Raw genomic sequence first — 108,473 nt, 5'->3', positions numbered from 1 at the left:
CTACAGCGGCGGGGCACCACCTCTTCCCATTCCGAACAGAGAAGTTAAGCCCGCCAGCGCCGATGGTACTGCGTAACAGTGGGAGAGTAGGTCGCTGCCAACTTTATTAAAACCTGGTTCCGATAGGAGCCAGGTTTTTTTTTATGCAATAAACTTATCCAATTACCGTTTTGGCATTATCAAAAGCTATTCTTGAATGAAGAAATTCTTAACCGAACTAATCGACTCAAACTGGTTTTTTGTATCACTCATTGCTTTTGTTGTCGCATTGCCTTTATCTCAGGCATTGGTTTCTGTTTTTAGCGGAGTAATGCTTTTGGTTGCCCTTCTCGAGGATTCTTTCAGTAACAAGATAAATCGTTTAAGCGAACGGAAAATTCTTTTACTGATCCCACTGATCTTTATAATGTACCTGGTAAGTACGTTTGTAACAAGAGATACTTCATTTTATGATGTTCAAAAAACACTGTTTTACCTGGTAATACCTCTTGCTTTTGTGTTGGGGAAGGAATTAAACTCTAAGCAGGTTCGATATGTTTTTTATACTTTTACCTGTTCTGTTCTACTGGCTATCATAATCGCGTTGATTCAGTGGCCATTCATGAAAAATACCGGAGGCTTTGCCATCCATAAAATCAGCCTGATTTCACATATTCGTTTTAGCTTTCAATTAGTACTGCTGGCGTGGTTTTTTGTATTTCTGTTACTAAAGAATTTCATCAGTATCGACTTAAACAAAAGGGTTTTAATCGGTTCCCCCATTGCGGTTCTTCTTGGGTATTTGTTTTTACAGCAATCGTTAACCGGAATATTGGCCTTAAGTGCCAGCATCATTTATTTTATATTCTACCTTTTAATTCATGTAAATAAGAAATGGCGGCTTGTAGGCACGGTCGTTTTAATGCTTGCAGTGTTATTCCCTGTTTTGTATGTAGTAAATGCTGTTCATTCTTTTTATGACATCGATCAAATTGAGGTTGACAGCCTTGATCGCGTAACCGCACAGGGAAATCCCTACAAGCACTATCCCGCGGATCCGATGGTTGAAAATGGGCATTATGTGAATCTTTATCTTTGCCCAGCCGAGATGCGGGAGGAATGGAACAAAATTTCAGCAATAAAATATGATTCCCTTGGTGCAAATGGGTACGCCATATCGTCTACTTTAATCCGTTACCTTACGTCCAAAGATTTACGGAAAGATGCCGAAGGAGTAAAAGCATTGACCGAACAAGACGTAAGAAATGTGGAATCGGGCATGGCTAATTATATTTTTGAAAGACGATTTACGCTCTATCCCCGAATATATCAGACAATCTGGGAGTACTATGTCTTTTCTCATACCGGAAATTCCAATCATCAGTCTTTTTCCCAACGAATAGAATTTGCCAGGGCTGCCATCACCATCATAAAAAAGAATTTCTTTTTTGGCGTAGGTACCGGAAATTGGAAGCAGGAATTTGCTGACGCTTTTAAGGAGAACAATTCAAAGTTGAGTGAAAGCTTGTATGCTTCGGCACATAATCAGTACCTGAATTACATGGTGAAATTTGGAGTGCTTGGCTTTATTTTCATCATGTTCGCGATGATTTATCCCATCGTAAAAACAAAGAGTTATCGTGATCCGTATTTTTTGATTTTCCTGGTTTTTATGTTTGTCGCCAATTTTGCCGATTCTAACCTGGAAGCTCACATGGGCAGTTCATTTTTCTTCTTTTTCTATTCCCTGTTTATTTTAGTGCCAAAGGATTATCTTTTGCTGGACTTTTCTGTCAATCCAAAACCTGTATAGAAGAAATCAATCAACTTATCCGAACCTTTTGTATTTCCTGATGTTCTTTTAACAAATAGAACAAAAAAAGAACTATGGAAAGAAGAAAATTTATTATCACAGCAGGAGTTGCTGCTGTTGCTACTCCAATGTTGGGAACTTTCGCATCGTGTGCTTCGGAAACAAAGGCATTTGAAGGACATACATTTCCGGAGCTGGGTTATGGATACGACGCCCTGGAACCATACATCGATGCGCAAACCATGGAGCTTCACTATTCGAAACATCACAAAGGATATTATACCAAGTTTATGGCTGCCGCCGAAGGAACTGAATTGTTGACGACCCCAATGGAACAAATTTTTGCTGAAATAAGCAAGCAGTCCGAAGGGATCAGAAACAACGGTGGTGGATATTACAATCACTCACTTTTTTGGGAGAACATGACTCCGTCGCAGGGCGAAATACCAGCTGAACTGAAAAAAGCGATCGAAAAAGACTTTGGCTCGGTGGAGGCTTTTAAGGAACAATTCGGAAAAGCCGCCAAAACCCGTTTTGGTAGTGGTTGGGCCTGGTTGTCGGCCGATAAATCAGGAAAGTTAGTGGTTTCGTCTACTGCAAACCAGGATAACCCGTTAATGGATGTTGTTGAAGTTAAAGGAACTCCATTGTTGGGACTCGATGTTTGGGAACATGCTTATTACCTGCATTACCAAAACAAAAGAGCAGATTATGTCGACAATTTCTGGAATGTTGTAAACTGGGAGGTTGTAAACGACCGACTGACAAAAGCATTAGCATAAACAGTTTTTGGCACTGTGGGTAAGGCTCATTATTTTTGACAAAATTTAAAAATAATGAGCCTTAATTTTTGCTTCATAGGTGCCGGAAATCTGGCTACTCATTTGGCTACTGCGCTGAATGAAAAAGCCGGCAAGGTAACCCAGGTTTACAGCCGAACGGAAGATTCAGCCAGGTTGCTGGCCCAAAAACTGAACGCCTCTTATACCACGTCAACCAAAGGAATTACCAGTAAAGCGGATGTTTATTTTGTCGCGTTAAAAGATTCTGCCGTTTCTGAAGTATTGGCAGAAATTGATTTTCGGAATAAACTGGTGGTACATTGTTCGGGCAGTTTGCCCATGTCGGTGCTAAAAGATTTTTCCTCCAATTACGGTGTACTTTACCCGCTGCAAACCTTTTCGAAAACGCGAATCGTAGATTTTGCAGATATTCCGGTTTTTGTGGAAGCAAATAATCCCAACAACGAAGAGTTTTTAAATTCTCTGGCACGCAAAATATCCGGGAAAGTGACAACACTGGATTCTGCACAAAGGAAAAGCCTGCACATTGCTGCAGTTTTTGCCTGTAATTTTGTAAATCATTTTTATGCACTTGCCGCCGATTTCCTGGAATCGCAGCATATTCCGTTTGATGTGCTTCATCCCTTGATTTTGGAAACGGCCAGAAAAGCACAGGAAATGACTCCAAAAGAAGCACAGACCGGGCCTGCCGTTCGTTTCGACGAAAACATCATAAACAATCATTTACAGGTTCTAGAGAAGTATCCGGAAAAACAGGCGTTGTATAATTTGATTTCTAGGAGTATTTTTGAACATCATCAAAAGAAATAAATATGGGCTTTTTTAAGGACGAGTTATTAAACGTAAAAGGATTTGTGTTTGATGTGGATGGAGTGTTATCAAAAGATACCTCGCCTTTGAACGAAGACGGTGATCCGGTGCGCACAGCCAATGTAAAGGATGGATTTGCTATTCGGAGCGCGGTAAAAGCCGGTTATCCGGTGGCCATTATTACCGGTGGTTTTATTGAGCGCGTCAGGCTGCGTTACGAAAAACTGGGAGTGGAGCATTATTACGACAAGGTGCGCGATAAAGTGGAAGCACTCAATGATTTTCTGGCAAAAACAAACCTGACAGCCGCCGAAGTTATGTTTATGGGCGACGATTTGGTAGACTACCGGGTGATGAACGAAGTGGGACTTGCCGTTTGTCCGAAAGATGCCGTTCAGGAAATAAAGAAAATTTCCCAGTATATTTCAGATAAAGAAGGCGGCGAAGGTTGCGTACGCGATGTGATCGAACAAACCATGAAAGCGCAGGGAAAATGGTTTACTCGTGAAATGTTGAACTCCCGGGCTTTTTAATATGAAGTGGTTTCCGAAATACAATTTTATTCTTGCCTCCAAGTCGCCCCGGCGCCAACAGTTGTTACACTCGCTCGGGATCGAATTTACCGTGCGAACAAAGGAAGTGGAGGAAGTGTGGCCGGATGGTTTGGAAACAGAGAAAATCCCGGTTTATCTTGCGGAATTAAAGGCCTTGGCTTTTAAAGAGGATCTAACAGATAACGAGTTGCTGATTACGGCCGATACCGTGGTTTGCCTGGGGAATGAAGTATTGGGCAAGCCAGGGAGTTTTGATGAAGCATGTGAGATGCTGCAACAACTAAGCGGGAAAGAACACCAGGTTATAACCGGAGTTTGCCTGACATCAGCTCATAAACAGGAATCTTTCTACTCGGTAACCAATGTTGAATTCAAAACGCTTACCCGTGAAGAAATTGAACATTATGTTACAAATTTCAAACCTTACGATAAAGCCGGTGCTTATGGGATTCAGGAATGGATAGGTTCCATTGGCATTTCACACATCGAAGGATCTTTTTACAACGTGATGGGGCTTCCCATTCAAAAATTGTACGAATACATTCAAAGTTTTTAATTCCTTTCTAGAAAAGGTTTCATTATTCAGGCTGTTATTAAACAGAGCGTTAAAAAAATATATAGTTAACATATTTCGTCGATAATTCGTAAATTGAATAGAAACAGAACTAAAATCAATGTTATGAATCGTCCGATTAAATTAATTTCATTGTTTTTTTTCGCTTTGTTTCTGATCGGAGGTTGTTCATTACAGAAAAATGAAAAAGTAAAAGTTGGATTTTTAATTCACGCCTTAGATCAGGAGAGGTGGAAAAATGACCGTGATTTTCTGGTTCAAAAAGTAGAGGAACTGGGAGGAACGGTGATCGTAAAAGTTGCCGATAACAATTCTGATAAGCAACTGGCGCAGGCAAAAGAGGTGCTTGCCAATGGTGTTAATGTTTTGGTGGTTGTTCCTGTTGATCAGTTTGCAGCCGCGGCAATAGTAGAAGAAGCCCATACACGCAATGTTAAAGTTATTTCATACGACCGTCTGATTAAGAATTGCAAGCTCGACTATTATGTGTCGACGGATAATATTGAGATTGGTTCTTTGCAGGCAACTTATCTTACCAGTATTAAACCTACGGGCAATTACGCTTTGATTGGCGGTGCAATGGGGGACAATAACAGTCAGCTTTTGTACCTCGGCCAGCGAAATGTATTGCAGCCCCTGGTTGAGAAAGGAGATATCAATATTATTTACAACGAGTTTACAGATCATTGGGGAGAAGAAGAGGGGTATGAAGATACGAAGAAGATCCTGGCTCTTCCGCAAAAAGTGGATGCCATTATTGCAGCCAATGATGGCATTGCGATGGGGGTGATTAAAGCATTGAAAGAGGCCACCATAAACGATGTTTTGTTGGCCGGAATGGATGCAAATTTACCCAATCTTCAGGAAATTGTAGCCGGACATCAAACTTGTACGGTGTATAAACCTTATGAAAAGATGGCTTCGGCAACTGCCGAACTTGCTTCCCAGCTTGTGGAAAACGGAGGTTTTGAAAATACCTTTCAAACCGTAAGCAACGGAGAAAAGCTGGTTCCTACGGTTTTCTTTAACGGGATGATCGTAAACAAGGAGAACCTGAAACTCACTGTAATCTCTGAAGGGTATCAGAAAGAAGAGGAGGTTTATAAATAGAGGAAGGATAGGAAAATTTGAAAAGGGCTTCGTAAGAGGCCCTTTTTTTGTTGTCCGTTGTTTTTATTTCCAGAGGAAGCGAAAATCTATTTTGTCTATTGTAGACTTATTAGTCTTTTTTTTGCGCTTCATTCCCAAATACTTTGCTGATATTTTATACTTTTGTCGGAATTTTGAAAACAATATTTCAGAAAATTGAAGAAACATAAAGTCATACAACTAAGACATTTAAGCGATTCAACTTTTGTTATCCGTATGGAGCGAAACGGAATGCCGTTTCAAACCGGGCAGTTCCTGATTTTAAGCCTGAAGGGGCAAATCGATCGACGAGAATACTCGGTTTACAGTGGAGAAAACGACGACTTCCTGGAAGTACTGGTACGCGAAGTGGAAGGCGGAAAAGTTTCATCCAAATTAAAACGCCTGAAACCCGGCGACCAGCTGGATGTGGACGGGCCTTTTGGCTTCTTTAAATTTTCGCCCGATATGTTTTCGCCGCAAAAGTTTCTGTTTATCGCCACCGGAACCGGTATCAGTCCGTTTCACAGTTTTGTGAAAACACATCCCGGCCTGGATTATCAATTGATACACGGAGTGCGCTATTTGGAAGAAGCCTACGATCACAAGGATTTTGATCCGAAGCGGATTACGTTGTGTACCTCGGCGGATAAGAACGGCGATTTTGAAGGCCGGGTGACTGCGTTTGTGGCAGAGCAGAAATTGGACCTTGAAACCAACTGTTTTCTTTGCGGAAACAGTGAAATGATATACGAGATGTTCGACATTTTAACCGGAAAAGGAATCCCGGTCTCGAACATTTATTCCGAAGTTTACTTTTAATAGATGATAGAATGGATTGGAAGTTCAAAGTGAACACTGAACTTTGAACTTTAAACTTTGAACATGTTTTCATGAAGTATCACGTAATAACATTGGGGTGTCAGATGAATTTATCTGACGGAGAGCGGGTGATTTCGGTGCTGGATAAAGCCGGTTACCAGTGGACCGACAACGAGGAGGAGGCCAATCTGATTGGGATCCTGGCCTGTTCGGTGCGGCAAAAAGCCATCGACAAGGTGTATTCGCGCATTCACAAGTGGAACAAATGGAAGAATCATAAAAACCTGATCACTTTTATTTCCGGATGTATTTTGCCCGACGATCACGAGAAGTTCCTCAAGCTTTTCGATATTACTTTCCAGATGAAAGATCTACCGAAACTGCCTGAGATGATCAGCAATTACGGAATTACCACTCCGCTTCATTTAAAAGCGGGGATCGATCCGCATAACGAAAACATTGAGCAATTCTGGGATGTAAAACCCAATTACCAATCGAATTTCGAAGCGTTTATTCCGATTCAGAACGGGTGCGATAAATTTTGTTCGTTCTGTGCGGTGCCATACACACGTGGCAGGGAGGTTTCGCGTCCTTCGCGCGATATCATTGCCGAAGTGGCATTGCTGGCAGCACAGGGATATAAATCGATCACCTTGCTGGGCCAGAATGTAAATTCGTACGGCCTTGATAAAAAAGGAGAGGAGATTACCTTCCCGCAATTGCTGCGCGAAATTGGCGAGCTGGGCAAGCGTCTGAAAAAGGATTTCTGGGTGTATTTTACTTCGCCTCATCCGCGCGACATGACCGATGAAGTGATTGAAGTTATTGCCGAATACCCGGTGCTGGCCAAGCAGATTCACCTGCCCATGCAAAGTGGCGACGACAAAGTGCTGATGCGCATGAACCGCAAGCACAACATGGAAAAATACCGGCACATTGTGGAAAGCATCCGCCGCATTATTCCGCAGGCGACTTTGTTTACCGACATTATTGTTGGATTCACGGGTGAAACCGACGAGCAGTTCAACAACACGCGCAAAGCGATGGAAGAGTTCCAATTCAACATGTCGTACACAGCTATTTACTCGCCCAGGCCGGGGGCAACCAGTCACCGCTGGGACGATGATGTTCCGCTTGAAGAGAAAAAGCGCCGCTTGCATATCCTTACCGAGGAACTGCGCAAACACAACTTCCCATATAACAACCGTTTGGTCGGAAAAACCGTTCGTGTGCTGGTAAAAGGTGACGACCGAAAAGAAGGTTTCTTGTCGGGACACACCGAAGGAAAACTGATCGTGCGTTTTGCGGCCGAAAATGAAAGCCTTGTTGGGCAGTTTGTGGACGTTAAAATCACTTCGGCTTCCGATTTCTCGATGGAAGGGGAGTTGGTGGAAGCCGGCAGTTTGAAGTCAGAAGTTGGTAGCCCAAAGCCGGTAGCAACCGTATAACAAAGCATAAAAACAAGACCTTCAAGGTTTCGAAAACCTTGAAGGTCTGTGTTAACCCGCGGTCATCTGATGTTCCCATTATTCAGTAGTTAAAAGCCCCGTTTCTTTCGAATCCTTGTCTGTGACAGGCAGGCGTACCGGGTTCTGTTTTCCGTTGTCATTTGGTATGTTACTATAATCCAATCTCTATGGGATTGATTGGGAGTGGTACGATTGCATCCCTGGTAATTCTGCTTTTGCGAGCAATAGTTTTTGCGGCGCATGGTTAAGATAGCTCTTTTATCGGTGCTTGTGATTGCGCCTTGCTTTAATGTGCATCTGCATACCCCGGGATGCTCGCTCCGTCCGTCCGTCGGTTGACGGACCGGATCGATTCCCCGGGGTTGTTACGCTATCACCACTTCAGGGTTTCCCGATGCTGAAAGTGTCGGAGCTTAATAGCCCGGTACGCAGGGCCGGGTTGGGAGAGGAAGATGAATCCTCGTCCGGCGGGATGGATGGTTAAAAGCACATTTAGCAGCTCCGGACGAGAAGTTGGTATATTTCCTTGTGTTGTGGACAGGCTATCTACAATGAAGTAGGGAACCGTTCTTTTTTTAGAGAACGGTTCCTTAAAACGTCAGCCGGACAAAACGTAAAAAATGATTTGTCAGCTCATGTCAACCAGACAAGTCGTGAAAAACTGTTCGGTCAGCCCGTGTCAGCCAGACAAAGCATAAAAAAATGATTTGTCACCTCTCGTCAGCCAGACAAGCCATGAAAAAATGATTTGTCAACTCATGTCTGTCAGACAAACCATGAAAAACTGTTCGGTCGGCTCGTGTCAGCCAGACACATCATGAAAAATCATTCTGACAGCCTTTGGTGATTTACCACGCTGCGAAAAACTGTTCCGGCAAGTTATTGACCGTGTCAACGACATGAAAAATTCGTCGGACAAGCTTTTGACCGTGTCAATGGCATGAGAAATTGTTCCGGCAATCCGTTGACTGTGTCAATGAGATGAAAAATTGTTCGGTGGGGCTTTTGACCGTGTCAACGACATGAAAAACTGTTCGATGGAGCTTTTGTCCGTGTCAATAAGATGAAAAACTGGTCGGACGCTCTTTTGACCGTGTCAATGAGATGAAAAATTGTTCGGTGAGCTCATGTCTGTCAGACAAAGTGTGAGTGAAAATCCGGATAAGCTTTGGTGATTCACCATGCCTGAAATGGCATACAGTCAGCGGAATCTTTTTGATGCCTTGAAAGCAAGGATAAGAAATTATGTTTATTTTAGAAATCAAAAAATCAATCATTACCCAATACATTGAAAATAACGCAGAACAGAATGCAAAGCACATTACACTACATTCGGGAAAATATATAAAAGGGAAACAGAAAGTTACACAAACAACGATAAACGAATTATAAGTGTACTGTAAATAAATTATCCCAAATAATAATAACCAACCTTATGAATAAAACCTATACAGTTATCGGATACATTGCATATGCATTGCTTCAATTCATACTTTTTCAATACAACAACAGCTTAACTTATCAATTGATCCTGACATGTGTCGCTCTTATTGTTCTCGCGTTGAATCTGCTGTATCTATTTAATAATATTAGAACCGGAAAAATTATAAAAATTGGAAAAATGCGGTTTGCCTATTGGGTGTCGCTGCTGTGGTTTTTAGGTGGTTTAATGCTTTTTGTCGTCGGGTTTAACAATGAATCAGATTCATATTTTTCAGGAGAAGTTACTGTGACGATGCTGACAGGGTTACTGTTTATACCTGCAGCTTTCTTCCATTTTGAAAACTACCTGGTTCTTTTTAAAAAAACGAACATTCAGTTTGGCAGGAAATTTTGGTGGAATACATGGTCGTACCGCACTGTTGACAAACTATCAATTAGTGATGAAGGGATTGAACTAGAAAGAAATGGTGATTGTGAATATATTGCATTAACTGCGGATGACCGAATAAAGATGAATACCATAATAAAACGATTAAAGGTAATTCTCGGAGATAAAATGATTATCAGATAAACCCTACTTCCGTGCGAGTCCCCTCGCATGGTTGTTTGAAAAAGCATTGAAACAACGAAATTTGCCGTGCAATATGCCGATGCTTATACCGTTTACCGTTAACGAAACTTACAAAACAGCATTCTCTAACTTAAAAACGAAACAAGAAAATGATTAGGGATATTCGTATCAATGATTCGAAAGCGCTTGCAGCTATTTATAACTACTATATCAGCCATACCTGTATTACGTTCGAAGAAATTCCGGTGACTGAAAATGACATTAAAGAGAGAATTAGGTCGCACAATTTAAATCTCCCCTGGATTGTTTACGAAGAAGACGGCGAAATTGTGGGATATGCTTATGCCACAGAATGGAAATCGAGAAGTGCCTATAAGTTTTCGGTTGAAAGCACCGTATACCTAAAACAGGGTAGCCAGGGAAAAGGAATTGGAACAATACTGTACCGGGAATTATTAAACCGGATAGCCAAAAGCAATATTCACGCTGTAATTGGAGGAATAGCCTTGCCCAACAACCCAAGTGTGGCTCTGCACGAAAAGCTTGGTTTCGAAAAAGTCGCACAATTTAAGGAAGTTGGTTTTAAATTCGGTAAATGGATTGACGTTGGGTATTGGGAATTGGTGCTAAGCAAATGAATAAGTTACAAATGGAAAGATACTATTATTAGTTACAATAGCCCGTCAACGTTATTTCGGCATCAACATCAAGTCTCAAGACTAAAGCCGCAAGCGGGAAAGCATTACATCAATTCTAACAACCTATTGGTTTTATCCGTGATTATCTGGCAAAATCAGTGTCATCCGTGTTCCTTTTTCACGTTTTACTAAACATTTTATACTATTTTCAGGGCATTAAGTCAATAAAATAATCCAAAACCAACAAATCATGAAACGAAGAAGTTTTTTTAGCCTCGCAGGTGCAGGGGTGGCAAGCGCCTTGGTTCCAAAAGCCTTTGCAGGCGAACCCAAAGGAAATGTTTCGAATAAAAAAGACCTGGTGAATCCTTTTGCCGTAAAAGGAAAATGGTACAAAGCTGCGCTTCATGTGCACACTACCAACAGCGATGGCGATGTGGATGTACCAACACGTATTCAACAATACCGCGATAAGGGCTTTGATATTGTTGCCATTACCGACCACCGGAAAACCAACGATTTATCGGTTTTTTCAGCACCCGGTTTTATGGCTTTGAGCAGCATTGAGTTTCATCCGAAGACATACTCGGGAGCGCCAACGCACCATTTTTTGGGGCTGGGATTACCACATCCTTACGAATACAACAACGATTTGCCGGCGCAGGAGATGATCAATGATATCAAAAGCAAAGGGGCAAAAGTATTTTACGCGCATCCGTACTGGACCGGTCATACTTACGAGGAGATGGCCGAAGTGAACGGATACCTTGGTGTTGAGGTATATAACCAGAGTTGCGAGGAGAATGACAGTGCTTACGGGAATGTGTACTGGGACCAGATGCTGAACAAGGGACATGTTTTATCGGGTTTGGCTACCGACGATGTACACCAGAGCTCAGAAGTAGGAAAAGCCTGGACCATGATAAAAGCTGAGAAACTGGATGAAGGCAGTATTCTCGACGCTTTGGAAAACGGCAGTTTTTATGCTTCCTTCGGTCCGGAAATTAAAGATTTCCAATTGAGCGGGGATATGAAAATAAGAATAGAATGTTCGCCGGTGAAAAAGATAGCTTTCAGGATAAACGGTGCTGGTAACGGTACAGTTTTTCATGCAGGGGAAGGACAGGATTTACAAAGCGCCGAGTGGGATCTGAGCAGGAAAAAAACAACATGGGTGCGGTGTGAAGTAACCGATGAAAATGGAAAGACTGCGTGGACAAATCCTATTTTTCTGAAATCATAAAACAGGATAAGCTATTAAGGCACAAAGTTTCTGTGATACATGTCAAAAGCATAGATAAAATTAGTATTGCACAGTGTGGCAATCTATAAATAGAAAAAGGAGGTGAATGCACCTCCTTTTTTATTTGTGTGCAGATCACTATTCTTCGGTCAGCAGCTTTGCAATTTCAGGGCGGGTTTTCTGAATGCGTTCCTGATCGATGGTAAGGCCCAGCGGTTCGTAAATTTTCTGCATGTAGTCGTAAATGGGTTTTACCATTTCGAAGGGCACCAGAACCGACTCAAGCGCGGTAGACCCCGCCTTGTTCCGAATCGAACGGTCGGCGCTGGCGGCCAGCAAGCGTTTCGTAATTTTGGGATGGCAAAAGAAGGCGGCCGTGTGAAGTGCCGTAGAGCCGTCGTTGTTTTGGTAATCGATATCGGCGCCTGCATCCAAAAGCTTTTGGGCAATCTCTGTTCGCCCGAACAAAGCGGCGGTCATTAGCGGGCTGGAACCACTGGCCGGTTCCCGCTCATCAACGCTGGCCCCTGATTCGATCAGCATTTCGACAGAGGCCAGATCGTTGTTGATAACGGCGGCATGCAAACTTTGGCTTTGAGGCTGGGTTTCGGCAGGGATTTCGGGTGCGTTAATAGCTTCCGGGTATCCGCGAAAGGCAGCTCCGGTGATCAGCACTACTAAAACGAAGGTGGTAATTGTTTTCATATTTATTTGTTTTTGTAAAGTTGTTCTCCAGGTGTAAATCATCATGTTCGAAACTACAAAAGTTACGATGGACAGGATCAGAAATTTCAGCATTGCCGGAATGGGAAGGTCTGTCAGGGTAAGGGCGATTACACCCATCACTACCATGTGCAAAATGTAAACCGGGTAGGAATTGCGGCTGAGTTCGCTTAAAACGGCGTTTGTTTTATTCAAGCTGGTTTGGAACGAATACAGAAAGATGTGAAGAAGGCTGAGCATCGACAGTAGGCCTGAACTGTAATAAAGAACCCGGTCGGCAAATTCGGAAATAAAATAGTACTGACGTTGCGGATCAATCAGGTTAAAAAATGTATTCAATGCCACTGCCGTAAAAATTCCAAGAGAGAAAGTCACGACCACATTCGAAACGATGTACAGTTTCCGGTTTCGGGTGGGGCGCTCGAATACTTTTAACTTGTAGCAAAGGCTTCCGAGCAAAAAGGCCAGAAAATACACCAGCAGCCGCTCGCGCTGAAAATGCAACAGAAAGGAGTGGTACCATCCGCTTAAACCCAGCGTGGAGATGGTGACGCCATAGATAACTCCCAGTACAAAGGTGAGTACAACGGCGGTTTTCAGCGAAATATTTACCTGTAGGATCCTGGATTTGTACATTGCCAGGTACGCCAGCTGGAAGAGAAACAACACGGGTAGAAACCAAAGCCAGTTTTGTACCGGGTTGTTGGCAAAGGACGAGAGGTCGCTTCCGGCACGTTCAAAAAAATGAAAGTACGAGAACCATTCTTCCTGCGGCAGCCCGCGTGAATACAAAAAGATGAATTTGTAGGCCGGAATCAGTGTGAAAACAGCCAGGAACCAAGGCACCATGATCCGTTTAAACTTTGAACGGACAAAATTGCAACTGTTCTGCTTTTGCGCTGACGCAGGCACAAAGTAGCCCGAAATAAAAAAGATACAGAACATGACAAAGAGGTCGAGGTACATACGAATCAGGCCAATGTTGTTATTTTTTACCGGATCAGCCACAATCCAGCTGTTTTCAAGCACCGATTCATAAACCAATCCTGAATGAAGAACTACTACTAACAGGATCAGGAAGGTTCTCAGGTTGTCGAGGAAATAAATTCGTGTTTTCATATCGATTTGTTTTTGCCGGTGATCCGGTTTTTGATAATGTAAAGTTCCGGCAAACGCTGACGCAGGTCTAATCAGGTATGCTGCAAGGTGTATGAAGTTTTACGCGCGAATAAAAGCTATGACGCAAGCTTGTAAATTATGACGCAAGCGATGCTTTCGTGGCGAAAAAGCGCCGGATTTTTTTGTTCGCGTTTGTTGGAAAAAAGTCCTAATTTCGATGGTTGTAAACGAATAAACTATGCCGACTTCCCGCCGTAACGACGAAGAATTTATAAGCCGACTTACTCAGATTGTGGAGGAGAATCTTTCGAACGAACAGTTTGGAGTCAATGAACTGGCACAGATTGTAGGCATGAGCCGCTCGAACTTGTTGCGCAAGGTTTCGAAACTGCAGGGAGTTTCGGTGAGTCTTTTTATCCGGAAAGTTCGTTTGGGAAAGGCACTGGAAATGCTTCAGGAAGGTGCTTATTCAGTGTCCGAGATTTCGTACCGGGTTGGGTTTGGAAGTCCGTCGTATTTTATCAAGTGCTTTCGCGAAGAATACGGATATTCACCGGGAAATATGGATGCATACCAGGCAGAAAAGGAGGAGGAAGAAACTTCGGAGAAGCCGAAATGCAAGTTCCGTATGCCGGTGCTGCTTGTTTCCTTGTTTCTCTTGGTGACGATGGCAGCCGTTATCGTTTATATCCTAAAGCCCGGAGCGGAAAGTCCGGAGCCGGTAAAATCGATCGCAGTATTGCCGTTTATTAATGATAGCAACGATTCGAGCAATGTGTACATCATAAACGGATTGATGGAGTCGACGCTGAATAAACTCCAGAGCATTGAAGGACTGTGGGTGATCAGCCGTACATCGGCAGAGAAATACCGCAAACACACGAAGACCATCCGGGAAATTGCAAAGGAGTTGAATGTGACCTACCTGGTGGAAGGAAGCGGACAAAAAATCGGAGACAAGCTGCTACTGAATGTTCAGCTGATCGAAGCCAGTGCCGACAACCAGGTTTGGAGCCGGCAGTACCAACGAAATACCAGCGATATTTTTGCGCTTCAGAATGAGATTGCAAAAGACATTACCGACGAGATCAAGGTGATTGTGACTCCGGAAGAACAATCCAGAATTGAGAAGATTCCAACGGAGAGCCTGGAAGCTTATGATCTTTTTTTGCAGGGCATTGATTTGCTCAGTCGGCAGGCCGAGGCAAAAGACAACCTTCGGAAGTCGATCGGGTTGCTGAGAAAAGCCTTGGTGCTCGACCCCAAATTTGCCCGGGCAAACGCCGCACTGGCCATGTCGTATTATTTTTTGGAGCAGAATCATTCGGAGCGGCTTTTGGCAGATTCTATCAATTATTTTGCTGATCAGGCCATGTTTCTCGATCCGAAGTTGCCGCAAAGCCTGATTGCCAAAGCGCTTTTTTACATGGCGCACGCCGAGTACCAGCTGGCAGTTCCTTATTTTGAAAAGGCTTTGGAGTACAACCCGAACTACGACTTGGTGTATGTTTTCCTGGTTGATTTATATGCCAATTACCTGCCGGATACCCGAAAATACCTGGAGTACACCTTGCGCGGTTTGCAGATCGATCCGGCCCGATTCGACCCGGTGACCATGAGTTTTAATTTCCTGCATATCAGCAATGCGTTTATTCAGGCTGGTTTTGTGGATGAGGCGGAAAAGTACATCAATGTTTCGCTCGATTATTATCCGGGGAATTTGTATTCGGAATATGTAAAAGCCTATATTTTATTTGCCCGGAACAACAACCTGCAGCAAACAAAAGAGCTGTTGCTGGAGGCTGCGCGGAAAGATACGATGCGACTCGACATTATTCAGGAAGTGGCCAAGGTTTGTTATTACCAGCGTGATTATGAAAGTGCCTACAAATACTATCAAAAATATCTGGGGATAAAAGAGTTGTTACAGCTTTCGGTGTATCCACAGGAAGACATCAAAATTGCCTTTACCTGTCAGCAATTGGGTAAAACGCAGGAAGCGGAGCAGTTTTTTGCGTCGTACAAGCACTTCGCTGATAACGACCGTTCCATTTATCGTTCGCTGAATTTAAGCACGTATTACGCCGCCACCGGGCAAAACGAGGAGGCATTGAATCAGCTGAAATTATTTGCCGCGCAAAAGAATTTTCAGTATTGGATTGTTTTGTTTCTGCCCATCGATCCCATCATGGATGCGGTAAAAAATCAACCGGGGTATTCCAGAATCTTCAAACAAATCAAATCCAATTTCAAGCAGTTTCACAACGAGGTAAAAGAACCGCTGGAAGAAAAAGGTTTGATATGAGTTCTAAAGTTCTCCGTCTCGTAATTGGATAAACCAGGCAATGGCAGCCAGCTCGGCCGGCATGATCGCCCCCGTATGGTCTAACCCGGAAAGAGGTACCAGCTTAACCAATTCGGCGCTCACACCTTTGTCCATAAATTGCTGGTGTAAATTTGAACTTAAAATTGGCGGAACATAGGTGTCGGCAGTGCCATGAAGAAGCATGGTAGGCACCTGGGTATTGTAGCCTTCAATGCTGTTTTCGCTTAGCATTTCGCGCAGCGAGGCAAACGTTGCTCCTGTTTTCCAGTTGGCAACAAAATTGGGCTGAAAAAGATCGGCTACAACGGTAGTCAGCGAATCGTTGATTTGAGCTCCTGAGTGATTGCCATCAAACAATCCCGGAATCTTATCGGCATAAACTTCCTGAAATACCGAATCCATGGGAGTTTCCATGTCCAGTTCAGCATAGCTGTTATACAGGTAAGCCAGAAAATAAGGCATTGGGTATTCTGTTGCTGTCGTTACAACTTCAGTTACCGTTGAGATGTTGTAAGGCCCGGCGCCACAGGCACTGGCTTTCAAATTAAATTCGCCGGAATATTGGGTCTCAATCGCTTTTTGTAGTTGCATGGTTGACCATCCTCCCTGCGAATAACCGGTGATGTACAAATCGTTGTTGAGCGTAACAGTGCCTTTCTCTTCCACAAATTCTTTTACTGCCCGTAGCATATCGGTGACCGACTGAACCGTAGATTCGGCATGCAGGTAGGGGTGAAACATATCGTCGGAAGCACCAAAGCCCAAGTAATCGGGAATCGCAATTACAAAACCGGAAGAGGCCATCATCTCAAGCACTTTAAATAAATCGGAGTTTGGAGCTTCCGTAGGCGCTGCATCGTGCAGGGTATTGGTGCCATTCTGAAAACTCATCAGGGGATAATCGCCCGGTGTTTTGGGAACACATACAAGACCGGAAGCCACTACCGTTTCTCCTTCAAAAGTTGTGTTGTAGGTAATTTTATATACATCTACTCCTGATGTGAACTTGTCTTTGATTTCGTTCAGGGCCGGGTTTTGTGTTGCCAGAAAATTAATTGTCAAATTGATAATGCCTTGGTCATGACTGGTGACCAGATTTTGTTCTACCAGGTATTCGTTTTCGTTGCCGTCAATTTTTTCATCGTCAAAGTCGTCACAGGCATAAAAAGTGATGGTTAAAAGGCAGAATAGAAAAAAGGGTTTTAAAAGTTCTTTCATGGCAAAATATTTTCAATAAGGTTAAACCAAAAATAGGCTAAAATATTGTGTTAAGGAAGTCAGCGGAAGGATAAGGAAATATTTTGTAAAAAATAGTTGGTGTAATTTCCTGATGAAAATGCCCGCTTTGGCCTGATTTTCTTATTTTTATTTTCATTGAACCAAACGTTTACCTGTTAAGAGAAAGTGTTATGAGAAAATCTTTGTTTACCATATATTTTGCTTCATTGTGTTTTCTTGTTGTCGGACAGCCGATTAAAGTTATGCTGGTTACCGGTGGTCATTCGTACGATACTTTGCAATTTTTTCAGCTTTTCGATGCAATGAGTGAGATTGAGTACGAGCATTTTGAGCAACCTGCCGCCAATCAGAAAATAGCGAAAGATCTCGCCAAAGATTTCGATTTGATCGTGTTTTACGATATGTGGGATAAGATTGGAGTGGGAGAGCGGGAAGCTTACCGCCAGATGGGAAAGCAAGGTAAACCATTGTTGTTTTTGCATCACTCGCTGGCCTCGTATCAGGAGTGGCCTGAGTTTGAGAAAATTATTGGAGGGAAATATGTGGAGAAGGGGAAAGGAGTTGATGACGAAGAGCAATCGACCTACGAACACGATGTGTGGGTGTATTGTAACGTGGAAAACTATACGTCGGTAACGCGTGGTTTTCGGGAGCTTCGTTTTTTTGATGAAGTTTACGGAAATGTAAGAATTGATGACAAGGTATTACCACTTCTTAGCACGCGGCATCCCAAAAGCATGGAATATGTTGCCTGGGAAAACCGGTACCAAAACGCACGTGTTGTATACATTCAGCCGGGACACGACAAGCGCACCTATTCTGAGCCCGATTATCAGAAACTGATTCTACAGGCTATTCATTATCTTGCCAAAAAGTAAAAAGAGGCTATTGCCTTATTCTGATGAAGTTCCAGAGAGGTTTCAGACCCGGTAGTCTCCGGGAATATTCCTGTTGTATAACATAAGATATTGACAGTTTTTAACAATTTTCTGTTAATAAAAAGGACTGCTGACTATTTTTTTTGTTTAATTTAGGGGCCAAGCAAATCTGTTTAACTTGTTCAATATGAAAGCTATTGCCAAGTTAATCCACCAATCCAACATGACATATATTCCGACGAACCTTCCGGTTAAGTTCTTTGGATTGCCGGATGGGAAAGTGTATCTACTGTATGCCCGGTTTTGTATCGTAAGACCTGAGAAAACCGATCTGGAATTTGTATTTGCAGAACACGACGAGTTCTTCTTTGATTACAACACGGAAAAGCTCGTTCCTAAAACACAAACCCGTTACCCGGTATATAGCGAAATGGTCGATAAGCCAAATCCCGTGTACCACATTTTGCAGGTTAACCGTGATGTAAAGACGTATTCTGAAGCAGTTGAGCTTTTAAATCAGAAAGCGATGGAGATGTCGCCTCAGGTAGAGGCATGCTAAAATGAAATATAGGCTACTAAGACTGTAAATTCAATGCTGCACTTGCGAGGAGAAATGCGTAAGTGCAGTATTGTTTTTGCTTAGGCTGAACCGTTTCTTTTTTCTTGCCCGGAATAAAGTTCGTGTTTCATTCCATTTTTATTTGAGAAGATATTTTTTGATAAACTGCTGTCAGACAATTGACTGATACCCGAGCCTAAAAAAAGTACAAAAAACTTTGCATAGTATTCAAATTTATTTAGCTTTGTGTCATAGGTCGTTCTGACCTATTGTGTGTTTGGGGGTTAACATTTAAGAGGGCAGTTGTTGAACTGCCCTTTTCATTTGCCCGAACCCTTACAACGTATTTATTTCACTTTTCTATTTAACAATGCATAGTGCTGAAATTCAGTGAAAATAATTGAATCAATTAAATAATTAGATTTTATATTGTTTTTTTGACAGTAAGGTAGTTTCTGTTCAGAATTCAATTAATTTTGAAGAAGGAAAAACCAGCTATTTGTGATTCTGTATCTAAACTAATCTGCAAAAGTCAAATTAATGGATGATTTACGGATCGCATTTGGTGACGTAATTCATTTCCTAATTGTAGTAATTGAATTCTGTTATGAGTGCGAAGAAGGTTTTCGGAGAGCTGTACGAAGAGCTGAACCAAGAATTGTTAAATATACTTGAATTCTGGAGTTTGCAATCCGTTGATCAGCGGAACGGCGGCTTTGTCGGGCGAATTGATCATTACGGAAAGATTGATTTCAACGCACCGAAAGGTGCAGTATTAAACACCCGTATTCTATGGGCTTTTTCGGCTGCTTACCGAATGATTGGCTCGGAAAAACTGGAGAAGCTCGCAAACAGGGCTTCCGAATATATCAAGACATACTTTTGGGATGAGGTTAACGGCGGTTTGTATTGGGAGCTAGATTCTTTCGGGAACCCCCTAAATACGCGAAAGCAAGCATATGCCCAAGGCTTTGGGATTTATGCATTTTCTGAACATTATCTGGCAACGGGCGATAACTCCAGCCTGGAATATGCACAGAAGTTATACCGGCTGTTGGAGACGCATTTTCGGGACGATAAATTTGGCGGCTACATTGAAGCTCTGGATAAGGATTGGAATCCGTTGGAGGATATGCGTTTGAGTGAAAAGGAAGACAACCTGCCCAAGTCGATGAACACACATTTGCATATTTTGGAACCTTACACCAACTTATACCGGGCCTGGCCCGATGAAAGACTTAAAACAAGCCTGGAGCATTTACTGGATATTTTTCAAAACCGTATTATAAATCCCTCTACCGGGCATTTTACCTTGCTTTTTGAGATGGATTGGGCACGAAGGTGTGACATTGTTTCCTTTGGACACGAAATTGAAGGTGCGTGGCTTTTGCACGAGGCCGCCTTTGCTATTCAGTCAGAATCGATCATTCTGGAGATGGAGAAAACAGCTATCAGGCTTGTGGAAAATGCCCTCGGGGAAGGAACGTATACTGATGGATCTTTGTTCTATGAAAAAGAGGGTGATAGGCTGGATACGGATAAACACTGGTGGCCACAGGCCGAAGCAATGGTTGGACTGATGAATGCCTGGGAGATCACCCAAAATGAGAAGTATTTAAAGGCACTGGAGAGGGTTTGGAACTTTGTGAAGGAAGGGCTGATTGACTATGAAAACGGAGAATGGTATAGCAGAGTCGATCAGAAAGGGATTCCTTACGAAGAAGAAGATAAGGTAGGTCTGTGGAAATGTCCGTACCATAACGGTCGGGCGATGATGGAGATTATACGCAGGATAAAGGAATATACAGTTAATGAATCTTAGGCGACTTAAGGCAGGCTGTTCTCTTGTGTACTTGTCTTTTCCCTTGAGATGATATCGATGGCCACGATCATAGCAGTAAATCCCCAGAAAGGAACAGAAAGCTTGTCGGTGTCCAGAAAATTGTTGAGAAATCCATGAACATAATAGGTAATTAGCCCGAGTAAGGCAACCAGTACAATCTTCTTTAACCGGGGATCGGTTGTGCGTGTGTATGTGTTGATGGCGGTGTATGTTACAACTCCAATAATCAGTAAAAAGGTGAGCAGTCCCAGTACGCCTGACTCGGACAAAGGCCCGAGGTATTCGCTGTGTGCATTGCCTCCGTCTGCAGCATTGGTGCTAATAATGGTGCGTTCTTTTGTTAGCTGGTAAGGCGCGTACTGGAACATATAGGTGCCCGGACCAAACCCTAAAACAGGCTTATCCTGAAACATTCGTACGGCACAACTCCAGCGATTGATGCGTTCCAGGTTTGAGGCGTCCGTCGAAATATTTGACATCGAAGAAATATGCGTACCTAGGTGGGCCGAAGATTCCTGCGAGTTTTGTTCCAGCTTCATTAAAATTTGTTGCTGAAAAGCAAAGAAAAGAGTTCCAACGGTGACAACCGTGATAAAGATGGTTTTGAACCGGATTTTCAGAAGCAATATGCCCCAAACACCGATGGCTGCGAGTAAGCTTAACCAGGCTGCCCGGCTGTACGAAAGAACAAACCCCATCAGAACTACAAAAAAGGCAAACGTGGCAAAAGTTCGCCATCTTTTCGACTGGCTTTTATCAAATACAAACATAAGCAGGAATGGTAGGTAAAATGCCAGCGAAGCCCCGTAAGAGGTGTGGTCGTTAAAAAAAGGCATTACCACAAAATGAGAAGCTTGTTTGTCCCATAACCCATATCCCAGGTGGCGAAATGTGGCGTAAAAAATCACCATCATAAAGGGAATGACGTACAGCCAAACATATTTTTCCATGTTCTTTCCCTGCGAAAAAAGCTTAGCGGTAAGGAAGTAAAGCACCGCCAAAAACCAGATGCGCATTAAGAGAAACTTAAACGATACCAACGGCATTGTACTGGTAATGCTGGTAATCAGAAGCCAGAACAAGTTCAGGTAGATCACCAAAGATATGGGGTGTAAAAGTATCCGTTTATCGAATTTTCGTTCCTGTAGTATTTTTAGAAAAAAGACGATGAGTAACCCAAAGATCAATGGCTCGGTGGGCAGGTACATGTCGAACCCAAAACCGGAAGACAACTCGCTAAGCGGTAACGATAAGGGCGAGAAAAAAACAATGAGGTAAATAATTTTATCAAAAGAGTACACCGCAGCCAGTACGAGTGCAGCTACCAGCGGGAGTGCATTCAGGTACAGCATGTCTTTTTTTACCACAAACCAAAGATTCAGAAGTATAAAACCGATGGAGATGAAGTAAAAAAGAGAAAGCTTTATCTGCTTGCTTTTTAACACCCGTATTATTCTTTTTGATAATCCAATACCAGAAATACCAATAATCCGAGGAATACGGCAGAAATGGTTGACAACAATACAATCAGCCAGCGAACCGGGTACGATTTTTTATCAGCCGGGAAAGGGTATTCAACAACATGACTGTAGGTAATGTCCTTTTCATACTCTGTCACATGCATGTCGTGCAAAATGGTCAACGAGTCGATAACATTCAAGGTCCGGTTATACCTGGCTTCGAGAAGCGTGGCTTTTGCACCGTCTTTTGAAAAGTTGTTGTACAGCTGATCAATTTTTTTGGTATCAGGTGCATTGCCTCTTCCGTTTGCCAGGGCAGTCATGTATCCTCGGGTTAGCTCGGGAACCTGCTCACTAAAGCTAATAATGCCCGTAGCGGTTCTCAAGCTATCCAGTTGCTGTTCAACACCAGCAAGTTCTGTATATTTCTTATCCAATGCATTTTGAGTTATGATCACCATTTCTTTGTCCTTCTGTTTATGCAACGATCTTACTTTTTTGTTGTAGTACAGAATAATAGAATCGCACATATTAGAAGCACGTTGCGGATCGTAATCCATTACCTTGATTTCAGCGGTTTCAAACTCGGTTTTACTTACCGAAACATTTTTGCTGTATTTGTCGAGCATGTAGGTAATAAACTTCGGGTCCTCTTTGTTGATCTCGTATACATCGGCGAGGTTGAAAGCTTCGAACATCTTAAATTTAATGTCGTTTGAATTCAGTACCTCAATCATTTGCTCTGTTTCCGACTCGTTGCTCAATGTCCAGATATTGGTGGGGTAAACCCGCGCCACTGACTTAAACTTCGGTCGGATAAAAGTGGGACTGGAAAAAACAGCAGACAAAAGAATTGCAACAATTCCGATGATCACAAAGTGCATTTTGCGTTTCCAGATAATTTCAAGGATACGCCGGTTGTCAAAAAAGTTATCCATAAAAAGTGGTTTCTATTCGATCGTGTATTTTCAACGAAACCGAATGGTTTTTAGTATTTGTCCTGCTGTTTTTAGATGATTATCCTGCAATAATCAGGAAGTAGTTCTTTTTCCCTTTTTGAGCCAGAATGTATTTGCCGCCGATCAGGTAATCAGCATTCACTATCAATTCCGGATCAGAAACCTTGTCTTTGTTTATGCTGAGTCCATTCCCCTGCAGGGTTCTTCTTAATTCTCCTTTTGAAGGGAAAACTTCTGTTTTTTCGGCTAGCAGATCAAAGATATTGATGCCTGCTTCCAGTTCCGCTTTGCTGATCTGGAATTGAGGAACACCTTCGAAAACAGCTAAGAAGGTACTTTCGTTGAGTTTACGCAATTGTTCGGCAGTTCCTTTCCCAAACAGGATTTGAGAAGCTTCAACGGCCATCTCGTAATCTTCGCGCGAGTGAACCATAATGGTTAGTTCTTCTGCCAGTTTTTTCTGAAGCATACGCTCGTGTGGTGCTTCCTTGTGGGCAGCTACCAGAGCATCGATCTCGTTTTTCGAAAGCAGGGTGAAAATCTTAATGTAGCGTTCGGCATCTTCATCCGATGTATTCAGCCAAAACTGGAAGAAAGCATAGGGCGACGTACGTTCTGCATCGAGCCACACATTTCCCGATTCGGTTTTCCCGAATTTGGTGCCATCAGCTTTGGTAATCAGTGGGCAAGTCAAGGCAAAAGCCTCACCAGAGTCCATTCTGCGAATCAACTCGGTTCCGGTGGTGATATTTCCCCACTGGTCGGAGCCACCCATTTGCAGTTTACAGCCCAGGTTTTTATACAAATGGTAGAAGTCGTAACCCTGAACAAGCTGGTAAGTGAATTCGGTAAATGACATTCCTACTTTTGACTCCTCTCCCAGGCGTTTTTTTACACTGTCTTTCGACATCATGTAGTTAACGGTGATGCGTTTTCCCACATCGCGGATAAAAGCCAGAAATGAAAATTCTTTCATCCAGTCGTAGTTGTTGACCAGGATTGCCTGGTTTTTTTCACCACTTTCAAAATCAAGGAACCTGGCAAGCTGCTTTTTAATGCAAGCCTGATTGTGGCGCAAAGTAACCTCGTCCAAAAGGTTTCTTTCCTGCGATTTGCCCGATGGGTCTCCAATCATTCCTGTGGCGCCACCAATGAGTGCAATGGGTTTATGTCCGGCTATCTGAAGGTGTTTCAACATCATAACGCCCACCAGGTGACCGATGTGCAATGAATCGGCAGTTGGGTCGATACCAACATAAGCACTGGTGATTTCTTTTAACAGTTGTTCTTCAGTTCCGGGCATAATATCATGCAACATGCCCCTCCATCTAAGCTCTTCTACAAAGTTCATTTTATCTATATTTTTTCTACCAAATTTTACATTTTCAAATGGATTCAATCCCCTGTTTTTGGGGCAGAAGTAAAAAAACACTTCCGTTTTATGATCCTTTGATCAGAATTTGCGCAAATATATAAAATGCAGCTGTAACGGATGGGAAATTAAGGTTAAATCAGTGAGACGATGATTTTGGATCAAAAAACAGTTGGTTGAACTTCTGTTCGCTTGGTCAGGCCGCAATCAAATCGCTTGTATTCTCCGATAGTTTATCTCTTCGCCTCGCAATAAGGTAGTTGGTGTAAAAATGAATTGCAAATGAAAATAATTGCAACCTTTTTATACCTTGTCCCGTCTGATGGGATAGTATGGAAGACGGACAACTGGTTCAACAGGTTATAAACGGGAACAGCAATGCGTTTCGGTTTCTGGTATCGAAATACCAGCGGCTGGTTGTTCATGTTGTGGGACGTATTGTTCAGCAGCAAGATGAAATGGAGGACATTTGCCAGGAAGTATTTATTAAAGTTTTTAAAACCTTAAATAAGTTCAGAGGTGAATCAAAGTTGTCAACCTGGATCGCGACCATTGCCTACAATACGGCCATTACTCACCTGAGAAAAAGAAACCGGAGAGGGGAGTTGTCGTACAACGAAGAACCCAAACTGATTGGAATGGAGGCCGACACTGGCCTGAATCAGCAGGTAGTTGAAAAAGAAGAGATAAAGAAACACCTGTTGAAACTGATTGAAACCTTGCCGGTACATTACCGAACGGTGCTTACACTGTATCACCTGGAAGAGTTTTCGTACCGCGAAATTGTGGACATTACGGGCATGCCCGAAGGAACGATAAAAAGTTACCTGAACAGGGCCCGTATGATTTTGAAGGGTAAAATGGAAAAGATTGCCCGTTTGGAACAAACCAATATATTTGCAGATTATGTTTGACGAACAGAAACCATCGAAATCACAAAAGTTACTGGAGGAAGTTCTTTCGGAAGAACCGGGCTTCTTTTTGCCTGATAACTTCGCGGAAGTTGTGGCCCATAAAATGGGGCGCAGGTTTGCCTGGAATCAATACATACGCGAATTCCTTATATACCTGGCCGCTATTGTGGGAATAGCAGCGGTTTCCGCGGGCATTGTGCTCATTTGGTTCGATGCCGACTGGCAGAAATGGTGGAACTTTTTGCTTGCCAATCTTACCTGGGTAGCCGGAATCAATCTGTTAGCCGTTTTTATTCTTTTTGCCGACAGGGTTTTGCTGCGTTATTTTACTTACAAAGTATCGCAGCATTAAAACTTGAAAGAAACACTAGCGCAACTTAACGATTTGCCCGATCTGCGGCATTTGTCCCGGATTCATTCCGTTCTTTCTGCACAATGTTTTCAGTTTTATTCCATACATCTGCGAAATATAATGCATGCTTTCGCCTTCCTGTACCCGGTGTGTGGTTTTGTCTTTCGATTTGCTCTTCTTGGCTTGAATATATACAATCTCGTTGGGTACCGGACGATAACCCGGACGGTGATCGTTGAACTTGTACAGTTCCCAGTCGTTTAACCCAAATTCCTGCGCCAGCATTTCAAAAGTATCGCCCTGGCGTGCAATCACAGCTTTAACGCGGTTCATCTTCATCACTTCGTGCGAGCGGTAAGCATTTATGGTAAGTGAATTGGAAATGCCACTTCTTCCCATGCTGCGCTGTTCGAAACTGGAGATCTCGTTAAAGGTCATTTTCAGGTCGAGGCGGTGCAGCTTATGGTCTTCAATAATTTTTATCAGGCGTTTGTCGTAGTCGTGCGCGGTTGCATATCCGGCTTTTTTCAATCCCTTTGCCCAACCTTTATAGTCGGTGTGTTTTAATTGAAAAAGAAAAGCATAGCGCGGATTGTCCATCAAAAAGTTGGTGTGATCGATGTACGACTCCTCCACCGAAGTATATTTCCGGAAGCACTCATCTTTGTGGTCATCATCGTAATAAACCTTTTTCCCTTTCCAGCCTTTTTTACATTTAATTCCAAAATGATTATTGGAACGCTTTGCCAATTCACTGTTCCCGCTGCCCGATTCCAGAATACCCTGTGCCATGGTGATACTCGCCGGAATACCGCTTCTGTTCATTTCTTCAATAGACAGTAACTGGTAACGGTTAATATATTCCTGTCGGGTTATTTTCTGTGAAAAGCTTGAAAGAGAGATGAATAATAAGAGAATTGCTACTGGGTAATATTTCATGGCCATATACTTCAATGTAAAATCGCTTAAAAATAGATGCAGGAAATGAATTTCCTAATGGTTCTGTTTAGAATTTATAAACAAACTAACGTGAGTAAGCATGGATTATTGGATTCGTTGTTAGCTACCTTCTCTTTTTGAACAATTTGGAAAGACCGAACTTTAAACTTACTTAATGTTGGAAAACAATTGCGCTACTTTTTCGTGTGAGCATTTTGTTTTAACTTAATTCGCGGTTTCAAATTAATTCGAGTATGAATCAGTCGGGTGAAGAAAAAGTTAATGAGTTGAGTAAGATATTGTTAGAGGTTGGCTCGTTGCTGATGAGTTCCGGCGCCAATTCTTCCCGGATTCGTATGACTATCAGCCGGATTGCCGGAGCATACGACTACGATGTGGACTTGCTGATTACCCACCGGGCACTGATGCTTACCATCTACAACGAAGAGCGCGACTATTTTTTTAGCCGCTTAAAAAGAACTTCTCCGCACGGGGTCAACTTTAAAATGGTGAGCGGTATCAGCCGGATGAGTTGGCGGATTGTGGAAGAAAACTGGGGAATGGACCAGGTACAAAAAGAGCTCGACCGTTTAAAATCGCTGCCGCATTACCCGCGCATAATAATTTTGGCCATGGTAGGAGCTGCGGGCGCCGGTTTTTGCCGCGTGTTTGGTGGGGTTTACCTCGAACTACTTGTTACTTTTGTGGCTACTTTTATTGGTTTGTACGTTCGGCAAGAGGCCGTCAAAAGATCTTTTAATCCCTATCTGGCCATTTTCTTTGCAGCTTTTGTTTCGTCGATGATCGCGGGTTTGGCGCTCAAACTAAAAGTTGGCCCGAATCCTGAATATGCTTTTGCCACTTCGGTGCTGTATTTAATTCCGGGAGTTCCGCTGATCAACTCTCTTTCCGATTTACTCGACGGGAACATTATGAACGGCATTGTTCGCGGGGTGAACGGTTTGATGATCTCCTTATCCATTGCCCTGGGAATGCTGGGAGCTGTATTGATTTATGGTATTTGAACGTAAAAATGTGTGATTATGCAAGAGTGGTTACATTTTATCGATCGTTGGTTTTGGCTGGGTATGGGGGCCATTGGTTTTGCCATCCTTTTTAATGTGCCCAAAAGAACCATCTTCACTATTTTTTTGCTGGGAGCATTTGGTGGTACCTTAAAATTTATTGTACTGGCAGCCGGTGGGGGAATTATTCTTGGGTCGTTTTTTGGCGCAATGTTGGTTGGTTTTGCCAGTATTTTTGCTGCCCATTACCGGCACACGCCTCCTTTTGTTTTAGCTATTCCTGCTGTTATCCCAATGGTTCCGGGAGCATTTGCTTACCGTGCCATGCTGGGTATTATTCACTTAACTGAAAAGATAGATCACGAGACTTTTCTGAAATTGATGGAGGAAACCGTTGACAACGGACTGAAAGCATTCTTTGTACTGGCCGCCTTATCGCTTGGAGTTTCGGCACCAATGCTTATTTTCAGGCGAGAGTCAGCAAAAAACCTGGTGGTAAGGATCAAACCCGACGAGGCAAGATCAAAATAGCCATTTCGGTTTTGGTTCCTTGATTGAAACACTGTTTTATTTCATATCCTGATAGTTCCAATGTCTTATGTGGCGTGTTGTTTGTCCGTTAATCCGGCACAGGGAGTTTGGGGCTTTTCGCTGCATATATTGTTTTTAAAATGTTACATTTGAACAAAATATGCAGGATGAGGATAAAAGAACTCAAAATTCTTGTTCAGGAATTTGACCGGTCAGAGGAACTTCCCGATAGTGATCAGAAGTTACTGGAGGCAGCGCGAAAAGCTGCCGAAAATGCGTATGCACCCTACTCTCATTTTAATGTGGGTGCCGCAGTATTACTGGAGAACGGAGAAGTTATTGCGGGTAACAATCAGGAAAATGCTGATTTTACCGATGGTTTATGTGCCGAGCGGGTTGCTTTGTTTTATGCGCATGCAACTTATCCGGGAGTGGGAGTGAAAGCGATTGCAGTAACGGCCAAAAACAAAAATGGCTTTTTGGCAGAACCGGCACAGCCCTGCGGATCCTGTCGCCAGGTTTTGGTTGAAACGGAATTTCGTTTTAAGAACCCGATACGAATCATCCTGGATGGAAAAAAGGGAATACAGGTATTGAACGGAGCAGAAAGCCTTTTGCCGCTGGCTTTTAAGCCGGTTGCACTGGACTAAATCGCCCCGCGTGGAAAAGGTTGATAAACTCATTCCATACCGGGTCATCCGGCGGATCAGCAACAATTGTCAGTATTTCTTTTTTTACCGGGTGCATCAGTTCCGCTTTTCGGGCATGTAAATGAATGCCTTTGTCCTGGTTCGAACGCGGAAAACCGTATTTCAAATCACCTTTTATATGAAGCCCCAATTGATTAAGCTGTACCCGGATTTGGTGATGACGGCCGGTTTGTAATTCCACTTCCAGTAAATGATAACGCTCGATACTGGCTACATGCCGGTAGGTAAGCTTGGCCAGTTTTGCTCCTTCCACGGGTTCGGTGTACGCATAGCTTCGGTTGCGCTCCTGGTTTTTGATGAGGTAATGAACCAGTGTATCCTGGTATTTTGGTGGACGCTTGTCAACCACGGCCCAATACACTTTTTTTACCTCCCCGCGTGTCTGGAACAACTTATTAAGGCGTGGCAACACTTTGCTGGTTTTGGCCAGAATCAGAATCCCGCTGGTTGGGCGGTCGAGCCGGTGGGGAAGCCCCAGGTAAACATTTCCCGGTTTGTTGTACTTCTCTTTCAGGTATTGTTTAACCCGGTCCATAACCGTTTCATCACCCGTTTTGTCGCTTTGAACCACTTCGCCACAGGCTTTGTTGATCGCAATGATATGGTTGTCCTCGTAGATTACTTTCATGATTAGAAGCTATGAGCCGCAAGCTTTGAGCTTTTTTAACTTTAAACTCTGAACATTGAACTCTGAACTAATACTGTTCTTTTTCGCTCGGGAAATCGGTTGATTTTACATCGTTGATATAATTCCCTACGGCACCTTTGATTTCAGCTGCCAGGTTGTGGTAGCGCCTTAAAAAACGGGGAGAAAACTGCTGCGTAATTCCCAGCATGTCATGCAAAACCAGTACCTGTCCGTCAACGCCGCCACCGGCACCAATACCAATAACCGGAATTCTTACTTCCCTGGCCACCTGCTCTCCGAGCGACGCCGGAATTTTTTCCAGTACAATACCAAAGCAACCGGCTTCTTCCAAAAGCTTTGAGTCTTTCAACAGTTTTTCCGCTTCGGCTTCTTCTTTGGCTCTTACAGTATAGGTTCCGAATTTGTGGATAGACTGGGGCATCAAACCAAGGTGTCCCATTACAGGTATTCCAGCCGACAAAATACGTTTTACCGATTCCAGCACTTCTTCGCCACCTTCCAGTTTTACCGCATCAGCAGCTGTTTCCTTCATGATACGGATGGCCGAATGCAGGGCTTCGCGGGAATTTCCCTGGTACGTCCCAAACGGAAGATCAACTACCACCAGTGCCCGGTTTACCGCCCTGACGACTGATGCACCGTGATAAATCATTTCGTTCAGGGTAATCGGAAGGGTGGTGGTATGTCCGGCCATTACGTTGGAAGCTGAATCGCCTACCAAAATAATGTCAATTCCTGCTTCATCCACCAGTTGAGCCATGCTGTAATCATAGGCTGTCAACATGGCAATTTTTTCACCGCGCAGTTTCATTTCAGAAAGGCGATGGGTGGTTACTCTGCGTATTTCGTTATGTACTGACATATTTGTTTCTTTCAAAATTAGGATACAAAATTAGACAAAGCTTTTGTGTTGGACAAAAGTCGTGGATTTTATCGTAACTGAATCATTTTGTGTTAACGTTTATTAACCGCCGGGTAGTAATAATTTCAGCAAGGTTTATTTTCTTTGCGCTACTTACAACATGAATAACAAACAATGAAAAATCCATACAGTCAACGTTTAAGCATACTGACCATCGTCGCGTTCCTTCTTTCTTCCTTTCATATGTCAGCACAGGATATCAATAGGGAAGTAGTATCGTTTAAAAAGCGGGAAGTAAATGCCGGGTGGATTTTTCAGTTGGGAAAAGAGCGGGAAGAGTTGCGGACAGATGTTTCTCGTTTTTTTGAAGACCAGACTTCTTTGAACGGTGGCTATAGAATTGAGAATACTTTCTGGAATATCCAGGATTACCGGCAGGACGAGTTAAATTTTTCGTTTGATCTCGGACCTTTCGGAGCCTATGGAAACTGGATTGACAGCTCGAAGGTAAGTAACCTGAAAGCCGATCAGTATTTATATGGGTTAAGAAGTTCTGCCAACTTAAATTACCGGTACCGTTATTATTACGATGCCAAAAATTATACGGCTTTTGAATTTTCGGGCTGGGGACGGTACGAAGTGTACCGGCAGAGCCTTGACGGAACAAGCATTGATTCGCTGGGCGTCGTAACGGACATTGACAGAACGCAGACAGAGGATCGTCTTCGTTACGGTTTTCAGGCACGGGGAGGTTTCGGAATCGGGCGGTTAAGCCCAATGAACCACCTGATGGCTGCCCATTTTTTGCTGGAAAAATATTACCCGGGAAGAATATTCTCGGATTATGAAATTGCCCAGTTTGCCCAGGTAATTGCGCAAATGAAAAACGACCGCGATTTTAAAGAAGGCCATGATACTGAAAAAGAAATGGCTGCGCTCAATCAATTCCTGAACGGGAAATTTCTTCTGGAGCCAGCCGATGCCATGCTTGCCGACTGGCCGTATGCCGAGTTTGATCCGCGCTACGAAGGAAAACGGTTTGAAATGGGACCGTTCTTTAAATATTTTAACCAGGAACCTGATTTTATCTGGGGCGGATACATTCAATACGAAGATGCCCGCTACAAAAACGTGAACTGGAACCGTAATTTTAGCGCCGGGCTTACCTACAACCGGTATAAAAAGCCAGATGAAAAGGTGACAAATTCTGAAGACGGTTTACATCCGGTATTTCAGAATTCTTACCGCGACTGGATGACGGCCGAAATTGACCTGGGCTGGAGTTATTACTCCCAACTCAGAAGCCGGTTTAATTTTGGCGTGAAATACGTTCCCGGCATCGACCTGAACGGTTTCAAAGACCTGGGCACGCTAAGCCATAATTTTGTTCCTTACGTGGGGTATTTCTCCCAACTTAGTTCCAAATCGCGTATCCGGCTCGACTTTTCGTGGCGCATAGCCGACGGCGAGCAATTTATGGTGTCCGGTCCCGAGTTTAGCCTGGGTATTTACCGAAGTTCTTATTAAACGCGTAAAAAGATTTTTCTTTTGTACATATAATAAAGCAGCAGCCAAATAACAGTCAATGTTGATATGGCCAGCGCCAGGGCACTTGCTTCGCCCATTGGTTTAATAAGCCAGCCCACAAAAAACTGGGTGAGATTTTGAGTGTCGATGATCCGGGTGAACAGGTACACAAAGATCGAGTTCATCCCAATTACTTTGAAATAAAAGGCCCAACCCCTGAATTTCCAATGGTCGATAATCAAAAAGAACAAGGCCATCAGGATAAAACTGATTCCGCCCGCCATCATGTTAAAGGTAGAAGTCCAGCACTTTTTGATGATCGGGTAGAAGGTTGAAAATGCAAGTGCAAGAACGATCAGGCTGACACCGGTAGCTGTCAGGTAGCCGATTTTTTGCCAGTCGCTTGTTTTTTTATACCGAAGGATGTTTCCGGCAATGGTTCCCATTAAGGTTACTCCGGTAGCTGAGAGGCTGCAAAGAATGCCTTCGGGGTCGTACACTCCGCCATACAGGCGTCCGGGCAAAAACAGGCGGTCGATGTACCCGTTGATACAACCTTCGGGAGTAAGCACGCCGGCACCCACTCCGGGAACAGGGATCAAAAGTTGAATGACACCAAAACCTACCAGGATACCAGCCAACCAAAAAATTCTACTTTTTAAAGCCGGGAAGTACAAATAAATCAGTGCGGCAAAGAAATAACCGATACCAATTTGTCCTAAAACGCTGGCAATTCTTCCGTCAGTAAAACCGTTTTTGAAAACTCCGTTGTAAAGGATTCCCAATACAATCAGAAGAAGTAGCCGGTTAAATATTTTGATAAACAACCTTCGTTTCGGAACATTTTTTTCCAGTTTACTCCCTACGGAGAAGGGAACTGCCACACCGGCAATAAACATAAAAAGCGGGAAGATCAGGTCTTCGAAACGAAACCCGGCCCATTCAACGTGGTGCATCTGGTTTCCGAGCCATTCGGCGCCGGTCATTTGAGCTATAACGGTTGCCAGGTAACCGCCGCCGGTTATCCAAAACATATCGAAACCGCGGAGTGCATCCAATGATTGCAATCTCTTTTCAGGTTCAGTTCTTAATGGTTTAGTTGTCATAATTATTGTGATTATTGCGCTAAAATTAGAAAAGTTTTTTATACTTCATGCTTATTGTACTAGGTTTCAGCCGTAAGAGGCTATATTAGAAGGATTCTACATTTTGTTCAATGGCATAAAATTTGAGCTTTCGAAACAAATCAATAAAACTAATGTCATGAAAAAGTTACTCCTTTTAGCCGCAACTTTCTTTGCCTTTCAATTTGCTTTTGCCCAGTACGAAAACTTTGATCTGTCGAAATACAAATTGCCTGAAATGAAGCGGCATCAGCTCGATTTTTATTTCGATTCAAACGGGGACTTCCAGCACGTATACATTTTAAACGACAATGAATTTCTGAAGGACACTTCCCGCTCCCGGGATAATACTGTTAGCGGAAAAGCTAATTTGCTCTATACTTTTTACAAAAACTCAACTAAAATACAGTCATCTTCTCATGTTCTGTTTTCGTCCAGTTATGGGCTTTCAGAACGTAAAGCTACCGGATCAGATGGATATGATAACGGTACATTTAAAATTGATTTTTCAGGGAGATATGATTTGAATTATTTTCTGAATGACGCGAATTGGTTTGTGCGTGGAGTACCTGCTGTTCAATTTTCGTATGCTGATCACACTCAGGACAATTATGATAATAAGTATTTATCGACTGCAGAATCATTCACTTTTGGGATAGGGAAGGGAAGGATTGAACAAGTTCAGGATTTTCGACATGCAGTGCTTATTCTTGAGGAGTTGAACAAAAGAGGACTCACAAAAAAGAATTTGAACGAAAATGAACTGTACAAACTTGCCGCTTTGATATCGCAGTTAAAAAATGAACGTTTTTTTGATAGCCGTAGAAAAATGGAGTCTGATTTGACGGCGGTTGATTCACTTTTAAAAACTCAGGGAGTGGTTGATGTATCGGATGTAAGATATTTCAACGGGTTACTTGACATGTGGAGATACGGCGATTTGCAGCCGCGGGAAAGCGGTAACCGAATGAGTTTAAACATTACTCCCGGATATTCGTATGCCGAAATGGATTTTAACTCCGAGCCTAACGATGTTGACCGGATTGAAGAAGATTTTACGATGACATATGATGTGAATTTTTCTTCATTTAACCCTCTTTCTCTAAAATGGCAGGCTGATTACTATATCGGAGTACAGCATATTTACACCAACGAATTGCAGAATCTTTCCAACTTTCCGCAAAAACATTATTTGTCTGCAACGTATGTAGCCGGAGCTCTGGGGTTTTATCCCAATACCCGAACATTTTTGCGTTTAAGCAGTAGTTTTAATTTGCTAAATCAAAGTTTTAACGAAGATAAAATATTCGATAAGGATAGATACAGTTTTAGGTGTCGGTTTTCATTGAATGCCTACTATTATATCTCGGAAAGGCTGAGATTAGAAGGACTATTGACACTTAATAATGATTATGCGGGTATATTCAATAGCAAATGGGGGCACGCAGAAACGAATCGTCTTCGTTATAATTTGACTTTAAATTATGCCATTTTTTAAACCCTGTTTCACCGAATCAGTTTCCGGATTCTGTCGTTTTGTCACCGCCTTTGACAGAATAAAGTTCTTTCAAAAGTAAATATGTGTCAGTTTTGCGTCTAATTTTCCCGATTTCCCAATGGCACAATGATTGATTATTCTGAACCGTAAAATTTTCAGAACAATAAAAATTAAAACATATAACAATGGGAAAAATAATCGGAATTGACTTAGGAACCACAAACTCTTGTGTTTCTGTAATGGAAGGAAACGAACCCGTAGTAATCCCCAACAGCGAGGGAAAACGTACGACTCCTTCAATTGTAGCTTTCGTAGAAAACGGAGAGCGTAAAGTAGGTGATCCTGCGAAACGTCAGGCAATTACCAACCCAACTAAAACGATCTTTTCGATCAAACGTTTTATGGGTGAAACTTTCGATCGTGTAACAAAAGAAGTTTCGCGTATGCCTTACCAGGTGGTAAAAGGCGACAATAATACTCCGCGTGTTCAAATTGACGACCGGAAATATTCTCCGCAGGAAATTTCGGCCATGGTTCTTCAGAAAATGAAGAAAACGGCTGAAGATTACCTCGGGCAAGAAGTGACAGAAGCTGTAATTACTGTGCCAGCTTATTTTAACGACTCTCAGCGTCAGGCTACCAAAGAAGCCGGTGAGATTGCAGGTTTAAAAGTGCGTCGTATCATCAACGAACCTACAGCTGCATCGTTGGCTTATGGTCTTGATAAAATGCACAAAGACATGAAAATCGCGGTATTCGACCTTGGTGGCGGTACTTTCGATATTTCTATTCTGGAATTGGGTGACGGTGTGTTCGAAGTAAAATCAACCGATGGTGATACTCACTTGGGAGGTGACGATTTCGACCAGGTAATTATCGACTGGCTGGCAGCAGAATTCAACAGCGAAGAAGGTATTGATTTGCGCAAAGACCCAATGGCTTTACAACGTTTGAAAGAAGCTGCTGAGAAAGCAAAAATCGAATTGTCAAGTTCTTCTCAGACTGAGATCAACCTGCCATACATTATGCCCGTAAACGGTATTCCAAAACACCTGGTAAAAACCTTGACCCGTGCAAAATTCGAGCAGTTGGCTGACAGCCTGATAAATGCTATTATCGAGCCTTGCCGCAAATCGTTGAAAAATGCAGGTATCTCGGCAAGCGAAATTGACGAAGTAATCCTGGTAGGAGGTTCAACACGTATTCCGGCCATTCAAACCAAGGTAAAAGAATTCTTCGGAAAAGAGCCTTCAAAAGGTGTTAACCCGGATGAGGTAGTAGCTGTAGGTGCTGCCATTCAGGGTGGTGTTTTAACCGGTGAAGTAAAAGACGTGTTGCTGCTCGATGTTACTCCGCTTTCGTTGGGTATTGAAACCATGGGTGGTGTAATGACCAAATTGATTGAAGCCAACACTACGATTCCGACCAAGAAATCGGAAACCTTTACTACAGCTGCCGATAACCAGCCTTCGGTTGAAATTCATGTGCTGCAGGGCGAACGTCCAATCGCTTCAGGTAACAAAACAATCGGAAGATTCCACCTCGATGGCATTCCGCCGTCACCACGTGGTATCCCGCAAATTGAAGTTACTTTCGACATTGATGCCAACGGTATTTTGCATGTAAACGCAAAAGACAAAGCTACCGGAAAATCGCAGTCGATTCGTATTGAGGCTTCCTCTGGCTTGAGCGACGACGAGATCAAGAGAATGAAAGCTGAAGCTGAAGCCAATGCAGAAGCTGACAAAACGGCGAAAGAAACAGCTGACAAAGTTAACCAGGCTGACAGCTTGATTTTCCAGACTGAAAAGCAGCTGAAAGAATACGGTGATAAAATTCCGGCCGATAAAAAACAGCCGATCGAGGATGCACTGAAAAAACTGAAAGAAGCGCATGCCAGTAAAGACCTTGCTGCCATTGATGCTGCCATGAACGAACTGAATACAGTTTTCCAGGCCGCTTCGCAGGAAATGTACAATGCTTCTCAGGCGCAGGGCGGACAACAAGGCGGTCCTCAGGCAGGTCCTCAGGCTGACGGAGGTGCACAAAGCCAGCCGAAAAACGACGGTGAAGTAACCGATGTGGATTTTGAAGAAGTGAAATAGGGTACGATTATTAAGGATAATCAATAATTAGTAAAACGCAGTAAGTTTTTGACTTACTGCGTTTTTTGTTCGTAGTTCACTTGATTTTGTTGACTTGTATTTCGCGGATCTTATCCCAGCCCGGATAATCTTTTTTAAGATCCCAGTTGCTTAGGCGACCAATAATGAAATTTACATCTGTTCTTCCCAAATCAGTTGATACCTGACCATAAAGACCTTTTATACTTTGCTCATATGCTGATTCATAATTCAGTCGTGCATCGCGTTCTCCTTGCATCCAAGCAAAAGTAACCGAACCGATGGCTTGTGCCCTTCAATAGCAGCATTTACACGTGTAATTAAACTGTCGTAAAGGTCACCTTTCCTTTTCAATAGCTGATGCTTATCTGCTTTGTTTTCAGATGTTTGTGCATTTTTTGGTTTTATCCCGTCGCGGTACCGACGCCGTATGGGCGTGCCACCAACTGCAAATTTCACAACAATAATATTTTCGAAACCGAATTCATTGCCAACAGCCGGAGTAAAATCGGAACCCGGATTTAATTTCTCCATATTCGATTGGCCGGCCAGAATAAATAAATGTTTTGCTCCTTCTGCTGCCAATTTTGGCCCGGTTCCGTTTTCAATCGTTACCGGGTAGTCTGTTTTAGCCGATTCTAATTCATTATTGTTGGTTGAAAATGACTGAAAATTGATCATTGTTATCAGAACAGAGATAAAAGAAATGCCTCCATCATTTAATGGTTTCGTCAGTTTTTATGAGTTCGTTCTTCATTTTAGAATAGAGATCGGGATGATCTTCAATAACATTGTTCTGTTCGCCAATATCGCTGTCAAGGTTATACAGCGCGGGAGAAAAGTCATTGCTATCGTGGTTCCAACCTAAACTTTTATCGATGTGCAGTTTCCAGTTATCTTCACGGATTGCTTCAGGCTGACCGTTTCTTGAATAATACAAAAAGGGGCGGGAAGGTAATTTTTCTTTTTCCGGGTCTTCCAAAAGCTTCAGAATACTCATTCCGTCGAGTTTGTTTTTATCCGGGGTGTCGACATGTAAAATTTCCATAAATGTTGGGAACAGGTCCATCGAAGTTACCATTTCATTACAAACTTCGTGAGCAGGGATTTTTGCCGGCCATGCAATTATACCGGGCACTCGTTGACCTCCTTCCCAAGTGGTTGCTTTGGTCCCGCGCAGTGGCTTGGCCGAATTGTTCGAAATGGGCCCATTGTCCGAAGTAAAAACTACAATTGTATTGTCGTAGATTTTTTCTTCTTTCAGCGTTTTAATGATTTCTCCCATGCTCCAGTCGAGTTCCATAATTACGTCACCATACAAACCTTTTGCACTTTTACCATCGAATTTTTCACTAACGTACCACGGCTTGTGTGGCATGTTATGCGCCAAGTAGATAAAAAACGGCTTTTCTCCCCTGCGTTGAATGAGGTTAATTGTCTCTTCCGTATAGCGTTTCGTCAGATATCGTTGATCGGGTCCTTCCTCTATTAATTCTGTATTGCGGTAAAAAGGCAATGGGGGCGATTGAAAATTGTTGTGTTTGTAATAATATCCATCCATGTCGTTGGAATACGGAACTCCGTAAAAATAGTCGAAGCCCTGGTTGTTGGGCATAAATTCAGGAAGGTGACCAAGATGCCATTTCCCAATGCAGGCAGTTGAATAGCCATTGTCCTTAAATAATTCAGCAAGGGTATATTTTTCAAGCGGTAACCCGTTTGTTGAGTATGGGAAAAGTACGGCTTCGTGAAGGTTCGAGCGTTTGGGATATTGCCCGGTAAGTATTCCGGCACGCGAAGGGGTACAAACCGTTGCCGGTACGTAGAAATTGGTAAAGCGAATTCCATTTTCAGCGAGTTTGTCCATGTTCGGAGTTTCAATTCCTGTTGCGCCATAGCATCCCACATCGGAATACCCCTGATCATCGGTAAAAAAGATGATTACATTTGGTTTTTGTGCTTGTGGCTGACAAGCAAATAATATTCCGGCGACGACAATGCTGAGCAAATAGGCAAAATATTTCTTTGTTGGGAATAAACTAAAAGAACGTAACTTACTGTTTTTGCTTAATACCCAAACCGATGATGGCAACATTGTTATTGAGACAAATGCCCCGGCTGTTTTAAAGAAGACTCTTTTCTTCATTGTTTACAATTTTCTGATTTTAATATTGCGGAACTGAGTCAATCCTCCATGGTCCTGCAAACCAATGTGCCCTTTTTTTGCCATTCCGTAAAGTGGTTTGTCTTTCCATTTACCCTCATTTTTTTGTTTATACCACTTGTCGGACCATAGTTCGTATTCCACCACCTTTTTGCCATTCAGGTAATGTTCTACTTTGCCTCTTTTAACAATAATTCTGGTCGTGTTCCACTCGTCTAAAGGCTTTACTTTTGCCCGAACAGGAGCCTGCATCGCGTAGTTCGATCCAGTGTATTGACTGTCGTGAAGTTTTGTAGGCCAGCCAAGGTCGTCGAGTAGTTGATATTCAGGTCCCGTTTCGTAAATCTTTTTGGTTTCACCTTCCTGAACATGATAAAAAATACCGCTGTTACTTTGCGACGAGATCTTCCATTCAAGTGATAATTCAAAATCTTTAAACTGTTCTTTTGTAATGATATCGCCTCCGTGGTCGCTTCCAACTCCCGAATTATTAAGGATGCCATCAACTATTTTCCAGCCTTTTACCTCACCTCCCTGAAAAAGTTTCCACCCACCAAGGTTATCCCCGTTAAAAAGCAATTCCCATCCCTGCTTTTTTTCTTTTTTGCTCAAGGTGTTTAGTTTTTGTGCGCTGCCGAGTATGGCAATCAACATCATTAATGTTAAAACAAGTAATCTCTCTTTCTTCATTGTATTCATTTTTTAATCGTTGTATATACCGTTGAATCGATTTATTTGAAAAAATATATCATTGGAATAATATCTTCCATGTTGACAGATTCATCTTCAGCTTTATTCAAATATTCTTTAAACATGCTACTCTCCAAACTATCAGAATAGACCTGAAATTTATTCCACAGCATTAATCTCTCACTGTCGAGTAAAAAAGGAGATGTTTTTCTAAACTGTGATATTACCAGTGCAGCTTCCTGAACGGCCTCTCTTGTTTAGTTTTTAAGATGGTTCTCATTGTAAACAGCATGCTAACAAGAAACAGTAACGCTCAGGAAGAGCGCCAATATAGTTATAGCTGTTTTTTCCATATTGGAACTCTTTAAATATAAGCGGTCGTTTATCTGTTAAGGAAGATTGATCCCTTCCGCAAATCCATATTTAGACTAGGTGTTTAAAAAAACAGATTTTCGGAAGGGACCCAGTTTCAGATTTGAGGAATTATTGTTTCCAAATAATTCACTACTTCAAGTGTATCAATATCGGTTTCAGAGATAAGATACCTTGTTTTAGTTCGTACAATACCGCCAGCTTTGGCGTTGGAGAGAGGATAACGTTCATCAGTTACAAAAATTTCCTCCGTAAATTCTCCGCTATTTTGTTCATAACTTAACAGGTTTCCTACAGCACTAACTTTTTGTTCAAAAGTGATTTCATTGTTATTGGATGAAAATTGAACCTGTGCATTAACTAATGAGGATAAATAACTTGAGCCATAAATATAAGCTCCTTCAGTTACCGTTAATGATCTGTTGCCAAATACATCTACATTTTGTGCCGTTATTTCCAGGTTTCCTTCAATCCCACTATCTGGCACAAAATCGATAAACGTATAATAACAACTTGAATCATTGTCGAAATTATTCTCGATATAATCAACCTTTAGAGAATCTTTTGCTCCTTGTGTTATATTCCAGCTCAAAACACAATAAGAGCGGTTTACATCTTCCGCCGGGTAAATATTTACTCTCAAACGGGAGTATCCCGCCTGAGTGTTCAATTCATTTACTTTTGCGGCATAAATAATTGGTCCATCTTTTATGTATTGATTCAATAAGTCATTTGCATCATCACAACTCACATAAAAAATGAACAATAAGATCGTGATTTTGAATATATATCTTTTCATAATTCTCATTTTAATCTGGTATAATTTATTTTTTAAAAATACTGTTGGATATCTCCGAACATCTCAAATTCATTTATTGTGTAGTAAGCATTTAACGGGTTATATGATTCCATTAACTGAAGACGCATATACCGGAAAGTAGCTGTAGGAGATGCATCAGGATTGACATTGTCTTCACTGATAGTATACTCCTGATTGTAGTTGAAATATTCAATTTCCTCAGCCGTCAAATTGTCCCTATCAACCGGTTCTTTACCAACGTACTCACCTATCAATGTCCAGGTTTCCGGGAATTTAGCCCATCTATCAGTATTGTCATCATTGGTACCCCAAATGCGAAAACGCTTCACACTTGATCTGTTGTATGTATAAGAAATAACCGTTCTGGGATATATTTTAACTCTGCTCAATCGTGCTTCCAGATGTAAATCAAAAGTTGCATAAACATTTTGTTCGAGTTCTTGCTTCGATTTATCCGGATCATTTAGGTTTTTCACAAATTTATAAGAGTAATAGTCATTCGCAGTAATCACGCCATTGAACATTTTTTGAGGGCCATAATTTGAGGTATGGCAATTTCCATCATTTTGTATTCCTGTAGCAGGATTTATAGCATATGTGTCATAATCCCGGCTTCCGGCATAATAAGTGGGATTAAAAAATGAGATTGCTTCCACCAAGTTATAATCGATCAATTCCTCTTTATAGGGAGTAAGGGAGCTAATTAATGTATCTGTTCTATTTTTCCATTTGTCTGTTACATAAAATCCAAATTCCTGTTTTATGGCAGAATATGGACGAATATATGCAAAGGTGTTTACTGAGTCGCTGGAATATATCACTTGTTTTAGATCTTCGTTAAGCGAAACGACCCCTTTTTGCAATGTATCTGCCGTTAAAACATGAATCACAAACGGGTTGGCATGTGAATTTTTCCATTCAACTTTTACTCCGCCAAAAGCTGCTTCAACTTTCATTGTCCTAAGTGCAAGCTCAACCGGGGAGATTAGCGGTGCAGCTTTTACCTCTGTAATTTCAGATTTATTGCCGCTGTTATCGATACAGGCCAATTCCACAGTTATCTCATCTGTTCCGATAAAGCCCTCTACCAAAATAGAGGAGCTGTACCTTGAGACTTTAAATTCCATTTTCTCACCTTGCTTGCTGATGTAGCTTGCAACAACCTGTGAAATGTCCGGATTTCCTTTAGGAAGCGTAAAATGGATTTCCAATGCTCCCGACTTCGAAATCACCTCGTTGATCGTGATCTTTTCGGGTTTAACTGAACTGGTTTTTACTTGTTCTATACCCATGTATGAGTCTGTACAAGCTACTATCAGCAAAGTGCTGATGATTGTAATAAGTAATGACTTTATATTATTTCCCATTTTGTAATTCTTTTATGATGCTCTTATTTATTTTACCATCCGGGATTTTGAACCAGATTAGGGTTTTGCAATAATGAATTTGTCCTGATAGGCATCAGATAATCCTTCATCGAGAAACGAGGTATTACTAATACTTTTATATTGTAAAAATCCTTTTTGTTTCCCCCATCCTTGTTCCAGCCCAATATTGGCTTATTAAATAACTCTTCAGCCATTAACCATCTTCTTACGTCATAGTAAAAATGTCCTTCAAATGCTAACTCATTTATACGTTCTTGCCGAATAATATCTCTTAACCCATTGATATCATTAGGTTTTGTTTTATATGTGGGCAAAGCATATTTATTCCAGCTATCCACTACGCCTTCCATTCCTACCCTTGCTCGTATCATATCTAAATAATAATAAGCATTGTGTCCTTGTGAATCGGTTTTTGCAGTACCTCCAACTTCGTTCAGGCATTCTGCCAACAGCAAATACATATCCGCCAAACGGATTATCGGGAATGAGTAATCCTCCCTTATTAAAGTAATTCTGGTTTCAGTATAAGTTGTTTTCAGATGACTGAGTTTTTTTGCCAAATAACCTGAATAAGGATAACCTCCGAATGTTTCAGAATCTTTCATTCCGCTACCATAATACCTCATCATATTGGGAAACGATGCCTCTGATAAGCTCTTTTCTCTTCCTTCCCAAATACCACCATCAAAACCAACAGACGCATAAAAACGTAATGAGCGGTTAAAGTGCAGGATCGCAGTCTCCTGACCATCCTTGATAAAATATTTGCTATGTTTTGTATCAGGAAGTTGAGTGTTATAACGATTTTGATACCACCCATTGTTTTCCCATTCAGCATCCTCATCAATGGGAATGCCATTTGAGGAATAAAAATTCTCCACAATGTTTATAGTTGGCCCGTGGCGTTGTCCAAGACCTGCACCACTTACTCCATTCAAATTAAACCATTCATCATTGCTTAACATGGTGCTCCACCTTTGCAACAGTGTAGTGCTTTCATTGATTGCCCATATCACTTCAGGGTTCCATGATTCTGTAATAGCCTGCCTTAGGCTCACCATAGCCTTGGTGGTATCACTTATATTTGTCATATTAGTACCTCTGATAGCATTGTTACCGCCGTCAGTCGTGATAAGAATAACTGCACCATCTTCTTCGGCAGAACGACAAGCAGCATCACAGGCAGCCAACGCTCTTTCCCATCTCTCGTTACTGTCTCCAACCGGGAACAGTTCCACGCCCCTATTGTCGGTATAACCCGCGTAATAATTATTATTGTTAAAAATAGGGCTGGCAGCCAATACCAATGTTTTTGCTTTGATGGAAAGGGCAATGGTTTTTGTAAACCTTCCAAACTCACTAACAACATCCAGTTCATTCATGGATGGAAGATCCACTATCGCTTCATCCAATGTATTTACAATGTAGTTTACAACTTCATCAACCGGAGCCCGGTACACATTTACTTTGTCTCCTTTCTCTGAAATAGGGACCGCTTCATCAATAATTGGAATCGGTCCGTACAGTTGAAAAAGATAAAAATGCAGGTATGCTTTAATTGCTTTTGCTTCAGCAATCCACCTGGTCCTAAGCATTTCATCCACATCGCGTGGCCCTCCATTTTCAAGTAATATTTGTTCTAAAAATACATTACAGTGCCTGATTCCCTCCCACAAACTTTCGGGAGCTCCATTCGTTCCGTCCCAAAAGTTCATCAAGGGATTGCTTGTATTATTTCCTTTTAGAAAGGCCATCATTGGCTCAGGTGGTCCGTCAGTTAAACCAGCTGTATTTCTTTCTGAATAAATGATATCTCCACCTCCTGAAATACCCAATGTATTCATAGGTGATACATAATTGGGCAGACTATTGTAGCAGGTAAACAGATATTTTTCTGAGTTATATTTATCTTTAAACGCATCTTTCAGTTCCGCTTTATCATCCGGTAAAATATCCAGAAAGCTATTACAACCAAACAAAGTGAATAGTATGATGATAGTCAGGTAATTAAATACTTTTCTCATAACCTCTGCTTTTTATGATTAAAAATTAAGTTGAAGCCCTACATTAAAAACTCTTTGTAAAGGATAGGCCAGTCCATTTCCCCCCATTTCAGGATCCCATAATTTAAAGCTTGAAAATGTTAGCAAGTTTGTGCCACTTGCATAAATTCTTGCATTAATCCTTTTTGTTTTAGGGAGAGAGTACCCTAGCTCAACTGATTTTAAACGCAAGTAGCCGATTGTCCGCAACCAGTAGTTACTTTTAACAAAATTATTGTTGTTTCCAAGTGCTGCGGAACCAATATCAGGAGACAAACGGGGCCAACTGGCATAGATATCCCTGTTCGTTTCGGTCCACACACTTTCGGCTATGTAGCTTAGCATAGCCCTGTTCCCTTTTTTCCCTCCGGAATATACTTCAACAAAGGGTGCCATATCTTTTGCATCCAGGAAAAACGAAGCTCTTTCGGAGCCTTGAAAGAACAATGAAAAATCAATGTTCTTGTAACCTATTGATCCTCCGATACCATATTGAATCTCAGGGTTTGCTGAGTATCCCATGGGTACCATATCAAATGAGTTGATAATTCCGTCGCCATTGATATCTCGATACTTAATATCACCTGCCTGATATGCTCCTATGCCACTGGTAACTTGCTGCAAGGGTGAGTTACTTACCTCCTCATCATCGATAAACAAATGTTCAGCAATATATCCCCGCTGTTGCCCAACCTTTTGTCCTACAACAGACAACCAAGGTGCAATTTCGGAGTAGTTCAATTCATCATATTTAGTAATTTTTGATGTTCCGTAGGTAAAGTTTCCTCTAATTATAAACCACAATGAGTTGCTATAAGCTTTATTAAAATCCAGGGTTAAGTCAACTCCTTTTCCAATAGCCTCGCCGTAGTTGGTTCTGATACCGGTAGTTAAACCCATAGTTGAAGGAATATCAGGCCTCAACTGAACGATATTGGTACGTCTTTCGTGATACAATTCTCCAATGAACTTTAGATTATCATCGAATAACCCTAATTCAATTGCCAGGTTGGTTTTATAAGAAACCTCCCATGTAATATCAGGATTGGCATATCTCAAAATATCTATTGTTGGACGGCTGAATGTTTCATACGGATTATTGCCGAACCTGCCAGCAGATGAGCCGTTTAGGTTAATATTTGACGTAAAGAAGAAACGATCGCTGTTGGATACAATAATATCGTTCCCAACCAAACCATAGGTAGCCCTAACTTTAAGACTGGGAACGACTGTTTTAATTCCGGTCCAGAAAGGTTCATTTGATACTTGCCATCCGGCACCTATTGAAGGGAAAAAGCCCCAACGATGCGCCGGATCAAAACGCTCTGAACCGTTTAATCCAAAGTTAAACTCAACGAAATAGGTCTGATCAAAACCATAAGTAAAACGACCTGCAAACGACATATTTCGTGATGGCAATGAAGTGTCCAGGTTTTTAGGGCTTCCATCCATACTTTCTTTAAACGAACCGACTAAAAGTCCTCCCACACTATGTTTATCGGCAAAGTTCCTGTTATACAAAATGGCCCCTTCTCCATAATAACTGGATCTAACAAATTTATCGCCAGCGCTGTAGTCTATAAAATCTGAGCCTTCTTCCGGATTTAATACCGCTAATTCATAAGGGAAGGAGGTATTTTCAGGATCGTAAGTCCCTTTCACATATTGGTAATAAAAAGGTTCGTAACTGCGCTGAATATTAAATCCTGAATAACGTGTAATACTCCCGATAAAACGGGCTTTTAAACCTTTGGTTACCATGTCAAGATTCTGATGCAACTCCAATTGTGCTAAAAAAGTGTTATTTCTCACATCTTCATACCCTTTCATAACATCAGCGTATGGATTGATATATTGATCAGAGCCTAATCCGTACTCATCATCAGAATAATTGCCAAACAACATACGATCAAGATATTGTGTCTCCTTGTCTGGGGCGTATACTGCCGGGAATAATACAGGATTGGCAATCAGTGTTTTTCCGTAGGTATTGGCTCCGCCACTTCCTGATTCCCCGATAGGACCAGTATAGTCTTCAAAACTTCCATTTACCCTAACCTTTGCTTCTAATGATTTGCTTAAATTTAGATTAACGTTCGACCGAACGACGTATGATTTCACTTTAATGTTGGTATTAAATGGATTCACCGGATCGACCTGTAAGATTCCATTGTCTTGTGAAAAAGAACCAGCAATGTAGTACGTTGCAGCTTCGCCACCACCAGTAAGGTTGATATTTGCTCTCTGGTTTACCGAGTAATTTCTCGTTAAAAGGTCCTTCCAGTCAACTGCCGGATAGACGTACGGGTTTCTGTTCGGGACTTTTGTTTGGTCGATTTTACTTTGCGGATAGGTTAATTCGCCATGACGTGTCAAGCTTGCGATATTTGAATACTCCATAAAGGAGACCGGATCAACAATATCTACCTTCGTTGTAGGAGTGGAAACAGAGGACTCAACGCGAACCTGTACATCCACTGCTCCCTTCTTCCCCTCTTTTGTTGTTACCAAAACAACTCCGTTAGCACCTCTAGCCCCATAAAGAGCAGTGGCCGAAGCATCTTTTAAAATGGAGAAACTGGCAATATCATCAGGATTAAGCCTCGATAGATCCCGTGATGTCATTTCAATATTATCAATTAAAATTAATGGCGAAGTCAATCCACTACCAAAGGAAGTAACACTACGTACAAAAAACTGAGCATCCTCTTCACCTGGTGCGCCTGTTGTTTGGTAGGCAATCAAGCCGGCCATTCTACCCGACAGTGCAGTTGTTAAATTACTTGATGGTACCTTTAAATCAGCAGTGTTAACCGTTGTTATGGCTGAAACAACACTTTCTTTGCGTTGCTTCCCGAATGCTACAACAACTGCCTCCTCTATCATTTCGGTTTGTGCTGAAAGCCTTACGTTAACAATTTTTATTTTCCCGACTTCAATTTTTTGTACTTCATAACCGATGAATGAAAAGATTAGTGTATCCCCCTCAGTAACCAACAACTGGTAAATACCATCAACATCAGTAGTAGTACCAAGAGAGGTACCTGCTATTAAAACATTTACTCCTGGTATCGGCTCATCATTGAATGCATCTGTAACCGTTCCGGTAATGCTAATTGTTCTTGGTTGAACAGATATTGCATTCGTTTCAAGTTGGTCATTAGCATCGAATTTCGCTTTGATCGCAATAGTATTATTTAATTGTCGAAAAGCCAGACCTGTTTGATTTGCCACCTCAGATAAGACCTCGAACACTGATCCTTTTGAAATATTAAGTTTTACGTTATAGTCTTTATTGGATATTGCCTGATCTTCAAAAAAGAAACGGTATTCTGTTTGATCCTCTATTTCTGTTATTAACTGATCTAAATCTTTTATTTTCTGTGCAAATGCAACATCCGTGCTCTTTATTCCCTGCCCATAAGTATCGGAGGCAAAGGTCAGGCTGGAGAAAAGCGTCATAATAAGCACAAAACATGTTAAATTCATCAGCACTTTTTTAAGATGATATTTATTCTTCATATTTTTGTTATGGTTTTTACAATTAAAAGTTGTTTAAACAGCTACGTTTGAAGCGGACCTGAGAAATCATCTTCAACGAGTAGCTATAAAATTTAGGCAGAACAGTGACCCATCCCGGTGTTGCTGTTCTTTTTTATTGGTTGCTTCGTATTCTTAATTCATGTGTTTTTTCTTTTTTAGTTCCTAAATAGATTTGCTAAGTGTTATTTCTCTTTCGTTTGTTATTTCGAATTGAATGTGAAGCGAGAACTCAAGGGTTTGTAATATCGTTGTCAGCTTTTCATTAACGTACTCACCACTAACTGTTTTTAATAAGAGTTCGGGATCGTTCACTATTATCTTTACATTGTACCAACGCTCCAGCTGGCTTACCATTTCTGTCACGGGAGTGTGATCAAAATACAGGATACGATTGGTCCATTTAATAATATTTTCAGCCTTTACTTCGCGCTTTATGAGTTTTCCTGTTGATTTCTCGAGGTGAACCTGTTCGTTTGGCGTAATAATATATTCGCCTGCGGGAGAGTTAACTTTAACCTTCCCGGACACGACGGTTACCAATGCGTAATCGTCGTCATCGAACGATTTTATATCAAAAGAAGTTCCCAGTACCGTTACCGTTAGCTGTCCCGATTTTATAATAAACGGTTTATTTTCGTCTCTGGCCACATCGAAAAAAGCCTGCCCGTTTAAACTAAGCTCCCGTGTACTTCCCGGGAATTTTTCGTTAAAGCATATTTTACTTTTCGCATTTAGTTTAACGTTTGAACCATCTGATAAAACAACGTTAGAGAGTTCACCATAGCCGGTGCTTTTTTCAAGCGTGTTTATGATTTCAGCGCTTAAATCCTCTGCTGCTTTCTTTTGATTATTTACTGAATTCCAGTATAGTGTTACCGAAATAACCACAAGAATAACTGCTGCAACTCTCAGCCACGAAGAATGGAGAATATTTGATTTTTTATGAATGGCAAACCGTTCTTTCTGCTTTGCTTTTTTCAGGACATGCTCTGCCTCTTGCAATAACTCTTTTTCGAATTGAAGATGCTGGCCCTCTTTGATTAAATTATCGGCATAAGCATCAAATAAGTGATCAAAGTTTTTATGAGCGTCGTTTTTCCCAAATTCGGCTACAAATTCTTCGTATTCACTTTTGGTCAACTGCTTTTGCAGAAACTTATAAAACAGCTTTATTTTTCGTTTTTCTTCCATTACTATATACTTACACACTATATACTGTATTGGGAGAGCACAGGACTAGTGACAGATCAACTTTTTTTAATTTTTTTGCAGACTGTCAAATCAATGGAAATAATTGTTTACTAAGAATATCCCCCAGTTCATTGACTAAAAGCCTTCTGGGAAATAGTTAATTGTAAGTAACAAGAAAGAATGCCAATTGACAAGAATCAGTGTAGAGTAGGGTGTTAAAATGATCTTAAAGGCGATAGAAGTGTTATCTGAATAACAAAAAAATAGACAAACTAAAGGCGACTTCTCCATGATCACTTAAAAATTCTTTGATGAACTTTAAGGACTCCACCATGTGATTTTTAACTGTGTTTTGGGAAATACCGAGTTCGTATGCAACCTCTGCATGTGTTTTTCCTTTGAGTTTGCTGAGCTCGAAAATTGCCTTTTTACGTGAACTTAACTGGCTAATTGCAGCATCAACTAACCTATTTAGCTCCAGTGAATTCAAAACTTCTTCAGTTTCGTTCCGGGTCTTTTCCAGCAGTAGCCAGTTTTGTTCCAGCATTTCCTTTTTTCGAGATGTTTCTTTGAAGTAATCAAAAACCTTGTTCCGGGCAATGGTCATTAAGTAGGACAAAATCGATTTGTTGGGATCCAGATTTTTACGGTTCAACCAAACTGCAATAAAAACATCCTGAACAATATCGTCAGTTAGATCGGAGTCACTAGTAAAACTGTATACAAACTTACAAACTATAGGTTTGTATTTTACATACAACTCCCTGAAGGCTTCTTCATTTCCCCGAACAATCTGATTTACTATATTCATTACTAATCCCCGATATTTTTATTATCCGGGTTCGAAGCTATGCTTATAAATTAAGACAATTGCTACAAACTTATTAAAATTATATTAAAGGGGAAAGCCCCCAAAGAAAACTTGAGAGGCTATTGAAATAACCAAAGCTAATTCGAGTAGAACTAAAAAGTTTTATTGGGATTTTCTGGTCTCGAAATTTCGGACATTCAGCTAAAGAATAGGCCTCCGTTTATCATACCAAAACTATCCAAAATTAATAGCGATCATTTTCTGTTATTGTAATTAATCCCTTTAAGTTTGAGTATAATTTCAACCATTCTTTGTTCTTATTATGAATGATCTCCAGTCATGTTGTCCATTGAATAATATTCAGTAAGCCTTCTGTCAAGCGACGGAAGGCTTTTTTTTGTTTTTACGGTAAACCTTCTTTCCGGATGGTTGTTTTGAAAACGGATTTAATTAATGCAGAGTATGAACGAATACGAAGAATCAAGAAGGTCTTTTTTGACCAAACTGGGATTGACGATTGGGGCAGGAGCATTGGGAGTTGAAAAGCTCTCTGCAAAAGTAATGAACGACAAGACCGAGTTTCCGCTTACTACCGATCAACAACAGCTGATGGACCGCTACGAGCAGTGGATGGATGAATTTATTCCGGTTATTAAAGCTTTTCGTGCCAATCCGGAAGATTTAGAGGCCAAAAAAGGTATTGCAGAACTTTCGGAAGTAGCCGAAAGCTGGCGCGAACAATTAACTGTTTTTATGAAAGACGATAACTTTGCGCGATATTATATGACTGCCACCGAACGAATGACCAAGGAAATTTATTGATCGTTTTACCGGGGCAATCACATGATTTTTAATTTGCTGGAAGCTTCTTCATTTTTGAGGGAGCTTTTTTTATAACATCGTATCCACAATCCAGCCTTCCGGTTTTTGCTGCATCCGTTTGGGAATGCTTTCGCGAATCACGGTTTGAAGCGCAGCAACCTGGCGCTCACGTGCCGGCTTTTTAACGGTTACCATGCTGATTTCGCGCGCCGGTTCTTCTTTTGTAAGTTCCTTGATCATTTCTTCCTGTTCGGCAGGAATGTTAATGGTGGCCAGCTCGGGGACAAAGGTCACTCCACATTCGTGCTCCACAATTCGCCGGAGCGATTCAATGGAACTACTGCGGTAAACCAGCTGTTGCGCTGCTTTTTTCTGGTAGTTTATTTTACAGATCGAATTCACCTGGTTTTGAAAACAATTGCCTTCTTCGAGGTACCAGATGTCGTTTTTGTCCACTTCGTCCACATCCAGTTTTTCGCTCGAGGCAAGTGGGTGTTTTACTGAAACGTAGGCGTAAAAACGTTCATAGAACAGCGGTTCTGTATGAATGTTGAGCATTGAAACAGGCGTTGAAATAATGCCGCAATCCAGTTTCCCCATTTTTAACTCGTCGACAATTTCCTCGGTCTTTAACTCAAAAACTTCAATTTGAAGCTCGGGGTAACTTGTTTTCAGCTTTTGAGTAAACAGCGGAACCAGGTACGGAGCTACTGTTGGAATAATTCCCACGCGGAGGTTTCCTTTTATTTGTTCTCCCAACTCCAGCGACAAATCTTTCAGGCGTTCAATTTGCTGCAGAATATCCACTGTTTTTTCGTAAAACACGGCACCTTCATCGGTAAGCTTCAAGGGCCGCTTGGTTCTATCTATCAATTTAAAATCGAGCTCTTCTTCCAGTTTCTGAATCTGAAGACTCAGGGCCGGCTGTGTAATTCCCAGGTTTTCGGCAGCGGCTGAGAAACTTCCTGAATTGCATAACTCGCGCAGGTATTCCAGTTGGTTGATGTTCATTTTATAAGTATTACCAATAGAGTCATAAAATTAATAAATATTCCTAATAGTATATTTGTAGTATAAATAATGAACATCAAAAACATAAAATTTTAAATAAAATGAAAGCAAAAAATCAACCCACAGTAGAGAAATTGAACAAGTTATTGGCAGATTACCAGATCTTTTACCAGAACCTGAGAGGACTGCACTGGAATGTGAAAGGCCCGATGTTTTTCCAACTTCACGGAAAATATGAAGAGTTTTACAACGAGTCGGCCGAGATTGTAGATGAGATTGCAGAACGTGTTTTGACACTGGGAGGTCAGCCTTTGCATACTTATGGCGATTACCTTAAAGTGGCAACGCTGGAGCAGGTATCAAATCTTTCGGATGGGAAAAAAGGCGTTGAAACCGTATTGAACAGTTACCGTTTCTTCCTGGAAAGTTTTAACGATATTCTTGCAACAGCAGGTCAGGTCGGCGACGAAGGAACCGTTGGTATGATGAGTGAATGGATTGGCCATACCGAAAAACGTATCTGGATGTTGGAAGCATATCTTGCATAAAGTTTTAATACTACAGAATGAATGAAAAAGTACCTCACCTTTTGGTGGGGTATTTTTTTGTCCATTTCTGAAACTTTCCGGTTTTTGGGAAGTAAAATCTAAACAATTCACAAATAGAATTCAGTTAAAGATAGAAACTCAATTTATCAACTAAAACAAAAGAAAATGCCGGCAAAAAAACTAAAAACTTACCTCGATGATAACCAGGTGAGGTACGTTACAATCAAACATTCCAGTGCTTATACAGCACAGGAAATTGCCGCCAAAACCCACATTTCTGGGAAAGAAGTGGCAAAAACCGTAATGATCAAAGTTGACCGCAACCTCGCCATGTGCGTGTTACCGGCCAGTTATAAGGTTGATTTCGATTTGCTTCAGGAAGTATTTGGAAAAGAGAAGGTGGCACTGGCTACCGAAGAGGAATTCAAGTATTTCTTTCCTGATTGTGAAGTGGGGGCTATGCCGCCGTTTGGAAATCTGTACGATTTGGATGTGTATGTGGCGCAGACTTTGGCTGAAGACGACATGATCGCCTTTAACGCCGGTAATCACACCGAAATGATACAGATGAAATACGAAGATTTCAACCGACTGGTTCAGCCACATGTTTTCCGTTTTTCACAAAAAGAAGTGGCTATTCCGGGAGATCCCAGCGAACGTTGGGGAATGGACTATTAGAAACTGGAGACGACAAAGCGGAGCTTCTTGTTTTTTTATGTTGTAGCAGCTATTTGAATCCAATACTTGGAGAGAGGTTCGATACGAGCGGCAGTAGCAAAGTTATTGCCGGAGGTGGTTTATTGAAACAAGCTGATAAACAAAGCTACGTTGAGTGCTGCCACAATTACGCCTAGCGAGTAAAGCAGGATTTTTGAGTAAGTAGAATTTTTGTATTTGCCCATAACTTTCTCGGAAGAAGTAAGGTACACCTGCAGAAAAATGGTAAACGGCAGCTGAATACTCAGGCACATTTGTGAAATGATCAGTCCGTTAAACGGATTGGAAATGAGAAAAATGATGATCAACGCAGCAATGAGTGAGATTGAAACCCCTAGCCTGGAGTGGTTGTCCTGAATATCATACGGTTCTTTGTACATGCCGGCAAAAATGGTTCCGGCGGCCATGCCCGAGGTGATGGTGGAGGAAACCCCCGAAAACAACAGTGCAACCGCAAAAACAACCGCAGCATGATTGCCCAGCAGAGGAGTCAGCAACGAATTTGCCTGCTCGAGTTCGGTAACCGGAGTTCCTGTTTTAAAAAAGGTGGCCGCTGCCAAAATGATCATGGCGCTGTTGATGGCCCATCCGATTACCATGGAAATAAGCGTGTCGAGGTATTCGTACCTCAGTTGCTTTTTGATGATTTTATCATTCTGAAGATTCCACTGCCGGCTTTGAATAATTTCGGAATGCAGAAACAGGTTATGGGGCATTACCACAGCTCCTAAAACACTCATGATAATCACCATCGAACCGGATGGAAAAGAAGGCGTTACCCAGCCTTTCACTGCTGCATTCCAGTCGATGTTTACCAGCGACAGCTCGTACAAAAACGACAAGCCAATAACCGAAACAAAGGCAATGATCCATTTTTCGATGACCCGGTACGAGTTGGTAAAAAGCATGATCAATACGAAAATGGTAACCAGCAGGGCTCCGGCTCTTACCGGAATGTCAAACAGCAGGTTAACGGCAATAGCGCCTCCCAGTATTTCGGCCAATGATGTGGAAATGGATGCCAGCATGGCCGATGACAAAAGCCAGCGGGCATGTCGTTTTTTTACGTGTATGGCAGCTGCTTCTGAAAGACAAAGCCCGGTAGCGATTCCTAAGTGGGCAACGTTGTGCTGCAGTACGATCAGCATCAGGGTCGAAAGTGTCACCATCCACAACAGGGAATAACCAAAATTAGCCCCTGCAGCGAGGTTGGAAGCCCAGTTTCCAGGATCGATAAACCCAACGGTTACCAGCAATCCGGGGCCAATGAACTTAAATATTTCCCGTCCTCCAAATTTGGCTTTGTATCCTTTGCGGTCAATATTTTTTAAGGCCTCAAACATCTGCTGAAATTAAATTTATAGTTAGCCTATTATAACAATCGTTCGCCCGGATTGATGAAAAGAACGGTATATTTTTTAGGTATTTCTATTGTATGAAAACGTAATGGGCTAACAAGAATGTCCAGATACCCTGTGTTTATTATGAAGGAGGGATTTTTCAGTAAAAAAAGAAGCCGTCCGGTAAATAACCAGACGGCTTTTCAATATAAACTGTATGATTTTATTAAACGAATTCTACAGGTTTACGATTAATCCACTGTCCGCGGGTAAAATCAGGGAAATACTGAGGAGAACTACCTGTTGCAATAGAAGCTTCCGAAAGCGGTGTAACTGCACTCCAGGCAGCCGCATCGTAAACATCCATAACCGGTTGGCGTTGCTCTTTTACGGCATTAATAAACTCGCGGGTAACAAAATAATCGATTCCGCCATGTCCTGCTCCGTTCGCAATTTCACCGTATTTTTTCCACAGCGGGTGGTCGTATTTATCCTGCCACGCCTGGAATTCATCCCAGCTATGCGCCTTGCTTTGTCCTTCAATATGAATGCGGCGATGCCCGTAATCGAAGTCGGTAACTCCGTCGGTTCCTGCCACATGGAAGTTTAATGAATAAGGACGCGGCAAATTGCAATCATGCGTTACAATAATGGTTTCTCCGTTGGTCGTTTTTATGACCGACGTAATAATATCACCTTGCTTCCAAGGAAGTTGGGCATTCGGATGGTCTTTCCCGCCCTTTTCCTCGATATAATCTTTCAGTCCTACTGCTTTGGTTGCTGTAGAAGTTAGATACAGGAAGCGGTTTCCGCGGTTAATGTCTAACATGGCGGCTATCGGTCCCAATCCGTGTGTAGGATACACATCGGCATTACGCGTGAGCGAATGTTGCGTTCTCCAGCGGGCTTCTCCGTGGGCACCTTCGCCAAATTTCAGGTCCTGGTTGAATTTTACATCGAGCAAACTATGGCGGTAACCACAACGTGCATGCACTACTTCTCCGAAAACACCTTGTTTTACCATGTTCATTACTGCCATCGCATCGCGGCGGTAATTCACATTTTCCAGGATCATACAAGGCATTCCTGTTTCTTCTGAAGTGTTTACCAGGTCCCAGCATTCCTCGATGGTATTGGCTGCCGAAACTTCAACGGCTGCATATTTGCCGGCTTTCATGGTGGCCACAGCCATGCGGGTGTGCCACAACCATGGCGTAGAAATGATAACACCGTCGATGTCTTCGCGTTTCAGCATTTCAAGGTAGGCATGTTCACCGTCGGAATATACGGCAGCTTCCGGCTTCCCGAGGTCACTCAATATCTTCTGGGTTTTTTCCACAGCTTCCGGATCGATATCGCAGAAAGCAGTTACTTTCACACCTTCGGTACTAGCCGCCCGTTTCAGATGGCCACGTCCGCGTCCGCCAACTCCGATAAAGGCAATGTTTACTTCCCCGTTTTTACTTTTTTTTGACAGGCCAGCCTTGGCAATGTAAGGTGCTGCAAACAATCCGGCCCCGGCAGCGGTGGTCGTTTTTAAAAACGATCTTCGGTTTGATATTGTCATTTCTTATATGATTTTAGTTAAGTATGCTAAAATATCATTTTAGTGAATGATTTGCTTGTAATTTTTGTGAAAATAAAAGAAGACTTTGAAAAAATATTAAAATCTTAACAAGAATTCACACATTTGGAGGTCAGTATTTGTGTTTCCAGAGAGAAACGCATGCTGTCTCAATAGATAAAATATTTCTCTAATTTTGCGTTTTAATAAAAAAGCTATGTACAAACTACTCGTCCTCTTTATCTTTTTGCCGTTCCTGTCGTTTTCGCAAATCAATCAAACCGATGCCAACGGATTGCGGCAAGGTTTGTGGAAGAAAACGCAGCCCAATGGCAGGCCTGTTTACGAAGGATCTTTTAAAGATGGCAAACCGGTGGGAGAGTGGAAACGCTATCATCCGGGAGGACAAGTAAAGGCTTTAATCGAATACCGGGGCGATACTGCACATACACAACTGTTTGATGTTTGGCGCAAGAAGCTGGCAGAAGGTGACTTTCTTAATGAAAAAAAGACCGGGGTTTGGTCGGTTTTTAAAGAAAACCAAAAAGTGGCCGATGAAGAATACCGGAACGGAGTAAAGGACGGTGTTTCGCATCGTTACTACGATACCGGTGAAGTTATGGAAGAAAGTCACTGGAAAAATGATGTACAGGAAGGTGATTACCAGGTGTTTTTTAAAACAGGCGAACCTTACATGCAATGTAAAATGCAAAACAACATGCGCAACGGCCTGTTTTTGGTGTATTTCGAAAATGGACAACAGGAAGTGGTGGGTGCCTATAAAAACAATCTTCGCCACAGTGAGTGGAAATATTACGATGAAGACGGAAAATACCAGTATTCACTTTTTTATAACGAAGGTCAAATCCTGAATCCGCAGGTTCGCGACAGTATCGATAGCCTGCAAATGAAAGAACTGGAAAAGAATAAAGGCCATTTACTGGATCCGGAGAAATTCATGCAAGATCCCTCGGAGTATATGATGCAGAATAAGATGTTGAGGTAAACCCTGTCCATATTTTCATTAAATTGGCGGTAGAATTTGAAATACGCTAAATGACTCGATACATTATACTCCTGATTTTTTCACTGACAATTTGTACGCATACATTCGGGCAAAATTTTTACTGGGTAGCTTTTACTGATAAAAAGGGCACGGAATATTCTTTGTCTTCGCCGGAAGCTTACCTTTCGGAAAGGGCGATTCAACGCCGTATTCAACAAAATATTCCGATTGACTCCGTGGATCTGCCGATAAATAAGACGTATATCGACTCGGTTCTTACCCTTGATGTCGTTTATGTTCATTCATCGAAATGGTTAAACGGAATGACCGTAAAAACCGAAATGGACCAGTTGGACACCTTGTTGTTGCCCTGGAGTTTTATTTCCGAAGTTCAAAAAACAAAACCCGGACAACCCACGAAAAGCGCTACAATTAAGTTTGCTGAAGAAATGGTTTCCGAAGCCGATCCAATTGATACATCAGTTTACGGAGCATCGGTTTACCAGGTGGGAATGCTGGAAGGCCAGTTTCTTCATAACCAGGGTTACAAAGGAGAAGGAATTCAAATAGCTGTGCTTGATGCCGGTTTTTTGAAGGCAAACGATCTGCCGGCTTTCGACAGCCTCTGGACCAATAACCAGGTTTTGGGAACCAGGGATTTTGTTGATCCGCAAAGCGATTTTTACAATACGGATTCACATGGAATGTATGTTTTATCGTGTATGGGCGGAAACTATCCCGGCAAATTGATCGGAACAGCACCTGAGGCATCTTATTGGTTGTTGCGTTCCGAAGATAATAACAGCGAATACATTCTGGAAGAAGATAACTGGGTTGCGGCAGCCGAATTTGCAGATAGCGTGGGAGCCGATATTATCAACTCTTCGCTGGGATACTGCACGTTTGACGATCCGCAGACCAATCATATTTATGCCGACATGGACGGTAAAACAACCCGCGTTACAAAAGCGGCCAATGTTGCAGCTTCGAGAGGGATGCTTGTGTTCTCAAGTGCGGGAAATGAGCGAGACAAAAGTTGGTTTCGTATCATTGCGCCTTCGGATGGCACTGGGGTGATCGGAGTGGGAGCGGTTGATAGAAATCTATATCCGGCTTCTTTTTCTTCGGCAGGGCCCGCAGCTGATGGTGCCATAAAACCCAACCTGGCTGCTTTGGGATACCGGTCGATTGTACAGCTTTCGAACGGAGCGATTGGCCAAAATAACGGAACATCATTTTCATCTCCCATTTTGGCGGGAATGGCGGCATGTTTGTGGCAACGACACCCGGACAAATCTGCCATCGAGATCAAAGATGCGTTGGAAAAATCCGGAAGTAAATACCTTTCGCCCGATTCACTGGTTGGCTATGGCATTCCAAATATGCGTACCGCTTCGGTCCTTCTGGACCCTTTGTCGGCAAATATTATTGAAACAAATACCCGCTGGAAGGTGTTTCCCAATCCGGTGTCAGATTACCTGGTATTGGAAAATAATGAGATGTTCTCCTCAAGCGAAGTTCAGCTTGATTTATTTACCATCGATGGCCGGTTGAAAGAACAATGGGTGTATCAGGGAACGCAAAGAATCGTAGTAAACAATTGGGCCGCCATTGAAAACGGCTTGTATATTTTAAGAATCAGGACTGCGACCGAAACAGAAACGTTGAAGGTCAACAAAATAAGATAGATGAACCAGAAGCTCACGTTAACAGAACTAAATGAACGTATCAAGGATGCCTTGCTCAGTGCATTTCCCGGAACGGTTTGGGTAGTGGCCGAGGTGAGTGAGCTAAAGGAAAACCGCAGCGGGCATTGTTACCTGGAGCTGGTTGAAAAAGAGGGAAACACCATTACGGCACGTTCAAGGGCCACTATTTGGTCGTACACTTACCGCATGTTAAAGCCTTATTTTGAAACCACTACCGGACAGCTTTTTACCCACGGGATAAAAATTCTGGTGCAGGCAACGGTGGAATACCATCCGGCCTATGGTTTGAGCCTGAACATCCGCGATATTGATCCTACCTACACGGTTGGCGACATGGCCCTGCAGCGAAAACAGATCATCGAACGCTTGCAGCAGGAAGGTGTTTTTGAGATGAACAAGGAACTGGAATTGCCGCTGGTTCCTCAGAAAATTGCGGTAATTTCTTCGGCAACAGCCGCGGGTTACCAGGATTTTATGAATCAGCTCGAAAGCAATGAGTACGGTTTCCGTTTTTACACGCATTTGTTCGAGGCTTATATGCAGGGAGCAGAAGCAGTACCTTCGATCATTCGCGCTTTGGAGCGGATTTTTCAATACGATGACTTTTTTGATGCGGTTGTCATTATTCGCGGAGGAGGTGCCACTGCCGACTTAAGTAGTTTTGATAATTACGACCTGGCCATAAACATTACGCAGTTTCCATTGCCGGTAATTACCGGGATCGGTCATGAAAAAGACGATACGATCATCGACCTGGTGGCGCATACCCGTTTGAAAACCCCGACAGCAGTGGCTGAGTTTCTGGTAAACGGGGTGGAACGTTTTTACGAACGGCTGCTGGAGTTGGAAAATTCCATTGTTCAGCTAAGCCGGGAAACCTTGCAGTTTCAAAAAGAAAGACTGGAAGACCTGGCTGAAAATCTAAGCGATACTATTTCTGAATTTATCCGGGATAAACAAAACAGTCTAAACCGAACAGGAAGCCGTTTACAGCAGGGAGTAAGCTCCTTTTCTTTTGGCAAACAGCGGGAGCTGATCGGTCAAAAACATCAGCTGAATAAAGTGTTGTCGGTTTGGTCGGTGGAGGCCCGAAACAAGCTCAGCCGTAACCATCGCATTTTAAGAAGAGTAGCCGGAGAGTCGTTGTTGAAACAACAGGCTTTGTTGGACCGGGTGCAGCGAAAAGTAGGAACAGAAGCCAGAAAACGACTTTTGAAAGAGGCAGACCGGATGCGTTTGAATGAAAATACAGTACGTTTATTAACCCCCGAGAATGTGCTGAAGAGAGGATTTACACTAACTTTGAAAGAAGGGAAAATCATCAAATCGGCCAAAGGACTGAAGGTGGGAGAAGAACTGGAAACCCGCTTTGCCGATGGTCATGTAAAAAGTAAAATCACAAATCAAACAGATAATGGTAAGTAAAAAAATATCGTACAACGAAGCGATGGCCGAAATCGAAGAGATTCTCGAGAAAATCGAGAACGAAGAACTGGATGTGGATGAACTGGCCGAAAAGGTGAAGCGCGTTTCCAGCCTGCTAAAAACCTGCAAAGACAAGCTAACGCAGACCAACGAGCAGGTGGAGCAGATTCTGAAAGAAATGGAAGACTAAAAAACTATGAATATGAACACACAAGATGAAATTGTAAAAGTATATACCGGAGGCGAACTGATAATCAACAGGATTAAACAGGAATTGGAGTCGCGCGGTATTTTTTGCCTGATCAAGGATGGTTACGGTCAGGGAATTCAGGCAGGTTTTGTTGGTGGAGTCCAGTCTGCCATTGAGTTGTATGTGCGTCAGGAAGATTTGAACGTGGCCATTGAAACAATAGAAGTAATTACAGAAGCATAATATGTATACAATAGAACAGGTTGCAAAAACCATCGATCATGCGGTGTTAAAGCCCGATCAAACGTTGGCCGATTTGGAAGCCAATGCAAAAATGTGTGCGAAATACGGCGTTTTCAGTATGTGTGTAAAGCCGTGTGATATAATAGCTGCAAAAGAATTACTGAAAGACAGCGGAGTTAAAGTTTCGTGTGTACTGAGTTTTCCGCACGGGGCCGATGCCACACTGGTAAAAGCTTTTCAGGCCAAACAGGCCATTGACGACGGTGTGGATGAAATAGACATGGTGATGAACATCGGGCGTTTTCTTTCGGGTGAATACGAATACGTTTTACAGGATATTAAAGCCGTGGTAGAAGTGGCACATCAGCAGGGGATTTTGGTAAAAGTGATCCAGGAAAGTGGTTTTCTTTCTCCGGAACAAATTGCGAAAGCGTGTGAGTTATCGTATGAAGCTGGTGCCGATTATGTAAAAACTTCCACTGGTTTTGGACCGGGCGGTGCAAAATCCGAACACATTGATGTGATGGTAAAAACCGTTGGCGCTAAAATGAAAGTCAAAGCATCGGGAGGAATTCGCAGTTGGGAAGATGCTGTTTCATTTTTAGACCAGGGAGCTGACCGGCTGGGAATAGGATCAACCGAAGCTGTGCTGAAAGGCGGTGTGGCCGATGGGGACTACTAGAAAACAGCCTCATTTTTTTTCGCGAAAAAAACAGCCATATTTGTGCTTCGTTTAACTGAAATGTTGTGGAAGGAACTCGGTTTCTTTTCTGCATTTTGTGATTGACAGGGATTGAGAATGTATTTTTTAGACGGAGACAGAATTTATATTAAACCCGAACGTGCGTGTTCTCCACTTGAGGAACAAGTGGAGAGCTGTTGCATGAAGTTGCTAAAAATCAATTCGGGGAAGCGTATTTTTAAGCTCAACTTTTTTGTTGATACCGAATCGGATGAGGCTTATGCCGCACTTCGACGCCAAGTGAAAAAGCGTGTTGCCGAATTATTCTCCGAAAACATCCTTCTGTCGTTTATTGCGCAACCCCCGCTTACCTGCAAAATCATTGTTGAAGCTTTTTATTACGATCCGGCAGTGTGGCAAATGCAGTCGGTTTCGGAAGGAGAAAACGGAACGGCCATTTTTCGGAATCAAAATGCCTGGATAGTAGTGGGGAACGTTCGTTCCAATCAGAATATTTCCTGCCGGGGCAATTCTGAAAAAGCGTTTGAAACGCTGAGCGATGTTCTTGAAAAAGCCGGTTTTAGCCTTGAAAACATTGTCAGGCAGTGGAATTACCTTGAAAACATTTTGGGCTTCGACGAAAAAGAGCAACGTTACCAGGCTTTTAACGATGTGCGCTCGCAGTATTACGGATCAGTTTTCGAAAACAACGGATACCCGGCAGCTACCGGAATTGGCATGAACAGGGGAGGTGTGATCATTGAATTTGTGGCTGTTAAAGGGGACGGGGTAATAACATCTCCGGTTGATAACCCTGAACAGATTTCGGCACATTCGTACAGCGAAAAAGTATTGGTGGGCGAGGAGTGTCTCGCAAAAACCACCCCCAAGTTTGAACGGGCGCGGTACTTCAGTTACAGTGGTAAAAAACAGATTTTTATTTCAGGAACCGCTTCCATTACAGGCGAAAATACGGTAGGTGTTGGCGATCCTGTGCTTCAAACCGAAGTTACCATTCAAAATATACAGCGTTTGTATTCCGGTGAAGTTCTTCAGAAACTAGCTGATGAAAGGCTGGAACCCAAATACGGACACGCTCGGGTTTATGTAAAGAACCGGAAGGATTTTCATGCTATCCGGAGAACATTTAAAAAGCATTTTGGAAACTTGCCGGTGGTTTATATCATTGCCGACATTTGCCGCGATAATTTGCTGGTGGAGATTGAAGGAAAAGTGATTCTGGAATGACCCGGATGCGAAGCTCTGTGGCTTCTCTGTGAACTCTGTGGTAAAATAGAAACGCAAAGTATCACAAAGAAGGCACAAAGTATCACAAAGGAATTGCTAAAATTTAAAGTCTACGCCAAACATAAAATGTGTCCCGGCCTGCGGAAAATAACCATCTTGTTTATAGCGTTCGCCACCAAGAAAATAGGAGTAAACCCAAGCATTCGATTCATATTTTTCGTTGAACAGGTTGTTCACCATGCAATGCAAAACAATCTCGTCGAAAAAACCTGTTGTTAAACGGTAATCAATTTTCAGGTTGTTTACAAAATAGGCATCCAACACTCTGTCGTTGTTCGAAGTGTTATCGATGTATTGTTTGCCAACATAATTCGAAAGCAGGCTAAACGACAGGTTCTTTGCCGGTGTAAACAAAATCTGGCTGTTACCGGTAAAGTTGGGTGAAAAGGCCAGGTCTGTAGTTCCAAGGTCAAATGCTTGTTGTTCGCCGGTGTCCCAATCGTCAACAAATTCTGTAAAATCTTTTATTTTGTTTTTGCTGAAGGTTGCATTGGCGTTCCATTGCAGGGTACGCAAGATTTTCCAGCCTGCCTGTAATTCCAGCCCGGCGCGGTAGCTTTTGTCAACGTTTAGCATAATTACGCCACCTACATCGTTTATTTCTCCGGTTAAAACCAATTGGTCTTTGTAATTCATGTAGTACAAGTTGGCTCCGGCTGTAAAGTTCGACGACTGATAGTTGTACCCGATTTCCCAGTCGTGCAGCGTTTCGTGTACCGGTTGTTTTCCGTTCGGGTCGGCATCCACAAAGTTGTCGCGGTTGGGTTCGCGGTTGGCTACTGCAAACGATGCATACAGTTTCTGATTGTCGGCAGGCTGATAGAATATTCCCAGTTTCGGATTAAAAAAGTTGTAATCATGCTCCTGGCTAATGTCTCTCAAATCGTCATGAATTCCCGTAATTTTATAGTTGATATTGCGGTATTGCAGATCCGTGTAAACATTTAATTTTTTCGCCAGTTGATAGCTGAATTTTGCATAAATATTGAAATCCTTTTTCAAGCCGTTTCCACGGTACCACTCGTAATTGGGGGCAACGTTGCCTAAATACTGTGCCCAGATTACATTTCCGAAGTGATCGCCGTCGTATGTATTCCAACCGCCGCCTAAAGTAAAGTCAACCCGGTCTTTTTTATGGTTTAAAGCGAAAACACCTCCGTAAAAGTCATTGTCGAGCCATTTCCGGTTCACCAAATCCGACGATTTAATTGTATCGTTTCCAACAACCGGATACTGGATATTATACTTTTCCTTTAAATCCTGATCAGCCTTGTAGTTCTCGTAGTAGCCACGTCCTCGGCGGTAATGAAGTCCTGTGTTCAGGTGCAGGAATTCGTTAAACTGGTGCGAAAAATGCAGGTGATAATAATCCTGCTGATAGTGGTCTATCTGGTTATCGTACGTGTAATAATTGTAGGTGCGGCTATCCGAGTTAATCATGTGCTGAGTTTCCTCGTGTGTATAAAGCCAATTGTCTTCGTATTGCTGCATTCCTGCTATGTCGTTATTTAAACGCACTGACGGAACGCCCCACCACGACTGGTACGTTTCTTCGAGGCCCGAGAAAACATTGATTTTCAGCACTGACTTTTTTGTGTAATAACCACCCGAAAGAAAGAATGATTTCAGGTCGGAAGAAGCCCGGTCAATAAAGCCGTCTGATTTTACTTTGCTGAGACGAACATCAAAGGTAAACTTACCATCAAGCAAACCGGTTCCGGCCGAAACAGTGTTTTTAAAAGTATTAAAAGATCCAACTGAAGTCCGGTATTCCGCAGAAGGTTCCTTGTTGAGGGTGTTGGTTTGCAGGTCGATAGAGCCTCCAAAAGCAGCGGCTCCGTTTGCCGAAGTTCCAACACCGCGCTGAACCTGCACGTTTTCAAGCGATGAGGCCAGATCCGGAATGTCAACAAACCATGTTCCGTGTGATTCCGATTCTGAAATCGGGATTCCGTCAATGGTAACGTTGATGCGGTTCAAATCGGTTCCGCGGATACGGAAATTGGTGTAACCCACTCCGGCGCCCGCATCAGAAGTTGCCACAAACGATGGTGTGAGTTGCAGCAAATAGGGAATGTCCTGCCCGAGGTTTTGGCTTTCCAGCTGCTCTTTTGATACATTGCTGTAAGCTACCGGAGTTTTGACCCCTGCACGGGTTGCCGAAACCAGCACTTCGTCGGTTAAAACACTTCCCGGCGCCAGGTTCACTTCAATTTTCTTGTTGGTTTGAAGACTTACTTCCACTTCTTTTGTCTCAAAACCAATAAAAGAAACTTTGAGGGTGTAGTCGCCGGTTTTCAGGTTTTTCATCTCAAAACTACCGCTTCCATCCGTTGAAACACCGTAGAAAGTATTGTCGATAACAATGCTGGCGCCGGCCAGCGGTTCTCCATCGCCCAATACAACACCACTCAGTTTTACCTGAGCAAACGACACAACTGCCAATACCTGTAACAGCAGTAAAAAACTAAACTTTTTCATTTTGTGATTAATTGGTTAAAAACTAACCAATGAGGCAGGAAATTTTCCCTTTCGCTCTCCCTCCGCCGGTACTAACCGGATCAGGTTCTTTGAGTATAATCTCAGTCCCGAGTCCTCGGGACACCCCATTGCGTAAATGTCGCGACAAAGTTATAAAGCTTTTTTTGATTTTGTCTAACTTCTTGCCGGGGAATACGACCTCTAAGTCTTTTGTTGAAGGTTTGATGCCCGTTTTAGTTATTACTGGCTGAAAATGAGGATGGAAATTTTATATTAATTCTGCTTCCAATACTTCTGATTTTGCCTTTTTTGTTACTGCTTTGGGCTGAACCTTGCTTTGCAGGGCCTGTACTACCATTTCGGAAATATCCTGCACTTTTAGCCCCGGATGGCGTGAGAATGTCTTTTTGCACATAGGGCAGGCTGTCGCCAACACATCGGGACGGTATTGCAGATAATCTTCTACGGCCTGGTTGCGGAGCAGCGCACGTTCCGGTTGAGATATTTTTAGATTTCCCAAGCTGCCGCCACAGCAATGGGCCATTTGTTTTTCATTTTTGATGGGAATGACTTTCCCGGTGGCCCGCAGCACTTCGCGCGGTGGTTCAAACATACCCATTCCGCGTCCCAGTTCACAGGGATCATGATAGATAATCCGATCCGAACCTTTTTTCAGTGTGATGATTTGTTGCCGGATGAGGTTTAAAATATATTCGGCATGAAACACTACTTCCACATTTACAAGTTCATAATCTTCCTTGAAAACCTTGTAACAAATGGGGCAGGAGACCACCAGTTTTTTCGCTTCCGAGCCAATTATTTTCCGGGTATTGTTGGCAATCAGTTTCGAGGCAGCCTCGTATTGTCCGGCCAGCATCAAAGGGCGCCCGCAACAAGGTGCTTTTTCCTTGTCCATAAACCAGACACTTTCACCGGCCAGTTGGAAAAGCTTTTTCATCGAGGCAATAATTCCGGGAGTAAGATGGGTCATGCATCCGGCAAAATAAACTGTGTCAGCGTTGGGGGCGGGGCCATCTTCCAAATATTCGTAAGAGGAATTGTACTGCCGGGTCGATTCGATGCGTTGGGTAATTCGCAGGTCGATGGTGTTGATGCCTACCGGGCAGTCAACCTCGCATTTTCCGCAGAGCAGACAGTTAAAAAGCTGTTCATCGGAGAGGTTGTGGTTGCGGATGTTTTTCAGGATGTATACCGATTGCGTGTTGTTGATTCCGGCAGCCGACAACTGGCAATTGTCTAAACATAGCCCGCAGCGCGAGCACGAAAACACCTGGATGTTGGTGTAGGTATTATTCCGCTTTTTTAGTTTGACGCCTGCACTCCGAACAAAAATCAATAATATCTCCGTGGGAATGTGCATGTAACGCGAATTGGGCAAAGCGGCAAAGAAGAATCCCAGCGAGCAGGAATAGGCGGTCCAAAGTGAAAGGTTGGCCGTTTCTGAGTTTAGATTGCCAAAAATGTGACCAAGAGTGGAAGTCAGAAAACTACCATTTCCGTACAAGCCTGCCGACATTCCTTCTGCTAAAAGCCGCAAAGGAAAGATCATCCACAGTGAGACTAAGGCAATTCGGTCGCCGGTTTTTAGCCGGGTCGTTTTTTTCATTCCAAACAACTTTTTTTTGAATCTTTTCAGCATTGCGAGTGCTACTCCGGAAAGTACAAACAACAGTAATAAGTCCATCAGAAATGAAAAAATACCGGATAACGGGAAGGAATGACTGGTTTCGAAATAGCGAAAAAACACAGGCAGGTAAATGGGTGCAATCAACGATTGCCGGGAAACCATCACTTCAAAGTGACCTACAACAATCAGTAAAAACCAGCCAAAGGCGAGGCTCATGTGCATGTAACCCAGCACCGGGTTTTTCCTGAAAATTTTGCGATGCAGAAGTCCTTCGATAAAAACTTCTTTAAGCGAATCAAAAAAACGCCGGGTTTTGAAAGAGTGTATCAGCCGGAGTTTATCCAGTCGCGACAAACCGCCGACCCATTTCACAAAGCGAAATCCCAGAATTCCAAGGAGGTAGATAAAGCCAATGCTAAAGGGAAGAATGATGAGCTTTTCCATTATGCCGGTGTATTTTCGTTTTTCAGCATGGCGATGCGTTTTTTGATCAGCAAGATCACGTTCCGGATATTGATGTCGCGCGGACAAACCAGTGTGCATTTCCCGCAAAACATGCATTTTTGGATCTCCTCAGAAAGTTTTTCGGTTTCGCCGCGGCGCAGCCAAAGCCCGATTTTGCGAACGTTGAAATTGGTCAGGTTACCGGCGCTGCAGGTTGCCGTGCAGCCTCCACACGAAATACAGGTAAAAAACGATGGCTCGTATTGCAGCACATAAAGCAGCAGACGGTCGTCGAAATTATCGAAGTCGATTTGGCGGGAAGCCGGTTTTAAAAAGCTGAGATCGTTCATGGCCTGTGGTTTTCAAAAAAGTGAATGATTTCGGTAGCAGCCGACCTGGCGTTTTCTATGGTTTCATTTACTGCCATTGGGCAAATTGCTGTTCCCGCCATAAAAATGCCCTCTTGCGTGCTTTGGTTGCGGGCGCAGTGCATGTTAGTGGATTTCAGAAAACCGTTTTCATCCACGGTCATTTGGTTTTTCTGAATCAGCTGCGAAGTGGATGCTCCCGGCTCCATTCCCACTAAAAGGATTACCATGTCGACAGTCATTCGCAACGGACGGCCCTGAAGTGTGTCCTCGGCTTTGATCTGGATGCTTTTGTCAGCACGCTCGGCAGCTTCCGATAAACGGCCCCGGATAAACTGGATTTTATGGCGTTTCTGGGCTTGGAGGTACAGACTGTCGAACGTCGATCCATACAAACGCAGGTCCATGTAAAAACAAAATACTTCGCAGTCGGGTAGCATTTCGCTTATTTCGATGGCTTGTTTTATCCCGGTAATGCAACAAACTTTCGAACAGTAAGTATTGCCAACTTTGGCATCGCGCGAACCTACACAATGAATGATGGCAACCCGCTTGGGTGCTGTTCCCTGAATGGTGCGCAGCTGTCCGTGTTTTTTCATCCGTTTCTCAAAATCAACCGATGTAATCACATTCCCAAAAAGCCCGTAACCGTATTCTTCTTTAATGGTGGCATCGAAAACGTTAAAGCCCGAAGCTACCAGCACGGCATCAGCATAAAACCGGACATCCTGGTTAGCCCGTAACTCGAAGCGTTTGCCGGCGCGTTCAATCCGGCTGATTTCGGTATTGTAAACCGTGTTTACTCCGCTGTCTTTTGTTTTTGTCGCCAGCGAACTCACCAGTTCATCGGGCGACGAAAAATCGGGAAAAAGATGATCCCAATCGTTTAGTTTACCGCCTGTGTTTGCCTGTTTTTCAATCAGTGTCACTTTCAGTCCCTGCCGGGCAAGTACCGAAGCGGCCTCCATTCCGGCAATTCCTCCGCCAATAACGGCTACATGTTTGTTGTTCACCCTCTTCGCTTTTAATGTTTTCAACTGGTTTTAAATGCAATCACATCAATCCACTCAATCTGTTTTCAATCTTTTCTTGCTAAACAACCGGTAAATGCAGGTTCATTAATGTATTGCCCCTTAACGCCAGTAAATTTTTGTTTCGGATGGTATTCAACTCCTATTTTGTTCAGAAATGGCTCCACATCAATCTGATGCATTTGCAAACCAATGTCTTTCCACGGATCGTAACCCAGCACCAATCCTGCAAGTTCTTCGTGTGATAGGACAGGGATGCCGTTTTTGCCTCCGTAAACTTTTCCTTCGATCTGTGCCAGTGCATACTGCCAGCGATCGAGAAACATGTTGCAGCCGGGGCAGTTGGTCAGAATCATATCGGGGTGGTACGGCTGCATGCTTTCAAATTTTTTGCGCGAGTTGGAAATGGAATAACTTCGGTTGTTTTTTATGAGGTAATGCCGGAATCCAAAACCACAGCAATGCCGGCGTTCGGGATAATCAACGGCTTCTCCGCCCCAGGCTTCAATCATTCCGGTGAGTACGCGAGAATATTCAGAGCCGCCCACACCTTTCTCCGGAAAGATTTTAGCATAGTGGCACCCGATATGATCCACTATTTTCAGCGGTTCTCCGGTTTCCTTATTGATCAAACGGTAGCGTGCCTGTGCCGCAATTTCTTTTCTGAAATGGTAAATAATGTCGCACGCGTGGGAAAGATTCTCCGGTATTTCAAACGTTCTTCCGGTTGCTTTTAACAGGTTTTCGCGTGTTTTTTCAAGCTCTTCCGGAAATTCTTTCCAGGTGGAAAGTACCTCGTTGTAGCCGCCAAACGAAGTTATACACGACACCGCGCAGTTTTTGTACCCGCGTTCCGTCATAAGCGAAAACTGCCGGGCCACCATGGTTTGAAAGGTTTCGAATGGCACAATGTCGGAATGATAACCAATGCCCGAGCAAGTGGTGTGATGAGGATCGTCGTAAACCTCTTTCCGCAGGTTATTTTGAAGGATGGACAAAAATACTTTTTCAGCCCCAGGGTTAAAGTTTTGCCGGATGCAACTTCTCAAGTAAAAGAACTTATCATCGGCAATTTTCTTGTTGTATTCGCTCCAGCGTATTTTTGTTTTCGGTTCCATGTTTTGCCTTATTCATTCAGTAAATACTGCGTGTATTTTTCCATGTCAGCTTTGCCATTTGTGTCGGTCAGTCCCATTTCAACTGCTTTTAATTGACTGAAATACTCAATGGTTTGATAGAGTTTTAGGCCTCCACTTACCTCAAATATTTGGTGAAGCTCGTCCAGGTCCGTTGGACTGATTTTTCGCATGGCGCCGGGGCCGTCGCCGTCGAGATTAGCGTCCACAGCGGCATACACCTCGTGCATATTTTCATATATCCAGCGCCAAACCGGTCCCTGTTCCGGATGGGTAGCCGGAACGAGGGAATTTGGATGGACACAGTAGCCAAACCGGAGGATGTTTGCGCCAATGGTTTTGACAATTAAATATTGCTGGCGGCCCATCCGGCTTTTAATAAAAGCGCCGGTTTCCTGGGAGAGTTTGCGTAGCACACTGATGATTAGTCCGGGGCAGTTGTTGCGGGGGCAGCGTGTTTTGCACGACATACACTGGCCACAGTACCAGATCGTATCGCCTTCGAGCAGCGCTGCAATTTTTTCTTCGTTTCCCGATTGTACCGTTATGGCAATGCTTCGGGGGTCATATTCGTAAAACTCGGCTGCCGGGCAGATGGCCGTACAAATTCCGCAGTTCATGCAGGCCTGTAGCCCTTCTTCCAGCCGTACATCCGCTTTTAATCTTTGGTTTAAATCTGAATACATAAAAACTGCCTGTATTTTGCAAAGCTTGGCAAATCCCGACAGTTTTAAAACCGCTGATATACGTATTCTGAACTACGTTTATATACGTAGTTGTCTTTTCAAAAGGAGAGTTACCGGCTTGTTTTATTATCGTTCAGAGATTGGCGGTGTTACTTGCAGACACTCGTATACTTTGCTTATGCTTTCCTTGTCTTCAGAAAGAATAAAAAGTGTGTCCTCCGAGTCGATTGTAGTGGTGCCGCTGGGAGTAATGTAATGATCCCGGCGTTTGATGAGGGAGATAACCGATGTGGACGGGAAATGCAGTTCGACCACTTTTTTCCCTGCGGCAAATCCATTTTCGGGAATGGTAAGTTCGGTAATAATTTTCTTTGCCTGCTCCGACATGTAGACTTCCCAGGCTGCATTCTTTTTACTTTCCTGGGGCAAGGCAACATTGAGCCATTTGGCCACAGTATGAAGCGTGGTTCCCTGGATAAGAACGGATGTAAGCGAGATAAAAAAGACGATGTTGAAGATCATGTTGGCCTTTTCAATCCCGGCGAGTAAGGGGTAAGTTGCAAATACGATGGGAACCGCACCGCGTAAGCCAACCCAGGAAATGTAGAAACGGCGTCGCAATTTCATTTTGAAGGGGAGGAGGCTCAGGAAAACACTCAAAGGCCGGGCTACAAATATGAGAACGATCGAAATCAGCAAGCCAATTCCGGCCACGGGCCATAATTGCGTAGGAAATACCAAAAGCCCCAGGGTAATGAAAAGAGCGATTTGCATCAGCCAGGCCAGGCTGTCGAACATTTTCACAATGGTGTTTTTGTGAACAATGTTTTGGTTGCCAATGTAAACCGCACAAATATAAACCGCTAAAAAGCCGTTTCCTCCAATAAAATCGGTTGCCGCAAAGGTCATAAACATAAGGGCAATTACCAGGATAGGATAGAGACCTTCGTAAACCAGCTGAATTTTATTGATGATGAATTTTGTTGATTTGGCAAAGAGAAATCCGGCCAGGGCACCTACCAGCATTTGTTGCAGGAAAAGCAGAACAATGGACCAAAAACCGGTTTCGGGATTTTGAACCAGTCCCAGAAAAGTAAGGGTCAACACATAAGCCATGGGGTCGTTACTTCCGCTTTCGAGCTCCAGCGTTTCCTTGAGGTTGTTTTTTAAACTCAGGTTTTTTGAACGCAGAATCGAGAATACGGCCGCGGCATCGGTCGAAGAAACGATGGCTCCCAGCAGCAAACCTTCAAAAAGTGAAAAATCGGTGATGGCCCATACAAACAGCCCAATGGAGACGGACGTCAGCAATACGCCAAGTGACGAAAGTGAAATACCCTGCCAAAGTACCGGTTTTATGGACTTCCAGTTGGTATCTAAACCACCAGAGAACAAAATGAAATTGAGCGATACAATGCCGATGAACTGTGCCGCTTGCGAGTTGTCGAAGTATATTCCGCCGATTCCTTCAGAGCCGGCAAGCATACCAACGGCAAGGAACAAAAGCAAGGCTGGAACCCCAAAACGGTAAGAGGTTTTACCAACCAGTATTCCGATGAACAGCAGCAGGGATCCTATCAGCAATATGTTCTCAATCGTTACATTCATTCAGTTTCCAAGAAAAGAAATTTTTCAAAATTCTCGCGAAACTTTACAATTTTTCTGGAAGGTTTTTGTGTGTCACTGTCAATAAAAAGTACTTTTTGCTGGGCAGTACAGCAGAGTTCATTTTTCCCGTTCAGAAAGCGGAATTTGAAGTTGGCCGAAACATTGAACATTTCCGAAACCCAGACTTCTACCTGAACCGTGTCGCTCAGGAAAAATGGTTTTTTATATTGAATCAGGGTTTCTGTGATAATGGGTAAAATGTTGTGTTCTATCGAGAGGTCGGAAATGCTGAGATCCATGGCCTCAATTAATTTTACCCGCGCATTTTCGAGCCACTGCACATAAATAATGTTGTTGACGTGTCCCACAAAATCGATATGATAGGTGTAAATGGGTTCTGTAAATGTAAGTTTCTGCATGCTTATTTCTGCTTAAAATTCAAACTTGAGAAAGTTTGTTTTTTTTGAATAAAAAATTTCCACATGATGCTTTTCCTGAAAATTTCAGGATGATCGGTTGATAAGGTATGTTGTTGAATTTCGGCCCTGCTTTTTCGAAGTTCTCCCAGGTTTTTATAAAACGTAGCGTGTGCCTTGGCCACTGCCAGGAAAGCTTTTCCTTCGAAACCCAGCAAGAACTTGGCGGCTGCGACACCGTCGAGTATCATTCGGATAAAAAGAATACGTTTAAATTTATTTTTGGGAAGGTTCTTGTACAGCATGTACAGGTTGTTCCTGAAATTGAGGTAGACCTTGCGCGGATCGCCGTACGACAAAGAACCGCCACCTAAATGATAAATGACGCTTTGCGGCTCGTAAATGATTTTCATCCCCCGGTTTTTGAACCTCCAGCAAAGATCGATTTCTTCCATGTGTGCCCAAAAGAGCGGATCTAACCCGCCTGCCGATTTAAATACTTCGGCCCTGACAAACATACAGGCACCGCTGGCCCAGAAGATTTCGCCCGGAGTCTGGTACTGCCCTTCGTCTTTTTCCACTTTATCGAGAATACGTCCCCGGCAAAACGGATAGCCAAACTGATCGATAAAACCACCGGCAGCACCGGCATATTCGAAATATTCGGGTTGATGGTAACTCAGTATTTTGGGTTGAACAGCAGCCACTTTTTTGTCCGATTCAAAATGCTGAATACATGGCTGAATCCAGTTTTCGCTCACTTTTACATCCGAGTTTACCAGTACGAAATAGTCGGCATCAATTTGTTCCAACGCCACATTGTAACCTTTGGCAAAGCCATAGTTGGTTTTTAAATCAAGTAGCGTTACTGATGGGAAATTCTTTCCCAGAAAAGTCAGCGAGTCATCGGTTGAACCATTGTCGGCAACAATTAATTCAATATTGTCTCCCTTCGAATGTTCGATCAGCGACGGAAGAAAATCGGGGAACAGTTTTACCCCGTTCCAGTTTAAAATTACAATGGCAATTTTTGGCTTGCTTGTCATGTAAATTAGTTCAGAAGAAGTTTTGCAATGATGGCTGCGAGATTTTCCTTTTCTAGTTTTTCCAGAATTTCGCCAATCTTTTCTGCCTTATCCGAAGTTTCTGATTTTAGAAGTGCCTCAATTTCCTTTACCTGTTTACCAGTGAGTTCATCCTCCAGAAGTTCCCACACTTTTTGATGTTCTGAAGTATCGCCGGGCAAGCCCAGCTTTTCCAGTTCCATAATGGTGGCTTCCAGGATTTCCCTGGCCTGCATTTTTACCGGGTCTTTGTCTTTTGTTTTTCCGATGGCAGCCGTGTCGCGGAGGTTCCAGCTCGAATAATCGTACCGCAAATCACGAATCAGCTTCAGTTTGGTACTGTCTTTCCCGAAAATTCGTTCCAGAAAAATAAGTGTGTGATTTTTCCAGGCTTCGAGGTCGAATTTTGGTTCGTCGAGGCGGGCGAGTTGTTCCTTTAACAGTGCAATTTCTTTTTCAGCCATGGCAATTGTATTTTATTCCCAAAATACTATTTTTTTACTGCTTATCTTCCAGGTATCCGTGAATAATTGAGTAGAAAGTGTCGAAGAAACTGCCGCTTGCGGAAACCAGTTGTCCTCCGAAAAGCCAGTTGTCGCCACCGTTAAAGTCGGTGACTTTGCCTCCGGCCTGCTGAAGGATGAACGCACCCGCAGCCACATCCCACGCATGCAGGGCATGTTCGAAAAAGGCATCGAAACGACCCGAGGCCACGTAACAAAGATCTACTGCGGCCGATCCAAACCTACGCAGGCCAAGTGTATTTTTCATCAGATATTTCATGGCGCTGATGTAGTCGTCCACGCGGTCGAAATCGTAATACGGAAAACCGGTTCCGATCAGCGTTTCTTCCATCTTTGAACGGCTGGCGGCTTTAATTTCCTTTTCGTTGCAATACGCCGGACTGTCTTTCCACGCGTAAAACATTTCGTTGGCGCCAATTTCGTATACCACGCCGAGTATCATTTTTCCGTCTTCGGCTAAACCAATGCTTACTGAATGCGGTGCAATCCCAAAAAGATAGTTGGTGGTTCCATCGAGCGGGTCTACAAACCAGGTGTACTTCTCGTTGTTTGATTCGGCAGTTCCTTCTTCGGCTACAAAACCCGAATCGGGAATCAACGCTTTTAAAGCTGAAACAATGCGTTGTTCGGCGGTTTTATCGACATAAGTAACCAGACTGGCAACACTTTTTATTTCGATATTTTCAGCGGATAATTTTTTCTGCTCCGTGCGGATAAAATCTCCCACTTCACGGGCAATGTCCTGCACCTGAAAAGATAGCTTTCTGTAATCCATTATTCTGATTTTGGGTAAAAGTACAGAAAATTATTGCGGGAGAAATCGAAGAAAGCAGGTGCCTGAGGTTAATTACCTTTTGCAATCAGTAAAATTAATATAGAGATCGCGAAGAAGCAGAATGTTAGTGTTCTGCTTCTTCGCGAGGAAATGTTTTCAGATACAATCAAATTAGCAGGTAAGAGATCGGATATACTTAAAGTTGATCTTTATTAATGTTATATCTAATGAGTCTTTTTTCATAAACAGAGGGTTGGCTAATATAGTGGTAGTTACCAAGGATTTTTCCTACATTTTTCGAATAGTAATTATTCTCGTAGCGAGGATTGGATATCTGCTTAATTTTGGGAAAAGTAATGAGCGTTCCTTTGAAGTTTAAGACTTCGAATTCTCCGGCAGGCACAGAAACAGTAATGTCTGGCTCTTCCATCCGAAACGTGAGTGTGTATATTGTGTCGTTATTTATAACTTCTGTTTTAGACGCTAAAATGTCCTCAAAATTGTCTGACGAAAAAGAGATATTGCCTATATTATCTACAATAAAACCACTTGAATCCCGAACAATGTCAATTATACCCCATTCATTCTGACTGTAAGGATAATTAGTTCCTTCCAAAACGAAATATTGATTGTTATTAATCATTGTATCCCGCGCCACCACGATACTATCTGTATAAGATAATGCCGTTTCATTGCCTAAAGAATCAATCTTGTAATGTTGATAAATCCAGTAATTTCCAACTGTCAGAGGTAGATAATTTGCTGTTTGCATGGGAGCAGGGGGATTAGAGTCGTCTTTGCGGCAGGAAATAACAAGCAAGGTTAATAAGCCAAAGTAAAACAGTTTTCTCATTTTAGTTTGTTTTTTGTTTAATGAAAGAAATTGATAAAATGAGTAAATGTTTGTTATAGGCTATCGTTTTTAGTACTGTATATTAACGATGCTACTTTTTTTATATTGTTATGTTCAGAAAAAAATAGGTGTTCCTATCCTGTTAATTAATAGATGCATTTAACAGGAAATCTTCTAAGTTCTTTTTTATCTCAGGTGAATTAGAGCAGCGATACTGCAACGTGCCCATTTTGTAAAATTGACTCTAGTTTTACCGGATGCAGCTGGTTCACCAGGTTTTCGTTGTAAGGAATTTCAATCTTGATGTAATTCTCAGTAAAACCATTCATGCTGTCCTGGCTTTTTTTGTCTTCAAAAAGGACGGTTTGCTCGGCTCCCAGATGTCTTTCATAAAAAGCCCTTAGTTTTTTCTCCGAAAGATTGATGTACATCTGTGTGCGTCGTTTCCGGTCTTCCACTTCAACTTTCCACGGAATTTTCAAGGCCTGCGTTCCGCTTCGTTCCGAATAGGTAAAAGCATGAAGCTGTGATATTTCGAGGCTGTTCAGAAAATCGTATGACTCTTGAAAATAGGATTCTGTTTCGCCGTTGGTCCCGGCAATTACATCAACGCCGATAAATGCGTGCGGCACAATTTCCCGGATTCGTTCCACTCTTCTTCGGTAGAGTTCAGTAGAATATTTACGCTTCATCAGCGAAAGAATCTCGTCGGAACCCGACTGCAATGGAAGGTGAAAATGAGGCATAATTACTTTTGATCCGGCCACCAGTTCAATGATCTCGTCTTTCAGCAAATTGGGTTCAATCGATCCGAGACGTAAGCGGTTTAAGCCTTCCACTTTTTCGAGTGCTTTCAGCAAATCCCGGAAATTTTCGCCAGTGGTTTTGCCAAAATCGCCAATGTTTACACCTGTTAAAATGATTTCTTTAAAGCCTTTGTCAACAGCTTTTTGTGCTTCGGCAACCGTATTTTCGATGGTGTCGTTGCGGCTTCGTCCGCGCGCAAACGGAATGGTACAGAAAGAACAGTAGTAATCACATCCGTCCTGAACTTTCAGGAAACTGCGGGTGCGGTCGCCCCACGAAAAGGCACGGTGGTAACTTTTGATGTTGGCCAGACGCGTGGTTTGTACCTGTGTGGTGTCCTTTTTTTGCAAATCACCCAGGTAAGCCGGAATATGAAACTTTTCCTGCGTGCCGAGCACCAGGTCTACACCTTCAATGTGACCTACTTCTTCGGGTTTAAGCTGCGAATAACACCCCACCACAATCACCATTGCGTTTGGATTTTTGCGCACCGCGCGCCGAATAATGTTACGGCTTTCCTTGTCGCCCTGGTTGGTAACCGAGCAGGTATTGATCACATAAACATCGGCTTCTTCTTCAAATTCCACACGATCGAAACCCACCTCTTTAAAAGAGGCGGCAATGGTAGAAGTTTCCGAGAAATTTAGTTTACAACCCAGTGTATAAAAAGCAGCTTTCTTCCCTTTGTAGTCCATCTCTAATTTTGAATCTTTCTAAACAGGCTGCAAAGGTAGAAAAAAGAATGGATTTGCAAGTTGAGTGCTGTTCAGTGTTTTGGAAGATAAAAGCCCGGAGACATGGAAGTCTCCGGGGATATTTTTTTAAAGCAGCGTTGCTGCGAGTTCGGCCAGGTAGCTGCGTTCGCCTTTCAACAGGTTGATGTGGGCAAACAGTTCCTGGTTACGCATACGGTCGGTCATGTAGGCCAAACCGTTTGATTTCATGTCCAGATAAGGCGAGTCGATCTGCTGAAGGTCGCCTGTAAACACCATTTTTGTTCCTTCTCCGGCACGGGTGATAATGGTTTTTATCTCGTGCGGAGTCAGGTTCTGGGCTTCATCGATGATGAAAAAGGCATTCGACAAACTACGCCCGCGAATGTAGGCCAGCGGAGTAATGTTCAGCTTTTCTTCCTTCACCATTTCCTCGATCAGCTGGTATTCGTTGCTTCGCGGGTTAAAAGTATGCTTGATCACGGCCAGGTTGTCGAACAGCGGTTGCATGTACGGGCTGATTTTATCAGACGCATCGCCTGGCAAATAACCGAGGTCGCGGTTGCTGAGTGCCACAATCGGGCGGGCCAGCAAAATTTGCTCGTACTGGCGGTGTTGCTCAATGGCAGCTGCCAGCGCCAGCAGGGTTTTCCCGGTTCCTGCTTTCCCAGTGAGCGCCATTAGCCTGATCTCCGGATCCATCAGCATGTTCAAACTGAAGGTTTGCTCTGCATTTCGGGGCTTGATGCCATAAGCCGAGTTCTTCTCTACCCGGTAAATACGTTCCGATTTGTTGTCGTAACGAGCCAGTGCGCTCGAAGAGCTTCCACGGAAAATAAAGCATTCATTGGCTTCCGGCTTAAAGTCTTTCTTCACTTCGTCTTTGGCGAAACTTCCCTGGTTGTACAACTTGTCGATCAGTGAATCGTCGAAATTATCAAAGGTAGTAACGGTTTTGTCCAGAATGTGCTCGTCGGTCACCTGGTCGGTTTTATAATCTTCGGCCTGGATTCCCAGCGATTTGGCTTTCATCCGCAGGTTAATGTCCTTTGTAATGAGAACCGATTTACGTTTAGGGTACGATTTCGAAATGTAATCGGCGATAGCAAGAATACGATGGTCTGGGATGTCTTCTTTAAAAGACGCTTTTAATTCTTCCGAAAAGGGTTTTCCGGTTTCAATTCTCAGCTTACCTTTTCCCTGTCCCAGCGACTTGCCGCCGTTAAATAGTTCATCTCCTACGATTTCGTCTAACAGGCGGGTAAATTCACGTGCCTGAAAGTTGATGAGATCATTGCCGCGCTTAAATTTGTCCAGCTCCTCTAATACAGTGATCGGAAGGATAACGTCGTTATCCTGGAACTGGTAAATACAGGTGTAATCGTGTAAAATTACGTTGGTATCCAAAACGAAAATTTTACTCTTTTTTGTTTGACTAAGCATATGCAAATTGAATTTCTTAAATGTAGATAAATTGACGGGATAAAGGGGATGATGCCTCAAAATTTAATAAACTTGCACCCGTTAATAAAAATAAATTGACGTGAACTACAGCGACACTCTTGATTATCTTTTTACGCGCCTGCCGATGTTTCAGCGCACCGGACCGGCAGCGTATAAAAATACCCTGGCCAACACTTTACTGCTCGATGAATATTACGCGCATCCGCACCGGTCGTTTAAAACCATTCACGTAGCGGGTACCAATGGCAAGGGTTCCGTTTCGCACATGCTGGCTTCGGTATTGCAGGCGGCCGGTTACAAAACCGGACTTTATACCTCGCCGCATCTAAAAGATTTCAGGGAACGTATCCGGATTGACGGAAAGATGATGGGAGAGGAGGCTGTTGTTGCCTGGGTGGAAAACTACCGTACTAACAATGAGTTGTGGAAAATAGAACCTTCTTTTTTCGAGTTGACCGTTGCTATGGCATTCGATTATTTTGCGCAGCAAAAAGTGGACGTGGCTGTAATTGAGGTCGGACTTGGCGGGCGGCTTGATTCCACCAATATTATTACGCCTGAGGTGGGGATTATTACGAACATCGGGTTGGATCATACCAATTTGTTGGGGGAAACACTTGAACTTATTGCCGGAGAAAAAGCGGGGATCATGAAAAAGAATGTTCCGGTGGTGATTGGCGAAACGCAGGAAGAAACAAAAGCGGTGTTTTTGAAAAAAGCTCAGGAAGTGAACGCACCTATTTATTTTGCTGACCGGGAGTACAAAGTGGCGTATGCAACTAAGGGAATTGACGGTTTGCAAAATGTGCAGGTGGACAAAAACAGTGAGCCTTTTTACCGGGATATGAAGCTGGATCTGCTGGGCTTTTATCAGCACAAAAATCTTCCTACTGTTTTAAAGGCGACAGAACTTTTGAATGCACAGGGATTTAAAATTGACGAACAGAGTTTGAGAACGGGTTTACAACAGGTGAGAGAGAAGACCGGATTACAAGGACGCTGGCAGGTGATCGGGGCCAATCCGATGGTGGTTTGCGATACCGGACACAATCTTGACGGAATAAAAGAGGTGGTGGAACAGATAAATTCTACCCCGCATAAAAGCCTGCACTTTGTTTTTGGAACAGTTGGCGACAAAAATCCGGACAAGGTTTTGGCGCTTTTACCAAAAAATGCAAGCTATTATTTTGTGAAAGCAAACATTGAGCGGGCGCTGGATGCGGAAGCCTTGAAACAGCATGCGGCGGACTTTGGACTTGTAGGAGATACTTATCGTTCTGTGAATGAGGGTTTCCGGAAAGCAATGGGAAATGCCGGCGAAAATGACCTTGTCTTTGTGGGGGGCAGTACTTTTGTGGTGGCTGAAATTTTGTGAAGATTTTTCTTTGCAGAACTAAAAAATGCTTACATATTTGCAGCGCCTTACTGAAAAGGGGGCGCGTTCAGAAACAAGAAAACATTTTTCGGGCGATTAGCTCAGTTGGTTCAGAGCATCTGGTTTACACCCAGAGGGTCGGCGGTTCGAATCCGTCATCGCCCACTAAAAAAGGTCGACTGTCATTTGACAGTCGACCTTTTTTGTTTTGTATACCGGGCATTTCTTATAGGGATTGCCTTAAATCAGTGGGACTCTGATTTCAGGAGCGATAGTGAACTGAAATTATGAAGTCGAACTGATCCCGATGCATAGCAATCGGGATCTAATTGATGTGAGTGACTCAATCAATAATTTATTTCTTTTCGATAATAGCTGTCCATCCACCTCCGGGAGCCATTTTAACATTGATTTCTGACGCAGAAGTAACGTCCTGGCTTTCCTGTGCAAAGTCGGCCGCATGTTTGTCGGCATTCACACCGTCTTTCCACACACTCATTTCGTAATTTCCATCACCTAAGAAACCGAGGTTCAGACTTAACTCACGGGCGTCCCAATCCGTCATGGCGCCAATGTACCAGGTATCGCCCGAGCGACGGGCAATGGCAACATAGTCGCCTACTTTTCCTTTTAAAACTTTTGTATCGTCCCAAACTGAAGGAACCACAGAAAGGAATTCCATGCATTCCGGCTCTTTGTAGTAGTTCGAAGGATTATCGCAAAGCATTTGGAGCGGGCTCTCAAAAACGACATACATCGCCAGTTGGTGGCAACGTGTTCCAGAACTCATGGGCTGTGTGAAAACCTCCCTGAAATTCTTCTTCGTTGTATTGATCATTGCTCCCGGTGTATAATCCATGGCCCCAGCCACCATTCTTGTGAATGGCAACGTTACATTGTGCTCGGGATCAGGAAGTAATGACCACTTGGCATTTTCCATCCCTTTAACACCTTCGTAAGTAATTACATTGGGATAGGCCCGTTCAAGTCCGGCCGGTTTATACGCCCCGTGGTAATCCACCAACAATTCCCGTTCAGCGCACTCTCTGGCAATCTTCTCGTAAAAATTGACCATCCATTGGTCGTCGCGTTGCATAAAATCAATTTTGATTCCTTTCACGCCCCAGGCCTCAAACTGGTCAAGAGCTTTCTCCAATTGATCATCCAGCGCTTTCCAAACTACCCAAAGGATTACTCCCACATTGCGCTCTTTTCCATAATCAACCAATTCCCGGATGTCGATTTCATCAACAACACCCATAATGTCCTCCAGGTGGTACCAACCTTCATCCAGAATAACATACTCCAGCTTGTTTTTCGAGGCAAAATCAATGTAATACTTATATGTATCGTTGTTTACGCCCGACTTAAAATCGACGCCGTAAATGTTATTTGCGTTCCACCAGTCCCAGGCAACTTTTCCGGGCTTAATCCATTCGGTATTTTGAATTTTCAGCTCAGGTGCCAACTTATAAATCAGTTCCGACTGTACAAGTTCTTCGTCATTTTCACTTATTAGCAAAGCTCGCCAGGGGAAACTCCGTGGACCGTTGCATTCCGCAATGTAATCGGCATATTTCGTTGGTTTTACATTCCGGTCGTTTAGCTGTTTTTCTTCCAAAACAACACCGGCAAATTTTCCAACCAGGGCATTCTGATTTTGATCGTCCCCTTGAAGAAACATCCCGGGATAATCCATCAGATCTGACTCGGAGATGTAAGTTTTTATTCCGTTGCCACAATCCACCAACATGCCCGTTGAACAAAACCTGTCGGATCCGATCGCGGATAGATTTACTTTCAGGTATTCCCTTTCCTGGTGCGAAAACATACTTTCTTCTTCAGGAAACCAGGTGGCATGATCGGCAGGAAAAACAAAGCTGGCCTGTTCCGATTTCACTTTGTATTCGCCTTTTAATGCGGAAACCCAACGGTAAGCCATTCCTTCGTCGTAGGCTCTGAACTCCAGTGAATAATATTTAAAAGATAAAGTAAGCTGGTTGTAATCATCCTTAATTTGGGCATATTTCCGCTGAACAACGGGAGTTAGCTCTTGGGAATGTGATGTTACTTTAGCCTTTCTGACACGCGCATCCTTTCCCCAAACTTCTCCGTTGTCCAATTCAAGAGCGATGGGGGAAGCCGTAATTATTTGCTGATCTCCTAAAAAAATGGAATAACTGCAATTTTCGTCCACATTCACTTTAAGGCTAATTCTTTCGTTCGGAGAAGAAAGTGCATATTCTTTTGCCATCGTTACATTAGCTACGACCAGCAAGCAAATTACTGTAAGTAATCTTATCATTTTGATGTTTTTATAAAATATCCGTGCGGAAAGCTATTGCTTCCGGATATCCCAATTATTTTTTTACTAAAGAATTCAAATTAGTTGTTTTTGATCCAGTCAACTCTTACGAGCCTTATTAGGGCCGAAAGGCAAGGAGCTCAACATTGCATCGCCGAAATTATTCCTGATCCCAGAATGAGCCTTCCTTTTTAATTTGAAGCTCCATATTCTCCAATTCTGTAAGAAGTTCGGAGGTTTTTTCTGGTTCCTGTTTTGCCAGATCGATCCGCTCTCCCAAATCTTTTTCAACTTGAAAAAGCAACGGAGTTTCGCGTGACGCTTCGTACCCGTAGTTGTTTTTTGTTTGCGAACCGATTCTCACATGTAATTTCCACTCGTTTGCCCGAATGGCTGATGGTTGGTTATCAAAATAAGAATACAGCAAGCTAAAATCTTCAACCTTGGGGTAATTTTCTGCGGGCATCAGTACCGAACGAATATCGCGGCCATCAATCGTCCGGTCGGTTGGCATTTCAACTCCGGCTATGGCAAATATGGTGGGTAATATGTCTAAAGTGCTGACTGGCGTTTGCTCGTTTCGGTTCCCTTTAATTTTTGCCGGCCAATTAATGATTCCTGCCACGCGGTGACCGCCTTCCCAGGTTGAACCTTTGCCATCACGAAAGGGCGTGGCATAGCCAACCTTTAAACGTGTATCTCCGTATTTGGAATCAGTTCTGTTGTTAAAAACAATCCAGGGGCCGTTATCCGAAGAGAAAATAATGACGGTATTCTCCCTTACTCCAAGATCTTCCAACGTTTGGCAAATGTCACCAATCGCTGCATCCAGTTCTTCCATAACGTCGCCAAGTTCTCCGTTACGCGATTTGCCTTTAAATTCATCACTTACAAAAAGCCCCAAGTGCGGCATGTTATAAGGTATATAAGCAAAAAATGGATTGTCTTTATTTTTTTTAATAAAATCGATAGCGGCTTTCGTACAGACTCCTGTTAATGATTCTGATGCTTTCGTGTTAGCCGGTAAATCTTTTGCGATCAGACTGTATCCGGGGATTGGATTATTCCCTTCAGGATCACTTTTTAATAGCATGGAATTCTCGAAGTCATGCGACACATTGGTCCCGATCCATTCGTCAAAGCCATGCGCTAATGGCAATGATTCAGGAGTAAATTCATTCTTCTCGTTGGGAGATCCCAGGTGCCATTTCCCAAATATTCCGGTTTTATAGCCCACAGACTTAAGTCCTTCGGCAAGTGTTATTTCCTGCCTGTGAATATACTTCTCCGACGCAGGGTTCAGAACCCATGTGCCCAATCCTGAACGTGCCGGATAACGCCCTGTTAGCAGGGAATAGCGCGATGCAGTACAGGCCGGAGAAGTAACGTAAAACTGGGTAAAGTTGATGCCGCCTTCTTTCAACCGGGTAATGTTGGGAGTTTTAATGGTTGGATTACCATTGTGTTCGTAATCTCCGTAGCCGTTGTCATCCGTAAATATCACTACGATATTAGGAGGTAAATATGTGTCATTCTTTTGATGTTGACAACTTGAGTGCAACATAAAAGTCAATATGCACAGGAGGCTGTTAAATATTTTCATCTGTTTGAATATTTTTCATACGACTCTGTGTTGTCAGAGCCTTAAGGGGTGTGATATTTAATATATTAGGCAGGTTGTTAAACCTGCCTAATACGTTAAATTAGTTACTCACTACTTTTAGTAACCTGGATTTTGTTCGATGTTCGGATTTGCGTTTATCTCCGCCAGCGGAATAGGAAACAGCACGTGGTGGGCTTTGGCTACTGTTATTCCTCTTGCTTGCGCGCGGGATATAAATACGCCCTGACGAATTTGATCCTGCCTACCTTTTGCTTCGGCATAAAATTCCCATTCTCTCTCTTTTAAAAGGGCACTGCGCATAGCTTCTTTAGAAGAGAAATCTGCCAATGTTTTTACAGATGCACCAGCCCTAACACGTACCTCATTGATTAAATCAACTGACGCCTGAGTTGGACCATTTAATTCATTCAACGCTTCTGCGCGACTTAATAAAATGTCTGAATATCTTACCTCTGGCATATCATTGCCATTTGCAGGGCCAACAGCATCCGGGTCAAATTCATATTTCAATGTCAGTGATTTATCATTCCCATACAATTGAATGTGATTTCCTGAAGTATTGATATAATCTCTGACAAATAATTCTGCACGCTCATCTCCTTCTTCAAAAGAATCCAGAAAATCATCATAGAAATATGTTTTTGCAGCATACACTGATTGGTTAGAAGCGAGAGGGTAATCTGTCGGAAAAGTAATTGCTTGCAGATAAGTACCTCCTCCTGAACTTCCGGAAGTGCCAGACGCAGTGCGTGCTAAAGCCCAAAGCAATTCTTTATTCCCTTCATTGGCTATGGCGAAAACATCCTTATAATTTTGCAATAAGTCATATTTATCCATATCTATAATTGCCTGAGACAATTCAACCACTTTTTGCCACTGCTTGGTATTCAAATAGAATTTACACAAAATCCCCATTGCTGCACCTTTACTGGCTCTACCATATTCAACAGGCTCGTCGGGGAGTGACTGAATAGCCTGTAGCATATCTTTCTCGATTTGCATTTTCATTTCATCATCCGTTGCCTTTGCAAGCTCCGGATTGTCGAGAGTGGATGTTCGCAGAGGTACCGGGCCAAACAAATCGTAAAGTACAACATAACACCATCCTCTTATAAATGTAGCTTCGGCTCTCACCAATTTTTTAAATGGATCCGTTTCCTCTCCCACATTTTCCAAAAGAGTATTTGCATCTCTAATTCCCTGATAACAGGCGTTCCAGCTTGTACCCAAGTCATAATGGTTACTTGCCCAGGTAAAGGACCGTAACGGATTAAGACGTGCGGCTATCGCCCCTCCCTCGTTCCAGTTTTCGCCTGAACACATTGCAGATGCATAAAATCTTGTAAGTCCTCCGGCATAGTAACGTAATTGTGCACTGGAATAAGCATTGTACAAGGTTGCCATTATAATTTCCTCGCTATTTGATTGAGGATCTAATTCTGAATAAACATTAGCATCCAACAGATCAGCACAACTGGTGGTGTGCATAATTACAACGACCACGAGTATTATCTTGACTATGTATTTTTTCATTTCTTATGTTTATTTTCGCGTGTTAAATTCTTAAAAACTAAATCTGGCTCCGAAAGACCATGTCTGAGCTGGTGGATACCCGCTGATATCGATTCGGGCACTTCCTCCTCCATTCGAATTTGCCTCTGGATCAGAGCCAATGTAATTAGAGATTGTAAGTAAGTTTTGTCCTGTTATAAAAACTTTGGCAGAACTCATAAACTTGATTCGGGAAACCGGAATATCATAGCTGAGTTGCACATTTTTAAGACGAATAAAGGAAGCATCTTGCACCGTAAGCGAGTTTGTTGTTCTATTGCCGCCGTAATCGTCTGAAAATACGCCTGAAGGCCATTTTGCATTTGTATTTTCCGGGGTCCATCGATCCAATGCAGTGGTTGTAATCCTATTTCTTCTAAAGTTTTTAGGGTATAAACTTTCAACCAGGTTCTGATTAATCAAATCAGCACCATATTGTCCCTGAATAAATATATCGAGTTGAAAACGGTCATAAGAGATAGAATTCTGCAATCCAAAAATAAAATCGGCATAAGGTTTTCCAATAATTTGTAAATCTTTCGTATCGATTTTTTTATCATCGTTGACATCTTCAAATTTGGGGTGCCCTGGAAGTGCATCTGGTTGCGCTGACCCCGCTATATCATCTCCTTCCTGAAAAAGTCCAAGAACATGATAACCATAATAAGCATTTAGAGGCTCACCTTCCCTGATAATTGAATACCTGCCAACTACATCATTTAATCCACCAAGGCTTTCTACCCGATTCTTGATACTGGTGAAATTTAACGAAGAACTCCATTCCAATCGATTTGTTTTTATGTTGATCGTATTTAGAAGAAATTCGATGCCATTGTTTTTCATTTTCCCGATGTTTGCTCTGCGGGACCCAAAACCGGTAGATTGTGGCATGGGCAGGTTATACAACATGTCTTTCGTGTATTTGATAAAGTAGTCGCCGGTAAAGCTAATTCTACCGTCAAAGAAAGCCACATCTAGTCCTATATCTGTTTGTTCGGTTGTTTCCCATTTCAAATCAGGATTGGCGACACGTGAAGGTTCTATGCCTCGAACAATTGAGTTGTTAACCACTGCGTAACTATCACCTGGACTTAAGGTGGTTAAAAACTCGTAATTGCCAATTGATTCGTTACCAATCTGTCCCCAACTTGCTCTTAATTTTAAATTATAAAATAAATCAGGAATAAAATCTTCTTCTGACAGCTTCCATGCTCCGGCAAAAGATGGGAAATAACCGTATTGGTTATTCTTCCCAAACCGAGAAGAGCCATCTGCGCGGAACGATGCTGTAAGAAGGTATTTATTAGCGATTGAATAATTCACCCTGGCGAGATAAGACAGCAACTTATTTTCACTTCGACCGCTGTATAGCATGTCATTATCGGTATTACCCAACGAAAAATTATTGGTAAGTAGATCATCTGCCGGAAATCCGCTGATATCGCCAACAAAATGTCTTGAAGAAAAACTTTGATAAGTAGTACCACCAAGTACAGTAAGGTTATTATTCTGTCCGATTGGCTTAGTGTATGTCATCGTATATTCGAGAAGAACATTTGAGCGCTCAAGTGTTGCAATATTGGCAAGGCCGCCCGTCCCTGAACCATGGAAAGTCAGCCTGGAATTATAAATATCTCTTCTTGAAGTTGCACGATCGGTTCCAAAATTTAATTTGGCTTGTAAATTATCAGAAACATTATACTCAATATAAGCTGTCCCAAATGTTCTGTTGGTGACATTTTTGCTGGAAATGCCCTTGACTAACCTGATCGGATTTTGTACTGTCAGGTTAGAAGAGATCGTTAGTTCTCCGTTTTCATCGTAAACAGGTTCTGTTGGGTCATACAGCAGGGCTGCATAAAGCGGTCCTCCCGCCTCATTATCACCGGAATTATCAATGCTGTTATTGTCATTAATCAAACTGGTATTTAAATTAATCCCAATTTGGGTTTTCTCCCCGATCTTCTGCTCTAAATTGATTCGACCAATGTATTTCTCAATGCCTGTATTTTTGATTACTCCTTCCTGATTAAAATAATTAAAGGAGGCAAAGAAAGTTGTATTGTCATCACCCGCTGTTGCTGAAAGGTTATGTTCCTGAATAAGTGCGGTTCTGAATATTTGGTCTTGCCAATCTGTTCCAACAATGCTTGCCATGTCTGAAGGTGAAAAAATTGTTCCTTTGCCTTCGGCTACAGAGAGTTCGTTAATAACTTTCATATATTCCTGAGAGGTCAGCAAATCATACCTGTCTTTAACCGACTGTACTCCAAGGTTGATGTTATAATTGATAGTCGTTTGCCCTTGTTTTCCTTTCTTTGTAGTGATGAGTATTACACCATTTGCGCCTCTTGCCCCATAGATTGCAGTGGCGCTCGCATCTTTAAGGATTTCTATTGATTCTATGTCGTTTGTATTGAGGGAGTTTAATGGATTTCTTGCTTGATTTCGACCAACACTCGCTGCTCCTCCTCCGGAAAACATACTGCTATTGTCAACCGGCAGGCCATCGATAACGTAAAGCGGATCATTTCCTGCATTTACAGAAGTCACACCACGAACTCGGACTGAAATTCCGCCACCTGGTTCCGCACTGTATTGAGAAATTTGTACTCCTGCTACTTTACCTGCCACCAGTTGCTCTATTGAACCGTTAACACCGGCGTTAAATTCATCCTCTTTTATGGCCGAAACAGCTCCCGTTAAATCACTTTTCTTAATTACACCGTAACCAACAGCCACTACCTCGTCAATGTCAATCGCATTAGCCACCATTACTACGTCTATTGATACCTGGGCACCAACTACAACCTCCTGCATGGTCATTCCCACAAACGAAAACTGAAGTACAGTTCCTTCAGTAACATCTTTTAGTGTATATTCTCCATCAAAGTTTGTAACGGTACCATTGGTAGTGCCTTTAAACAGTACTGTAACCCCGGGCAGCGGTTCTCCTTTTTCATCGGTTACTCTACCCGATACTGATTTTTGCTGTTGAATACTTTTGACTTTTGCATTCATGTTTTCCGGCGAAAGAATGATTTGTTTCCCCATTACCTCGTAATGGATACCTGCTTCTTCTTTAATATCGTCCAGAATTTCGATGATGTTTTTGTTCTTAAATTCACCCGACACTTTTTTCTCAATATCAATGTTGCCGGTATAAAAAAAGCGGAATTCACTTTGGTCTTCTATTCTTATCAGAAATTCTTCCAAGCTGATCTTTTCGACCTTTAGCGATAGTTTGGTAGTTTGTGAGTAGGTTTCGGATGCGAATACTCCTACAAAGGATACGAGCATCAAAAAAACAGTAAGCTTCATAATTTTAAGCATTTTCAATACACACAGACTGAGTCCATGGATACTTCGATTTTTTTCCATAATTTTGAATTGGTTTGAATAAGTAACTATATTATTTATCAACTACATCAAAGGAGCAGGAAGTGCGAGTTCTTGCTTCTTTTCTTTTTGCCTGGTAGCTGAGCAGGAAAATTTGTTTTAGGTCATAAGCATAAGAATTTAGTTTGATCCGTTATTTTTTCTTGTTTATCGTAAACACCCTTGTTTTTTCATTAAAACTATAAGTAACCGGACTTGCCTTACTGATCATTTCCATCACCTCGCTAATGCTTTCCATTTCAATGGTTCCGGTGTACCAGAGTTCATTCAGTTCGTGGCCGGGGCATTCAATGCTCACGTTATACCAGCGCTCCAGTTTCTTTATAAAAAGAGGAAATGGTTCCCGGTTAAATATCAGTTTCCCATCTTTCCACGAAGTGAAATACTTGGTCTCCACTTGTGTAACTGCAAAGCCTTTGTCTGTTTTTATTACTTGTTCCCCGGGGCGTAGGGTAATTTCGTCTGTTTCACCGGTGGCCTTAAAGGCAACAATTCCTTCTTCCAGCGTGGTTTCAAAAGCATTGTCGTCGGTATAAGCTTTTACATTAAAGGAGGTGCCCTTTACTTCCACATCGCCATAATTTGTTGTCACGACAAATGGTTTGCTGTTTTTTCCCACCTCAAAATAAGCTTCGCCTACAAGTGTTACCGGCCGGGTATGTTTAAATTTCAGGGGATACGAAAGTGTTGTTTCTGAATTCAGCCAAACGAGCGAACCATCGGGTAAGGTTATGTTTGTTTTGGCACCAGGAGGAGTTACGATTGTTTGTATTTGGTCGGCCAGGTGGCTTTGCCCTGCTTTTTGGAAGAAGAAGATCGTGCTAACCAATAGTGCAACCACCAAAACCGCAGCGGCACGTAAGCCCCAGGCGTAAATTTTTATTTTCCGTCGCATCGTTTTTTGATTTTCGAGCGATATGGCTTCTTTTATTCGTTCATAAAGAGCCGGATTGGTTTTGGGGCTTACATCTTCAGCATTTATTTCCCTGTTCCAAAAAGGTTTCATCAGGCTGAAGATCATGAATTCGTTTTTCTTATCGTGGATGAAATCAGAGACTTTCGGAAATTCATCGGGGTGTAAAACCGAGTTATAATATTTTTTGAATAAATTCTTCATGTTGTGTTTTCTATTAGTTAATACACAGCTAAAAGGTTTATCCCTGGCGAAAAATCGAAAAAATTAGAAAAAAAGATAGAAAAAGAGCACGGACATGAGGCCTATTTCCTTGAGGTTCTTTTTTAAGTGTTTGATAGATTGGTTGATATGGTATTCTACCGTTTTTGTTGAGATACCTAGTTTTTCTGCAATTTCTTTGTGAGAAAGACCTTCCTCGCGACTTAGGATAAATATTTCTTTTTGGCGTTCGGGGAGCTCATTTACTAGATTGTTCACTTTTTCTTTCAATTCGTGGTATTCAACTTGCTCCATCTGGGAATATTCTTCAGCTAAGGAAAGTTTAAGGATTTCTCCTTTAATATTTTCGTTGTTCAGGCGGCTTCTGAGTGCGTTTAATAAGAGGTTCCGGGTTATGGTAAAAATAAAGGAATTGAAGGTAGCCGCAGAGTTTATTTTTTTTCTGTTCAGCCAGATTTTTACAAACACTTCCTGCAGGATGTCATCAATATCCTCTTCGATTTTTAAAAAGGAACGGGAAAAGTTGTATAAACGAGGATAGTAGTGATTAAATAAATCTTCGAGTGGCGCCTCATTGTCTTTTGCCAGTTCTGATATTATTTTATCCAGGTTTATTCTGTCAGTCATTGAAGTCTGTTAGTTAGCACAAACATATAATTTTTTTGGGAAAGACGTTTAGCGTAAATGTCGGGGTAGGGGACTAAAGAGATTGTGGGTGCAAGTGATTTTGTGTCTCAACGGCATCTGCAATGTTTTATTGGGGATACTTTACACGCAAAAATTATATTTTGTTTTGGGAAGGGTTGTGACCAAAATCCGTACGATTTTTTGCTTTTTCACCCTAAAGGCAAACTATTATTTTGAGAAGGCAAAGATTTCGTGGGCACTGCATACAGAGGTGTCGGAACAGCATTGGGTCGTTTTTTGATTGGTTGGGGGAATTTATCATTCTGAAAATGAGGGATTCAAAAAAGCAATGGAAAATGCCGGGGGAAAATGTCTTGTTTTTACTGGTGGCTGCACTTTTACGGAGGTCGAAATTTTATGAATATTTTTTTGTGATTTCTTTGCAGAACTAAAAATAGCTTCTATATTTGCAGCGCCTTTCTGAAAAAGGGGGCGCGTTCAGAAACAAGAAAACATTTTTAGGGCGATTAGCTCAGTTGGTTCAGAGCATCTGGTTTACACCCAGAGGGTCGGCGGTTCGAATCCGTCATCGCCCACTTAAAAGGTCGAACGTCATTGTGACGAACGGCCTTTTTTGTTTTACGCCGGAGACATTTCAGTTCCCTAAAATAAGAACTGAAAATAATCGCCGGCGATTCGTTTGCTTTCAGTTTTATTCGGGGGTACTTCGAATAAAAACAGTCTCATTAATTTTCTCGCCGCCACGTATGCGAAGCCAGGTATCAAATTCCCATTTATCTTCTTTCAAAACAATAACCCGGGCTCCGTTTTTCAGGTCGCCATAAGTGTCCCCACTGCCCGAAAAGCGCCCATAGGCCAATGCTATTCCGTAAAGCGACGAAATGTAATCGTTCACATGATCGTGCCCAACAAAGGTTCCCATTACGTCACCTTGCTCCAGCATAGCCAGGAACATTCCGGAGTTAACAGAAGGCGAACAAACATCTTCGTTCTTAACTCCTACCGGTTGCATTCCTCCATTGCTCCATGCCTGGGTATATTCAGGTAGTGGAATATGAAAAAATGCCAGGGCGGGAATAGCTTCTCCATTGTTCTTTTGGGTGAAGTTGTTGCTTTTTTGCGTATACCAGCTTATCTGCTCACGGGTGAACCAACCATAGGTACCTGTACCTTCAATGGTTGAATATGCATTGGAGTCCATGCAATAAAGCAGGGCTTTTGTATTTTTGCTGCTACCTTTTATTTCCAATACATAATTGCCTGTTCCATAGGCTTCGTTCGTTTTATATGCTATGCAGTTTTTTTCTATCTGAACCAGTTTTTCCATAATTTCACTCCTGGTTTTATCCGATTCGTCATCGTGATTTCCCAATACTGCCACCCATGGAATTCCCCGTTCAATCATTGGGGCTGTTAATAGTTCCCAACCCTTGAAAACAGGCGCTTTGGTAACCGCATCTCCGGTAAAAACAACCAGGTCAGGCTTTTCAATATCAAGCACTTCGTTTATCATGGGTAAAACAACTTCCGATTTTGGAGAATCGAACATAAAATGCAAATCAGTTAATTGTACTATTTTGAAGGTTTTGTCCTCATTGAAATACAGTGTTTCCTGGGCAATAGCAAAACCATTTAATCCCAAAAGAGCGATCAGGACTACTAAAATTTTTAATCTCATTTTCTTCATAATAATTGTGAACTTAAATATACGAACTCTTCAGATGGCTAGTCTGAAATGATAATTTTCCCTTTTCCTCTGATTGTTCGCTTATCTCTAACTATAAACATATAAAAACCAGGTACTAATGAGTCTCTCTCCACGACAATCCGATTGGCTTCTACCCGGTAGCGGCAGCTAAGTTTACAACCATTCACATCTGCCAAACTCAGCTTTAGCCCGGAGTAATCAGTTCCGGGTAACTGAATATACGATTGACAAACCATTGGATTTGGCACAACCTGAAGCTCCGGAATAAACGGACGTATTGCGCCATTTACAGAAGTAACTACACTGCAATCCACTTTAGCCGATCCTACCGTAAGAAACAAGTCATCGAAATAACTATCGTTATCACTTCCTGCGTTGCGTGTACCTTTCAGTTCAAATTTAATGGTTTTGGTATGCTGCGGAATATGCATGGTCGCGCTTAAAAGTGTCCAATTACTGTTTAGAGTGGATAAAGTGCTTCCCTCGCTTATCTTCTGGTTATTCGAGTCATAGAAAATGACTTTTAATTCAGGGCGATCGCTTCCGTTGTAATTCGACAAGTACCCGCCATAATTTACATTAAAATTCCCAGTCTTAACTGAATCGGCGAAAGAACTGACATCGACGTATTGCGAAGCCTTTGCAACAGCACTTGAATTGCATAGCCCTCCTACAATAAAATATTTTTGACCATTGTACGGACTAATGCCGTCACACTCTCCTTCAGCCAAAGCTTCTACTACTCCTTGTATAGTTTGCCAGCTTTCCAGTCCGTTTTCTGCTCCCGGATTTTTTAACAGGTTAGGAAGCGATTGCGATTTGCCCGTTGAAAAAGCTAACGGCTCCGACCACTCACTCCAGTTTAACTCTTTGTCGCGGTACCTGACTCTCCACCAATAGTTGGTATTTTCACTTAATCCGGCAATGGGTTCATCGGTTAAATCGTCACCTTCCTGTGTATTAACTTCGTTGTACCAGTTTTCGAACGTCTTCCAGCTGTCGGCTGCAGGATTTGAGAAATCGGTGGCACTGGTCGATACCTGCCAGTGGCTTTGTGCATGCTCTGCACTTGTATTGGCCGAAGAAAAATTATCAGCCTTTAAAACAACACATTCCGGTATTAATTTTTGATTGGCTGGACTGACTCCTTCCGGTTTATTTACAATTGAAGCATTTTTCCGGATGGTTACAACATCCGTTTGCTGGTTTTCTACAACCTGATCCTGATCTCCGCGACTAATCCGTCTTAGGACCAATTTCGGGTCATTACCATCGGTTACATCTATTACAATGAAACCATATTCATCCTGCGAAACCGAGAATTCATTGTAATCATTATTCGGAAATTCGCTCCAATTGTCGATGGCTCCGCCTGCAGTGGCCACATTAACCCAAAGGTGTTTCTGATCTCTCGACTGCCCCCTGGAATATCCGTGCGTATGACCAAACAAGTGCACAACCGGCTTTCCGCTCTGGGCTGCAAAGTTATCGAGCTTTTCAATTACGCTCCCCGTAAAATCGGATTCCCCGGGTGTCCACAGTTCCGATTTATAAGGATGATGCATTTGGGCAAATACAAAATCGATTGAATCCGCTGTTAAAGTATTGTTCAGTGTTTGTTGTAACCATGCCAGCTGGGTGTTGCCACTGTATGGAGTGTTGGAGTTCAGCCCAATAATCCGGAGGTTTCCGTAATCTTTAAACCACCAGTGTTCTCTGTAGCCTTCAGTGCCGTTTTCAGGCAATTTAAAGTAATTAAAGTAATTGGCCGAGTTATTTTCATGATTCCCCAGAACCGGATAAACCGGGATCTGGCTGTATAATTTTTCAGCCGGATTAAAGAAATCGTTTTTCCATTGGCTAAAGATCTCGCCATTGCTCACTAAATCGCCTGGAAGCATTAACAACGCTAGATTATCGGTAATCTTACCTCCGTACTTGGTTTTGAAATATTTTAAAACTCCCTCTTCTACAATTTCTTTGAACTTATTGGGGTGATCTCCATCCTTTTGCATATCACTCATGGCAACAATGCGAAAAGGTTTTTCGTCGGCTGCCAGAGGAGGTGTTTTGAACTCGAAAATAGCAGAAACGGCACTTCCCGTTTTTACCCGGTAGTAATACCTAGTATAGTGGGAGAGGTTTTCAAGTTGAACCTGGTGCAATCTCGAAGTGTTGGATGAAAAAGAGGTTCCGTAACTTACATTTCCCAGTTCGTTGGAAGTTCCCCACTCAACCACACTTTCGTTGGTTTGGTTGGTTTCCCATAGTATGTATGCCGAGTTGGGTGTTACATCCTGAAGATAAGGCTGGATTGTAATGTCTTGAGCATTGCCGCTTGAGGTGGCGAAAAAGAAGAACAGGAATGCCACAACAACAGCGTTGTTTATTGGATTCATAATGAATGCTGTTTCGGAAGTTGTATGAATGAAAGAGGACAAGCCAAAAGCCTGTTCCCCTTTCATTTGTGTTCTTCGCGAGTTTTAGTTATTGAACAAATCTGTTATATTTTCGGGAGTGAGGACGTAATCATAAATCATAACATTGGCCATTTTTCCCTCAAAAAATTGTCCGTAAGTAGCCGGACCATCTTGTGCCATTCTTAACGGATTTCCGCTGTTAATACTTCCAACTGCCGACATATCGGCGCCACCTACAGCAACAGCATCCTGATACATGGTCATATTCCCATCACGGTCGAAGGTAACAGTTAACATATGCCAGCTACCGTCGTTAAACGGAATACCATCACCCGAAGTACTGGCATCTGCCTTATTCCCTCCTCCGTCAGAAATCGCTACACGCCAGTTATCCCCCCGAAAAGCAATAGACAAACCTGTATTACCGGAACTATCCCAATCCTGGTCTCCAATCATAACCGGATCACTGTCTGCAGAAGTTGTATTCACCCAAAATGAAATTGAAAAATCTCCTTCGTACCTGAATCCAAGATCATCGTCGGCCAAAGTTGCGTACTGATTTGTTCCGTTAAACTGATAGCCTTTTAGTCCATTGCCAAAATTCTCCATGGCAATGTCGCCTGTTTTTTCAACCTGAATTAATTTCTTAAGACCTGCCGCCATTTCAACCGTGGCGCCGGTGGAAGGGTCTTTGGAAATTTCAGCTACCTCGGCCGGAGTCAATACATAATCGTAAATTTTACTTTCTGCAATGTCGCCAACAAACGGGACACCATAAGTTCCTGTGCCGTCCTGCCCAATGTGAATAAAGTAATCGTTGAGAATACTTCCTACCGCCGACATATCATCGCTGGCAACTTCCACTCCATCCTGGTACATGGACATATTTCCATCGCGATCGAAGGTAACAGCCAGCAAATGCCAGTCGCCATCATTAAATGGCACACCATCCGTACTTGCATCTGCTTTGTTTCCATTTCCATCCGAAATTGCCACTCGCCAGGCATCACCGGTAAATGCAACTGTAAAACCGGTATTGTTTGAGCTGCCCCAATCCTGGTCGCCTATCATTGCCGGATCGCTGACCGAAGAGGAGGTACGTACCCAGAAAGAAACGGAGAAATCGCTTGAGCCTCTGAAATTAAGGTCAGGATCGCCTTCAACTGTTGTGTAATTCGCAGCATTCCCGTCGTAACTGTGTCCGTAACGATTGGCTTCAAATACAGTAAGTGCAACCTCCGGGTTATTTACCAGGATATGTTTGTTTTCACCCTGTTTACGAATTAACTCAAACCCGGTAGGCAATTTAGGCGGAGGTGATTTAAAACGTACGGTGTAGAACATTCCTTCAATAAAAGGACCTCCGCTTGGATTTTGGTAATAAAACTTGAAAAGCATCTTTTTGCTTTTGCCTTCTCCAATTCCTAATTCTGCCAGAGTTGTATTTATCAACAGCTTATAAGTAGCTCCGTCTTTCTGAAATTCGGTATACTCCTTTATTAAAGTAGTTTGGTTCGACTCCAGTATTTCCAGTTTAACCGGCTCGAGACGCAGGACAAAATCAAAGCCTATGGTCTGGTCTTCCAAATAAGTATTTTCCTCGTTCGGATTGTAATCCAGTTCGGCCAATTCTCCGGATGTATATGCACTTCCGGTCTCGGGATTAATGGGGGTAAATATTGCCTTGTTATCTTCTGTTATGATGTATGGGACAATATCGGGGTCGGATATATCGTACTCACAGGCAGCTGTCGCCAAAAGAACAACGGCCATAAGTAGTGTTTTTATGTTGCTATATGATTTCTTCATCTTTCTTCATTTTTTTGATTGTGAAACGCCAAACGTATTATTTCATGTGCCATAATACATCGTCTACATCATCCACTTCGGAGCCAAACTGGCGAACCAGGGCTTCCCGGTAGTTTACCGGATTATCGGTATCTCTTTCTACAGTAGGATACATCCAGCGTACGGGAATCTTTTCTCTCGGAGTATTTTCAGAAGAAACAGCAAATTCAGGAACACCTGTTCTACGCTGATTAAAAAAGGACTCCCAACCTGAGTTCTGGAAGAACCCGATGTATTTTTGAGTAAGAATCTGTTCCAAGCCATCGATGTTATCGCCTATGTACGTTCCCAAACCGTTCAGAAAGCTTGAGATATCTTCCGGGGCAACTCCGTTAAACTCCATCGATGCAGTTACTGCATTGTCGTAGTGTATTTTTGCATCGGGTATCCAACCACGGTTTGCTGCTTCAGCCAGAGTAAACTCCTGCTCTACATAGCTTAGAAACACGTTGGGAATACCCACATAATTGATGTAGCGACTGTTTTTGACTCTTGAAAACAATCCGGCATTTTTGGCACTTTGTAACTCGCCCAACGCGGTTGAAACATAGGGGCCGGCATAAGCATTGAAATCGGAAGCAGCATTTGGGTCAGCAGCCAGAGCAGCGGGTGTTGGATCGGCAACCATAAACAAACGGGGATCTTTATTCGCCTTTAACAAATCGACATACAGCCCGCCCACAACGGTGCGGTCAACGGCACTTGGCGAGTCAGGATTAAGCCCGAAACGGAAACCGTCTTCGTCCCAGTGTTCGTATTTCATGTCGTCTTCGTTCCCTCTGAAAAGTGGATATTTATCCGGATTGTTTACGATGTTGGCAAATCTGCCTTTTATATTCAGCTCAGAATCGTCTGCTTTTTTGCTTAACTCAATTAAAATACGCAGTGTATATGAGTTTATCACTCTTTGCCACATACTCAGGTCGCCATTGTAATAAAAATCTCCGGCTACCGTAAGGCTTTCTTTCACTAAAGGAGCAATTTCAGAATTTGCCTCGTCCAACCACTCCAGAAGCTGAATGAAAATGGTTTTCTGAGAATCATAAACCGGATAGATAATTCCTTCTTCCAAATGCAAAGCTTCGCTTAAAGGAATGTCGCCCATTCGGCGTACCATCTCAAAGTAGGTGTGTACTTTCAGGAATTTTGCCAATGGCGCATATCCTCTTGCACCAATCTTTTCGGCTTCTTCCACCATAAACTCCAGACTCTGTATGTCTTTGTGATAAAAATAGCCCCTGTAGTTTACATAAAGAACCGGTCCGCTATCGCCACCCACCGAATGGTGATGTTGAGTAGTCATGTAAGTGCCTGAAAACGGACCGCTTGCTTCGGGTAAAAAGTTGGTGAAAATTAAGGAAGGAGCCACACTCGTAGGTTCATTAGGATTCACGCGCAGTTCTTCAAAATCGGCGCAGCTACTGATAAATATTAGCAATGTTAACAACAGTGCCAGTGTTTTATTATTTTTCATTTCGTCTAGTTTTATTCAACGGTTAAAAGGTCAAATCAATATTAAAACCAATGGTTCGCATTGAAGGCAGCTGCAAGCCTGCTTCATCTCTAACACCTGATCGGCCCGAAATAGTAAAGCTATCGAGATCGGCATAAGTGTCGTCTTTTGTCCAGTAGAATAAATTGCGGGCCACTACCGAGAAACTTGCTTTTGAAAACGGAAGCTTCTGTAGGGTTGCATCAGTAAAGTTGTAGGTTAAGGATACTTCCCGAAGCTTAACAAAAGTTTTTTCCAATGTTACGCTGGGCCAATCTGCCTTGTAGCGTTTTGCCCAGTCTTCGTAAAACACCAGTTGCGTATTGTCTGCGTACTCTCTTGTGTCCTCAATAATGTTCCCTTCGGGGTCGTAGGTTGCCTCGCCCGACACAACTATTTTACCCGGAACCAACATGGTTTTAATTCCTTGGTTGCCCAATTCGCGGTTCTGACCGATTGCATCGGGGTGTGATCCTGAACGCCATAAATCCCGGGTTAGGTTATCAAACAGGAAGCCTCCAACACGGCCATCAATCAGAAAAGACAAATCAAAGTTCTTGTAGCTTAAATTATTTGTTAATCCAAAGGTCCAGTCGGGTTCATAGTATCCTTGTTTTTGTACGTGTTCGGTGCGCAGCGGAAGACCATTTGATCCAATAATCAGATCTCCATCGGGAGTTTTTTGCCAATTATAATACCAATAGCTTCCGGTTCTGTCGCCAATTTCCGTTCTTCCTTCTGCCAACCGAGGCGATCCGTCCAGGTTATCAGGCAAACTCTTGAGTGTTTCCCGGTACATGTCCCAGTTAAGGGTCATATCCCACGAAAAATTCTGGGTTTTAACCGGAGTTCCCGATAAAACTACTTCCCAACCATAGCGTTCAACTTCTCGTCCGTTCGTTTTATGATAACCGTAACCCGTTGCATTTGAAATGGATTGGTCATAGATTTGAGGTCCGTTAATCAAGTTAAAGTAGGTAACGTCAACGCCTAAACGATTGTCAAAGAAACGAAGATCGGCACCGTACTCAAACGATGAGTTAAACTGTGGTTGCAGATTGGGATCAATGAGCGTGCCCGATATCCATGCAGTTGGCATGTTCCGTCTTTTCGAAGTTCCCAGAGTGTTGATTGCAGAATAAGCTCCCAGGTCGCCTCCTACTTTTGCATAAGCTCCCCTTAACTTGAGAAAGCTGATTAAATCGGGTAAATCAACCATTTTATCAACGATGGCACTTACCGAAACCGAAGGATAAAAGAAGGCATCGTTTCCTTCGATTAAAGCAGAAGAACGGTCTCTGCGAAGTGTAGCATTTACGAAAAACAAGTCTTTAAATCCAAGGTCGACATAAGCATATAAACTGTTCACCGCCTTTTTCGACAGGTAACTTCCCGGCAGTACTTTCTCGGCGCTATTCGATAAAGTATAAAGTCCCGGCACAACCATATTGGAAGTACCAGCGGAAGAATTTCTGTAATGATCGTTTAAAACATTTCCTCCCAATGAAGTATTTAGCTCGAGCTGATCATTGAAAAATTTATCGGCGTAGTTAAATAGGAAATCGGTATTTTTTGTAACCGTTTTGTAGTTATAAATAGCATATCGACCTTCCCTGTCAGGAATACCATAATCGTAGAACGAAAATGGATCACGGCTCTCGCGAATCAGGTTATCATCGTGAATGTGATGACGTACAAACACATTCATCTTGTCGTTTATTTTGTAGTTCAGTTTTGCGAAAGCAATTATATCCGAACGATCATAACTTCTTTTTCTTTCCTTTGCCCAGAACCAGGGATTGTTGTATCTCCACTTTTCTGCAAAACGCTGCTCGATGCCTTCTTTCCCTTCTTCCCAGTAGTTTTTCATATCGTTGATATCCCAATGCGCTCCACCCCAGATAGAAATAAGATATATCGGGCTGGTGGGGCCGTATTCTGTTCTGGGGATGTTGGGAGTTTCCTGGGTATTGTACTGCAGCGATGCTTCAACCTTGAATTTCTTTGATAGATTCAGATCTCCGGCAATCCTGAAAGTATTAATATCCAATTTACTTCCCGGTACAATTCCTTTTACTTTTCGATAGGTATCCGATAAGATAACCGAACCATATTTTCCGGTATTTTTTACCGTCACATTGTACGTTCCGGTAAAACCGGTCTGAAGAAAATCGTCGAGATTGTTTGTGTTTCTTGTCACCCATGGAGTAGGGATTCTTTCACCGGTTTCGGGATCAATGGGGCTGTCCCACTGAGGCAGTAAGCGGCCATCAAATCGTGGCCCCCAAATGTCGTAGTCGCTATCGTTAATACCACCGCCACGGCCATCATAATATTCGTACTGGCCACGCGATCCCGGGCCAAATTCGGTTTGTGCTCTTGGAATACGAATAAAAGAAGTTTGGAAAGTATTGGTGCTGTTAAAGCTAACGGTTGTTTTTTCTTCTTGCTGAACACCTTTTTTCAAGGTGATCTGAATGGCTCCGTTCAGTCCGCGAGATCCATAAAGTGCAGCAGATACAGGCCCTTTCAACACACTTATGTTTTCAATGTCATCTGAGTTAAAGTTCCATCCATCAGCACTTACGGGTACTCCATCAATTACAATCAGCGGTTGCTTACCACGAAGATACACCTGGGGGTCGCCAAAAAATTCGCTGGTATTCGCAACAATTACTCCCGCAATTCTTCCGGTAAGACTCTCAATAACCGTGGGAGCTTTCGCTTTTTGGAGCGATTCGCCTTTTACTTCCTGTACCGAGTACCCGACTCGCTTTTTTAATTTCTTAATACCCAGTGCGGTAACCACTACTTCGTCAACTCCAACAGAAGTTTCCTGCATTACTACATCCACTACACTTTGTCCGTCTACCGGAACTTCGAGTGTTTCCAATCCAATGAATGAAAACACCAGTATCCCGTTTTCCGGAATACGAGATAACGAAAATTCTCCATCACTATTTGAGGTTGTGCCGTTGGTGGTTCCTTTCAATACAATGGTAACTCCCGGAAGAGGCTGTCCGTTTTTGTCGGTTACGGTACCGGAAATTGATTTTTGCTGCACCAAATCTCCTTTGCCCTCCTTTTTCGAGAGTATTATCTGTTTATTGTTAATGGTGTAGGTCACACCTTTGTCTTTAAACAATATATCTAATACCTCTGCTACCGATTTATTTCTTATATCAAGTGTTACAATTTCGTTGAGATCCAATACTTTGTTGTTGTAAAACAAAAAGTATTCACTTTCCTTTTCAATAAGTTGCAGTACCTCTGACAGGGTTGTGTTTTCAACCTTAATGTTTAATTTACTGCCTTGTGCAAAATTGTCAAACGCCAAAGATTGAAGGCTTGTCAAAACAATAAGAAAAATACTCAAGCGCATAATTTTAACAATTTTTTTGACCCAGCTAAATAAATAACTGTGGTCCTTTAGGAACCATTTTTTTTTCATACTTTTGATTTTCTTGGATTAATTATGTAGTTATGATTAATTCTAACAAAGGATAGTGCGTCACCACTGTCCTTTGTTTTTTATTTAGCCCATATGCGTACCTCCCTGTTTTTTATGCTGGTTTTTACAGCGGTAGAAAGTTCAATCATTTGCAATACTTCGCCCAATGTTTCATCCTGGATGGTTGCCGTGTATTGAATGTCGGAACCAATTAACGAATCGTCCACTTCAATGTTGCAATTGTACCAGCGTCCCAATAGTTTAACTACTTCCTGCAAAGGCGCATCTCTGAAAATCAGGCGCCCGTCTTTCCACGAGGTTGATAGTTCTGTTTTGACATTCTCAACATATAATTTTCTGGATGTTTTTTCAAGTACAGCCTGTTGGCCGGGAGCCAGTTTCGACACTTCTCTTCCGTGTGAATCAAGCAGTGCGATGCAACCTTCTTCGAGGGTGGTAATTATTTGACCATCGTTATTGTAATTGGAAACATCAAATGAAGTACCCAGTACTTTTATATTGATTTGATTTGTCTCTACCAAAAAAGGATGCCTTGGGTTATACGAAACTTTAAAATACCCTTGTCCTGTAAGTCTTACATTTCTTTGTTTTTGCTTGTTCATTGCTATCGGGTACTCCAGGCTACTTCCTGAATTTAGCCACACTTCGGTTTTGTCGGGCAACGTAAAATGAACCCTCGATCCGGGATTTGCTTCAACTTTTTGCATAACCATTTCAGCCTGTTTATTCTGAATATGGCTTTGAGCAAGCATAAATCCGGTATAAACCAGCAAAGGGATAAACAAAATGGCGGCGATTCTTGTGATGGCTGTTTGCCAGCTGATTTTACGGGATAGTTCCGTTTGTTTTTTCACAGCCTCTTCTTGCTGGATCAGTGTCCACAGCTTCAGTTTCAGATTTTCAAGAGATGGCTCGGCTGATAACCCTGAAGTATCGAGGTTTTGCCAGTGTTCAGACATCAATTCATTGAGTTGTTTGTCCTTGTACGAAGAGCCAATGTGATTTCTTAGCTGTTCTTGTTCCCGTTCACTTAAAGTATCTGCCAACAATTTAGCGAGCAGGTTTTTTATGTTCGTTTTATCGATTGATTCCATCCTGTAATTCTGCGTAATTTAAAAGGTATACACACGAAGACGAATCAACCCCTATTCAAAGAATTAAAATTTTATAAGAAAATTTCGAAAAAGATAATCCCGGAAAACCCAAGCTTTAGCAAATTCTGCCTGATATCAGCCAACGCAGAGGTCATTTGATTTTCCACTGTTTTTACCGAAACATCCATTTTTTTTGCAATCTCAACATTTGAAATATTTTCGTAACGGCTTAACAGGAATATTTCCTTACGTCTGGGGGGGAGTTTATCAATCGACTTTTTATAGGCCCTTTCCAATTCATTAAAATCCAACTCCTCATCCAGTAAAACATTTTTTCCCAAATGGAGTTTGACATAATTCATGTAAACCTGCTGGTATTTCTCTTTACGGATTGTATTTAATATGGCATTTCGGGTAATGGTAAAAAGAAAAGATTCAAACGATGTGCCGGTAAGCAACTCTTCCCGCGATTTCCAGATTTTCAAAAAGACTTCCTGTACAATATCTTCGGCCTCTTGTTTGTTTTTGAGATAACCCATCGAAAAATGGTAGATCTTCCGACTATAATTATCAAATAAAGCCTGAAACGCAAAGGGAGATCCCTTTTGTATTTGCTTTAGGAGCTCATTGGTTTTATTTGGTTTTAGTTCCGGCAATGGTTTAATTCTTAGTTTAGATAGCTTACAAATTAAAGTAAAATTTGACAAATTGAGAAATGTCCCCAACGTACATTGTAAGATAAGTATTTGTTACTCACCTTCACATTAATCGGGCGTTTTTCATTTAGTTTCAACCAACTTTAAAGGTCCGAACATTCTATAATCCATTAAAAATTAATCCGAAGCCGATGGTATTTTGGGGAGCGCTGTTTCAGGAGGGAGGCCCGAGTATTCAGCTTTTGTGAGATAAACGACCTGTCTCTAAACTTCCAGGATGAGGTGATAGATTGAGTCTGTTGTAAAACCATTCTTCCGGTGCTAGAGTAATCTGTTTTCTTCTTAAATTTGAAGAATGACAAGCACTTACCGAAATTTTGCAGACGATTCCAAAAAGACAAATCAATCCTCAAAAAAGAAAGTTTGGTGCCTGATTCTGGCAGCCGGAGAATCAACGCGCATGAAGCAGCAGAAATTGCTGATGCCCTGGAACGGGAGAACAGTTATTGAGGCAACTGTCGGAAGGGCTTTGGCTTCAAAGGCTGATGAGGTTTTGGTCGTTACCGGCAGTCATCGTTCAGAAATTGAGTCGCTTTTAAAACCCCTGGACGTTAAGATCGTAGTAAATAAAAGTTACCCGGATGGAATGCTTTCGTCGGTACTTTGCGGAATTAAGACGATTCCATCGACGGTGGATGCTGTTCTGGTGATGCTGGGAGATCAACCGATGGTTCAAACTTCGGTAATAAACAAGATCATTGAGATTTATCAAAAGGAAGGGGCGAAAATCATTCTCCCGGTTTGGAAGGAGAAGAGGGGACACCCGGTTTTATTCGATCTGCAATTTCGGGAAGAAATGTTCGGGCTAAAAGGAAATCCGGGATTACGCGAATTACTGCAACGATATCCGGAGGAAGTAAAAGAATTGGAAGTAGATTCTTCAGAGATCGTTGAAGATTTGGATACGCAGGAAGATTACCAAAAACTAAAAGATACTTACGATGACGGAAACCATTGAATTCAGGTTGAACGGTAAGAAAGTTTCTGTTCAACTCGATGCATCCAAAACCTTACTGTGGGTGTTGCGTACGCATTTCAACCTCACGGGTACCAAGTACGGATGCGGAGAAGGCTATTGTGGCGCCTGCACTGTTTTGATCGACGGTTCGGCAGTCCGGTCCTGTATCACCAGTCTGGGTGAAGTGGCCGGAAAAAATGTGGTCACCATAGAAGGACTGGCTGATGGCGACAAGTTACATCCGGTACAGCAGGCCTTTGTCGACAACGATGCGCTTCAATGCGGGTATTGTACTCCCGGAATGATCATGAATGCTGTCGGTCTGCTCAACGACAATCCAAATCCAACCCATGAGGATATCATTTGGGGAATGGAAAACAATCTTTGTCGATGTGGTGCTCACAACCGCATTATTGAGGCTGTTGAAACGGCGGCTGCCGATATGCGCAATAAAAAGTAATACCCGAATTTAAAATGAGAAAAAATGGATGAGTTCAACGATTATAAAGACTATCTGAAAAGTCACAGTTCCTTTCCCGGAATCAGGCGTCGCGATTTTCTTCGGTTAATGGGCGGTGGTATTTACATTTTCTTCCGGGTAGGAAGTGCAATGGAAATCATGGCTGCTGAAGGAGATCAGAACCGTCTTCCCAATGATCTGAATGCTTTTCTTCAGATTCATGAAGACGGAACGGTTACCTGTTTCACCGGAAAGATTGAAATGGGGCAGGGTGTGGTTACCGGTCTGGCACAGATGCTGGCCGATGAGTTGGATGTGGCCTTCGAAAAAGTAAAAATGGTAATGGGCGATACCGATCTGTGTCCGTGGGATATGGGAACGTTCGGATCTTTGTCCACCCGGGCTTTCGGACCTTATTTGCGTGCGGCAGCGGCCGAGGCAAGAATGGTACTTCTTATCCTGGCATCGGAAGTAATTGGCGTTCCCCTTGAAGGTTTGGACGTGAACGAAGGTGTGGTATTCAATAGAAAAGATAACAAGCAGAAGGTTACTTATCCGCAATTAACAGAAGGGAAAAAGATCGAGCGTTTTTTGTCGGAGAAGCCCGAGGTAAAAGATTATTCGGAGTTCAGGATTATGGGGCAGCCCAGGTTTCGGGTCGATAGCGTTGAAAAGGTAACAGGAAAAGCCAAATATTCAGGAGATATTCGTCTTCCGGGAATGGTTTATGCGCGTATCCTTCGTCCACCGTCCCATGCATCGAAGCTGGTTTCGGTTGATACTTCGGAAGCTGAAAAAGTGGAGGGTGTTCAAATTGTAAAGGACGACGATTTGGTGGCAGCATTGCACGAAGATCCTGAAATGGCCGACAAAGCACGGCGTTTGTTTAAAGCCGAATTTGCAGGCGATGAAAAGCCGATCAGCAACGAAAATGTTTTTGCTTATCTGAATGAAAACGCCCCCGAAGGCAATGTAAATATCAACGAAGGGGATTTGGAAACCGGGAAAAAATCTTCTGAAAATATATTTGAAAACGAATTTCACGATGGGTATGTGGCACATTCACCAATGGAGCCGCATACAGCCATGGCTTTTTTGGAAGACGGAAAAATGACGGTTTGGGCCGGAACACAAACACCGTTTCCGGCAAAAAGCAACATTGCGCGTGTTTTGGGTTTTGAGGAAGAAAAAGTGCGGGTAAAACCTCCGTATCTGGGAGGTGGTTTTGGAGGAAAGTCGGCGCACCAGCAGGCAGTTGAAGCAGCGCGACTGGCAAAAATAACCGGAAAGCCAGTGATGGTTGACTGGAACCGTCAGGAAGAATTTTTCTACGATGAATTCCGTCCTGCAGCGATTGTTAAAATCAACTCGGGAGTGGATGACAATGGGAAAATCGTGTTTTGGGACTACCATGTTTATTATGCCGGAGACCGCGGCGGTGAAACCATGTACAATGTTCCTCACCAAAAAAGAACAGTTTATGGACGCGGCTGGCGGGCACCGGGTATTCATCCGTTTCCGACGGGAGCCTGGCGTGGCCCGGGAAACAGCACGAATACATTTGCGCGCGAAGTTCAGATTGATATTATGGCAGCCAAAGCCGGGATCGACCCGGTGGAGTTCCGATTAAAAAATCTGACGGATCAGCGGGCTATTGATGTGCTGACCGAAGTGGCAAAAATGGCCGACTGGAAACCTGCCCAATCGCCAAGCAAGCGTGGTTATGGAGTGGCCATTGGTGCTGATGCCGGTACTTACGTGGCACACATTGCCAAAGTGGATGTGGACACCAGAACAGGCGAGGTAAAAGTGCTGAAAGTTTGGTGTGCGCAGGAAATGGGTTTTTGTGTTAATCCACAGGGAGCGACGATCCAGATGGAAGGATGCATAAACATGGGGCTGGGTTACGCACTCAAAGAAGTGGTTGAATTTGACGGGGGCCAAGTAAGAACGTCCAATTTTGATACCTATGAAATCCCGCGTTTCTCGTGGATTCCGGAAATTGATACCAAAATTCTGGATCGTAATGCACCGCCGCAAGGTGGTGGAGAGCCCGCTATTGTTTGTATGGGGGCTGTGATTAACAATGCCATTTACGATTTAACCGGTGCTCGTTTGTTCGAAATGGCGATGACACCTCATCGGATTTTGGGAGCATTAAAAAATGTATGAAATAAGAAAGGCTGTCATCGACAGCCTTTTATTTTTTAATACAATGCGTGGTCGTTTTTTAAATTCTCGCCACTCCAAACCTGAACGTTGGTCCAGGGCGCATCATCCTCTTTCCAGAATTCTTCATCCGTTGAGAGTCCCAGTGGAAGAAAAGCAGTAGAACACAAATACAAACTTCCGGTGGAGATGTAATATTCGCCCATCGAGTTTTGATGCCCGCATAAGCCAATCTGTAACCAACCATTTTCGTCAAATGTTCCGGGAGCGCTCATCAAACGTTGTATAACAGCTGTTAATGCGCATCGTACCTGGGCTGGCTTAACAATTTCGGGAAGTCTTTTCTGTAAACTTGCCTGCGCCAAATGTTGGAAGGCTCCCATCCGGTAAACCAGCGAGCGGCCAATGGCAGGGAAAGTACCTTCCGGGGAAATCAGGCGTTCCTGAATGGCTGCATAGCGCGTAAATCTTTTAGCAATTTCTTCGGTGGAGCGGTCGTCGAATTTCTTTTTTTCGTGCATTACCGTTACAATGTCCATCAACATGGGCTGAATAACGTAACTGTTGTAATAGTCCCAGTGAAAGTCCGGTCCATCGCCATACATTCCATCACCCAAATACCATTCCTGGTGTTTTTTTACCGAAAAATCCAGTCGCATAATGTCGAATGGCAAATCGTTTTTCAGAAAGAATGCTTCAATCATTCCGCTAAAAAGAAGCCAGTTGGAATAAAAAGGCTTTATGTCGCGGGTGGCCACAAAGCATTTTACAACATTCTTTTTTGAATCATCAGAAAGTGCCTGCCACAGCTGTTGGGGAGCTCGCGAAAAAGCATGCGCCAAGAATGCTGCATCTACAAGTATTTGCGGTTCCTTGTGATTAAAAAGATAATCGGGCGAAGCTTCATCGGTAATGTTGTGAATGGTTTTTAATGCCATCTCCCGGTACTTTTTTCTTAGCCCGGCCTCTGCTGTATCTCCCGAATCACTTTCCAGCCAAGGCGCTATTCCGGCCAGCAATCTTCCCACAGCTTCCAGGTAAGTGGACGGCTTTTCTTTGGCCCCGGTGGGTGTTTCAACCGGCATTGTAGCTTTCAGTTTGTTTTGGCTTCCGGCCTCCAGTACAGGCGCCGAGATTTTATCGAGCAGCTGTACCCAGTATTCCCGGTGATTTTCCGGAAGTTTATTTTTTTCAGAGTCTGTTTGGCCCATCACCTGGTTCGACAGCACCACTCCGGCACCTACCACCGGTACTGTTTTTATGAAGTTTCTTCGATTTATCATGGTCGTTAAATATATTCAGCATCAAAAATAAGAACAATAATAGAGAATTGCACGACTCTTCCGTTATTGAAAACTAGAGTTGCGGATGAGGTGTCATTCCGTTTGTTCAACACGAGAAGAGTGGTAACCACTATAAAGAAAAAAGTTTTATCTGGTGTGCGGTTATTAATTTCTTTCGCCGGATAATATTTTCGTTTCTGATTTTAATTGTTTGATATATAGAGTTGTCCTTCATTTTTGAGATGGCGTTCTTGCGGCCGAGCAAAGAAGCGAAGGCGTCAGGGCTCGAAAAAAGCGGCATTTGTTCAACTCGAATTTTTATCTTGTAGGCTAAATTTATTTGAACCTGACGTATATGATTCAGGAAAAGGAACTAAATACTGAACTTCTAAATCTGATAAAGCGGGGAGATGAAAATGCATTTCGCATTGTTTTCAATTCCTACTTTCCCCGGTTGCTTGCTTTTTCTGCAGAATATGTAAATGACAGGGAAGTGGCTAAAAACCTGGTACAGGAATCGTTTCTGAAGCTTTGGGAAAACAGGGAGAGCTTAAAAGCGGACTCTGATTTAAAAGCTTTTCTTTTTCAGGTGTTACGCAATAAGTCGCTGAATTACCTGAAGGCTGTTAAGGT

89 protein-coding genes, 2 tRNA genes, 1 rRNA gene and 1 riboswitch (1 of these 93 cut by a window edge) are annotated in these 108,473 nt (G+C 42.6%); of the genes, 42 read left to right on the top strand and 50 right to left on the bottom strand.

Features of this window, described 5'->3' with window-relative positions; translation table 11 throughout:
• From rrf to INQ51_RS10915, 13 genes are all read left to right on the top strand, one after another.
• Window positions 1-103: ribosomal RNA gene (gene rrf / locus INQ51_RS10975) — 5S ribosomal RNA — on the top strand; the annotation flags it as partial.
• Between the two features lie 93 nt (window positions 104-196).
• On the top strand, window positions 197-1,792 hold the full coding sequence (locus INQ51_RS10970) for an O-antigen ligase family protein (protein ID WP_233378018.1): 1,596 nt from the start codon (window positions 197-199) through the stop codon (window positions 1,790-1,792).
• Between the two features lie 128 nt (window positions 1,793-1,920).
• Window positions 1,921-2,574: a superoxide dismutase gene (locus tag INQ51_RS10965; RefSeq protein WP_233378019.1), complete on the top strand. Its 654-nt coding sequence runs from the start codon at window positions 1,921-1,923 to the stop codon at window positions 2,572-2,574.
• A 54-nt stretch (window positions 2,575-2,628) separates the two neighbouring features.
• On the top strand, window positions 2,629-3,405 hold the full coding sequence (locus INQ51_RS10960; RefSeq protein ID WP_233378017.1) for a Rossmann-like and DUF2520 domain-containing protein: 777 nt from the start codon (window positions 2,629-2,631) through the stop codon (window positions 3,403-3,405).
• Window positions 3,406-3,407: 2 nt separating this feature from the next.
• On the top strand, window positions 3,408-3,938 hold the full coding sequence (locus tag INQ51_RS10955) for a KdsC family phosphatase (protein ID WP_233378016.1): 531 nt from the start codon (window positions 3,408-3,410) through the stop codon (window positions 3,936-3,938).
• A 1-nt stretch (window position 3,939) separates the two neighbouring features.
• Window positions 3,940-4,515 (top strand): Maf family nucleotide pyrophosphatase, encoded by a 576-nt coding sequence (locus tag INQ51_RS10950; RefSeq protein ID WP_233378015.1) that lies wholly within the window; start codon window positions 3,940-3,942, stop codon window positions 4,513-4,515.
• 123 nt (window positions 4,516-4,638) lie between these two features.
• Window positions 4,639-5,643: a sugar ABC transporter substrate-binding protein gene (locus tag INQ51_RS10945; RefSeq protein WP_233378014.1), complete on the top strand. Its 1,005-nt coding sequence runs from the start codon at window positions 4,639-4,641 to the stop codon at window positions 5,641-5,643.
• A 195-nt stretch (window positions 5,644-5,838) separates the two neighbouring features.
• Window positions 5,839-6,483 carry a ferredoxin--NADP reductase gene (locus INQ51_RS10940; RefSeq protein WP_233378013.1) on the top strand — a complete coding sequence of 215 codons (645 nt, stop codon included), beginning with the start codon at window positions 5,839-5,841 and terminating at the stop codon, window positions 6,481-6,483.
• A 71-nt stretch (window positions 6,484-6,554) separates the two neighbouring features.
• A complete protein-coding gene (miaB, locus tag INQ51_RS10935) occupies window positions 6,555-7,931 on the top strand; it encodes a tRNA (N6-isopentenyl adenosine(37)-C2)-methylthiotransferase MiaB (RefSeq protein WP_233378012.1) in 1,377 nt (458 codons plus the stop codon).
• Between the two features lie 310 nt (window positions 7,932-8,241).
• Complete coding sequence (locus INQ51_RS10930) at window positions 8,242-8,436, top strand: hypothetical protein (protein WP_233378011.1); 195 nt, start codon at window positions 8,242-8,244, stop codon at window positions 8,434-8,436.
• A 951-nt stretch (window positions 8,437-9,387) separates the two neighbouring features.
• Window positions 9,388-9,966: a hypothetical protein gene (locus tag INQ51_RS10925; RefSeq protein WP_233378010.1), complete on the top strand. Its 579-nt coding sequence runs from the start codon at window positions 9,388-9,390 to the stop codon at window positions 9,964-9,966.
• Window positions 9,967-10,115: 149 nt separating this feature from the next.
• Window positions 10,116-10,604, top strand: coding sequence for an arsinothricin resistance N-acetyltransferase ArsN1 family B (locus INQ51_RS10920; protein WP_233378009.1), 489 nt, complete (start codon window positions 10,116-10,118; stop codon window positions 10,602-10,604).
• A 250-nt stretch (window positions 10,605-10,854) separates the two neighbouring features.
• Entirely contained in the window at window positions 10,855-11,847 is a 993-nt protein-coding gene (locus INQ51_RS10915; protein ID WP_233378008.1) for a CehA/McbA family metallohydrolase, read from the top strand.
• A 138-nt stretch (window positions 11,848-11,985) separates the two neighbouring features.
• On the opposite strand, the gene INQ51_RS10910 is transcribed toward INQ51_RS10915, so the two are convergent.
• A complete protein-coding gene (locus tag INQ51_RS10910) occupies window positions 11,986-13,689 on the bottom strand; it encodes an acyltransferase family protein (protein ID WP_233378007.1) in 1,704 nt (567 codons plus the stop codon).
• A gap of 238 nt (window positions 13,690-13,927) precedes the next feature.
• On the opposite strand from INQ51_RS10910, the gene INQ51_RS10905 reads away from it, so the two are divergent.
• Window positions 13,928-15,994: a helix-turn-helix domain-containing protein gene (locus tag INQ51_RS10905; protein ID WP_233378006.1), complete on the top strand. Its 2,067-nt coding sequence runs from the start codon at window positions 13,928-13,930 to the stop codon at window positions 15,992-15,994.
• A gap of 3 nt (window positions 15,995-15,997) precedes the next feature.
• Here the strand turns inward: INQ51_RS10905 and INQ51_RS10900 are convergent, their stop codons facing one another.
• Entirely contained in the window at window positions 15,998-17,233 is a 1,236-nt protein-coding gene (locus INQ51_RS10900; protein ID WP_233378005.1) for an alpha/beta hydrolase family protein, read from the bottom strand.
• 191 nt (window positions 17,234-17,424) lie between these two features.
• On the opposite strand from INQ51_RS10900, the gene INQ51_RS10895 reads away from it, so the two are divergent.
• The 3 genes from INQ51_RS10895 to INQ51_RS10885 all read left to right on the top strand — a co-directional run bounded on the left by INQ51_RS10895 (window position 17,425) and on the right by INQ51_RS10885 (window position 20,513).
• Entirely contained in the window at window positions 17,425-18,132 is a 708-nt protein-coding gene (locus INQ51_RS10895) for a ThuA domain-containing protein (protein WP_233378004.1), read from the top strand.
• A 187-nt stretch (window positions 18,133-18,319) separates the two neighbouring features.
• Window positions 18,320-18,691, top strand: coding sequence for a hypothetical protein (locus tag INQ51_RS10890; protein ID WP_233378003.1), 372 nt, complete (start codon window positions 18,320-18,322; stop codon window positions 18,689-18,691).
• Between the two features lie 607 nt (window positions 18,692-19,298).
• Complete coding sequence (locus INQ51_RS10885) at window positions 19,299-20,513, top strand: AGE family epimerase/isomerase (RefSeq protein ID WP_233378002.1); 1,215 nt, start codon at window positions 19,299-19,301, stop codon at window positions 20,511-20,513.
• Window positions 20,514-20,518: 5 nt separating this feature from the next.
• On the opposite strand, the gene INQ51_RS22625 is transcribed toward INQ51_RS10885, so the two are convergent.
• The 3 genes from INQ51_RS22625 to tyrS form a co-directional block, all read right to left on the bottom strand.
• The gene (locus tag INQ51_RS22625; protein ID WP_233378001.1) at window positions 20,519-21,979 is read right to left on the bottom strand and encodes an O-antigen ligase family protein; all 1,461 of its coding nucleotides are present in this window, start codon (window positions 21,977-21,979) and stop codon (window positions 20,519-20,521) included.
• A gap of 5 nt (window positions 21,980-21,984) precedes the next feature.
• Window positions 21,985-22,932, bottom strand: coding sequence for a Wzz/FepE/Etk N-terminal domain-containing protein (locus INQ51_RS10875; RefSeq protein ID WP_233378000.1), 948 nt, complete (start codon window positions 22,930-22,932; stop codon window positions 21,985-21,987).
• 79 nt (window positions 22,933-23,011) lie between these two features.
• Window positions 23,012-24,304 (bottom strand): tyrosine--tRNA ligase, encoded by a 1,293-nt coding sequence (gene tyrS, locus INQ51_RS10870; RefSeq protein WP_233377999.1) that lies wholly within the window; start codon window positions 24,302-24,304, stop codon window positions 23,012-23,014.
• 353 nt (window positions 24,305-24,657) lie between these two features.
• On the opposite strand from tyrS, the gene INQ51_RS10865 reads away from it, so the two are divergent.
• Complete coding sequence (locus tag INQ51_RS10865; protein WP_233377998.1) at window positions 24,658-25,239, top strand: RNA polymerase sigma factor; 582 nt, start codon at window positions 24,658-24,660, stop codon at window positions 25,237-25,239.
• Window positions 25,232-25,591, top strand: coding sequence for a hypothetical protein (locus INQ51_RS10860; RefSeq protein WP_233377997.1), 360 nt, complete (start codon window positions 25,232-25,234; stop codon window positions 25,589-25,591). Before INQ51_RS10865 ends, INQ51_RS10860 begins: the two co-directional genes overlap by 8 nt.
• A gap of 15 nt (window positions 25,592-25,606) precedes the next feature.
• On the opposite strand, the gene INQ51_RS10855 is transcribed toward INQ51_RS10860, so the two are convergent.
• Window positions 25,607-26,416, bottom strand: coding sequence for a glucosaminidase domain-containing protein (locus INQ51_RS10855; protein ID WP_233377996.1), 810 nt, complete (start codon window positions 26,414-26,416; stop codon window positions 25,607-25,609).
• Window positions 26,417-26,784: 368 nt separating this feature from the next.
• On the opposite strand from INQ51_RS10855, the gene INQ51_RS10850 reads away from it, so the two are divergent.
• From INQ51_RS10850 to INQ51_RS10840, 3 genes are all read left to right on the top strand, one after another.
• Window positions 26,785-27,555, top strand: coding sequence for a threonine/serine exporter ThrE family protein (locus INQ51_RS10850; protein WP_233377995.1), 771 nt, complete (start codon window positions 26,785-26,787; stop codon window positions 27,553-27,555).
• Between the two features lie 18 nt (window positions 27,556-27,573).
• Entirely contained in the window at window positions 27,574-28,086 is a 513-nt protein-coding gene (locus INQ51_RS10845) for a threonine/serine exporter family protein (protein ID WP_233377994.1), read from the top strand.
• Window positions 28,087-28,253: 167 nt separating this feature from the next.
• Complete coding sequence (locus INQ51_RS10840) at window positions 28,254-28,736, top strand: cytidine deaminase (RefSeq protein WP_233377993.1); 483 nt, start codon at window positions 28,254-28,256, stop codon at window positions 28,734-28,736.
• Here INQ51_RS10840 and INQ51_RS10835 read toward each other — a convergent pair.
• Together INQ51_RS10835 and panB are read right to left on the bottom strand one after the other, a co-directional pair.
• Window positions 28,714-29,424 carry an RluA family pseudouridine synthase gene (locus INQ51_RS10835; RefSeq protein WP_233377992.1) on the bottom strand — a complete coding sequence of 237 codons (711 nt, stop codon included), beginning with the start codon at window positions 29,422-29,424 and terminating at the stop codon, window positions 28,714-28,716. The genes INQ51_RS10840 and INQ51_RS10835 overlap by 23 nt on opposite strands.
• A gap of 67 nt (window positions 29,425-29,491) precedes the next feature.
• Window positions 29,492-30,307, bottom strand: coding sequence for a 3-methyl-2-oxobutanoate hydroxymethyltransferase (panB, locus tag INQ51_RS10830; RefSeq protein WP_233377991.1), 816 nt, complete (start codon window positions 30,305-30,307; stop codon window positions 29,492-29,494).
• 174 nt (window positions 30,308-30,481) lie between these two features.
• Here panB and INQ51_RS10825 point away from each other — a divergent pair, with 174 nt between their 5' ends.
• On the top strand, window positions 30,482-31,834 hold the full coding sequence (locus INQ51_RS10825; RefSeq protein WP_233377990.1) for a hypothetical protein: 1,353 nt from the start codon (window positions 30,482-30,484) through the stop codon (window positions 31,832-31,834).
• On the opposite strand, the gene INQ51_RS10820 is transcribed toward INQ51_RS10825, so the two are convergent.
• Window positions 31,831-32,940 (bottom strand): acyltransferase family protein, encoded by a 1,110-nt coding sequence (locus tag INQ51_RS10820; RefSeq protein ID WP_233377989.1) that lies wholly within the window; start codon window positions 32,938-32,940, stop codon window positions 31,831-31,833. The two genes, INQ51_RS10825 and INQ51_RS10820, sit on opposite strands and share 4 nt — an antisense overlap.
• A 157-nt stretch (window positions 32,941-33,097) precedes the next feature.
• On the opposite strand from INQ51_RS10820, the gene INQ51_RS10815 reads away from it, so the two are divergent.
• Together INQ51_RS10815 and dnaK are read left to right on the top strand one after the other, a co-directional pair.
• Window positions 33,098-34,456 carry a hypothetical protein gene (locus INQ51_RS10815; protein ID WP_233377988.1) on the top strand — a complete coding sequence of 453 codons (1,359 nt, stop codon included), beginning with the start codon at window positions 33,098-33,100 and terminating at the stop codon, window positions 34,454-34,456.
• A gap of 185 nt (window positions 34,457-34,641) precedes the next feature.
• Window positions 34,642-36,561 (top strand): molecular chaperone DnaK, encoded by a 1,920-nt coding sequence (gene dnaK, locus INQ51_RS10810; RefSeq protein ID WP_233377987.1) that lies wholly within the window; start codon window positions 34,642-34,644, stop codon window positions 36,559-36,561.
• 76 nt (window positions 36,562-36,637) lie between these two features.
• Here the strand turns inward: dnaK and INQ51_RS22735 are convergent, their stop codons facing one another.
• The 10 genes from INQ51_RS22735 to INQ51_RS10765 form a co-directional block, all read right to left on the bottom strand.
• Window positions 36,638-36,838: a sialate O-acetylesterase gene (locus tag INQ51_RS22735; protein WP_410796266.1), complete on the bottom strand. Its 201-nt coding sequence runs from the start codon at window positions 36,836-36,838 to the stop codon at window positions 36,638-36,640.
• The gene (locus INQ51_RS10805) at window positions 36,811-37,260 is read right to left on the bottom strand and encodes a sialate O-acetylesterase (protein WP_233377986.1); all 450 of its coding nucleotides are present in this window, start codon (window positions 37,258-37,260) and stop codon (window positions 36,811-36,813) included. Before INQ51_RS10805 ends, INQ51_RS22735 begins: the two co-directional genes overlap by 28 nt.
• 34 nt (window positions 37,261-37,294) lie before the next feature.
• Window positions 37,295-38,725: a sulfatase gene (locus tag INQ51_RS10800; RefSeq protein ID WP_233377985.1), complete on the bottom strand. Its 1,431-nt coding sequence runs from the start codon at window positions 38,723-38,725 to the stop codon at window positions 37,295-37,297.
• 3 nt (window positions 38,726-38,728) lie between these two features.
• Window positions 38,729-39,433, bottom strand: a complete 705-nt coding sequence (locus INQ51_RS10795; RefSeq protein WP_233377984.1) for a DUF1080 domain-containing protein — start codon at window positions 39,431-39,433, stop codon at window positions 38,729-38,731.
• A 469-nt stretch (window positions 39,434-39,902) separates the two neighbouring features.
• Window positions 39,903-40,604, bottom strand: a complete 702-nt coding sequence (locus tag INQ51_RS10790) for a DUF4998 domain-containing protein (protein ID WP_233377983.1) — start codon at window positions 40,602-40,604, stop codon at window positions 39,903-39,905.
• A 32-nt stretch (window positions 40,605-40,636) separates the two neighbouring features.
• The gene (locus INQ51_RS10785) at window positions 40,637-41,992 is read right to left on the bottom strand and encodes a DUF5126 domain-containing protein (protein ID WP_233377982.1); all 1,356 of its coding nucleotides are present in this window, start codon (window positions 41,990-41,992) and stop codon (window positions 40,637-40,639) included.
• A gap of 32 nt (window positions 41,993-42,024) precedes the next feature.
• Window positions 42,025-44,037, bottom strand: a complete 2,013-nt coding sequence (locus tag INQ51_RS10780; RefSeq protein ID WP_233377981.1) for a RagB/SusD family nutrient uptake outer membrane protein — start codon at window positions 44,035-44,037, stop codon at window positions 42,025-42,027.
• Between the two features lie 18 nt (window positions 44,038-44,055).
• Entirely contained in the window at window positions 44,056-47,577 is a 3,522-nt protein-coding gene (locus INQ51_RS10775) for a SusC/RagA family TonB-linked outer membrane protein (protein ID WP_233377980.1), read from the bottom strand.
• 183 nt (window positions 47,578-47,760) lie between these two features.
• The gene (locus tag INQ51_RS10770) at window positions 47,761-48,807 is read right to left on the bottom strand and encodes a FecR family protein (protein ID WP_233377979.1); all 1,047 of its coding nucleotides are present in this window, start codon (window positions 48,805-48,807) and stop codon (window positions 47,761-47,763) included.
• Between the two features lie 226 nt (window positions 48,808-49,033).
• A complete protein-coding gene (locus INQ51_RS10765; protein WP_262909900.1) occupies window positions 49,034-49,600 on the bottom strand; it encodes an RNA polymerase sigma factor in 567 nt (188 codons plus the stop codon).
• Between the two features lie 462 nt (window positions 49,601-50,062).
• Here INQ51_RS10765 and INQ51_RS10760 point away from each other — a divergent pair, with 462 nt between their 5' ends.
• Complete coding sequence (locus INQ51_RS10760) at window positions 50,063-50,422, top strand: twin-arginine translocation signal domain-containing protein (protein WP_233377977.1); 360 nt, start codon at window positions 50,063-50,065, stop codon at window positions 50,420-50,422.
• A 69-nt stretch (window positions 50,423-50,491) separates the two neighbouring features.
• On the opposite strand, the gene INQ51_RS10755 is transcribed toward INQ51_RS10760, so the two are convergent.
• A complete protein-coding gene (locus INQ51_RS10755; RefSeq protein WP_233377976.1) occupies window positions 50,492-51,433 on the bottom strand; it encodes a LysR family transcriptional regulator in 942 nt (313 codons plus the stop codon).
• Window positions 51,434-51,534: 101 nt separating this feature from the next.
• Between INQ51_RS10755 and INQ51_RS10750 the strand changes: the two genes are divergently transcribed.
• Both INQ51_RS10750 and INQ51_RS10745 read left to right on the top strand, forming a co-directional pair.
• Window positions 51,535-51,981, top strand: a complete 447-nt coding sequence (locus tag INQ51_RS10750) for a Dps family protein (protein ID WP_233377975.1) — start codon at window positions 51,535-51,537, stop codon at window positions 51,979-51,981.
• 165 nt (window positions 51,982-52,146) lie between these two features.
• Window positions 52,147-52,659: an aminoacyl-tRNA deacylase gene (locus INQ51_RS10745; RefSeq protein WP_233377974.1), complete on the top strand. Its 513-nt coding sequence runs from the start codon at window positions 52,147-52,149 to the stop codon at window positions 52,657-52,659.
• A gap of 119 nt (window positions 52,660-52,778) precedes the next feature.
• On the opposite strand, the gene INQ51_RS10740 is transcribed toward INQ51_RS10745, so the two are convergent.
• Together INQ51_RS10740 and INQ51_RS10735 are read right to left on the bottom strand one after the other, a co-directional pair.
• Window positions 52,779-54,041 carry an Nramp family divalent metal transporter gene (locus tag INQ51_RS10740; RefSeq protein ID WP_233377973.1) on the bottom strand — a complete coding sequence of 421 codons (1,263 nt, stop codon included), beginning with the start codon at window positions 54,039-54,041 and terminating at the stop codon, window positions 52,779-52,781.
• Between the two features lie 223 nt (window positions 54,042-54,264).
• Window positions 54,265-55,605 carry a Gfo/Idh/MocA family protein gene (locus INQ51_RS10735; RefSeq protein ID WP_233377972.1) on the bottom strand — a complete coding sequence of 447 codons (1,341 nt, stop codon included), beginning with the start codon at window positions 55,603-55,605 and terminating at the stop codon, window positions 54,265-54,267.
• A gap of 214 nt (window positions 55,606-55,819) precedes the next feature.
• Here INQ51_RS10735 and INQ51_RS10730 point away from each other — a divergent pair, with 214 nt between their 5' ends.
• The 7 genes from INQ51_RS10730 (at window position 55,820) to INQ51_RS10700 (ending at window position 62,105) form a co-directional block, all read left to right on the top strand.
• On the top strand, window positions 55,820-56,608 hold the full coding sequence (locus INQ51_RS10730; protein WP_233377971.1) for a toxin-antitoxin system YwqK family antitoxin: 789 nt from the start codon (window positions 55,820-55,822) through the stop codon (window positions 56,606-56,608).
• Window positions 56,609-56,658: 50 nt separating this feature from the next.
• The gene (locus INQ51_RS10725) at window positions 56,659-58,296 is read left to right on the top strand and encodes a S8 family serine peptidase (RefSeq protein WP_233377970.1); all 1,638 of its coding nucleotides are present in this window, start codon (window positions 56,659-56,661) and stop codon (window positions 58,294-58,296) included.
• Window positions 58,297-59,742 (top strand): exodeoxyribonuclease VII large subunit, encoded by a 1,446-nt coding sequence (gene xseA, locus INQ51_RS10720; RefSeq protein WP_233377969.1) that lies wholly within the window; start codon window positions 58,297-58,299, stop codon window positions 59,740-59,742.
• Window positions 59,732-59,932, top strand: coding sequence for an exodeoxyribonuclease VII small subunit (gene xseB / locus INQ51_RS10715; protein ID WP_233377968.1), 201 nt, complete (start codon window positions 59,732-59,734; stop codon window positions 59,930-59,932). The genes xseA and xseB overlap by 11 nt, the downstream gene beginning before the upstream one ends.
• A gap of 12 nt (window positions 59,933-59,944) precedes the next feature.
• Window positions 59,945-60,175 (top strand): putative signal transducing protein, encoded by a 231-nt coding sequence (locus tag INQ51_RS10710; protein ID WP_233377967.1) that lies wholly within the window; start codon window positions 59,945-59,947, stop codon window positions 60,173-60,175.
• A 1-nt stretch (window position 60,176) separates the two neighbouring features.
• Window positions 60,177-60,857 (top strand): deoxyribose-phosphate aldolase, encoded by a 681-nt coding sequence (deoC, locus tag INQ51_RS10705; protein ID WP_233377966.1) that lies wholly within the window; start codon window positions 60,177-60,179, stop codon window positions 60,855-60,857.
• A gap of 201 nt (window positions 60,858-61,058) precedes the next feature.
• Complete coding sequence (locus INQ51_RS10700) at window positions 61,059-62,105, top strand: hypothetical protein (RefSeq protein ID WP_233377965.1); 1,047 nt, start codon at window positions 61,059-61,061, stop codon at window positions 62,103-62,105.
• A 96-nt stretch (window positions 62,106-62,201) separates the two neighbouring features.
• Here INQ51_RS10700 and INQ51_RS10695 read toward each other — a convergent pair whose 3' ends face one another.
• The 14 genes from INQ51_RS10695 to INQ51_RS10630 all read right to left on the bottom strand — a co-directional run bounded on the left by INQ51_RS10695 (window position 62,202) and on the right by INQ51_RS10630 (window position 78,126).
• The gene (locus INQ51_RS10695; protein ID WP_233377964.1) at window positions 62,202-64,646 is read right to left on the bottom strand and encodes a TonB-dependent receptor; all 2,445 of its coding nucleotides are present in this window, start codon (window positions 64,644-64,646) and stop codon (window positions 62,202-62,204) included.
• 40 nt (window positions 64,647-64,686) lie between these two features.
• A riboswitch (TPP riboswitch) is annotated at window positions 64,687-64,784 on the bottom strand.
• Between the two features lie 130 nt (window positions 64,785-64,914).
• Complete coding sequence (locus INQ51_RS10690; RefSeq protein WP_233377963.1) at window positions 64,915-66,738, bottom strand: (Fe-S)-binding protein; 1,824 nt, start codon at window positions 66,736-66,738, stop codon at window positions 64,915-64,917.
• A complete protein-coding gene (locus tag INQ51_RS10685; RefSeq protein ID WP_233377962.1) occupies window positions 66,738-67,088 on the bottom strand; it encodes a 4Fe-4S dicluster domain-containing protein in 351 nt (116 codons plus the stop codon). The genes INQ51_RS10690 and INQ51_RS10685 overlap by 1 nt, the downstream gene beginning before the upstream one ends.
• Window positions 67,085-68,119 (bottom strand): FAD-dependent oxidoreductase, encoded by a 1,035-nt coding sequence (locus tag INQ51_RS10680; protein ID WP_233377961.1) that lies wholly within the window; start codon window positions 68,117-68,119, stop codon window positions 67,085-67,087. The genes INQ51_RS10685 and INQ51_RS10680 overlap by 4 nt, the downstream gene beginning before the upstream one ends.
• 65 nt (window positions 68,120-68,184) lie before the next feature.
• A complete protein-coding gene (locus tag INQ51_RS10675; RefSeq protein WP_233377960.1) occupies window positions 68,185-69,255 on the bottom strand; it encodes a heterodisulfide reductase-related iron-sulfur binding cluster in 1,071 nt (356 codons plus the stop codon).
• Between the two features lie 8 nt (window positions 69,256-69,263).
• The gene (locus INQ51_RS10670) at window positions 69,264-69,959 is read right to left on the bottom strand and encodes a 4Fe-4S dicluster domain-containing protein (protein WP_233377959.1); all 696 of its coding nucleotides are present in this window, start codon (window positions 69,957-69,959) and stop codon (window positions 69,264-69,266) included.
• Window positions 69,960-70,085: 126 nt separating this feature from the next.
• Window positions 70,086-71,567 (bottom strand): potassium/proton antiporter, encoded by a 1,482-nt coding sequence (locus INQ51_RS10665; protein WP_233377958.1) that lies wholly within the window; start codon window positions 71,565-71,567, stop codon window positions 70,086-70,088.
• Complete coding sequence (locus INQ51_RS10660) at window positions 71,564-71,986, bottom strand: acyl-CoA thioesterase (protein WP_233377957.1); 423 nt, start codon at window positions 71,984-71,986, stop codon at window positions 71,564-71,566. Before INQ51_RS10660 ends, INQ51_RS10665 begins: the two co-directional genes overlap by 4 nt.
• A gap of 2 nt (window positions 71,987-71,988) precedes the next feature.
• Window positions 71,989-73,029, bottom strand: a complete 1,041-nt coding sequence (locus INQ51_RS10655; protein WP_233377956.1) for a glycosyltransferase family 2 protein — start codon at window positions 73,027-73,029, stop codon at window positions 71,989-71,991.
• 5 nt (window positions 73,030-73,034) lie between these two features.
• Window positions 73,035-73,511 carry a hypothetical protein gene (locus INQ51_RS10650; protein ID WP_233377955.1) on the bottom strand — a complete coding sequence of 159 codons (477 nt, stop codon included), beginning with the start codon at window positions 73,509-73,511 and terminating at the stop codon, window positions 73,035-73,037.
• Window positions 73,512-73,545: 34 nt separating this feature from the next.
• Window positions 73,546-74,346 (bottom strand): inositol monophosphatase family protein, encoded by an 801-nt coding sequence (locus INQ51_RS10645; RefSeq protein ID WP_233377954.1) that lies wholly within the window; start codon window positions 74,344-74,346, stop codon window positions 73,546-73,548.
• Window positions 74,347-74,542: 196 nt separating this feature from the next.
• The gene (locus tag INQ51_RS10640; RefSeq protein WP_233377953.1) at window positions 74,543-75,199 is read right to left on the bottom strand and encodes a hypothetical protein; all 657 of its coding nucleotides are present in this window, start codon (window positions 75,197-75,199) and stop codon (window positions 74,543-74,545) included.
• A 200-nt stretch (window positions 75,200-75,399) separates the two neighbouring features.
• Window positions 75,400-76,701, bottom strand: coding sequence for a tRNA (N(6)-L-threonylcarbamoyladenosine(37)-C(2))-methylthiotransferase MtaB (gene mtaB, locus INQ51_RS10635; RefSeq protein ID WP_233377952.1), 1,302 nt, complete (start codon window positions 76,699-76,701; stop codon window positions 75,400-75,402).
• 126 nt (window positions 76,702-76,827) lie between these two features.
• A complete protein-coding gene (locus tag INQ51_RS10630) occupies window positions 76,828-78,126 on the bottom strand; it encodes a PhoH family protein (protein WP_233377951.1) in 1,299 nt (432 codons plus the stop codon).
• Window positions 78,127-78,262: 136 nt separating this feature from the next.
• On the opposite strand from INQ51_RS10630, the gene INQ51_RS10625 reads away from it, so the two are divergent.
• Both INQ51_RS10625 and INQ51_RS10620 read left to right on the top strand, forming a co-directional pair.
• On the top strand, window positions 78,263-79,558 hold the full coding sequence (locus tag INQ51_RS10625; RefSeq protein ID WP_233377950.1) for a bifunctional folylpolyglutamate synthase/dihydrofolate synthase: 1,296 nt from the start codon (window positions 78,263-78,265) through the stop codon (window positions 79,556-79,558).
• A gap of 90 nt (window positions 79,559-79,648) precedes the next feature.
• Window positions 79,649-79,723: transfer RNA gene (locus INQ51_RS10620), tRNA-Val, on the top strand.
• Between the two features lie 190 nt (window positions 79,724-79,913).
• Here the strand turns inward: INQ51_RS10620 and INQ51_RS10615 are convergent.
• The 6 genes from INQ51_RS10615 to INQ51_RS10590 form a co-directional block, all read right to left on the bottom strand.
• Entirely contained in the window at window positions 79,914-81,863 is a 1,950-nt protein-coding gene (locus INQ51_RS10615) for a glycoside hydrolase family 97 protein (RefSeq protein WP_233377949.1), read from the bottom strand.
• Between the two features lie 160 nt (window positions 81,864-82,023).
• Window positions 82,024-83,367 (bottom strand): sulfatase, encoded by a 1,344-nt coding sequence (locus INQ51_RS10610; RefSeq protein ID WP_233377948.1) that lies wholly within the window; start codon window positions 83,365-83,367, stop codon window positions 82,024-82,026.
• Window positions 83,368-83,583: 216 nt separating this feature from the next.
• Entirely contained in the window at window positions 83,584-85,020 is a 1,437-nt protein-coding gene (locus tag INQ51_RS10605) for a RagB/SusD family nutrient uptake outer membrane protein (RefSeq protein WP_233377947.1), read from the bottom strand.
• A gap of 30 nt (window positions 85,021-85,050) precedes the next feature.
• Window positions 85,051-88,359: a SusC/RagA family TonB-linked outer membrane protein gene (locus INQ51_RS10600; RefSeq protein ID WP_233377946.1), complete on the bottom strand. Its 3,309-nt coding sequence runs from the start codon at window positions 88,357-88,359 to the stop codon at window positions 85,051-85,053.
• A gap of 211 nt (window positions 88,360-88,570) precedes the next feature.
• Window positions 88,571-89,554 (bottom strand): FecR family protein, encoded by a 984-nt coding sequence (locus INQ51_RS10595; protein WP_233377945.1) that lies wholly within the window; start codon window positions 89,552-89,554, stop codon window positions 88,571-88,573.
• Between the two features lie 63 nt (window positions 89,555-89,617).
• The gene (locus INQ51_RS10590) at window positions 89,618-90,199 is read right to left on the bottom strand and encodes an RNA polymerase sigma-70 factor (protein ID WP_233377944.1); all 582 of its coding nucleotides are present in this window, start codon (window positions 90,197-90,199) and stop codon (window positions 89,618-89,620) included.
• Window positions 90,200-90,720: 521 nt separating this feature from the next.
• Between INQ51_RS10590 and INQ51_RS10585 the strand changes: the two genes are divergently transcribed.
• Window positions 90,721-90,795: transfer RNA gene (locus tag INQ51_RS10585), tRNA-Val, on the top strand.
• 116 nt (window positions 90,796-90,911) lie between these two features.
• On the opposite strand, the gene INQ51_RS10580 is transcribed toward INQ51_RS10585, so the two are convergent.
• The 7 genes from INQ51_RS10580 to INQ51_RS10550 form a co-directional block, all read right to left on the bottom strand.
• Window positions 90,912-91,898 (bottom strand): metallophosphoesterase family protein, encoded by a 987-nt coding sequence (locus tag INQ51_RS10580; RefSeq protein ID WP_233377943.1) that lies wholly within the window; start codon window positions 91,896-91,898, stop codon window positions 90,912-90,914.
• Window positions 91,899-91,945: 47 nt separating this feature from the next.
• On the bottom strand, window positions 91,946-94,327 hold the full coding sequence (locus tag INQ51_RS10575; RefSeq protein ID WP_233377942.1) for a purple acid phosphatase family protein: 2,382 nt from the start codon (window positions 94,325-94,327) through the stop codon (window positions 91,946-91,948).
• Between the two features lie 84 nt (window positions 94,328-94,411).
• The gene (locus tag INQ51_RS10570; protein ID WP_233377941.1) at window positions 94,412-96,157 is read right to left on the bottom strand and encodes a LamG domain-containing protein; all 1,746 of its coding nucleotides are present in this window, start codon (window positions 96,155-96,157) and stop codon (window positions 94,412-94,414) included.
• A gap of 37 nt (window positions 96,158-96,194) precedes the next feature.
• Window positions 96,195-97,670: a SusD/RagB family nutrient-binding outer membrane lipoprotein gene (locus INQ51_RS10565; protein ID WP_233377940.1), complete on the bottom strand. Its 1,476-nt coding sequence runs from the start codon at window positions 97,668-97,670 to the stop codon at window positions 96,195-96,197.
• 22 nt (window positions 97,671-97,692) lie between these two features.
• Window positions 97,693-101,064: a SusC/RagA family TonB-linked outer membrane protein gene (locus tag INQ51_RS10560; protein WP_233377939.1), complete on the bottom strand. Its 3,372-nt coding sequence runs from the start codon at window positions 101,062-101,064 to the stop codon at window positions 97,693-97,695.
• Window positions 101,065-101,219: 155 nt separating this feature from the next.
• Window positions 101,220-102,254, bottom strand: a complete 1,035-nt coding sequence (locus tag INQ51_RS10555) for a FecR family protein (RefSeq protein WP_233377938.1) — start codon at window positions 102,252-102,254, stop codon at window positions 101,220-101,222.
• Between the two features lie 71 nt (window positions 102,255-102,325).
• Window positions 102,326-102,910: an RNA polymerase sigma-70 factor gene (locus INQ51_RS10550; protein ID WP_233377937.1), complete on the bottom strand. Its 585-nt coding sequence runs from the start codon at window positions 102,908-102,910 to the stop codon at window positions 102,326-102,328.
• 355 nt (window positions 102,911-103,265) lie between these two features.
• Here INQ51_RS10550 and INQ51_RS10545 point away from each other — a divergent pair, with 355 nt between their 5' ends.
• From INQ51_RS10545 to INQ51_RS10535, 3 genes are read left to right on the top strand one after another with little or no spacing between them, the layout of a single operon-like run.
• Window positions 103,266-103,928, top strand: a complete 663-nt coding sequence (locus INQ51_RS10545) for an NTP transferase domain-containing protein (protein ID WP_233377936.1) — start codon at window positions 103,266-103,268, stop codon at window positions 103,926-103,928.
• Window positions 103,912-104,388: a (2Fe-2S)-binding protein gene (locus INQ51_RS10540; RefSeq protein WP_233377935.1), complete on the top strand. Its 477-nt coding sequence runs from the start codon at window positions 103,912-103,914 to the stop codon at window positions 104,386-104,388. Before INQ51_RS10545 ends, INQ51_RS10540 begins: the two co-directional genes overlap by 17 nt.
• A gap of 24 nt (window positions 104,389-104,412) precedes the next feature.
• Window positions 104,413-106,560: a xanthine dehydrogenase family protein molybdopterin-binding subunit gene (locus tag INQ51_RS10535; RefSeq protein ID WP_233377934.1), complete on the top strand. Its 2,148-nt coding sequence runs from the start codon at window positions 104,413-104,415 to the stop codon at window positions 106,558-106,560.
• Between the two features lie 35 nt (window positions 106,561-106,595).
• On the opposite strand, the gene INQ51_RS10530 is transcribed toward INQ51_RS10535, so the two are convergent.
• Window positions 106,596-107,840: a DUF2264 domain-containing protein gene (locus INQ51_RS10530; protein WP_233377933.1), complete on the bottom strand. Its 1,245-nt coding sequence runs from the start codon at window positions 107,838-107,840 to the stop codon at window positions 106,596-106,598.
• 355 nt (window positions 107,841-108,195) lie between these two features.
• Between INQ51_RS10530 and INQ51_RS10525 the strand changes: the two genes are divergently transcribed.
• A protein-coding gene (locus INQ51_RS10525) for an RNA polymerase sigma-70 factor (protein ID WP_233377932.1) crosses the window boundary here: on the top strand, window positions 108,196-108,473 show its 5' end (the start). 331 nt of this gene lie beyond the right edge of the window; the window shows 278 of its 609 coding nt (coding positions 1-278); its start codon is at window positions 108,196-108,198; its stop codon lies off the right edge, out of view.

Source organism: Maribellus sp. CM-23 (assembly GCF_021354595.1).
Classification (GTDB): Bacteria; Bacteroidota; Bacteroidia; order Bacteroidales; family Prolixibacteraceae; genus Draconibacterium.
Note: the sequence above shows the minus strand (reverse complement) of the source record. Positions and strands in the feature narration are given on the sequence as shown.

Excerpts from the sequence above, each read along its gene's own strand:
- INQ51_RS10650 (WP_233377955.1), bottom strand. The coding sequence starts at position 73,511 with ATGGCTGAAAAAGAAATTGCACTGTTAAAGGAACAACTCGCCCGCCTC.
- INQ51_RS10605 (WP_233377947.1), bottom strand. The coding sequence starts at position 85,020 with ATGAAAAAATACATAGTCAAGATAATACTCGTGGTCGTTGTAATTATG.
- INQ51_RS10795 (WP_233377984.1), bottom strand. The coding sequence starts at position 39,433 with ATGAAGAAAGAGAGATTACTTGTTTTAACATTAATGATGTTGATTGCC.
- INQ51_RS10785 (WP_233377982.1), bottom strand. The coding sequence starts at position 41,992 with ATGGGAAATAATATAAAGTCATTACTTATTACAATCATCAGCACTTTG.
- INQ51_RS10775 (WP_233377980.1), bottom strand. The coding sequence starts at position 47,577 with ATGAAGAATAAATATCATCTTAAAAAAGTGCTGATGAATTTAACATGT.
- INQ51_RS10735 (WP_233377972.1), bottom strand. The coding sequence starts at position 55,605 with ATGACAATATCAAACCGAAGATCGTTTTTAAAAACGACCACCGCTGCC.
- INQ51_RS10765 (WP_262909900.1), bottom strand. The coding sequence starts at position 49,600 with ATGAATATAGTAAATCAGATTGTTCGGGGAAATGAAGAAGCCTTCAGG.
- deoC (WP_233377966.1), top strand. The coding sequence starts at position 60,177 with ATGTATACAATAGAACAGGTTGCAAAAACCATCGATCATGCGGTGTTA.
- INQ51_RS10815 (WP_233377988.1), top strand. The coding sequence starts at position 33,098 with ATGAAAAAGTTACTCCTTTTAGCCGCAACTTTCTTTGCCTTTCAATTT.
- INQ51_RS10920 (WP_233378009.1), top strand. The coding sequence starts at position 10,116 with ATGATTAGGGATATTCGTATCAATGATTCGAAAGCGCTTGCAGCTATT.
- INQ51_RS10555 (WP_233377938.1), bottom strand. The coding sequence starts at position 102,254 with ATGGAATCAATCGATAAAACGAACATAAAAAACCTGCTCGCTAAATTG.
- INQ51_RS10565 (WP_233377940.1), bottom strand. The coding sequence starts at position 97,670 with ATGAAAAATAATAAAACACTGGCACTGTTGTTAACATTGCTAATATTT.
- INQ51_RS10575 (WP_233377942.1), bottom strand. The coding sequence starts at position 94,327 with ATGAATCCAATAAACAACGCTGTTGTTGTGGCATTCCTGTTCTTCTTT.
- INQ51_RS10615 (WP_233377949.1), bottom strand. The coding sequence starts at position 81,863 with ATGATAAGATTACTTACAGTAATTTGCTTGCTGGTCGTAGCTAATGTA.
- INQ51_RS10930 (WP_233378011.1), top strand. The coding sequence starts at position 8,242 with ATGTGCATCTGCATACCCCGGGATGCTCGCTCCGTCCGTCCGTCGGTT.
- INQ51_RS10875 (WP_233378000.1), bottom strand. The coding sequence starts at position 22,932 with ATGGATAACTTTTTTGACAACCGGCGTATCCTTGAAATTATCTGGAAA.
- xseB (WP_233377968.1), top strand. The coding sequence starts at position 59,732 with ATGGTAAGTAAAAAAATATCGTACAACGAAGCGATGGCCGAAATCGAA.
- INQ51_RS10910 (WP_233378007.1), bottom strand. The coding sequence starts at position 13,689 with ATGAAAACACGAATTTATTTCCTCGACAACCTGAGAACCTTCCTGATC.
- INQ51_RS10580 (WP_233377943.1), bottom strand. The coding sequence starts at position 91,898 with ATGAGATTAAAAATTTTAGTAGTCCTGATCGCTCTTTTGGGATTAAAT.
- INQ51_RS10745 (WP_233377974.1), top strand. The coding sequence starts at position 52,147 with ATGCCGGCAAAAAAACTAAAAACTTACCTCGATGATAACCAGGTGAGG.
- INQ51_RS10740 (WP_233377973.1), bottom strand. The coding sequence starts at position 54,041 with ATGTTTGAGGCCTTAAAAAATATTGACCGCAAAGGATACAAAGCCAAA.
- INQ51_RS10970 (WP_233378018.1), top strand. The coding sequence starts at position 197 with ATGAAGAAATTCTTAACCGAACTAATCGACTCAAACTGGTTTTTTGTA.
- INQ51_RS10535 (WP_233377934.1), top strand. The coding sequence starts at position 104,413 with ATGGATGAGTTCAACGATTATAAAGACTATCTGAAAAGTCACAGTTCC.
- INQ51_RS10900 (WP_233378005.1), bottom strand. The coding sequence starts at position 17,233 with ATGAAAGAACTTTTAAAACCCTTTTTTCTATTCTGCCTTTTAACCATC.
- INQ51_RS10890 (WP_233378003.1), top strand. The coding sequence starts at position 18,320 with ATGAAAGCTATTGCCAAGTTAATCCACCAATCCAACATGACATATATT.
- INQ51_RS10640 (WP_233377953.1), bottom strand. The coding sequence starts at position 75,199 with ATGAGAAAACTGTTTTACTTTGGCTTATTAACCTTGCTTGTTATTTCC.
- INQ51_RS10655 (WP_233377956.1), bottom strand. The coding sequence starts at position 73,029 with ATGACAAGCAAGCCAAAAATTGCCATTGTAATTTTAAACTGGAACGGG.
- INQ51_RS10955 (WP_233378016.1), top strand. The coding sequence starts at position 3,408 with ATGGGCTTTTTTAAGGACGAGTTATTAAACGTAAAAGGATTTGTGTTT.
- INQ51_RS10750 (WP_233377975.1), top strand. The coding sequence starts at position 51,535 with ATGAAAGCAAAAAATCAACCCACAGTAGAGAAATTGAACAAGTTATTG.
- INQ51_RS10895 (WP_233378004.1), top strand. The coding sequence starts at position 17,425 with ATGAGAAAATCTTTGTTTACCATATATTTTGCTTCATTGTGTTTTCTT.
- INQ51_RS10570 (WP_233377941.1), bottom strand. The coding sequence starts at position 96,157 with ATGAAGAAATCATATAGCAACATAAAAACACTACTTATGGCCGTTGTT.
- INQ51_RS10665 (WP_233377958.1), bottom strand. The coding sequence starts at position 71,567 with ATGAATGTAACGATTGAGAACATATTGCTGATAGGATCCCTGCTGCTG.
- INQ51_RS10700 (WP_233377965.1), top strand. The coding sequence starts at position 61,059 with ATGAAGTTGCTAAAAATCAATTCGGGGAAGCGTATTTTTAAGCTCAAC.
- INQ51_RS10885 (WP_233378002.1), top strand. The coding sequence starts at position 19,299 with ATGAGTGCGAAGAAGGTTTTCGGAGAGCTGTACGAAGAGCTGAACCAA.
- INQ51_RS10530 (WP_233377933.1), bottom strand. The coding sequence starts at position 107,840 with ATGATAAATCGAAGAAACTTCATAAAAACAGTACCGGTGGTAGGTGCC.
- INQ51_RS10845 (WP_233377994.1), top strand. The coding sequence starts at position 27,574 with ATGCAAGAGTGGTTACATTTTATCGATCGTTGGTTTTGGCTGGGTATG.
- INQ51_RS10820 (WP_233377989.1), bottom strand. The coding sequence starts at position 32,940 with ATGACAACTAAACCATTAAGAACTGAACCTGAAAAGAGATTGCAATCA.
- dnaK (WP_233377987.1), top strand. The coding sequence starts at position 34,642 with ATGGGAAAAATAATCGGAATTGACTTAGGAACCACAAACTCTTGTGTT.
- INQ51_RS10590 (WP_233377944.1), bottom strand. The coding sequence starts at position 90,199 with ATGACTGACAGAATAAACCTGGATAAAATAATATCAGAACTGGCAAAA.
- mtaB (WP_233377952.1), bottom strand. The coding sequence starts at position 76,701 with ATGGACTACAAAGGGAAGAAAGCTGCTTTTTATACACTGGGTTGTAAA.
- INQ51_RS10915 (WP_233378008.1), top strand. The coding sequence starts at position 10,855 with ATGAAACGAAGAAGTTTTTTTAGCCTCGCAGGTGCAGGGGTGGCAAGC.
- INQ51_RS10965 (WP_233378019.1), top strand. The coding sequence starts at position 1,921 with ATGTTGGGAACTTTCGCATCGTGTGCTTCGGAAACAAAGGCATTTGAA.
- INQ51_RS10945 (WP_233378014.1), top strand. The coding sequence starts at position 4,639 with ATGAATCGTCCGATTAAATTAATTTCATTGTTTTTTTTCGCTTTGTTT.
- INQ51_RS10670 (WP_233377959.1), bottom strand. The coding sequence starts at position 69,959 with ATGTATTCAGATTTAAACCAAAGATTAAAAGCGGATGTACGGCTGGAA.
- panB (WP_233377991.1), bottom strand. The coding sequence starts at position 30,307 with ATGTCAGTACATAACGAAATACGCAGAGTAACCACCCATCGCCTTTCT.
- INQ51_RS10855 (WP_233377996.1), bottom strand. The coding sequence starts at position 26,416 with ATGAACAGAAGCGGTATTCCGGCGAGTATCACCATGGCACAGGGTATT.
- xseA (WP_233377969.1), top strand. The coding sequence starts at position 58,297 with ATGAACCAGAAGCTCACGTTAACAGAACTAAATGAACGTATCAAGGAT.
- INQ51_RS10825 (WP_233377990.1), top strand. The coding sequence starts at position 30,482 with ATGAAAAATCCATACAGTCAACGTTTAAGCATACTGACCATCGTCGCG.
- miaB (WP_233378012.1), top strand. The coding sequence starts at position 6,555 with ATGAAGTATCACGTAATAACATTGGGGTGTCAGATGAATTTATCTGAC.
- INQ51_RS22735 (WP_410796266.1), bottom strand. The coding sequence starts at position 36,838 with ATGCAAGGAGAACGCGATGCACGACTGAATTATGAATCAGCATATGAG.
- INQ51_RS10925 (WP_233378010.1), top strand. The coding sequence starts at position 9,388 with ATGAATAAAACCTATACAGTTATCGGATACATTGCATATGCATTGCTT.
- INQ51_RS10960 (WP_233378017.1), top strand. The coding sequence starts at position 2,629 with ATGAGCCTTAATTTTTGCTTCATAGGTGCCGGAAATCTGGCTACTCAT.
- INQ51_RS10865 (WP_233377998.1), top strand. The coding sequence starts at position 24,658 with ATGGAAGACGGACAACTGGTTCAACAGGTTATAAACGGGAACAGCAAT.
- INQ51_RS10760 (WP_233377977.1), top strand. The coding sequence starts at position 50,063 with ATGAACGAATACGAAGAATCAAGAAGGTCTTTTTTGACCAAACTGGGA.
- INQ51_RS10805 (WP_233377986.1), bottom strand. The coding sequence starts at position 37,260 with ATGATCAATTTTCAGTCATTTTCAACCAACAATAATGAATTAGAATCG.
- INQ51_RS10790 (WP_233377983.1), bottom strand. The coding sequence starts at position 40,604 with ATGAAAAGATATATATTCAAAATCACGATCTTATTGTTCATTTTTTAT.
- INQ51_RS10660 (WP_233377957.1), bottom strand. The coding sequence starts at position 71,986 with ATGCAGAAACTTACATTTACAGAACCCATTTACACCTATCATATCGAT.
- INQ51_RS10600 (WP_233377946.1), bottom strand. The coding sequence starts at position 88,359 with ATGAAGCTTACTGTTTTTTTGATGCTCGTATCCTTTGTAGGAGTATTC.
- INQ51_RS10840 (WP_233377993.1), top strand. The coding sequence starts at position 28,254 with ATGAGGATAAAAGAACTCAAAATTCTTGTTCAGGAATTTGACCGGTCA.
- INQ51_RS10545 (WP_233377936.1), top strand. The coding sequence starts at position 103,266 with ATGACAAGCACTTACCGAAATTTTGCAGACGATTCCAAAAAGACAAAT.
- INQ51_RS10690 (WP_233377963.1), bottom strand. The coding sequence starts at position 66,738 with ATGGAAAAGCTCATCATTCTTCCCTTTAGCATTGGCTTTATCTACCTC.
- INQ51_RS10725 (WP_233377970.1), top strand. The coding sequence starts at position 56,659 with ATGACTCGATACATTATACTCCTGATTTTTTCACTGACAATTTGTACG.
- INQ51_RS10755 (WP_233377976.1), bottom strand. The coding sequence starts at position 51,433 with ATGAACATCAACCAACTGGAATACCTGCGCGAGTTATGCAATTCAGGA.
- INQ51_RS10685 (WP_233377962.1), bottom strand. The coding sequence starts at position 67,088 with ATGAACGATCTCAGCTTTTTAAAACCGGCTTCCCGCCAAATCGACTTC.
- INQ51_RS10645 (WP_233377954.1), bottom strand. The coding sequence starts at position 74,346 with ATGGATTACAGAAAGCTATCTTTTCAGGTGCAGGACATTGCCCGTGAA.
- INQ51_RS10950 (WP_233378015.1), top strand. The coding sequence starts at position 3,940 with ATGAAGTGGTTTCCGAAATACAATTTTATTCTTGCCTCCAAGTCGCCC.
- INQ51_RS10800 (WP_233377985.1), bottom strand. The coding sequence starts at position 38,725 with ATGAAGAAAAGAGTCTTCTTTAAAACAGCCGGGGCATTTGTCTCAATA.
- INQ51_RS10860 (WP_233377997.1), top strand. The coding sequence starts at position 25,232 with ATGTTTGACGAACAGAAACCATCGAAATCACAAAAGTTACTGGAGGAA.
- INQ51_RS10730 (WP_233377971.1), top strand. The coding sequence starts at position 55,820 with ATGTACAAACTACTCGTCCTCTTTATCTTTTTGCCGTTCCTGTCGTTT.
- tyrS (WP_233377999.1), bottom strand. The coding sequence starts at position 24,304 with ATGAACTTTGTAGAAGAGCTTAGATGGAGGGGCATGTTGCATGATATT.
- INQ51_RS10780 (WP_233377981.1), bottom strand. The coding sequence starts at position 44,037 with ATGAGAAAAGTATTTAATTACCTGACTATCATCATACTATTCACTTTG.
- INQ51_RS10595 (WP_233377945.1), bottom strand. The coding sequence starts at position 89,554 with ATGAAGAATTTATTCAAAAAATATTATAACTCGGTTTTACACCCCGAT.
- INQ51_RS10710 (WP_233377967.1), top strand. The coding sequence starts at position 59,945 with ATGAACACACAAGATGAAATTGTAAAAGTATATACCGGAGGCGAACTG.
- INQ51_RS10835 (WP_233377992.1), bottom strand. The coding sequence starts at position 29,424 with ATGAAAGTAATCTACGAGGACAACCATATCATTGCGATCAACAAAGCC.
- INQ51_RS10695 (WP_233377964.1), bottom strand. The coding sequence starts at position 64,646 with ATGAAAAAGTTTAGTTTTTTACTGCTGTTACAGGTATTGGCAGTTGTG.
- INQ51_RS10850 (WP_233377995.1), top strand. The coding sequence starts at position 26,785 with ATGAATCAGTCGGGTGAAGAAAAAGTTAATGAGTTGAGTAAGATATTG.
- INQ51_RS10905 (WP_233378006.1), top strand. The coding sequence starts at position 13,928 with ATGCCGACTTCCCGCCGTAACGACGAAGAATTTATAAGCCGACTTACT.
- INQ51_RS10540 (WP_233377935.1), top strand. The coding sequence starts at position 103,912 with ATGACGGAAACCATTGAATTCAGGTTGAACGGTAAGAAAGTTTCTGTT.
- INQ51_RS10675 (WP_233377960.1), bottom strand. The coding sequence starts at position 69,255 with ATGGAACCGAAAACAAAAATACGCTGGAGCGAATACAACAAGAAAATT.